This window comes from Bacteroides sp. AN502(2024), from assembly GCF_041227145.1.
Lineage (GTDB): Bacteria > Bacteroidota > Bacteroidia > Bacteroidales > Bacteroidaceae > Bacteroides.
This window is the reverse complement of the sequence record NZ_JBGFSP010000009.1, coordinates 57,672-173,014: the sequence shown is the minus strand read 5'-3', so window position 1 is coordinate 173,014 and position 115,343 is coordinate 57,672. Positions and strand designations below refer to the sequence as shown.

At 40.6% G+C, this 115,343-nt stretch carries 89 protein-coding genes, 6 tRNA genes and 1 pseudogene (2 of these 96 cut by a window edge); 65 read left to right on the top strand and 31 right to left on the bottom strand.

Going from position 1 to position 115,343, the window contains the following annotated elements:
- The 7 genes from AB9N12_RS17530 to AB9N12_RS17500 form a co-directional block, all read left to right on the top strand.
- Nucleotides 1–1,323: the 3' portion of an MATE family efflux transporter gene (locus AB9N12_RS17530; RefSeq protein WP_369893411.1), read on the top strand. Its footprint begins 99 nt before the window's first position; only the last 1,323 of its 1,422 coding nucleotides appear in the window; its start codon lies beyond the left edge, outside the window; the stop codon is at nucleotides 1,321–1,323.
- Between the two features lie 134 nt (nucleotides 1,324–1,457).
- The gene (locus AB9N12_RS17525) at nucleotides 1,458–1,904 is read left to right on the top strand and encodes a hypothetical protein (RefSeq protein WP_369893410.1); all 447 of its coding nucleotides are present in this window, start codon (nucleotides 1,458–1,460) and stop codon (nucleotides 1,902–1,904) included.
- A 177-nt stretch (nucleotides 1,905–2,081) separates the two neighbouring features.
- The gene (locus AB9N12_RS17520) at nucleotides 2,082–4,409 is read left to right on the top strand and encodes a transglycosylase domain-containing protein (RefSeq protein WP_369893409.1); all 2,328 of its coding nucleotides are present in this window, start codon (nucleotides 2,082–2,084) and stop codon (nucleotides 4,407–4,409) included.
- Nucleotides 4,410–4,416: 7 nt separating this feature from the next.
- Nucleotides 4,417–4,803 carry a 2-amino-4-hydroxy-6-hydroxymethyldihydropteridine diphosphokinase gene (locus AB9N12_RS17515; protein ID WP_369893408.1) on the top strand — a complete coding sequence of 129 codons (387 nt, stop codon included), beginning with the start codon at nucleotides 4,417–4,419 and terminating at the stop codon, nucleotides 4,801–4,803.
- Entirely contained in the window at nucleotides 4,804–5,556 is a 753-nt protein-coding gene (gene kdsB, locus AB9N12_RS17510) for a 3-deoxy-manno-octulosonate cytidylyltransferase (RefSeq protein ID WP_369893407.1), read from the top strand.
- Nucleotides 5,557–5,560: 4 nt separating this feature from the next.
- A complete protein-coding gene (locus tag AB9N12_RS17505; protein ID WP_369893406.1) occupies nucleotides 5,561–6,844 on the top strand; it encodes a M16 family metallopeptidase in 1,284 nt (427 codons plus the stop codon).
- 85 nt (nucleotides 6,845–6,929) lie between these two features.
- Nucleotides 6,930–8,099, top strand: a complete 1,170-nt coding sequence (locus AB9N12_RS17500) for a phosphatidylinositol-4-phosphate 5-kinase (RefSeq protein ID WP_369893405.1) — start codon at nucleotides 6,930–6,932, stop codon at nucleotides 8,097–8,099.
- A 70-nt stretch (nucleotides 8,100–8,169) separates the two neighbouring features.
- On the opposite strand, the gene AB9N12_RS17495 is transcribed toward AB9N12_RS17500, so the two are convergent.
- Entirely contained in the window at nucleotides 8,170–9,108 is a 939-nt protein-coding gene (locus AB9N12_RS17495; RefSeq protein WP_369893404.1) for a ribose-phosphate pyrophosphokinase, read from the bottom strand.
- A 153-nt stretch (nucleotides 9,109–9,261) separates the two neighbouring features.
- Between AB9N12_RS17495 and AB9N12_RS17490 the strand changes: the two genes are divergently transcribed.
- The 9 genes from AB9N12_RS17490 (at nucleotide 9,262) to AB9N12_RS17450 (ending at nucleotide 26,458) form a co-directional block, all read left to right on the top strand.
- The gene (locus tag AB9N12_RS17490) at nucleotides 9,262–13,581 is read left to right on the top strand and encodes a DUF5113 domain-containing protein (protein ID WP_369893403.1); all 4,320 of its coding nucleotides are present in this window, start codon (nucleotides 9,262–9,264) and stop codon (nucleotides 13,579–13,581) included.
- Nucleotides 13,582–13,615: 34 nt separating this feature from the next.
- A complete protein-coding gene (locus AB9N12_RS17485; RefSeq protein ID WP_369893402.1) occupies nucleotides 13,616–14,344 on the top strand; it encodes a DUF5932 domain-containing protein in 729 nt (242 codons plus the stop codon).
- Nucleotides 14,334–15,788: an AbgT family transporter gene (locus AB9N12_RS17480; protein ID WP_369893401.1), complete on the top strand. Its 1,455-nt coding sequence runs from the start codon at nucleotides 14,334–14,336 to the stop codon at nucleotides 15,786–15,788. The genes AB9N12_RS17485 and AB9N12_RS17480 overlap by 11 nt, the downstream gene beginning before the upstream one ends.
- A gap of 21 nt (nucleotides 15,789–15,809) precedes the next feature.
- Nucleotides 15,810–16,397 carry an RNA polymerase sigma-70 factor gene (locus AB9N12_RS17475; protein ID WP_369893400.1) on the top strand — a complete coding sequence of 196 codons (588 nt, stop codon included), beginning with the start codon at nucleotides 15,810–15,812 and terminating at the stop codon, nucleotides 16,395–16,397.
- Between the two features lie 77 nt (nucleotides 16,398–16,474).
- Nucleotides 16,475–17,497, top strand: coding sequence for a FecR domain-containing protein (locus tag AB9N12_RS17470; protein WP_369893399.1), 1,023 nt, complete (start codon nucleotides 16,475–16,477; stop codon nucleotides 17,495–17,497).
- A 131-nt stretch (nucleotides 17,498–17,628) separates the two neighbouring features.
- A complete protein-coding gene (locus AB9N12_RS17465) occupies nucleotides 17,629–21,018 on the top strand; it encodes a TonB-dependent receptor (protein WP_369893398.1) in 3,390 nt (1,129 codons plus the stop codon).
- 28 nt (nucleotides 21,019–21,046) lie between these two features.
- Nucleotides 21,047–22,861: a RagB/SusD family nutrient uptake outer membrane protein gene (locus AB9N12_RS17460; protein WP_369893397.1), complete on the top strand. Its 1,815-nt coding sequence runs from the start codon at nucleotides 21,047–21,049 to the stop codon at nucleotides 22,859–22,861.
- 68 nt (nucleotides 22,862–22,929) lie between these two features.
- On the top strand, nucleotides 22,930–24,369 hold the full coding sequence (locus AB9N12_RS17455) for a sulfatase (protein ID WP_369893396.1): 1,440 nt from the start codon (nucleotides 22,930–22,932) through the stop codon (nucleotides 24,367–24,369).
- Between the two features lies 1 nt (nucleotide 24,370).
- The gene (locus tag AB9N12_RS17450) at nucleotides 24,371–26,458 is read left to right on the top strand and encodes a glycoside hydrolase family 2 TIM barrel-domain containing protein (protein WP_369893395.1); all 2,088 of its coding nucleotides are present in this window, start codon (nucleotides 24,371–24,373) and stop codon (nucleotides 26,456–26,458) included.
- Here the strand turns inward: AB9N12_RS17450 and AB9N12_RS17445 are convergent.
- On the bottom strand, nucleotides 26,404–30,366 hold the full coding sequence (locus AB9N12_RS17445) for a two-component regulator propeller domain-containing protein (RefSeq protein ID WP_369893394.1): 3,963 nt from the start codon (nucleotides 30,364–30,366) through the stop codon (nucleotides 26,404–26,406). The genes AB9N12_RS17450 and AB9N12_RS17445 overlap by 55 nt on opposite strands.
- A gap of 311 nt (nucleotides 30,367–30,677) precedes the next feature.
- On the opposite strand from AB9N12_RS17445, the gene AB9N12_RS17440 reads away from it, so the two are divergent.
- The 6 genes from AB9N12_RS17440 (at nucleotide 30,678) to AB9N12_RS17415 (ending at nucleotide 36,042) form a co-directional block, all read left to right on the top strand.
- Nucleotides 30,678–30,753 (top strand) — tRNA-Gly (locus tag AB9N12_RS17440).
- A gap of 254 nt (nucleotides 30,754–31,007) precedes the next feature.
- Nucleotides 31,008–32,501 (top strand): proline--tRNA ligase, encoded by a 1,494-nt coding sequence (gene proS / locus AB9N12_RS17435; RefSeq protein WP_369893393.1) that lies wholly within the window; start codon nucleotides 31,008–31,010, stop codon nucleotides 32,499–32,501.
- Nucleotides 32,502–32,640: 139 nt separating this feature from the next.
- Nucleotides 32,641–33,318, top strand: a complete 678-nt coding sequence (locus AB9N12_RS17430) for a response regulator transcription factor (protein ID WP_369893392.1) — start codon at nucleotides 32,641–32,643, stop codon at nucleotides 33,316–33,318.
- An 18-nt stretch (nucleotides 33,319–33,336) separates the two neighbouring features.
- Complete coding sequence (locus AB9N12_RS17425) at nucleotides 33,337–34,611, top strand: sensor histidine kinase (RefSeq protein ID WP_369893391.1); 1,275 nt, start codon at nucleotides 33,337–33,339, stop codon at nucleotides 34,609–34,611.
- Nucleotides 34,612–34,725: 114 nt separating this feature from the next.
- Entirely contained in the window at nucleotides 34,726–35,163 is a 438-nt protein-coding gene (locus tag AB9N12_RS17420; RefSeq protein WP_369893390.1) for a PepSY-like domain-containing protein, read from the top strand.
- Between the two features lie 21 nt (nucleotides 35,164–35,184).
- Nucleotides 35,185–36,042: a PepSY-like domain-containing protein gene (locus AB9N12_RS17415; RefSeq protein ID WP_369893389.1), complete on the top strand. Its 858-nt coding sequence runs from the start codon at nucleotides 35,185–35,187 to the stop codon at nucleotides 36,040–36,042.
- Nucleotides 36,043–36,156: 114 nt separating this feature from the next.
- On the opposite strand, the gene AB9N12_RS17410 is transcribed toward AB9N12_RS17415, so the two are convergent.
- Nucleotides 36,157–40,608: a translocation/assembly module TamB domain-containing protein gene (locus AB9N12_RS17410; RefSeq protein WP_369893388.1), complete on the bottom strand. Its 4,452-nt coding sequence runs from the start codon at nucleotides 40,606–40,608 to the stop codon at nucleotides 36,157–36,159.
- Between the two features lie 200 nt (nucleotides 40,609–40,808).
- On the opposite strand from AB9N12_RS17410, the gene tsaD reads away from it, so the two are divergent.
- From tsaD to AB9N12_RS17320, 18 genes are all read left to right on the top strand, one after another.
- Complete coding sequence (gene tsaD, locus AB9N12_RS17405; RefSeq protein WP_369893387.1) at nucleotides 40,809–41,828, top strand: tRNA (adenosine(37)-N6)-threonylcarbamoyltransferase complex transferase subunit TsaD; 1,020 nt, start codon at nucleotides 40,809–40,811, stop codon at nucleotides 41,826–41,828.
- 164 nt (nucleotides 41,829–41,992) lie between these two features.
- Nucleotides 41,993–43,225 carry a competence/damage-inducible protein A gene (locus AB9N12_RS17400; RefSeq protein WP_369893386.1) on the top strand — a complete coding sequence of 411 codons (1,233 nt, stop codon included), beginning with the start codon at nucleotides 41,993–41,995 and terminating at the stop codon, nucleotides 43,223–43,225.
- A gap of 122 nt (nucleotides 43,226–43,347) precedes the next feature.
- Entirely contained in the window at nucleotides 43,348–43,608 is a 261-nt protein-coding gene (gene rpmB / locus AB9N12_RS17395) for a 50S ribosomal protein L28 (protein ID WP_004295983.1), read from the top strand.
- Between the two features lie 21 nt (nucleotides 43,609–43,629).
- Nucleotides 43,630–43,818 (top strand): 50S ribosomal protein L33, encoded by a 189-nt coding sequence (gene rpmG / locus AB9N12_RS17390; protein WP_002560155.1) that lies wholly within the window; start codon nucleotides 43,630–43,632, stop codon nucleotides 43,816–43,818.
- A gap of 17 nt (nucleotides 43,819–43,835) precedes the next feature.
- Complete coding sequence (locus AB9N12_RS17385; RefSeq protein ID WP_004295982.1) at nucleotides 43,836–43,994, top strand: DUF4295 domain-containing protein; 159 nt, start codon at nucleotides 43,836–43,838, stop codon at nucleotides 43,992–43,994.
- A 137-nt stretch (nucleotides 43,995–44,131) separates the two neighbouring features.
- The gene (gene ftsY / locus AB9N12_RS17380) at nucleotides 44,132–45,091 is read left to right on the top strand and encodes a signal recognition particle-docking protein FtsY (protein WP_369893385.1); all 960 of its coding nucleotides are present in this window, start codon (nucleotides 44,132–44,134) and stop codon (nucleotides 45,089–45,091) included.
- Nucleotides 45,088–46,401, top strand: a complete 1,314-nt coding sequence (gene rimO / locus AB9N12_RS17375; protein WP_369893384.1) for a 30S ribosomal protein S12 methylthiotransferase RimO — start codon at nucleotides 45,088–45,090, stop codon at nucleotides 46,399–46,401. Before ftsY ends, rimO begins: the two co-directional genes overlap by 4 nt.
- The gene (locus AB9N12_RS17370) at nucleotides 46,391–46,663 is read left to right on the top strand and encodes an HU family DNA-binding protein (protein WP_369893383.1); all 273 of its coding nucleotides are present in this window, start codon (nucleotides 46,391–46,393) and stop codon (nucleotides 46,661–46,663) included. The genes rimO and AB9N12_RS17370 overlap by 11 nt, the downstream gene beginning before the upstream one ends.
- A 12-nt stretch (nucleotides 46,664–46,675) precedes the next feature.
- The gene (locus AB9N12_RS17365) at nucleotides 46,676–48,091 is read left to right on the top strand and encodes an HU family DNA-binding protein (RefSeq protein WP_369893382.1); all 1,416 of its coding nucleotides are present in this window, start codon (nucleotides 46,676–46,678) and stop codon (nucleotides 48,089–48,091) included.
- Between the two features lie 236 nt (nucleotides 48,092–48,327).
- Nucleotides 48,328–49,323, top strand: a complete 996-nt coding sequence (locus AB9N12_RS17360; RefSeq protein ID WP_369893381.1) for an AAA family ATPase — start codon at nucleotides 48,328–48,330, stop codon at nucleotides 49,321–49,323.
- An 83-nt stretch (nucleotides 49,324–49,406) separates the two neighbouring features.
- Nucleotides 49,407–50,276, top strand: coding sequence for a DUF58 domain-containing protein (locus tag AB9N12_RS17355; protein ID WP_369893380.1), 870 nt, complete (start codon nucleotides 49,407–49,409; stop codon nucleotides 50,274–50,276).
- Nucleotides 50,277–50,287: 11 nt separating this feature from the next.
- The gene (locus tag AB9N12_RS17350; protein WP_369893379.1) at nucleotides 50,288–51,364 is read left to right on the top strand and encodes a hypothetical protein; all 1,077 of its coding nucleotides are present in this window, start codon (nucleotides 50,288–50,290) and stop codon (nucleotides 51,362–51,364) included.
- 49 nt (nucleotides 51,365–51,413) lie between these two features.
- Nucleotides 51,414–52,397: a VWA domain-containing protein gene (locus AB9N12_RS17345; RefSeq protein ID WP_369893378.1), complete on the top strand. Its 984-nt coding sequence runs from the start codon at nucleotides 51,414–51,416 to the stop codon at nucleotides 52,395–52,397.
- Nucleotides 52,398–52,442: 45 nt separating this feature from the next.
- A complete protein-coding gene (locus tag AB9N12_RS17340; protein WP_369893377.1) occupies nucleotides 52,443–53,471 on the top strand; it encodes a VWA domain-containing protein in 1,029 nt (342 codons plus the stop codon).
- Between the two features lie 7 nt (nucleotides 53,472–53,478).
- Nucleotides 53,479–54,201 carry a tetratricopeptide repeat protein gene (locus AB9N12_RS17335; protein ID WP_369893376.1) on the top strand — a complete coding sequence of 241 codons (723 nt, stop codon included), beginning with the start codon at nucleotides 53,479–53,481 and terminating at the stop codon, nucleotides 54,199–54,201.
- A gap of 31 nt (nucleotides 54,202–54,232) precedes the next feature.
- Entirely contained in the window at nucleotides 54,233–56,065 is a 1,833-nt protein-coding gene (locus tag AB9N12_RS17330; RefSeq protein WP_369893375.1) for a BatD family protein, read from the top strand.
- An 18-nt stretch (nucleotides 56,066–56,083) separates the two neighbouring features.
- The gene (locus AB9N12_RS17325; protein WP_369893374.1) at nucleotides 56,084–56,917 is read left to right on the top strand and encodes a tetratricopeptide repeat protein; all 834 of its coding nucleotides are present in this window, start codon (nucleotides 56,084–56,086) and stop codon (nucleotides 56,915–56,917) included.
- A gap of 125 nt (nucleotides 56,918–57,042) precedes the next feature.
- Nucleotides 57,043–57,327: a DNA-binding protein gene (locus AB9N12_RS17320; protein WP_369893373.1), complete on the top strand. Its 285-nt coding sequence runs from the start codon at nucleotides 57,043–57,045 to the stop codon at nucleotides 57,325–57,327.
- A gap of 1,044 nt (nucleotides 57,328–58,371) precedes the next feature.
- On the opposite strand, the gene AB9N12_RS17315 is transcribed toward AB9N12_RS17320, so the two are convergent.
- Entirely contained in the window at nucleotides 58,372–59,586 is a 1,215-nt protein-coding gene (locus AB9N12_RS17315; protein ID WP_369893372.1) for a tetratricopeptide repeat protein, read from the bottom strand.
- A 32-nt stretch (nucleotides 59,587–59,618) separates the two neighbouring features.
- A complete protein-coding gene (gene gyrA / locus AB9N12_RS17310; protein ID WP_369893371.1) occupies nucleotides 59,619–62,195 on the bottom strand; it encodes a DNA gyrase subunit A in 2,577 nt (858 codons plus the stop codon).
- Between the two features lie 356 nt (nucleotides 62,196–62,551).
- Here gyrA and AB9N12_RS17305 point away from each other — a divergent pair, with 356 nt between their 5' ends.
- The 6 genes from AB9N12_RS17305 to AB9N12_RS17280 all read left to right on the top strand — a co-directional run bounded on the left by AB9N12_RS17305 (nucleotide 62,552) and on the right by AB9N12_RS17280 (nucleotide 70,076).
- Nucleotides 62,552–65,080 (top strand): ATP-dependent Clp protease ATP-binding subunit, encoded by a 2,529-nt coding sequence (locus AB9N12_RS17305; RefSeq protein WP_369893370.1) that lies wholly within the window; start codon nucleotides 62,552–62,554, stop codon nucleotides 65,078–65,080.
- A 134-nt stretch (nucleotides 65,081–65,214) separates the two neighbouring features.
- The gene (htpG, locus tag AB9N12_RS17300; protein WP_369893369.1) at nucleotides 65,215–67,260 is read left to right on the top strand and encodes a molecular chaperone HtpG; all 2,046 of its coding nucleotides are present in this window, start codon (nucleotides 65,215–65,217) and stop codon (nucleotides 67,258–67,260) included.
- Between the two features lie 171 nt (nucleotides 67,261–67,431).
- Complete coding sequence (locus AB9N12_RS17295; protein WP_369893368.1) at nucleotides 67,432–69,729, top strand: patatin-like phospholipase family protein; 2,298 nt, start codon at nucleotides 67,432–67,434, stop codon at nucleotides 69,727–69,729.
- 78 nt (nucleotides 69,730–69,807) lie between these two features.
- A tRNA-Arg gene (locus tag AB9N12_RS17290) sits at nucleotides 69,808–69,881 on the top strand.
- Between the two features lie 21 nt (nucleotides 69,882–69,902).
- Nucleotides 69,903–69,976, top strand: a tRNA-Arg gene (locus AB9N12_RS17285).
- A 26-nt stretch (nucleotides 69,977–70,002) separates the two neighbouring features.
- A tRNA-Arg gene (locus AB9N12_RS17280) sits at nucleotides 70,003–70,076 on the top strand.
- Nucleotides 70,077–70,254: 178 nt separating this feature from the next.
- Here AB9N12_RS17280 and dapA read toward each other — a convergent pair.
- Together dapA and ligA are read right to left on the bottom strand one after the other, a co-directional pair.
- A complete protein-coding gene (dapA, locus tag AB9N12_RS17275) occupies nucleotides 70,255–71,148 on the bottom strand; it encodes a 4-hydroxy-tetrahydrodipicolinate synthase (RefSeq protein WP_369893367.1) in 894 nt (297 codons plus the stop codon).
- Between the two features lie 59 nt (nucleotides 71,149–71,207).
- A complete protein-coding gene (gene ligA, locus AB9N12_RS17270; protein ID WP_369893366.1) occupies nucleotides 71,208–73,208 on the bottom strand; it encodes an NAD-dependent DNA ligase LigA in 2,001 nt (666 codons plus the stop codon).
- A 75-nt stretch (nucleotides 73,209–73,283) separates the two neighbouring features.
- Here ligA and trmD point away from each other — a divergent pair, with 75 nt between their 5' ends.
- Nucleotides 73,284–73,961 carry a tRNA (guanosine(37)-N1)-methyltransferase TrmD gene (gene trmD, locus AB9N12_RS17265; protein WP_369893364.1) on the top strand — a complete coding sequence of 226 codons (678 nt, stop codon included), beginning with the start codon at nucleotides 73,284–73,286 and terminating at the stop codon, nucleotides 73,959–73,961.
- A gap of 258 nt (nucleotides 73,962–74,219) precedes the next feature.
- Here the strand turns inward: trmD and AB9N12_RS17260 are convergent, their stop codons facing one another.
- The 9 genes from AB9N12_RS17260 to AB9N12_RS17220 form a co-directional block, all read right to left on the bottom strand.
- Entirely contained in the window at nucleotides 74,220–75,578 is a 1,359-nt protein-coding gene (locus AB9N12_RS17260; RefSeq protein ID WP_369893363.1) for a transposase, read from the bottom strand.
- Between the two features lie 286 nt (nucleotides 75,579–75,864).
- Nucleotides 75,865–76,776, bottom strand: coding sequence for a dihydroorotate dehydrogenase (locus AB9N12_RS17255; protein WP_369893362.1), 912 nt, complete (start codon nucleotides 76,774–76,776; stop codon nucleotides 75,865–75,867).
- Entirely contained in the window at nucleotides 76,764–77,540 is a 777-nt protein-coding gene (locus AB9N12_RS17250; protein WP_369893361.1) for a dihydroorotate dehydrogenase electron transfer subunit, read from the bottom strand. The genes AB9N12_RS17255 and AB9N12_RS17250 overlap by 13 nt, the downstream gene beginning before the upstream one ends.
- 76 nt (nucleotides 77,541–77,616) lie before the next feature.
- Nucleotides 77,617–78,087, bottom strand: coding sequence for a helix-turn-helix domain-containing protein (locus AB9N12_RS17245; RefSeq protein ID WP_369888916.1), 471 nt, complete (start codon nucleotides 78,085–78,087; stop codon nucleotides 77,617–77,619).
- A gap of 875 nt (nucleotides 78,088–78,962) precedes the next feature.
- Complete coding sequence (locus AB9N12_RS17240) at nucleotides 78,963–80,528, bottom strand: IS66 family transposase (protein ID WP_369892453.1); 1,566 nt, start codon at nucleotides 80,526–80,528, stop codon at nucleotides 78,963–78,965.
- A gap of 78 nt (nucleotides 80,529–80,606) precedes the next feature.
- Nucleotides 80,607–80,975 carry an IS66 family insertion sequence element accessory protein TnpB gene (tnpB, locus tag AB9N12_RS17235; RefSeq protein ID WP_072542649.1) on the bottom strand — a complete coding sequence of 123 codons (369 nt, stop codon included), beginning with the start codon at nucleotides 80,973–80,975 and terminating at the stop codon, nucleotides 80,607–80,609.
- On the bottom strand, nucleotides 80,962–81,339 hold the full coding sequence (locus AB9N12_RS17230) for a hypothetical protein (RefSeq protein WP_369892908.1): 378 nt from the start codon (nucleotides 81,337–81,339) through the stop codon (nucleotides 80,962–80,964). The genes tnpB and AB9N12_RS17230 overlap by 14 nt, the downstream gene beginning before the upstream one ends.
- 507 nt (nucleotides 81,340–81,846) lie before the next feature.
- Complete coding sequence (gene holA, locus AB9N12_RS17225; protein ID WP_369893360.1) at nucleotides 81,847–82,866, bottom strand: DNA polymerase III subunit delta; 1,020 nt, start codon at nucleotides 82,864–82,866, stop codon at nucleotides 81,847–81,849.
- Nucleotides 82,867–82,887: 21 nt separating this feature from the next.
- The gene (locus AB9N12_RS17220; RefSeq protein ID WP_369893359.1) at nucleotides 82,888–83,664 is read right to left on the bottom strand and encodes an AMP nucleosidase; all 777 of its coding nucleotides are present in this window, start codon (nucleotides 83,662–83,664) and stop codon (nucleotides 82,888–82,890) included.
- A gap of 63 nt (nucleotides 83,665–83,727) precedes the next feature.
- Between AB9N12_RS17220 and AB9N12_RS17215 the strand changes: the two genes are divergently transcribed.
- Nucleotides 83,728–84,177, top strand: coding sequence for a type I restriction enzyme HsdR N-terminal domain-containing protein (locus tag AB9N12_RS17215; RefSeq protein ID WP_369893358.1), 450 nt, complete (start codon nucleotides 83,728–83,730; stop codon nucleotides 84,175–84,177).
- A 289-nt stretch (nucleotides 84,178–84,466) separates the two neighbouring features.
- Here AB9N12_RS17215 and AB9N12_RS17210 read toward each other — a convergent pair whose 3' ends face one another.
- Nucleotides 84,467–85,297, bottom strand: a complete 831-nt coding sequence (locus AB9N12_RS17210; RefSeq protein WP_369893357.1) for a zinc ribbon domain-containing protein — start codon at nucleotides 85,295–85,297, stop codon at nucleotides 84,467–84,469.
- 5 nt (nucleotides 85,298–85,302) lie between these two features.
- Complete coding sequence (locus AB9N12_RS17205; protein WP_369893356.1) at nucleotides 85,303–86,397, bottom strand: Nif3-like dinuclear metal center hexameric protein; 1,095 nt, start codon at nucleotides 86,395–86,397, stop codon at nucleotides 85,303–85,305.
- Between the two features lie 191 nt (nucleotides 86,398–86,588).
- Here AB9N12_RS17205 and AB9N12_RS17200 point away from each other — a divergent pair, with 191 nt between their 5' ends.
- Nucleotides 86,589–87,002, top strand: coding sequence for a DUF4891 domain-containing protein (locus AB9N12_RS17200; RefSeq protein WP_369893355.1), 414 nt, complete (start codon nucleotides 86,589–86,591; stop codon nucleotides 87,000–87,002).
- A gap of 19 nt (nucleotides 87,003–87,021) precedes the next feature.
- Here the strand turns inward: AB9N12_RS17200 and AB9N12_RS17195 are convergent, their stop codons facing one another.
- The 3 genes from AB9N12_RS17195 to AB9N12_RS17185 are packed head-to-tail and all read right to left on the bottom strand — an operon-like array spanning nucleotide 87,022 to nucleotide 88,758.
- The gene (locus AB9N12_RS17195) at nucleotides 87,022–87,300 is read right to left on the bottom strand and encodes a hypothetical protein (protein WP_369893354.1); all 279 of its coding nucleotides are present in this window, start codon (nucleotides 87,298–87,300) and stop codon (nucleotides 87,022–87,024) included.
- Nucleotides 87,297–88,091, bottom strand: a complete 795-nt coding sequence (locus AB9N12_RS17190; RefSeq protein ID WP_369893353.1) for an ABC transporter permease — start codon at nucleotides 88,089–88,091, stop codon at nucleotides 87,297–87,299. The genes AB9N12_RS17195 and AB9N12_RS17190 overlap by 4 nt, the downstream gene beginning before the upstream one ends.
- 46 nt (nucleotides 88,092–88,137) lie before the next feature.
- Nucleotides 88,138–88,758: an ATP-binding cassette domain-containing protein gene (locus AB9N12_RS17185; RefSeq protein ID WP_369893352.1), complete on the bottom strand. Its 621-nt coding sequence runs from the start codon at nucleotides 88,756–88,758 to the stop codon at nucleotides 88,138–88,140.
- A gap of 155 nt (nucleotides 88,759–88,913) precedes the next feature.
- On the opposite strand from AB9N12_RS17185, the gene AB9N12_RS17180 reads away from it, so the two are divergent.
- The 3 genes from AB9N12_RS17180 to AB9N12_RS17170 all read left to right on the top strand — a co-directional run bounded on the left by AB9N12_RS17180 (nucleotide 88,914) and on the right by AB9N12_RS17170 (nucleotide 91,078).
- Nucleotides 88,914–89,825, top strand: a complete 912-nt coding sequence (locus tag AB9N12_RS17180) for a helix-turn-helix transcriptional regulator (RefSeq protein ID WP_369893351.1) — start codon at nucleotides 88,914–88,916, stop codon at nucleotides 89,823–89,825.
- Between the two features lie 26 nt (nucleotides 89,826–89,851).
- The gene (locus tag AB9N12_RS17175) at nucleotides 89,852–90,220 is read left to right on the top strand and encodes a hypothetical protein (RefSeq protein ID WP_369893350.1); all 369 of its coding nucleotides are present in this window, start codon (nucleotides 89,852–89,854) and stop codon (nucleotides 90,218–90,220) included.
- A 369-nt stretch (nucleotides 90,221–90,589) separates the two neighbouring features.
- Nucleotides 90,590–91,078: a hypothetical protein gene (locus AB9N12_RS17170; protein ID WP_369893349.1), complete on the top strand. Its 489-nt coding sequence runs from the start codon at nucleotides 90,590–90,592 to the stop codon at nucleotides 91,076–91,078.
- A 407-nt stretch (nucleotides 91,079–91,485) separates the two neighbouring features.
- On the opposite strand, the gene AB9N12_RS17165 is transcribed toward AB9N12_RS17170, so the two are convergent.
- Nucleotides 91,486–91,764 carry a DUF6078 family protein gene (locus AB9N12_RS17165; protein ID WP_369893348.1) on the bottom strand — a complete coding sequence of 93 codons (279 nt, stop codon included), beginning with the start codon at nucleotides 91,762–91,764 and terminating at the stop codon, nucleotides 91,486–91,488.
- Between the two features lie 748 nt (nucleotides 91,765–92,512).
- Here AB9N12_RS17165 and AB9N12_RS17160 point away from each other — a divergent pair.
- The 3 genes from AB9N12_RS17160 to AB9N12_RS17150 all read left to right on the top strand — a co-directional run bounded on the left by AB9N12_RS17160 (nucleotide 92,513) and on the right by AB9N12_RS17150 (nucleotide 95,167).
- Entirely contained in the window at nucleotides 92,513–93,055 is a 543-nt protein-coding gene (locus AB9N12_RS17160) for a ferredoxin domain-containing protein (RefSeq protein ID WP_369893347.1), read from the top strand.
- A gap of 77 nt (nucleotides 93,056–93,132) precedes the next feature.
- Nucleotides 93,133–94,248, top strand: a complete 1,116-nt coding sequence (locus AB9N12_RS17155) for an agmatine deiminase family protein (protein ID WP_369893346.1) — start codon at nucleotides 93,133–93,135, stop codon at nucleotides 94,246–94,248.
- Nucleotides 94,249–94,282: 34 nt separating this feature from the next.
- Entirely contained in the window at nucleotides 94,283–95,167 is an 885-nt protein-coding gene (locus AB9N12_RS17150) for a carbon-nitrogen hydrolase (protein WP_369893345.1), read from the top strand.
- A 185-nt stretch (nucleotides 95,168–95,352) separates the two neighbouring features.
- Here AB9N12_RS17150 and AB9N12_RS17145 read toward each other — a convergent pair whose 3' ends face one another.
- From AB9N12_RS17145 to AB9N12_RS17135, 3 genes are all read right to left on the bottom strand, one after another.
- The gene (locus tag AB9N12_RS17145) at nucleotides 95,353–95,742 is read right to left on the bottom strand and encodes a GtrA family protein (RefSeq protein WP_369893344.1); all 390 of its coding nucleotides are present in this window, start codon (nucleotides 95,740–95,742) and stop codon (nucleotides 95,353–95,355) included.
- The gene (gene aspS, locus AB9N12_RS17140; RefSeq protein WP_369893343.1) at nucleotides 95,739–97,502 is read right to left on the bottom strand and encodes an aspartate--tRNA ligase; all 1,764 of its coding nucleotides are present in this window, start codon (nucleotides 97,500–97,502) and stop codon (nucleotides 95,739–95,741) included. Before aspS ends, AB9N12_RS17145 begins: the two co-directional genes overlap by 4 nt.
- Before the next feature lie 110 nt (nucleotides 97,503–97,612).
- A complete protein-coding gene (locus AB9N12_RS17135) occupies nucleotides 97,613–98,638 on the bottom strand; it encodes a diacylglycerol kinase family protein (RefSeq protein WP_369893342.1) in 1,026 nt (341 codons plus the stop codon).
- 222 nt (nucleotides 98,639–98,860) lie between these two features.
- Between AB9N12_RS17135 and AB9N12_RS17130 the strand changes: the two genes are divergently transcribed.
- The 3 genes from AB9N12_RS17130 (at nucleotide 98,861) to AB9N12_RS17120 (ending at nucleotide 100,704) form a co-directional block, all read left to right on the top strand.
- The gene (locus tag AB9N12_RS17130) at nucleotides 98,861–100,045 is read left to right on the top strand and encodes an aminotransferase class I/II-fold pyridoxal phosphate-dependent enzyme (protein ID WP_369893341.1); all 1,185 of its coding nucleotides are present in this window, start codon (nucleotides 98,861–98,863) and stop codon (nucleotides 100,043–100,045) included.
- A 476-nt stretch (nucleotides 100,046–100,521) separates the two neighbouring features.
- Nucleotides 100,522–100,596, top strand: a tRNA-Pro gene (locus tag AB9N12_RS17125).
- A 33-nt stretch (nucleotides 100,597–100,629) separates the two neighbouring features.
- Nucleotides 100,630–100,704 (top strand) — tRNA-Pro (locus tag AB9N12_RS17120).
- Nucleotides 100,705–100,821: 117 nt separating this feature from the next.
- Here the strand turns inward: AB9N12_RS17120 and AB9N12_RS17115 are convergent.
- Nucleotides 100,822–101,532, bottom strand: a complete 711-nt coding sequence (locus AB9N12_RS17115; protein ID WP_369893340.1) for a tRNA1(Val) (adenine(37)-N6)-methyltransferase — start codon at nucleotides 101,530–101,532, stop codon at nucleotides 100,822–100,824.
- Nucleotides 101,533–101,750: 218 nt separating this feature from the next.
- On the opposite strand from AB9N12_RS17115, the gene lon reads away from it, so the two are divergent.
- From lon to AB9N12_RS17100, 3 genes are read left to right on the top strand one after another with little or no spacing between them, the layout of a single operon-like run.
- On the top strand, nucleotides 101,751–104,216 hold the full coding sequence (gene lon, locus AB9N12_RS17110; RefSeq protein WP_369893339.1) for an endopeptidase La: 2,466 nt from the start codon (nucleotides 101,751–101,753) through the stop codon (nucleotides 104,214–104,216).
- Nucleotides 104,213–105,343 carry a tRNA guanosine(34) transglycosylase Tgt gene (gene tgt / locus AB9N12_RS17105; protein ID WP_369893338.1) on the top strand — a complete coding sequence of 377 codons (1,131 nt, stop codon included), beginning with the start codon at nucleotides 104,213–104,215 and terminating at the stop codon, nucleotides 105,341–105,343. The genes lon and tgt overlap by 4 nt, the downstream gene beginning before the upstream one ends.
- A 3-nt stretch (nucleotides 105,344–105,346) precedes the next feature.
- Nucleotides 105,347–106,444: an LptF/LptG family permease gene (locus AB9N12_RS17100; RefSeq protein WP_369893337.1), complete on the top strand. Its 1,098-nt coding sequence runs from the start codon at nucleotides 105,347–105,349 to the stop codon at nucleotides 106,442–106,444.
- 903 nt (nucleotides 106,445–107,347) lie between these two features.
- Here the strand turns inward: AB9N12_RS17100 and AB9N12_RS17095 are convergent.
- On the bottom strand, nucleotides 107,348–108,190 hold the full coding sequence (locus AB9N12_RS17095; RefSeq protein ID WP_369889013.1) for an IS3 family transposase: 843 nt from the start codon (nucleotides 108,188–108,190) through the stop codon (nucleotides 107,348–107,350).
- 35 nt (nucleotides 108,191–108,225) lie between these two features.
- Nucleotides 108,226–108,603, bottom strand: coding sequence for a hypothetical protein (locus AB9N12_RS17090; protein ID WP_369889012.1), 378 nt, complete (start codon nucleotides 108,601–108,603; stop codon nucleotides 108,226–108,228).
- Between the two features lie 75 nt (nucleotides 108,604–108,678).
- Between AB9N12_RS17090 and AB9N12_RS17085 the strand changes: the two genes are divergently transcribed.
- The gene (locus AB9N12_RS17085) at nucleotides 108,679–108,849 is read left to right on the top strand and encodes a transposase (RefSeq protein WP_369893336.1); all 171 of its coding nucleotides are present in this window, start codon (nucleotides 108,679–108,681) and stop codon (nucleotides 108,847–108,849) included.
- Between the two features lie 183 nt (nucleotides 108,850–109,032).
- Here the strand turns inward: AB9N12_RS17085 and AB9N12_RS17080 are convergent, their stop codons facing one another.
- A complete protein-coding gene (locus AB9N12_RS17080; RefSeq protein ID WP_369893335.1) occupies nucleotides 109,033–109,527 on the bottom strand; it encodes a peroxiredoxin family protein in 495 nt (164 codons plus the stop codon).
- Between the two features lie 292 nt (nucleotides 109,528–109,819).
- Between AB9N12_RS17080 and AB9N12_RS17075 the strand changes: the two genes are divergently transcribed.
- The 3 genes from AB9N12_RS17075 to AB9N12_RS17065 all read left to right on the top strand — a co-directional run bounded on the left by AB9N12_RS17075 (nucleotide 109,820) and on the right by AB9N12_RS17065 (nucleotide 113,678).
- Nucleotides 109,820–110,971 (top strand): IS4 family transposase, encoded by a 1,152-nt coding sequence (locus tag AB9N12_RS17075; RefSeq protein WP_369888970.1) that lies wholly within the window; start codon nucleotides 109,820–109,822, stop codon nucleotides 110,969–110,971.
- A 165-nt stretch (nucleotides 110,972–111,136) separates the two neighbouring features.
- Nucleotides 111,137–112,366, top strand: a complete 1,230-nt coding sequence (gene serB, locus AB9N12_RS17070) for a phosphoserine phosphatase SerB (protein WP_369893334.1) — start codon at nucleotides 111,137–111,139, stop codon at nucleotides 112,364–112,366.
- Between the two features lie 46 nt (nucleotides 112,367–112,412).
- Nucleotides 112,413–113,678 carry a DEAD/DEAH box helicase gene (locus AB9N12_RS17065; protein ID WP_369893333.1) on the top strand — a complete coding sequence of 422 codons (1,266 nt, stop codon included), beginning with the start codon at nucleotides 112,413–112,415 and terminating at the stop codon, nucleotides 113,676–113,678.
- A 591-nt stretch (nucleotides 113,679–114,269) separates the two neighbouring features.
- Here the strand turns inward: AB9N12_RS17065 and AB9N12_RS17060 are convergent.
- Together AB9N12_RS17060 and AB9N12_RS17055 are read right to left on the bottom strand one after the other, a co-directional pair.
- A complete protein-coding gene (locus AB9N12_RS17060) occupies nucleotides 114,270–114,587 on the bottom strand; it encodes a hypothetical protein (RefSeq protein ID WP_369893332.1) in 318 nt (105 codons plus the stop codon).
- A gap of 273 nt (nucleotides 114,588–114,860) precedes the next feature.
- A pseudogene (locus AB9N12_RS17055) lies at nucleotides 114,861–115,343 on the bottom strand (glutamine synthetase family protein); it runs 1,019 nt beyond the window's last position.

Below are 115,343 nucleotides of genomic sequence, written 5' to 3'. Positions count from 1 at the left end.
AGTGTTCCGGCTGTCATTGCCCAGCTCTCCTCCATTGTGATGCAGTATATCGATGCGGCGATGGTGGGAAGTCTCGGAGCCGAAGCATCCGCCTCCATAGGGCTGGTCTCGACGACCACATGGCTATTCTGGGGACTTTGCACGGCAGCCGCTACGGGGTTCTCCGTGCAGGTGGCGCATAAAATCGGTGCAGGCGATATGCAAGGCGCACGTGCGGTGTTGCGGCAGTCGCTTACATCCACGCTTGTTTTCAGTCTGCTGCTCGCCGCGCTTGGCATGGCAATCAGCGGTGCGTTGCCCGGTTGGCTGGGAGGCGATATTTCCATCCGTCACGATGCGTCGCTCTACTTTTGCATCTTCTCACTCTTTCTGCCCGCCCTGCAGATGAACTTCCTTGCCGGAGGGATGCTGCGTTGCAGCGGCAACATGAACGTACCGAGCCTGGCAGGTGTGGCGATGTGCGTATTGGATGTCGTCCTGAACTTCTTTCTGATTTTTCCTTCACGCACATGGAGTGTGGCGGGCCTCTCTTTCACGATGCCGGGGGCGGGACTGGGCGTAGGCGGTGCGGCTTTGGGTACGGTTGCTGCCGAAGCGGTGGTTGCCGGCATATTGTTGTGGTACCTTTGGGCCCGCTCCGATAAATTGAGGTTAGCCGGCGGACGAGGGAGTTTCCGGCCACAAGCCGCGACCTTGAAAAAGGCATTTCGCATCGGTTTCCCGATGGGGATAGAACACGTGGTCATCTGCGGCGCACAAATCATGACAACCGTTATCGTGGCTCCGTTGGGCGTTTTCGCCATTGCCGCCAATTCGTTTGCCATCACGGCCGAAAGCCTCTGTTACATGCCCGGTTACGGAATTGCCGATGCCGCTACGACACTGGTCGGACAAAGCATCGGAGCCGGGCGTTGGAAGTTGACCCGCAGCTTTGCCCGCATGACGGTGTGCACGGGGATGGTGGTCATGGGTCTGATGGGTGTGCTCATGTACATGTTCGCCCCCCAGATTATCGGCTTGATGACCCCTGTCGAGGAGATTCGGCAATTGGGCGTGATGGCTCTGCGCATCGAAGCGTTTGCCGAGCCGATGTTTGCCGCTTCGATTGTGGCTTACGGCGTTTTTGTCGGTGCGGCCGACACGCTCGTGCCGTGTATGATGAACTTTTTCAGTATCTGGGCTGTGCGTCTGTCGCTGGCTGCTTTGCTCGCTCCCTCCCTGGGCTTGAAAGGGGTATGGATAGCCATGTGCGTCGAGCTATGTTTCCGGGGCATGATTTTCCTTGTCCGCCTGAAACGGGAACGGTGGATGAGAAAAATGTGAGTAATCGTTGAAATTTTGCAAGGAGAAAGGAAAAAGACAACTCGGGAAGGCTGTTTTTAGCTTCTTCCAGTTCTCCGGCAAGGAAAAAAACACGGTTTTCAGCTTCTTCCGACCCAAAAAGATACTAAAGAACAGTGTTTTTTCCTTCACCCAATTCTCCGGCAAAGAAAAAACGCGGTTTTCAGCTTCTTCCGACCCCAAAAGATACCAAAGAGCAGTGTTTTTTCCTTCATCCGGTTCTCCGGCAAGGAAAAAACGCGGTTTTCAGCTTTATCCGACCCAAAAAGATACTAAAGAACGATGTCTTTTCCTTCATCCCATCCTCCGCCAAGAAAAAGACAACGTTTTCAGCTTGTTTCCGGTCGGAAAGGAGCTATCATCGGTCGATTCCTGTTATTTCCGCCATTGAAACAGGGCGGAAACACCGTTTCCCGTTTCTTTCCGTCCATCCGCAACAACGAAACATCGCAATTTTGCCAACGGGTCCCACAGTCTGTGCCGATGAAGCCATGCGCAGGAAGACGGACCCTATCGATACAATGGATGTACAATGTTTTCCTGCACCGCTATCGGGAGATTGAGTTGAAATTCATGCCGGAGGAGTACACCGGCCCATTAAAGTTTGTCTCCTCCTGTGGGAACAGTAGTGCCCTTCCATCTTTTAACAAAATAGAAAATCTAATCCAACCGTTGGCTGAATAGCGAATTTTATCTACATTTGCATCTTGATTAAACGCGTTATTTTAAGCAAGAAAAACATGATTCGAAAAATAATAAAAGCTCTTTGGATATTTTTAGCAGTCGTACTACTGGCTATCGTGATGGTATTTGTCTCCATTTCAAAAGGTTGGATTGGCTATATGCCTCCTGTTGAGGAGCTCGAGAATCCGAGCTATAAATTTGCAACGGAGATTTTTTCTGAAGATGAAAAAGTGCTCGGCACCTGGTCTTACAGCAAGGAAAATCGGGTGTACACGGCCTACAAAGATTTGTCACCCCATATTATCCATGCCCTTATTGCAACGGAAGATGTCCGTTTTGTCAAACATTCCGGAATCGATGTCAAAGCGTTGTTCCGTGCGTTTGTGAAACGCGGCTTGATGTTTCAGAAAAATGCAGGAGGGGGGAGTACCTTGTCGCAACAGCTCGCCAAACAGCTGTTTACGGAAAAGGTGGCCAGAAATACACTGCAACGTCTGTTCCAAAAACCGATTGAATGGGTGATTGCGGTGAAACTGGAGCGTTACTACACCAAAGAGGAGATATTGAACATGTATCTCAATAAATTTGATTTTCTGAACAATGCCGTGGGTATCAAAACGGCTGCACATACCTATTTCGGCTGCGACCCCAAAGAGTTGAAAATGGAGGAGGCGGCTACGCTGGTGGGTATGTGTAAGAATCCGTCACTCTACAATCCGGTTCGTTTCAATCAACGTTCTCGCGGGCGCCGTAATGTGGTGCTCGATCAGATGCGTAAAGCCGGATATATCACAGATGCGGCATGCGACTCTTTACAGGCTCTCCCGTTGAAACTCAGGTATAACCGCGTTGACCACAAGGAGGGACTGGCCACGTATTTCCGCGAATATCTCCGTGGCGTCATGACAGCGCCGAAACCGGTAAAGAGTGATTATCGCGGTTGGCAAATGCAGAAATACTACGAAGATTCCATCGCCTGGGAAACGAACCCGTTGTACGGCTGGTGTGCGAAGAACAAGAAGAAAGACGGTACGAATTACAACATCTACACGGATGGATTGAAGATTTACACCACGATCAATTCGCGCATGCAGCAATATGCCGAAGAGGCTGTAAAAGAGCATTTGGGGAACTACCTGCAACCGGCATTCTTCAAAGAGAAAGAGGGGAGTAAGAACGCTCCGTATGCACGTTCATTGACTGCGAAGCGGGTGGAGGAGCTGTTGACGAAAGCCATGAAACAGACGGAACGTTATCGTCTCATGAAACAGGCGGGAGCTTCGGAACAACAGATCCGTAAGGCGTTCGATACGCCGGAAGAGATGACGGTCTTTTCCTGGAAGGGAGATAAGGATACGATTATGACACCGATGGATTCGATCCGCTACTACAAATCGTTCTTGCGGACGGGATTCATGTCGATGGATCCGCTGAGCGGACACGTGAAGGCTTATGTGGGCGGACCGAATTATGTATACTTCCAGTATGATATGGCCATGATGGGACGTCGTCAGGTGGGGTCTACCATTAAACCGTATTTATATACATTGGCCATGGAGAACGGATTTTCTCCGTGCGACCAGGCGCGCCACGTGGAGCAAACGTTGATCGACGAGAATGGAATTCCCTGGTCGCCACGCAATGCAAACAATAAGCGTTATGGGGAAATGGTGACCCTGAAATGGGGACTGGCACATTCCGATAACTGGATTTCCGCCTATCTGATGGGGAAACTCAACCCGTATGATCTGGTACGCCTGATCCATAGTTTCGGGGTACGCAATAAGGACATCGATCCGGTGGTTTCACTGTGCCTGGGACCTTGTGAGATTTCGGTGGGTGAGATGGTCAGCGCATACACGGCTTTCGCCAATAAAGGCATCCGGGTAGCTCCGTTGTTCGTCACCCGCATCGAGGATAACGATGGTAATGTGATTTCTACTTTTGCACCGCAGATGGAAGAGGTGATAAGCGCTTCGAGCACTTACAAGATGCTGGTCATGCTGCGTGCCGTTATCAATGAGGGAACGGGTGGGCGTGTCCGCCGATACGGGATTACCGCCGATATGGGAGGAAAGACGGGAACGACCAATGAAAACTCCGATGCCTGGTTTATGGGATTCACCCCGTCACTGGTATCCGGCTGTTGGGTGGGAGGTGACGAACGTGACATCCACTTCGGCAGAATGACATACGGACAGGGGGCCGCCGCCGCCTTGCCTATCTGGGCGATGTATATGAAGAAGGTGTATGATGACCCGACGTTGGGATACGACCAGCAGGAGAGATTCCAACTCCCCGAAGGATTCGACCCGTGTGCCGGTTCGGAAACTCCGGACGGAGAGGTGATAGAAGAAGTGGGATTGGACGATCTTTTCAATTAACGAAGAGGTGCACAAGTATATTGTTTGCATAGGGAGTAATTACAACAGGAAAGAGAATCTGATTTTTGCCAGGCAGAAGCTGACGGAATTGTTCTCTTCCATCTGTTTTGCGCCCGAACTGGAAACCCAACCTTTGTTTTTCAAGAATCCGGCTCTGTTTTCCAACCAAGTGGTTCTGTTCTTTTCCGACAAGGAGGAGGAGACCGTGAGGAAAATGCTGAAAGAGATCGAACGGAGGTCCGGACGTCATCCGGAGGATAAGAAACAGGAGAAGGTTTGTCTGGATATTGACATGCTTTTATATGATAACCAAATATTAAAACCGGAGGATTGGCAAAGGAGATACATACAACAGTCGTTATCTGCTTTCCACTCTTCATTATTTAGTAAGTAGATGAAATTTCTTGGAATTATACCTGCCCGCTACGCATCCACCCGTTTTCCGGCGAAACCGTTGGCGATGCTGGGTGGAAAAACGGTCATACAACGCGTGTACGAACAAGTGGCAGGCGTTTTGGACGACGCTTACGTGGCTACGGATGATGCACGCATCGAAGCAGCCGTCAAGGCGTTCGGGGGAAAGGTGGTGATGACTTCTGTTCACCACAAAAGCGGTACGGATCGTTGCTATGAAGCTTGCACGAAGATCGGAGGTGACTTTGACGTCGTGGTGAATATACAAGGAGATGAACCGTTTATCCAGCCTTCGCAATTGGAGGCGGTAAAGGCTTGTTTCGAGGATGTAACCACGCAGATTGCTACGCTGGTGAAGCCGTTTACTGCCGATGAACCGTTTGCCGTACTGGAAAATGTGAATTCACCGAAAGTGGTGGTCAGCAAGAATTGGAATGCTCTTTATTTCAGCCGTTCGATCATTCCTTATCAGCGGAATGCCGAGAAACAGGAGTGGCTCAAGGGGCATACTTACTACAAGCACATCGGATTGTATGCGTATCGTACGGAGGTGCTGAAAGAGATTACCGGGCTTCCACAGTCTTCGCTGGAACTGGCAGAGTCTCTGGAACAACTTCGCTGGCTGGAGAACGGATATAAGATAAAGGTAGGCATCAGCGAAGTGGAAACGATTGGAATCGATACCCCGCAAGACTTGAAACGGGCGGAAGATTTTTTGAAGAATAGAATCTAATCTTATGGATCGTACGATACAACCTGAAATACAGCCCCTGAAAAACTTCGGTATACTTCCTCCCGTTCGAATGACGTTGCCAAACGGTATTCCGTTGGCTGTTATCCATGCGGGCGAACAGGAGGTGGTACGCATGGATGTGCTGTTTGCCGGGGGAAGCTGGCGACAGTCGCAGAAGTTGCAGGCGTTGTTTACGAACCGGATGCTGCGCGAAGGTACGGAGAAATATACGGCTGCCGCCATGGCTGAAAAGCTGGATTACTACGGCTCATGGCTCGAACTGTCCAGCTCGCCGGAATATGCCTATATCACGGTTTATTCCTTGAACAAGTATCTGGCAAAAACGTTGGAGGTGGTGGAATCCATGATTAAAGAACCGCTTTTCCCTGAGAAGGAGTTGCGTACGATTCTCGATGCCAATATCCAACAATACTTGGTCAATACTTCCAAGGTTGATTTTCTGGCACAGCGCACACTGTCGCAGTCGCTTTATGGCGAACAGCATCCATGTGGCAGAATCGTGGTGGAGGAAGATTATCATGCCATTACCCCGGAGGTGCTCCGGGAATTTTATAAACGGTATTATCATTCGGGGAATTGCTCTATCTTCTTGTCCGGCAAGGTCACGGAGGATATGATCAGCCGGGTGACAGACATATTTGGCACCTCTTTCCATCCACTTCGGCAGCAGGTATCGAAGTTAAGTTTCCCTTGCACTGCCGTTCCCGAGAAGAGAATTTTCATAGAGCGTGAGGATGCGATGCAGAGTGCTGTAAAGATGGGATATACGACCATTACCCGCGATCATCCCGATTACCTGAAACTCCGGGTGTTGATGACTTTGTTCGGAGGTTATTTCGGCAGTCGGCTGATGTCCAATATCCGTGAGGAGAAGGGGTATACGTATGGTATTTCGGCAGGAATCATGCTTTATCCGGATAGTGGGTTGCTGGTTATTTCGACAGAAACGGATAATCAATATGTGGAACCGCTGATACAGGAAGTGTATCATGAAATAAACCGCCTGCATCAGGAACCTGTGTCTGAGGAGGAGCTGACGATCGTGCGCAACTATATGTTGGGAGAGATGTGCCGTAATTACGAGTCTTCTTTCTCACTTTCGGATGCGTGGATCTTTATTGCTACTTCCGGTCTGGATGATGATTATTTCTCACGTTCTCTGCAGGCTGTGAACGAGGTTACTCCCGTGGAAATACAAGATCTGGCACAGCGCTATTTGTGCAAAGAGACATTAAAAGAGGTCATTGCAGGTAAAAAGTTGTCATAATTTGCTTTCCAAAAGTGGGCTGTTTGGGATAGAAATTGTATCTTTGTCCAAATTGTAATTCTAACATGAGTAATGACTAAAACTGATGAGGAAATATCTATATACTACACTTTTGTTGGCTCTTCTTGCACAAGAGGGAGTGATGGCCCAGGAAAATGAAGGGAAAAAAGGCGGATTTTTCGGAAAAATCAAAGATGTATTCTCCACTGAAATAAAAATCGGCAACTATACTTTCAAGGATGGTAGTGTCTATACCGGGGAGATGAAAGGACGGAAACCGAATGGAAAAGGTAAAACGGTCTTTAAAAACGGGGATGTCTTTGAAGGAGAATATGTGAAAGGGAAACGTGAAGGATATGGAACTTATATGTTTCCCGATGGAGAGAAGTACGAAGGACAGTGGTTTCAGGACCAGCAGCACGGAAAGGGAATCTATTATTTTATGAATAACAACCGTTACGACGGTATGTGGTTTCAGGATTATCAGCATGGGGAAGGAACCATGTATTATCATAACGGTGATTTGTATGTCGGCAACTGGATGAACGACAAGCGTGAAGGGGAAGGGACATACACCTGGGCAAACGGTGCCCATTATACCGGCCACTGGAAAAATGATAAGAAGAACGGCAAAGGTACCATGAACTGGGACGATGGCTCTAAATATGAAGGAGACTGGAAAGATGATGTCCGTCACGGGAAAGGGATATTTGAATATACCAATGGAGATAAATATAATGGTGACTGGGCGGATGATATCCAACACGGAAAAGGGACTTACTACTTCCATACGGGCGACCGTTACGAAGGTTCATATCTCTTGGGTGAACGTACCGGCGAAGGGGTTTATTATCATGCTAACGGTGATAAATACGTAGGCAATTTCAAAAATGGCATGCAGGAGGGAAAAGGTACTTTTACCTGGGCAAATGGCGCTGTGTACGAAGGTAACTGGAAAAACAACAAACGTGAAGGCAAGGGAGTTTATAAATGGAGCAACGGGGATGTTTATGACGGAGAGTGGAAAGATAACCGCCCGAATGGACAAGGTACTCTGAAAACCGTTGTCGGCATGCAATATAAAGGAGGGTTCGTCGATGGATTGGAAGAGGGTCAAGGTGTGCAGACCGACAAAGACGGTAATCGTTTCGAAGGCTTTTTCAAACAAGGAAAGAAAGACGGTCCTTTTGTAGAAACGGATAAAGAGGGAAAGGTGATCAGAAAGGGAACTTATAAATACGGAAGACTTCAATAAGTGATCATTGATAAACGAGAGAATGGGCTGCGCATGGCGCGGCCCATTCTCATTTATCAATGATCATCGGTTAAATGATGTATTGTGAACTGATAGATTCGTTATTCATGACTCGTTTGATTGTTTCTGCAAACATACCGGCAATACTCAACTGTTTTACTTTCGCGCATTTTTTAGTATAAGGAATACTGTCGGTAAATACCATCTCCGTCAAAGCGGACTCTTGTACACGGAAAGAAGCCGGATCAGACATCACACAATGGCTGGCGATAGCGCGCACGGATTCGGCACCGGCCTCCATCATGATGTTGGCAGCTTTGGTGATGGTTCCCGCTGTGTCTACGATATCGTCGATCAATACCACGTTTTTACCTTCTACGTCACCGATGATTTGCATGGATGCCACTTCATTGGCTTTCTCGCGTGATTTGTTGCAGAGTACCAATGGTACACCCAGGTATTTGGAGAAAGTGCTGGCACGTTTGGAGCCTCCTACGTCCGGTGTGGCAATAACCAGGTTTTTCAGTTGTAAAGACTGGATGTAAGGGAGGAATACCGCTGATGCGTACAAGTGATCTACCGGGATATTGAAGAATCCCTGAATCTGGTCTGCATGCAAGTCCATCGTAATCAGTCGGTCGATCCCTGCAACGGATAGAAGGTCGGCTACCAGCTTAGCGCCAATCGATACACGAGGTTTGTCTTTTCTATCCTGACGTGCCCACCCGAAATAGGGGATTACGGCTACAACACTCTTGGCAGATGCGCGCTTAGCTGCATCAATCATCAGGAGAAGTTCCATTAAGTTGTCTGAGTTTGGGAAAGTGGATTGAACCAGAAATACGTGTGCGCCTCGAATTGACTCCTCATACGAAACCGCAAATTCGCCATCGGCAAAGTGGGTGATGTTCATATTTCCCAGAGGACAATCCAGGCTTGCGCAGATTTTTTCTGCAAGATATCTCGAGTTTGTTCCCGAGAATACCATAAAGGGTGCTTTTTCGCTCATTTTGTAATAGATGTTACCTATTTGTTAATTTGCTTGCAAAGGTAGGAATTTCTCTTATTATTTAGAAGGACTTATTGTATAAAAAATATTTTTCTCTCCAACTTATCGGAAATATTTGTAGATTTGCTTGCTGAAAACAGTTAATAGTCAAAAATGAGTTCACGCTTTCCTTTATATATAATAGGTTTCGTGTTGTTTGCCTCTTTCTTTTCGTGCACTGATATGGTGCCCACCAAAGAGGTGCGCCTGATTGATTCCTTAAACGGGAAAGCGTACGCTTATCGTTATCGGAACCTGGATTCTTCTTATAAATATGCCGATGAAGCCTATCGGCAGGTGAATTTCTATAAATCGGGGAAAGCAGAAGCTGCCAACAACCTGGGATTCTGTGCTTTTATGGCTATGGATTTTGACCGGGCGGAAGCATGGCATAAGGAGGTATATAGACTGACTAAAAATGAGCTTGAACTGTTGATTGCCGACATCGGGCTGATGAAAATCTGTCAGCGGACAGCGATGAACAAAGAGTTTTATGATTATCGCAACAGTGCGCTCCGGCGCATGAAACGTATTCGGGAGGAGAGCGATTTATTTGCCGACCGTCATGAAACACTTCGGCTGGATTATGCGTTCACTGAATTCTTCATCGTTTCTTCGATTTATTACTATTACCTTCAGCAACGGCAAGAGGCTATTGTGTCTCTCAATCAGATTCCGGAAGATGAAGTATTGGCGGATACCAATCAGTTGCTGTATTATCATTACATCAAAGGTTCGGCCTCATTGGTGGAAGAGACCCAGCCGGAAGACCGGAAAATGAGTGAGTTCGACCAACTTTATACTACGTGGCGGATGGCTGTTCAGACCCATCATCCTTATTTCGAAGGGAATGGTCTGCAAGGATTGGCTAATCTGATGGTTTCCCCCCGTAATTTCGAACTTTTCCGGACGAGAAGGGGATATGCACTGGATCAGTTCGGTTTTCCGGTAGATTCGCTTTTGCCTTTGCGAATGGCACAGCGTGCGCTTGAAAAGTTCCGCGAGTATCATGATTTGTATCAGATTGCCGGTGCGTATGTGTCTATCGGTAAATATATGAATGAGCACGGACATTATTCAGAGGCATTGGATACGCTTGCCAAAGCGTTGGATTGTGTGAACCGGCATCATGTTCTTTATTATCACCATGCGGCGGATACATTGGATAAGCTGCGTACTTTTGCAGAAGGAGACACCACTTATACCGGGGTTCCGTGGATCACGCAGGAAAATGTAAGGACGGTACCTGAATGGATCTCCAGGATCCGGGAGCAATTGAGTGTATCGTATGCGGGACTCGGGATGAAGTATGCTTCTGATTACAACCGGAACATATACTTGGATATCTTGAATTATACCCGTCAGGATAAGGAGTTGGAGAGCCGCTATCTTTCTTTGGAAGCTGATTCACGACAAATGACGATTGTACTTTTTCTGGTTATTGTCGGGCTGGTGCTGGTGGTTATTCTCTGGTGGTTTTTTAATAAACGGTCTAAAATAAGGAATCAGGTAGACGTGGAACGGCTGCAACGGATTCTGACTCTTTGCCGGGATATTACTTCGTCTATTCCGATGAATGTTCCGTTCATTCAACAAGGCATTGATCAATTATTTGGAAAAGGACGTCTTCAACTGGAAATTCCGGAGGAGGGGAAAGCGGCATTGGTTCCTCTGCATCGGTTGAACCGTGATGAGAAAGCGTTAGTGCATGTGCTTGAGCCGTATATTATCTGGGCTGCGGACAATGAGCAGATGGTAGAAGCGTTGAGCGACGAGCGGATGCAGCTGGAAAAGCAACGGTATGTTTACGAACAACATATTGCGGGAAATAAACGCCAGAATCTGATCAAGAAGGCTTGTCTGGCGATTGTCAATGGGATTAATCCTTATATCGACCGGATCTTGAACGAGGTGCATAAGTTGACGGAGCGGGGGTATATTGATAATGCGAAGATCAAGAAAGAGAAGTATCAATACATTGACGAGCTGGTAACTACGATTAATGAGTACAACGATATTCTGGCTCTTTGGATTAAGATGAAGCAGGGAACGCTTAGCCTGAATATTGAGACTTTCAATCTCAATGAGCTGTTTGAGTTGCTAGGCAAGGGAAGACGTGCTTTTGAAATGAAAAATCAGAAGTTGGAGATTGAACCGGCCACGGTGATGGTGAAGGCCGACCGGGCACTGACTCTGTTTATGATTAATACGTTGGCGGAAAATGCCCGTAAATATACTCCGGAAGGAGGAATCATCAAAGTATATGCCCGCACTACGGAGGATGCATATATCGAGATTTCCGTGGAGGATAACGGAAGAGGTATTTCCGAAGAGGATGTGGCGCACATCATTGGTGAGAAGGTATATGATTCCCGTGTGATCGGAATGAAGAATGCAGCTGATCCGGAAGTGTTGAAAGAAAACAAAGGCAGTGGTTTCGGATTGATGAATTGCAAGGGCATTATTGAGAAGTATAAGAAAACGAATGATGTGTTCCGGGGATGCGTCTTTGATGTGGAGAGTGAACTGGGGAAGGGAAGTCGTTTCTATTTCCGTTTGCCTTCGGGAGTGCGTAAAGCGATGGGGGGATTGCTACTTTGCTTGATGCTTCCGTCGAGCATGGTTTCTTGTCTGCATGATCCGGCTCCTCCCATGTTGCAGGACGACGATCCGGTTATAGTAGTTACGGATTCTGCGTATGAGGATCTGCTGGATGTAGCGTCGGATTATGCCAATGCCGCCTATTTTGCCAATGTGGACGAAAATTATGAGTTAGCTTTGCAATATATAGATTCTGCCATGCTTTTTCTGAATGAGCATTATGAAAAATATGCGCGTCCGGATCGGCCACACCGGTATATGAAGCTGGTAGGTGAAGGAACACCTGCTGAAATCAGTTGGTGGAATGAACTGTTTGATTCGGATTATCATGTAATTCTGGATATCAGGAATGAGGCGTCGGTTGCTTTCCTGGCTTTGAAACAGTTGGATGCATACAGTTATAATAATTCGGCATTCACGGATTTGTATAAGTTGCAGGGAGAGGATCAAACTCTCGAAGCGTATTGCCGGCAGTTGGAGCGTTCGAATACCAATAAGACGGTGGGAATTATTTTATGCTTTGTTCTATTGGTTGTTTCGTTGGTCGGATATTATTTCCTGTACATGAGAAAACGTTTGCAGAATCGTTTGAATCTTGAGCAGGTACTTGAAATTAACCGGAAGGTGTTTGCCGCATCTTTGGTCAGACCACAGGAACAGGAAAAGGCAGAGGCTCTCCAACGGGAAGAAAGTACGCTTAAAGAAATTCCTCAACGTATTGTGGATGAAGCATTCGATTCGGTCAATGAATTATTGACGATTGACCGGATGGGAATTGCTGTTTATAACGAAACGACACACCGGCTGGAATATGCTTCTCGTCCCGGACAGGAAATGCCGGAGATGGTAGAGCAGTGTTTTAATTCCGGGGAATATCTTTCCGGACAGCATCTTCAGGCCATTCCGCTGATGGTGGAAACAGGGGGCGAGCATCCATGTGTCGGTGTGCTTTATCTGGAGCGCAGGGAGGGAACGGAACTGGAGACGGATCGGTTGCTTTTTGAACTGGTAGCGCGTTATGTGACTATTGTCGTGTTTAACGCAGTGGTGAAACTGGCTACCCAATACCGGGACATTGAGTCGGCACATGAAGAAACACGCCGGGCTTCCTGGGAAGACAGCATGTTGCATGTACAGAATATGGTGCTTGACAACTGTCTGTCGACTATTAAACATGAGACCGTTTATTATCCGAATAAGATCAAACAGATTGTAGGACGGTTGAATGAGCTGAATCTTTCGGAAACGGAGGAGCGTGAAGCGGTAGAGACGATGACGGAGTTGATTGAATACTATAAGGGAATCTTTACGATTTTGAGTTCGTGTGCTTCCCGTCAACTCGAGGAAGTCACTTTCCGGCGTACCGTGATTCCGGTACAGGAACTTTGGGATGCTGCGGGGAAATATTTCAAGAAGTGGATGAAGAATAGGCCGGAGAGGATAGAACTGGAGATAGAGCCGATGGAGGCGAAGGTGATGGGAGACGTGAATCAGTTGCGTTTTCTGTTGGAGAATTTGATTGATGAAGCATTGACTGTGCGTGAAGATGGAGTGATACGTCTGCAGGCACGTAAGGATCATGAATATATTCGTTTCCTCTTTACGGATACGAGACGTGAGAAGAGTGTGGAAGAGTTGAATCAACTGTTTTATCCGAATCTGGCACGTATGACTTCCGGTGAAAAAGGGGAGTTGAGGGGAACGGAATATCTGGTATGCAAGCAGATCATCCGCGACCACGATGAATTTGCGGGACGTAGGGGATGCCGTATCAATGCCGAGCCGGCTGAAGGAGGCGGGTTTACGGTTTATTTCACCATTCCGCAAAGATAAAAGGAAAACACATAAAAGTTAGTAGATAAGGAATATGGAAGAACAGAAGTTTAAAGTTATTATTGTAGAGGATGTAAAACTGGAGTTGAAAGGGACGGAAGAAATATTCCGTCATGAAATACCGAATGCGGAAGTGATCGGCACGGCCATGACGGAAAATGAGTTTTGGCCGTTGATGGAGGCCCGGCTTCCCGACCTGGTATTGTTGGACTTAGGACTGGGAGGTTCTACGACCATCGGTGTTGATATTTGCAAGAATATATTCAAACGTTACAAAGGAGTTCGGGTACTGATCTTCACGGGTGAGATTCTGAACGAGAAGTTGTGGGTGGATGTATTGAATGCCGGTGCGGACGGAATCATCCTCAAAACAGGTGAACTCCTGACGAAAACAGATGTACAGGCTGTGATGGACGGAAAGAAATTGGTATTCAACTATCCGATTCTGGAAAAGATTGTAGATCGTTTCAAGAAATCTGTAGCCAATGATGCCAAGCGTCAGGAGGCTGTCATCAGTTATGATATTGACGAATATGACGAACGTTTTCTCCGTCATCTGGCATTAGGATATACGAAGGAGATGATTTCCAATCTGAAGGGGATGCCTTTTGGTGTGAAATCATTGGAAAAACGGCAGAATGATCTTATCGGACGCCTTTTCCCGAATGGGGAACGGGTGGGAGTGAATGCTACCCGGTTGGCAGTACGTGCATTGGAATTGCGCATTATCGATCTGGATAATCTGGAGCCTGATGAAGAATAAATGGCGCATGCCCCATCCCGCTACGATGTTCCTGCTGCTGACAATGGCAGTGGTCTTTCTTTCATGGATATGTGATATCTATGGATTGAAAGTGACATTGCCGCAGACAGGTGAGGACATCCGTGTACAAAGCTTGCTGAGTCCGGAAGGAATCCGTTGGTGGTTGCGGAACGCTATCAAGAACTTTACGGGCTTTGCTCCGTTGGGGATGGTGATTATTGCGATGTTCGGACTGGGAGTGGCACAACATTCCGGTTTTATTGATGCATGTATCCGTATGGGGGTGGGAAACCGGCAGGAAAAGAGGAAGATTGTCTGGTGGGTGATCGTGCTTGGTTTGCTGTCGAATGCCATTGGTGATGGTGGATATATCATCTTATTGCCTATTGCTGCTATGCTGTTCCAATGGGTGGGGCTTCATCCGATTGCAGGGATTGTTACGGCTTATGTTTCCGTTGCATGCGGGTATAGTGCCAATATTGTATTGAGTACGATGGACCCGTTGTTGGCGCATACCACGCAAGAGGCTGCACTGGCACAAACGGGTTATCAGGGGAATACAGAACCTCTTTGCAATTACTTCTTTATGAGTGCTTCAACAGTGGCCATTACGGCTATTGTGTATTGGATTACTCAAAAATGGCTTCTTCCTACGTTAGGTAAGTATGAAGGTAGTATGAAGGTGGCGGCTTACCATCCTCTATCTCGTAAAGAGCAGCGTGCCATTATGATTTCCATTGTTGTGGCAGCGATCTATGTAGCTCTTATCTTGTGGCTTACTTTTTCTTCTTATGGGATTTTGCGGGGTGTGAATGGTGGTTTGATGCATTCGCCTTTTATTGCCGGCATTTTGTTTTTGCTTTCTTTGGGAGCAGGTATTACGGGAATGGCTTATGGATTCAGTTCCGGACGGTATCGCACAGACAATGATGTGATTGAAGGACTTACACAGCCGATGAAACTTCTGGGGGTGTATTTTGTTATTGCTTTTTTTGCTGCGCAGATGTTTGCCTGTTTTGAATATTCTCATCTGGACAAATGTATGGCCATTATGGGAGCTGACCTGCTTTCTTCATTTGAACCGGCTCCTTTGTCTGCTCTCGTCCTGTTTATTCTATTCACGGCATTGATAAACCTGATTATGGTATCTGCTACCTCCAAATGGTCTTTTATGTCTTTCATCTTTATTCCGATGTTTGCACAAATGGGAATTGCTCCGGATATAACGCAATGTGCTTTCCGTATCGGAGACAGCTCGACGAATGCCATTACTCCTTTCTTATTCTATATGCCTCTGGTGCTCACCTATATGCGACAGTATGACAAGCAGATTACGTATGGTTCATTGCTTAAATATACCTGGAGATATTCATTAGGTATTCTGATGGTCTGGACGTTGTTGTTTATAGTTTGGTATTTGTTGAAAATACCGATGGGATTGTAGTTTTAATAAAAAAGATAACGAATGAATCTACCGGAAATCTCTGAAAATCTAATTGAACAGTTAAATCAAGGTAATACCAAAGCATTTGATAAAATCTATCATACTTACTACCTTTATCTGTGTGCGATAGCCGTTTATTATGTACATGATAAAAGGGTGGCAGGGGAGATTGTGAATGATGTCTTTGTTGCTTTCTGGCAGAATCGACATCACATCACTTATCCGGCTCTTCCCTATTTGCGACGTGCCATTCAAAATGCGAGCATCAGTTATCTGCGCTCTTCTTATTTCAATGAAAAACAGATGACAGAACAAATGGAGGAGATCTGGACTTTTCTCGAAAATCATATTCTTTCTTCCGATAACCCTTTACAGGCGTTGGAGCATAGCGAAATGAATACCATCATCATGAAGAAGGTGGAGGAATTGCCGGCCAGATGCCGTGCCATATTTAAAGCGAGTTTGTATGAGGGGAAGACATACAGTGAAATTGCCGAGGAGCATAATATTAATGTGAGCACTGTAAGAGTGCAGATGAAAATAGCATTGACTAAGTTGCGTGAATCACTGGATACTCCTTATATGATAGCTATTTTGATGTTTCTCTAAAAAAAATTGCTTTTCTTTTAAACGTTTCTTTTTTTATTGCGTATCCAGTTATATACACACATAGAAAAAGTACGTATATGAATAACTCTTATCATATAGAAGAATTGGAAATCCGGATAAGCAACTATCTGTCCGGTGACTGTACCGAAGAAGAGAAAGAGACCCTGCTCGCTTATCTGGCTTCCCATGAAGATGCTGCTAAAATTTTCCGGGAGATGTCTGCGGTATGGGCTGTTTCTTCTGTGCCTGCATTTGCCCAAGTAGAGGATGCTAATTTATCACAGATAAAAGAAAAAATAGCCGCGGCAGAGATGAAGCCTGTCCGTCCACGAAAGACAGTGCCCGTATGTCTGAAGGTGGCTGCTGCAATTATTTTGTTGTTGAGTTGTAATTACTTATGGTACACTTATACTGAAAATCTTACGGAAGTATATACGAATGCGGATTCTCCTTATGAAATTAAAGTGCCGGCCGGTTCGCGGACAAATATCGTGCTTCCGGATGGAACAGAGGTTTCATTGAATGCTGGTTCGGTGTTACGTTATTGCCGTGGATTCGGCATTCGTGAACGTGATGTCACGCTTGATGGCGAAGGATATTTCAGGGTGGCGAAAAATGAGAAGATTCCTTTCTTCGTAAATACGAATGGGGTGCAGGTAAAGGTGGTGGGTACTGTTTTTAATGTCCGCGCTTATGATGATGACAATTATGTAATGGTATCTTTGTTGGAAGGTCGTGTCAATTTATCCACTGTGTCCGGTTCGGTGATGAAACTATTCCCCAGCGAACAGGCTTTTTACGATAAGAGTACGGGGTGCATGGAGAAAATGAAATCGAATGCCAGCTCTGCCTGTGACTGGTTGGATGGTGGCTTGACATTTGAGAATGCTCCGTTCGCCGACATCGCACACCGTCTGGAGCGCAAATTCCAGGTGAAGATCTGTTTAGAGAGTGAGCGTCTGAAAACGGAACGCTTTTCCGGATGTTTTAATAGTAACCAAAGTATCAATGATATATTGGGAGAAATCAACGTTGAAGAGCAATATACATGGAAAGTTAGTGGAGACACTATCTTTATAACTGATAAGAAAAGGAGGTAAAATAAGAAAAAACAAAATATGATTGGGAACTTAGTCGATAGATATATCGGCGGTTCAGCGGTGTATAGAAAGATATTATGTTAACCTTTAATAGTGGAAATATGAGATTAATAGTAAAAAGGATATTATTAATGCTTCTACTTTTGTCTGTAGGTAATGCTTTAACCGGTGGTTTCCAGCTATCGGCACAGGTACAAAGTAAGAAATTCAGTGTGAAAGTAGACAATATTACTTTAAAAGAAGCCATTGAAGTGATAAAGAAGCAAGGCAATTGCTCTTTCCTGATCCGTAATAATGACATTGATTTGAATAGGAAAGTTTCTGTGAATATAAATAACGGTACTATTAATGATGTGATGGGACAATTGCTGGCGGGAACGGAAGTCAGTTATGAAGTGAACGGAAACCGGGTGATTATGTTCCATGCAGTGATATCACAGAAAAGACAGGGAAAAGCGTTTGTTTTAAAAGGACGGATCACTGATCCTGCAGGTGAAGGGGTGATTGGGGCAAATGTGAAAGTGGTCGATTCTACGGAAGGTACCATTACGGATATAGATGGCAATTTTTCCTTGACGGTCACTCCGAATGACCGTTTATCCATATCGTATATCGGCTATGCCACACAGGAAGTGGTGGTAAAAGATCAACGTCCTCTCCATGTAACTCTGAAAGAAGATACCCGGTTAATAGATGAAATTGTCGTTGTGGGCTACGGCGTACAAAAGAAAGCAAACCTGACAGGTGCGGTGAGTAGTGTGAAAATGGATGATGTTTTAGGTGATCGTCCGGTGGTGTCTGTAAGTGACGCTTTGAAAGGGGCAATGCCTGGCTTGCAGATTACAGGTAATTCAGGAAGGCCCGGTGAAGAAATGAGTTTCAATATTCGTGGTGTCAACAGTCTGGATAAGAATGGAAAACCGCTGGTGCTGGTAGATAATGTGGAGATGGATATTAATATGCTCGATCCGAACGATATCGAATCAGTGACTGTTTTGAAGGATGCGGCATCTTCCGCTATTTATGGAGCACGGGCAGCTTTCGGTGTGATTCTGATTACGACGAAGAAAGGTTCGGAGGCAACTAAACTTTCTATTAATTATTCGAATAATTTCTCCTTTAGCAGACCTGCCAATATGCCTCATAAGGCTACTCCACTCCAAACGGTACAAGCTTATAAAGATATGGGGACGATCAATTATCAAACCGGTCAGAACGTAAATACTTGGTTGGGACTTTTGAAGGAATATAATGCCAATCCGTCTGCATATCCGGATGGTTATGCTATGGTGGACGGGCTGCGCTACAGCTTGGCGGAAACTGATCTTTTCGATGATATGATGGAGATCGGCTTCCAGCAAACTCATAATATTTCGGTAGGCGGTGGTACGAAAGATATTTCTTATCGCTTCTCCTTCGGTATGGTCAATGAAAATGGGGTGCTGGCTTCGGATAAAGATACGTACAAACGTTACAACGTGTCATCTTATCTCCGCTCGGACGTATTTTCATGGATTACTCCGGAATTGGATATTAAATATACGAACTCCAACTCTTCATTGCCGGAAACTTCCGGAGGGTATGGTATATGGGGAGCAGCAGTCGCATTCCCTTCTTATTTCCCTACCGGAACAATGAATCTCGACGGTGAAGAATTACCGGTCAATACTCCTCGTAACTTGATTGATCTGGCCTATCCGACCACTATTCAGAAGAATAATCTTCGCGTCTTCGGCAAGGTGACGATCACTCCCTTAAAGAATGTGAAGTTGATCGGTGAGTATACATTCAATCATCTAAGTAATGAAAAAACGAAATTTGAGAAGAAGTTCTATTATGCACATGGAGGCAACTTTGTGAAAGAAGTTTCCACTGCCAATTCCAAGTATGAATACTCCAATGGCATTACGGATTATAATGCATTGAACTTCTATGCTAACTATAGCAATTCGTGGGGCAAACATGATGTAACGGTGATGGGAGGTTTCAATCAGGAAAGTAGTGACTACCGTTATGCGGAGATGTCGCGTATGAATATGATTAATGAAGAGCTGCCGTCTATCTCGCAGTCGACAGGTGATTATTTTGCCAAAGACAAATTTGAACGTTATACGGTAAGAGGGTTGTTCTATCGTCTCAACTATTCGTTTGCCGGTAAGTATTTGCTTGAAACGAACGGACGTTATGACGGTTCTTCCAAATTCCCGAAGAATAGCCGTTTCGGTTTCTTCCCTTCTGTTTCCGTCGGATGGCGTATCAGCGAGGAAGCATTTATGAAACCTTTGAATTCAGTTCTTTCCAACTTGAAATTACGTGGTTCTTGGGGTAACATAGGAAATCAAAGTATCACTCCTTACGCATACATTCCCGGCATGGATGCAGAGCAAGCTTATTGGACTGTTTCCGGTAGTAAAGTTACTACCTTGAAACCTGCCGCATTGGTTAGTAATAGTTTTACTTGGGAAAAAGTGACGACAATTGATGTGGGATTCGACCTTGGATTATTGGATAACAGATTGAATATGGTATTCGACTGGTATCGTAGGGATACCAAGGGTATGCTTGCTCCGGGTTCTGAACTTCCGGGTGTATTAGGTGCAAGTGCTCCTTTACAGAATACAGCTGATCTTCGTTCTAAAGGTTGGGAAATATCTGTTGATTGGAACGATCAGATCGGGAAAGTGAAATATGGCTTAGGTTTCAATCTGTACGATTCGAAAACAAAGATTACTAAATACAATAACGAAACAGGATTATTCGGTAAGGACAAGAATGGTAATGAAACCTATCGTGTAGGAATGGAACTGGGTGAGATTTGGGGATATGAGACCGATCGTTTATATACGGCAGACGATTTCGATGCGGAAGGTAAATTGAAAACGGGTATTGCCAAAGTGGAAGGGTATAATCCGAATCCGGGAGATATATTATATAAAGATTTGGATGGTAACAATATCATCAACAACGGAACCAGTACAACGAAAGATCCGGGAGACCGTAAAATCATCGGTAATAATACCCGGCGTTATCAGTATGGTATTCACGGCAGTGCAAGTTGGAACGGTTTTTCTCTGTCATTCTTGCTGCAAGGAGTAGGTAAACGGGATTTGTGGGTGATGAACGATTTGTTTTATCCGCATTATGATGCCTGGACTACCGTTTACGATTCACAGTTGAATTATTGGACCCCGGAAAATACAACTAGTTATTTCCCCCGTATTTATGAGAAAGCAGCCGGAAATACAAATGCCAATACACGTGTCCAAACTCGTTATTTACAGGATGGATCGTACTTAAGTATTCGTAATATAACGCTTTCTTATAATTTCCCGTCCAAGTGGATAAGTAAGATTGGAGTTAATAATCTGGCTGTTTTCTTCAGTGGTGAGAATCTTTATACGTTCGATCACTTGCCGAAGGGACTTGATCCGGAACGTTCTGTCACGGATGATTTAGGACAACGTGGTTTTACCTATCCGTATATGAGACAGTATTCGTTCGGGGTAAATCTTTCATTCTGATTGTTTCACAACTTAAAGAGTTATTATTATGAGTAAATATATACTATGTGTAAGCGTTAGTCTTTGTTTGTTGATGTCGTCTTGTCTGAATGACGAATTTCTGGAGGTTTATCCCAAGGGACAGCAGACAGAATCATCGGTCTTTACTACCTATGATAACTTTAAAACGTATACATGGGGATTGTATAATGTGTTCTTCGGATATGCGTATGATACAAGGCAAACGGATGAAATTTTCCGTGGTGATTTTGAATCGGATAATATGATCAAAGGATTGAATGGATATGAAGGTCAATGGGCATATCGCAAAGCAAAGGCTACGGATGAGTCTAATGATTGGGATTACGATTATATCCGTCGTGTTAATCTGATGCTTGATAATATTGATCATTCTAAAATGAATGATATTGAAAAGGAGCATTGGCGAAGTGTGGGATATTTTTTCCGTTCATACAAGTACTTTCAGATGCTTTCTAAATTTGGTGGTATTCCTTGGGTAGAGCACGCTTTGACAGAGGAAAGTCCCGAGCTATATGGCAAACGGGATAGTCGTGATTTGGTGGCTTCCAATATTCTGTCTAATCTGAAGTATGCGGAAGAACATATTGGTAAGGATATCGAAGCGGATGGGAAAAACACAATCAACATGTATGTGGTAAAGGCTCTTATTTCCCGTTTTGCTTTGTTTGAAGGAACTTGGAGAAAATATCATGGTTTGTCGGATGCGGATACTTATTTAAAAGAATGTGTCCGTGCTTCCGAAGAGGTGATTCGTCAATATCCGGATGTACATCCTAAGTACGATGAACTGTTTAACTCGGAGACATTGGATGGAGTAACGGGTATTCTTTTATATAAGGCTTATGAAACCGGACAATTGATGCATGGCTTAACCCGTATGGTGCGTACAGGTGAATCTTATATTGAAGCTACTAAAGATGCGGTGGACAGTTATCTTTGTACGGATGGACGACCGATCAGTACAACGACCAGCCGTTATGGAGGTGACAAAGATATTTATGGACAATTCCGTGATCGTGATTACCGGTTATATCTGACGGTATGTCCTCCATATATGGTGAAGAAAGAAAACGGACCCAGTACGGCCGGATGGAAGCATACGGATAACGCACAGGACAGGGAATTTATAGATTTATTGGCTACAATTTCCGGTGAGACTTATCATCGTTTGCCATCTTCCAACTTCAAAGGATTCACTGTGCAAGGACAACCTCACTTTAAGAACATGAACTGGGGACAGGGCTGGAACGCTTCGCAGATGGGATTCTGGGTATGGAAATATTACAATACACATACTGTAGCTACCAACGCAACTGGGGTGAATACAACAGATGCTCCGCTGTTCCGTATGGGTGAGGTGATGGTTAATTATGCCGAAGCCATGTGCGAATTGAACAAGTTTGACCAGGCTGCTGCGGACAAGTCTATCAATAAACTTCGTGCAAGGGCTCATGTAGCCAAAATGGTGGTAAATGATATTAATGAAGGTTTTGATCCGAAGCGTGATCCTTCCGTTCCCGCTCTTTTATGGGAAGTGCGCAGGGAGAGACGAGTTGAGTTGATGGGTGAAGGGTTCCGGCTGGATGATTTGCGCAGATGGAAGAAAGGGGAGTATGTAAATAAACAACCGTTGGGTGTGTATGTGACGGGAGCTTCGGCCAAGAAATTGAAAGTAACGGGTGGCGCAGGTGCTGATGAAGGATATGTTTATTTCTTCGATACCCCCACCGGATGGCAGGAACATTATTATTTGTATCCGTTGCCTTTAAAACAATTGGCTTTAAATACGAATCTGGAACAAAATCCGGTATGGACAAAATAATTTTGAATTGAAATGATGCATAAGACCTGTAATATTTTAGTATATTGCAGGTCTTGATAAGGTCGAAAATGAAGAACAGAATATCAATAAAATATACGCTTCTTTGTGGAACAGCTTGCTGCATCTCGTCTATGCTACGGGCGCAACAGGATGTATCCCGAATGAATGTGCTTTTTATAATGGCTGATGATATGCGTCCCGAACTGGGTTGTTACGGGGTGGATGCCGTGAAAACTCCTAATATGGACCGGTTGGCGGCAAGTGGTGTCCTGTTTCAGAATGCGTATTGTAATATTCCTGTGAGCGGGGCGTCCCGGGCCAGTTTATTGACGGGGGTATATCCTCATTATCCCGATCGGTTTATCAGCTTTTCCGCCTATGCCGGCAAAGATTGTCCTGAAGCAATACCTGTTTCGGGATGGTTCACCCGAAATGGCTATCATACGATATCAGACGGCAAGGTTTTTCATCATATCAGCGATCATGCGGATTCATGGAGCGAGCCTCCTTACCGGAATCATCCGGATGGATATGATGTATATTGGGCGGAGTATAACAAATGGGAGCTTTGGATGAACTCGGAGTCGGGAAAAACAATTAATCCGAAAACGATGAGAGGACCTTTCTGCGAATCTGCTGATGTGCCTGATACCGCCTATGATGACGGTAAACTGGCGAATCGGGTTATTCGTGACTTGAAACGTATGAAAGATATAGGCAAGCCTTTCTTTCTGGCTTGTGGTTTCTGGAAACCTCATTTGCCGTTCAATGCCCCGAAGAAATATTGGGATTTATATAAACGGGAAAAAATACCTTTGGCTACCAATCGTTTCCGACCAGAAGGAGTGCCGGAGCAGGTTCGTAATTCGAGTGAGATATATGCGTATGCACGGGTTACGGATACGAGTGATATTGAATTCCAACGGGAGGTAAAGCATGGATATTATGCTTGTTTGAGTTATGTGGATGCACAGATCGGAAAAGTACTGGATGCGTTGAATGAATTGGATTTATCGGATAATACAATTGTAGTTTTGCTGGGGGACCATGGCTGGAATCTGGGAGAACATAATTTTATAGGTAAGCATAATCTGATGGATACTTCTACTCATGTACCGTTGATTATCCGTGTTCCGGGAATGAAAAAGGGAAAAACGAAATCAATGGTTGAATTTGTTGATTTATATCCGACTTTATGTGAACTTTGTAAACTTCCTGTCCCTGCTAAACAGTTAAGCGGGCAAAGCTTTGCCGGGGTTTTCAAGAATCTGAAAGCTAAGACGAAAGATGAAGTCTATATTCAGTGGGAAGGAGGAGATAATGCTGTTGACCGGCGTTATAGTTATGCGGAATGGATGAAAGGCGAGGTGAAGAAAGCCAGTATGTTGTTCGATCATCAGATTGACAAGAAGGAAAATAAGAACCGGGTAGATGAGAAAAGATATAAAAATAAGGTCGAGTCATTATCTTCTTTTATCAGAGTAAAGAAATCATCATTAAGGAAATAATATGAAAGCACTTTTTTTACACTCTAACCGTTGGGTATCGGTGGTTTTATTCATGTTTTACGGTATGTCGATGTTTGCCCAGCGACAGGATATCTTGCTAAATAATGATTGGAGATTCCGATTCTCACATCAAGTGCAGAAAGGGATAGAGGTAAGGGTTGATTTGCCTCATACTTGGAATGCGCAGGATGCTTTGTCCGGGAAAATAGATTATAAACGGGGAATCGGCAATTATGAGAAGGATTTATTCATTCGTTCCGAATGGAAAGGAAAGCGTCTTTTCATTCGTTTCGAAGGAGTGAATACCATTGCGGATGTATTTATAAATCATCGTCATATAGGTGAGCATCGTGGAGGATATGGAGCTTTTATCTTCGAAATAACTGAAAAAGTGGAATATGGGAAAGAAAACTCTATATGGGTACGGGTAAACAATAGCGAACAGTTGGATATTATGCCTCTAGTCGGTGATTTCAATTTCTATGGAGGTATTTATCGTGATGTACATTTGCTGATTACTGATGAGACGTGTATCTCTCCTTTGGATTATGCTTCTCCCGGGGTACGTCTGATACAGGATAGTGTGAGTCATGAGTATGCTAAGGTACGGACCGTTGTTGACTTATCAAACGGAAATAGTGGTAATCGGGAAGTGGAGCTTAATGTACGCCTGTTAGATGGTCGAAGGATTGTGAAAGAAGAAACAAAGAAGGTGAATCTTTCTGGAAATGCAGCCATGCAGCAGGAATTTACATTTGAAATAGATCAACCTCACTTATGGAATGGTCGTCAGGATCCTTTCCTTTATCAGGTGGAAGTGACTCTTTCCCGGAATGGTCGGATGGCAGATTGTGTCATACAACCGTTAGGACTTCGTTTTTACCGGATCGTGCCTGATAAAGGTTTTTTCCTGAATGGAAAACATTTGCCTCTTCAAGGTGTTTGTCGTCACCAGGATAGGAGTGAGGTGGGAAATGCGTTGCGCCCGCAACACCATGAGGAAGATGTGGCATTGATGTTGGAAATGGGAGTGAATGCTGTTCGGCTGGCACATTATCCGCAGGGCACTTATTTTTATGATTTGATGGATAAGAATGGTATTATTGTATGGGCTGAAATACCTTTTGTGGGCCCTGGTGGGTATAATGACAAAGGTTTTGTGGATTCACCTGCTTTCCGTGCCAACGGAAAGGAACAGCTCAAAGAACTGATTCGTCAACATTACAATCATCCTTCTATTTGTGTATGGGGTTTGTTTAATGAGTTGACGGAGTTGGGAGATAATCCGGTTGAGTACATCAAAGAATTAAATGTGCTGGCACATCAGGAAGATCCTACCCGATTTACGACCTCTGCAAGTAATCAAATGGGAGATTTGAATTTCATAACAGATGCTATTGCCTGGAACCGTTATGATGGATGGTATGGCGGTATGCCTGCTGATTTGGGGAGATGGTTGGATCGAATGCATAAGGATCATCCGGAAATACGCATAGCTATCAGTGAATATGGTGCCGGTGCAAGTATTTACCACCAACAAGATTCGGTAGTTAAAACAGTGCCGGCCAGCTGGTGGCATCCGGAAAACTGGCAGACGTTTTATCACATTGAAAATTGGAAAACAATTTCTTCCCGTCCTTATGTATGGGGAAGCTTCGTATGGAATATGTTTGATTTTGGCGCTGCACATCGTACTGAAGGAGATCGTCCCGGAATTAATGATAAAGGTTTGGTTACCTTCGACCGGAAAGTTCGTAAAGATGCCTTTTACTTTTACAAGGCCAACTGGAATAGGGAAGAACCCATGCTATATTTGACAGGAAAACGTAATACAGTGCGTACGCAACGTTTGCAAACAATTATCGCTTTCACGAATCAGGCAGAAGCAGAATTATTTGTAAATGGAAAGAGTTATGGTAAAGCAAGACCGGATTCGTACGCTATTCTGGAATGGGAAAATGTAGAGTTGCAACCAGGTGAAAATGAAATAAAGGTTGTTTCCACTAATAAGAAGTTGTCTTTGAGTGATAGCTTTCATTGTAGATTGTGTGATGTATACTTAGCATATTCGGTCGGGCTCATCTTGTAATATTTTTTAAATACTTCCCGGAAATATTTACTATCAGAGAATCCCGTCATGTCTGCAATTTCATTAATAACATATTTACCCTCTTTCAATAATTGTGTAGCACGTTTCAAGCGCATCACCCGAATAAATTCTGTCGGAGACTGTCCCGTCAATGTTTTCAACTTACAATAGAAACTGGTACGACTCATGTTATTTAATTCACAAAGCTGATCAACTGTAAATTCCGGGTTGTTTATATTCTCATCTACAATCTTCTTTACATTTGAGATGAACTTCCAGTCAAGACTGTTAGTACCGTTTGCAGACGGGACCTTTGCTTCTATTTCTATATCCGAATTGGCAAACCTCATTCGCAACAGTTCCCGATTAGCCAGTAAATTAGCAATATTTGCCCGTAAAATTTTCACGCTGAATGGTTTGATAAGGTATTCGTCAGCACCAATGGACAGACCGTCAAGAACATTGTTTTCATCTCCTAAAGCCGTTAGCAACAATACAGGAATATGGGAAGTTTCAATGTCACTTTTGATGGCGGCACACAATTCTTTTCCTCCCATCTCCGGCATCATAATATCAGAAAGTACCAGTTCCGGCCAAAATTCTTTTATAATAATCAATGCTTCTTTCCCATTGGCGCAAGCTTGTACATTATATATAGAAGATAATGAACTGACCAAATAAGAGCGTAGCTCATCGTTGTCTTCTACAACAAGAATCCGTTGTGAATTTGGATTATCTACGGTGGCAGCTGCCTTTGCCGGAACATTCGGAGCGGGTAATACAGGAGCCAACGTTTCAAACTTCAAGGATGTTTCCTTGCTAGTGTTTTGAAAGTTTTTATTGCTTTTCGGAAAAACAATTTTGACTGTCGTTCCTTGATGTTCAACACTCTCCACGCTAATCTTCCCCCCATGAAGGCTGACCAGTTTTCCTACCAGCACTAATCCTATACCACTACCCGCCACTTTAGAGTTAATAGCATTGCTGGCACGAAAATGTAGCTTGAACAATTTACTTTGCTCACTGGTAGGAATACCTATACCTGTATCTTTGATTATCACTTTCCATGAATCATCCGTATCTGATACGGAAATGCTGATCTTTCCATTTTCCGGAGTATATTTCAATGAATTCGATATTATATTCTTCAAAATAGAATCCATCTTCTCCTTATCAAACCACACATTCATATAGCCGAAACTACTTTCGTATGTATACTCTATGTGCTTAATGGCTGCATAAGAAGAGAATGTATCATATACTTCATTCATGTAGGTATTCAACTCATACTCTGAAACACTCATTTTAGAGGAATATACATCTGTTCGTTCAAAGTTAATCAGACTGCTGACCAGTCGTAGAAGAACTTCCACATTCCTCAATGCAATGTTCGTACGGGCTATTCCATTGTCGGTAAGAGTTTCTTCTTCCAACAATTCCTGCAAAGGTGCTTTTATCAAAGTTAACGGAGTACGTATATCATGAGCTGTATTAATGAAGAACTGTGTTTTTTCATCAGATACCTTCTTTTGTTTTTTTAGATTTATCATACGTAGAATGAAATAAAACCCTCCGATTACAAGCAATATATAGCACAAAATAGCCCACCAACTCAACCAGAAAGGGTGTCTGATGACGATTTTCATCGTACGTTCCTGAAAAACAATATCATGTTCTTCTTTAGATACTGCACGTACATGGAGGGTATATTTGCCCGGAGGTAAATTGGTGAAACGAATCAAATTATTATCTCCAGGTTGCGTCCATTTCTCATAAAATCCTTCCAGCTTCCAAGAGTATAATACATTTCCCGGTGAGTCATAATTGATTGTAGAGACTCCGAATGAAAAAGTATTCTCATCATATTTAAGTTCCAGTACATCCGTTTCATCAATATTTTTCTGTAGGGGAGAGCCTTTGTCGCCTGGATAAATTGGTTGATAGGAAAGATAAAAATCGCTGAATATCAATCTCGTGAATTCATACTTGGGAAACGTTACATTCTCCGGAAATTCAATCGCTCCATCTGTACTTCCAAATACAAAGCTTTTATTTTTACGCACTGTTCCGGCAGATGCATTAAAATAGGCAGGTAACAATCCTTCTCCTCTAGTCCAGTTATTGAATATCTTCTCTTTAATATGAAAACAGGTGATCCCATTCTCTGTACTCATCATTATACGCCCGTTTATTTCCGGCAGTATTGTAAATATTCTGTTTGAAACCAAGGCGGAATTATCAGAAAAATAGTGCTCGAATGTTTTATTTTGATGATTGTACACAAATACTCCCCCACCATTTGTTCCGATATATAGCAATCCATCATCTGCCTGATAAAGCGCATTGATATAAGCGGCTCCTATTTCCATTTCAATAAACTGATATTCACCGGTATTCCTATTTAACAAATACAATCCGCTAACGGTTCCGATCCACATATTTTCTTCGTCTTTTTCAACAATCGATGTGATAGCATTCAACCCCGGATATAAACGGACACTGTTAGTTGCCAGATTAAAACATTTTAGATTATAATATCCTCCCGACCAGACATATCCTCTCGAATCCTTAACTATATCGCGAATATACTTATCCGGGCGCATATTAACCTGGGAAAGCAGGTAAGGAGAGAAGTATTCAACCGACAATGTATGCTTGTTTATTTTATAAATGCCAGAAGTAAATCCACCTGCCCATATAATACCGGGAGATACTTCGCATAAAGTAATAAAGATATGGTTTTTATCTTTTTTCTGTGGGTCAAAAGAACTTAGGAACGAGTGCCATTTACCTACTTTTGACTGATAAAGACTAATACCATTACTGGTTCCAAACCATAAATCACCATCCTCATCTTCAATGACTGCATGTACCTGATCGTTGATTAGCGATTGGTGATTATTCATGGAATGTTTCATCCAATGATAATTTTCATAGCGATTATCCATTATTGTGATTCCGGTGGGATAATTGGCGAGCCATATTCGCTTTTCTTCATCTACAAAGACATCATTGATGTTATTTCCGTTCATTTCATTATAGCTCTGATAGTTGGCCACAATGTAATGTTCCAGTTTACACGTGTTTACATCAACTTTATATACTCCCATCCCTTCGGTTGCAATCAACAGTTCCGTTTCATTCAAGGGGCTGATACGAGCTATGTTTACGTCACTAAGGTCAGCGTCCGGGCGTATAATTTCCTGCGTATTCATATCATATACAAAAACTCCTCTTTCAAATGAACCGATAAACAATCTTTTTGATTGTTGATGAAAATAGAGTTCGCTTACCCGAGCATGGAAATAGTCTAATGTTTCAACAGGTATAATCTCTAAAACATTATTTTCCAGTTTGACATATCGTACACCTGTCTCCGTTGCTATAAAGAAATAGTGCTCATCCACTTGCTCTATTGCTTTGATATTACTGTGAAGTACATTGGGAAATTTGAATATATGAGCATCTCTGATATCATAAAGCAATACAGTATCCTTGCGACATAACCAAATATTATTATTACAGTCCAAATAACCGCAACTAATTGTTTCAGAAGTATCCGGTAATCTGTATACCATTCGAAAATCATCTTTATTAACATCGTATTGAAAGATTCGCCCTTGCTTGCCAATCACCCAGATACCTATATGCGGTTCTGTATACAGCCATCCTAGACGTATGGGAGCGTCTAAAGTATTACCTTCTTTATTTAATTTGTAGTGTTTTATATCTTTACCGTTGTATCTGTCCATCCCTTCATTTGTTAGGAACCACATATAGCCCTGAGCATCTTTCTGAATATTGAATATCTGACGATTGCTCAAACCATCCTCCATCCCTATATATTTGTATGTCTGTGCTGTAACCCAAACAGGAAAAAGGAAAAGAATATATACAATGTATTTCATATAAACAGTTGTTTTTACTATTTCTAACGATCATATAAACATTACAGTTAACGAAACTAAACAAAAACAATGACAAATGCAAACAAATAAGAGAGTTTCTGCAATAAAACATCTATTTAGAAGCTTTTTTATTTCCAAAATTGATAATTTGCTTTGCGAAGTTGGCTTATCTGAAAGAGCAGCTTTAGAAACTTTTCCCTCACTTTTTTCTTGCATTAATTTTTTTGCAATTTTATTTGAGATATAAAAATTATGCTTACCTTTGCATCACTATTTCATAAGTTTTTTGAGTATAGGAATGCAGTAAATATGCGGTAATAGCTCAGTTGGTAGAGCACTAGCTTCCCAAGCTGGGGGTCGCGAGTTCGAGCCTCGTTTACCGCTCCACTGAAAATCAGGTAGTTATCTTAGGATGAATACCTGATTTCTGTTTTTAGAGAGTGCTGATTTCTCCAAAGTTCTAAAAAAGGCACAAGCATAGTCGCGGATGCAACTATATAACGAATATGAAAATAAGAGATGTAATATAGAGGTATATGCCTTTAGAAAATTAATGCATGAAGAATAGGGCAGTTCATGCATTTTTTCGTATTTTTGCGTCCTGTTTTAACGCTCAAGAAAATTTTAAATAGAAAAATATAATGGCAAAAGAACTGAAAGACCTTACCAAACGTAGTGAAAACTACTCACAGTGGTATAACGATTTGGTGGTAAAAGCTGATTTGGCAGAACAATCTGCTGTACGCGGATGTATGGTGATTAAGCCTTACGGATACGCTATCTGGGAGAAAATGCAACGTCAATTGGACGACATGTTCAAGGAAACAGGACATGTAAATGCATATTTCCCGTTATTAATCCCGAAATCATTCTTAAGCCGCGAAGCTGAACACGTAGAAGGGTTTGCGAAAGAGTGTGCCGTAGTAACACATTATCGCTTGAAGAATGCAGAAGACGGTTCAGGAGTTGTAGTAGATCCTGCAGCTAAACTGGAAGAGGAGTTAATTATCCGTCCGACATCAGAAACCATCATTTGGAATACTTATAAGAACTGGATTCAGTCATACCGTGACCTGCCTATTCTCTGCAACCAATGGGCTAACGTTTTCCGCTGGGAAATGCGTACCCGTCTTTTCCTGCGTACTGCCGAATTCCTGTGGCAAGAGGGGCATACCGCTCATGCTACCCGTGAAGAAGCAGAGGAAGAGGCAATCAGAATGTTGAATGTATATGGTGAATTTGCAGAAAAATATATGGCTGTTCCTGTTATAAAGGGAGTGAAATCAGCCAATGAACGTTTTGCCGGCGCACTTGACACTTACACAATAGAAGCCATGATGCAGGACGGAAAAGCATTGCAAAGTGGTACTTCCCATTTCCTGGGGCAAAACTTTGCAAAGGCATTTGATGTTCAGTTCGTTAATAAAGAAAACAAGATGGAGTATGTTTGGGCTACTTCATGGGGTGTTTCTACTCGTTTGATGGGGGCATTGATTATGACTCATTCGGATGACAACGGATTGGTGTTACCTCCGCATTTAGCTCCGATTCAGGTAGTAATTGTTCCTATCTATAAGAATGACGAACAACTGAAACAAATCGATGCTAAAGTAGAAGGCATTGTAGCTAAGTTGAAAGCATTGGGGATCTCTGTGAAATATGACAATGCAGATAATAAACGTCCGGGCTTCAAATTCGCTGATTATGAATTGAAGGGTGTACCTGTTCGTTTGGTTATGGGTGGTCGCGATCTGGAAAATAATACGATGGAAGTGATGCGCCGTGATACACTGGAAAAAGAAACAGTTACCTGTGAAGGCATTGAAACATATGTTCAGAATCTGCTTGAAGAAATGCAGGCTAATATCTACAAAAAAGCATTGGAGTACCGCAATTCCAAGATAACAACAGTAGATACCTACGACGAATTTAAAGAAAAAATCGAAGAAGGCGGATTTATTCTGGCTCATTGGGACGGAACCACTGAAACAGAAGAAAAGATTAAGGAAGAGACCAAAGCCACTATTCGTTGTATTCCGTTCGATTCATTTGTTCCGGGTGACAAAGAACCGGGCAAATGTATGGTAACAGGTAAACCGTCTGCTTGCCGCGTCGTATTTGCACGTTCTTATTAAATAGAAATTGTATATCATTAATAAAAAGGATGAGAACGATTCGATCGCTTTCGTCCTTTTCCTTTTTCCTTCCATTTCAGTTTTATTTCAGAAATATCCCTTTTCTTTGTAGTATGTAAAAAGAAAGGAGAACATAATTATGAAGATATTGATTGTAGAAGACGAACCCTCTTTGAGAGAACTGATTCAGTGTTCACTTGAGAAAGAACGTTACGTGGTAGAAACAGCCAGTGACTTCAATGCTGCTCTACGCAAAATTGGAGAGTACGACTATGATTGTATCTTATTGGACATCATGTTGCCGGACGGAAACGGACTTGTTCTTCTTAAACGATTGAAAGCACTCCATAAACGGGAAAATGTAATTATTATTTCTGCCAAAGACTCCTTGGAAGACAAAGTCTTGGGATTGGAACTCGGAGCTGATGATTATTTGCCTAAACCCTTTCATCTGGTCGAATTAAATGCACGTATTAAAAGTGTGATTCGCCGTCATCAGTACGATGGAAAAATTGATATCCGCCAAGGAAATGTACGGATAGAACCGGATAAATATCGTGTCTTTGTGAATGAACTGGAAGTGGAACTAAATAGAAAAGAGTATGATATCCTATTGTATTTCATCAACCGCCCCGGAAGATTAATCAGTAAAAATACCTTGGCCGAATCTGTATGGGGAGATCATATCGATCAAGTTGACAATTTTGATTTCATCTATGCACAAATCAAGAATCTCCGTAAAAAGCTTAAAGACTCCGGTGCAACTATTGAAATCAAAGCGGTCTATGGATTTGGATATAAAATGGTGGTAGAATAGAAAAAGAGAGCATTGTCCATGAAATTAATATATTACATCATTCTTCGTATTACACTTGCTCTGACCCTGATACTGACAGTCTGGGCAATTTTCTTTTATATTACAATGATCGAAGAAGTCAACGATGAAGTGGATGACGCTTTGGAAGATTATTCGGAAACCATCATTATCCGGGCATTGGCAGGAGAGGAACTACCTTCTAAAACTAATGGCTCCAACAATCAATATTATATGATAGAAGTAAGCAAAGAGTATGCGGAAAGCCGGGAGGATATTCAATATAAAGACTCTATGGTATATATTGAAGAAAAAGGGGAGACCGAACCGGCACGTATTCTAACTACTATCTTTAAAAATAGTGAAGGACGATACCACGAACTGACAGTATCGACTCCCAGCATTGAAAAAGATGATTTGAGAGATGCCATCCAAGTGTGGATTATATTTCTATACGTAGCCCTATTATTCTGCATTATTATCATTTCCGTATGGGTATTTTACCGGAATATGCGACCGCTCTATGTACTTCTGCACTGGCTGGACGGTTATCAAACGGGAAAAAGCAATAAACCTTTGACTAACGGTACTCAAATCACGGAATTCCGGAAATTAAATGAGGCTGCCATTCGTTATGTAGAACGTACGGAGCAGATGTTTGAACAACAAAAACAATTTATCGGAAATGCTTCACACGAGATACAAACTCCACTTGCTATCTGTCGTAATCGATTGGAAATGTTGATGGAAGATGATTCGCTATCAGAAAAACAACTGGAAGAACTGATGAAAACGCATCAGACTTTAGAATACATCACTAAATTAAACAAGTCCCTATTATTGCTTTCCAAGATTGATAATGGCCAGTTTACGGATACCAAAGAATTGGAACTCAATGTACTTCTCAAACAATATCTGCAAGATTACGAAGAAGTTTATAATTATCGTAACATAGAAGTCACGATAGATGAACAATCCGTTTTCAAGGTAACAATGAACGAATCTCTGGCTATTGCTTTACTCACTAACCTCCTGAAAAATGCATTTGTACATAATATTGACGAGGGACATATCCGAATTACCGTTACTAAGGACTGTATCATTTTACGAAATTCGGGAGTGGAACATCCGCTGAATAAAGAACATATCTTCGAACGTTTCTATCAGGGTAGCAAAAAGGAAGGATCTACAGGGCTGGGATTAGCTATAGCCGATTCCATCTGTCGTTTGCAACATCTGAATATAAATTATTACTTCGAGCAGAATGAACATTGCTTCGAGATTTCCCAATCATAAGATTCATTTTTTTTCTCGGAAATTCTCAAAATTCCTAAATCTTTTCAGATTCTTCTCCCATCTTTGCATTATCAAATTAATAATAGTAAAACCTATATTTGAAAAACAACGATTATGAAAAAGTTAGTATTCTTATTAGTGTGTCTTTTCACTTTGCAAACAGTAGCTCACGCAGACGATGACAAACCAATCCAGGTAACTCAAATGCCACAACCGGCACAGCAGTTTATCAAGAGACATTTTGTCGACAACAAAGTAGCATTAGCCAAAATGGAAAGTGATTTCTTCTATAAAAGTTATGAAGTGATTTTCACGAATGGTGATAAAGTGGAATTTGATAACAAAGGTAACTGGGAAGAAGTGAACTGCAAATATAGTTCTGTACCTACAGCAATTATTCCGGCAGCCATTCAGAAATACGTAACGACCCATTATCCTGATGCTAAAATTCTGAAAATAGATAGAGATAAGAAATATTATGAAGTAAAACTATCCAGCCGTACGGAACTGAAGTTTGACCAGAAATTTAATTTGATTGATATTGATTTCTAAACCTATTTTAATTGAACATAGATGAAACTAAAGATTTATACACTTTTACTGGTACTAAGCATCACATGGAGTCTACAAAGTTGTGACGACGATGACAATGATTCAATAACTGTTCCTGCGGAACTTCAAAGTGCATTTTCATCCCAATTCCCTCATGCTGCAAATGTGAAGTGGGAAACTAAGTCCGGATATTATGTAGCAGATTTCTATGACGGATATAAAGCATCTGCATGGTTTACTCAGGATGGTAAATGGCAAATGACAGAAACCGACATTCCTTACAATGCATTACCACAAACCGTAAAAACGTCTTTTGAGAACAGCAAGTATGCCTCATGGAAGCAAGATGATATAGACAAACTGGAACGGACAGATGTTGAAATCATTTTCGTACTTGAAGTCGAAAAGCAAAACCAGGAGGTAGATTTGTATTATTCTGCTGATGGAACTCTGATTAAAAGCATTGTAGACACTGATGATGATGACATCGAACATCTTCCTGTACAATTGACTGAAGCTATGAAAAACTTCATCAATGAAAAGTATCCGGATGCAAGAATCATGGAAGTAGACGTGGAAGATGATAAGAATGATTGGGATTCCGGGTATACAGAGGTAGATATCATGCATGATGGAATCTCAAAAGATATATTGTTCGATCAGACTGGAAGTTGGTATTCTACTTCTTGGGAAATACGTCAGAATGAATTGCCTGAAGCTGTAAACAGTACTCTTAATAATCAATATGGAGAATATCGTTTTGACGAAGCGGAGTATATTGAAAAAACAGGTGGTACCATATATTATCGAATTGAACTTGAGAAAGGAGAGGTAGATAAAGTAGTAAACATAGGCGAGAACGGCACAGTCCTCTCATAAGTTAAAATGCATGATACTAAAACGCAATTCTTACAAATAATAAAGAAGGTGTGTAATTTTGAACACACATTCGTACAGTTCAATTTGACACACCCTCTTTATTATTGTTTACTACTATTGCGCACGTTTTTTTTTCACTGCCGACTTAGCAGTTTTATCAGTGATGCTGTCCGTTTGCTGCGGTTTCACCTTTTCAGCTTCTTTCCGTTTCCACTTGTTACGTAACCGCCATTTATTCCAAAAATATAAATCACTCCACTTATTGAAATCCTTCTTATACATAATACCCACCCCTTGCGTAGTCAAATTTGTTTTTGTGTAATAACGGTCATTCGTTTCATTATAGGCCTTCAGACGGATATCTCCCGAACGAGTAATCAGCCACTCTGCTTCAAAGTCTCCTACAAAGTTAGTATTAGCCATCGGATTATCTCGATAACCGAAGTTTCCGTTTATCAATAAACGATTATTCAATAATTGTCCCGACAAAATACCTTCTACTTCCATATCCGTCCAGCCCTTATCACCCGTACTCAAATTCGTTCCGATATTCCAGTTATTCGTTTCAAAGACCTGTGAAAGTGCATTGTTCAACTGACCGGAGAGAGTAGATGAAAGCACCGATGACATCACATTAGAATTCTGATTATTATTACGGGCATCTTCCGTATAGAACTTACCAATACCCAGCAGGTAAAGAATCTGCATATTCATCTGCTCTTCCGTACTGATATAATTACGCACCAATGTTTGTATTTCGTCCCTTTCATTTGGAAGCTCTATACCTAGTTTGATAGTCGGACGTACCAGCATACCACTTAGATTCATGATACAATTTACACGCACATTGGGCTGTTGTATAATAGCTGAAGCATCCGGTATCAAATCATTCAAAGAGGCAGAATTTACTGTATATGAAGCTTGTATGTCCATATTAGCATCCAAAGGTGCACCATTGAACGTTATTGTACTTCCATCCTTGATAATAAAGTCTTTACGGATCACTTCCTGCAAACTAAATTTATATACTCCTTGATTGATTCGGTAATTACCGAACATCTTCACATCTCCCTTATTGTAAAATTCCGTCCGGATATTTCCCGTACCTTTTCCACTGATATAATCTCCGGCAATAGGGTCCATGATTATTCGCATGGTAGCATCGGGAGTTGCATCTACCAGAATATTCAAACGGATATCTGTTTTCTGTTCCTTTTCCTCCTCTTGACGTTTTTGTTGTATTTGTTCGTAATAGGAGATTACTTGAACAGAATCCTGAATAGTACGACGAGGTGTTTTATCTACAAATTTGATAAACTGATTGCTGGCAGCCGATGCTACACTACCATTAATATAAGTAAAGGTAGTATTTCGATTTGTAGTCATGGCCATATTTACATCAAGGCCCTGTATGGCGTTTCCTGAGAGCAATGCATTTCCGGTACCATATACCGTACCATAGAAAGGCATATCTGTCGATTCTTTTGTGTTCATCACAAGCATATTATTTGCCTGTATCTCAAAACGATAGTTTAAGTTCTTAAAATGCCGGAAATGCAAATATCCATTCATTCTCCCCGAATGTCCTTCCATATCAGAGATATGTATATTATTGAATGTCAATCCGGTAGGAGCCAGATGAATCGTGTCTTTTACCGCAAAATGCGTATTTAAAATATCAAAATTCATGGATGCGTCTGTCATAACCGCACCATCTAGGTTCAATCCTTTAAATTTTCCATAGAAATGTACCTTTCCTGTTCCTCGCCCTTTAATATCATTGGCAATAGATTTCATATAATATTCGAGGAATTTCAGATTCAATTCATTTGCTTCAATATTTAAATCAAGTCCGCTCTCGGGTTTCAACGGATAAATAATACCCGTGACACGCGATGGAGAAGGGGATATATCCTGAATGGATGCATCCAACCGGATACCTCTATTTTCATTATCCCACTCACCATATATATACAGTTCACCCAAACGACCATGGTTGAGTGAGAAATTCTTTATAAATAAACGGGTATTCATGATAGGTTTTTTAAGCACACTGCTTGCATAAGCCATTCCTGTTGCATCGCCCTCAAAATTTACATCGTCGGATATACTTGCAATATCAAATACATATCCCATATTTATATCCTTTAGATCAATCTTTACAGTATCTTCAGGATTCTCGGAAAGCCGGCCGTTGATACGTACATATCTATCCTGATGACTAAAGTAGAAGTTATTCACATCCACTCTTCCGGAATCGACCACCACCTGAGAAGGATGTATCTTCCAAAGAGTATCATTTAAAATAATATCAGTAGGCTTCACATCCACCATAGCTTTCAATAATGACTTTTCTCCACTTGTACGTAGAAATTTGGCAACAGCTGCTAATTTCCCGCTATATGTTGCTGCAGAATTATTTCCCCAATTCAAAGTCGTACTGACATTGTCATCTTTAGCTTGTGCATCCAGAGATAGATTGACAGCTCCTTTCTTTTTCAAATTAGTCAAACGAACCAGTGCACGAATATGATCTGCCGGATTCTCGCACAGAATCATGCCTGACTCTATAAAATTGTTTTTATATTGCAGACGGGGAAAATATCCCTCTACACGCAAACGCTGTAAAGCATCATTAAAATATCCCTTCAACGTAGAATGGGTATACACCGTTAGCGGTATATCAAATATCGTAGATAGAATGTCCGTATTATATATATGTATATTAAACAAAAAGTTATTATGGGTTGCAATCGGTTTCTTGGGAGGTAATATCAAAGACGGTACATACTTCCGCATAATATTCAGAATACTGGCAGGTAATGTGTAATATTTGAATTTTCCCTCTATGCTCGCTTTCAGAAATTCGGAAGTCAATCTAAGCTGATTTTCTCCATTTTGTTTTGTTGCCCGGATATTCATATTCTTCATGAAATAGACTTTATCCGGAGCTGTAAATTCCAAGCTATCCACATTGATTTCTCCAATCATCTCATCCACTGATCCACCGGTAAAATTGGCTTTCAGTTTTAAAGAGAACTCTGCATCGGGATATTTGGTTGTAAGATTCAAATCATGTGGGCGTACTTTATTGACTACTGCAAGAAAATTAAAAGTAGGAACTTTGGATGCAACATTTACATTCCCATTCAAATAAACGGAGCCATTAGGATCATCCAATGCTATCTTTCCATTAAATCCACCCTGTTTGTATTCTCCGTCCAGTGTGATATTTTCATATCTATATCTACTATAATCTATTGAAGCAATCAGTCCTTTCAATTCTACGGTAGGCAATTGATCAGCAATATGCCGGCCATGTACATCCAGATTGAAAGTAATTTCTCCCAACTCCTCATTATCTAACAATTTACCTAGTTGAAAATCCACTGTTTTGACAGCTCCGGAATATGCAAACAATCCTTTTGCCTTATTGGAACTCAATTTCAAGTCGGTCTTTACATTTCCAAGACTCGTTTGTAATCGTCCATAAGTAACTATATCCGTGAAGTATCCCGAAATTTCTCCCTGAAAATTCATGTTTCCCAAACGTTCGAGAAGAATAGGAACCCCATTATAATTATGGCTCAAATTACGCACTAAAAACCCGACTCCGCGCGTATTAGCCGAAAGTTCGGAAAGGGCTCCATATACATACGCATCTTGTGGACACGATAAGTCCTGAAGTGCCACATCTCCTCGTAGATGAAACTGACGGTCATCGGCTGTAATCTCCAGATGCGAACAAGTCAACTGATCCACAGTACCCTTTACCTTCATGTCTAGCGTCACCGGTTCCTTAAAGTGCGAGAGGATAGGAAAAAAAGGAGAAATATCTTTTAGAGTAATTTGAGAAGGTAAAGTACGGAAAGAGAAATGGACTTGTTCTGTAAAACGGTCAAAAGCTTCCAAACTATCATACTCAAAATGAATGGTGTCAAGTTTGAGATAGGTTTCGGGCAATTCTATAGTAAAATTATCAATGTTTGTCCGCTTATTATTGGCAACCAGTTTCAAACTCATCTTTTTCAAAGAAAAACCGGATGATTTCTCATCAAAACTTAACCGTTTGATCCCCAAATTCAAGGAATCCTTACTTAATGCCTTCAGGGATATATTGGCTATGATATTTTGAAGTTGAATATGTTTAGCATTAAATTTTCCTGATGTTTCTTCTTCTGATAACACATGATAAGACATCCTTCCACGGCGAATCAGAATGGAATTAATACGTAAATCAAGAGAGTGTTCTTTCTTCACGGTATCTTTGGAAGCAAAAGCATCCAAAACAAACTTAAAATTAGAAGGAGAATCCGGAGTCTCTTTTCTGAGATTGATATTAAATCCGAAAAGCTGGACACTGCTAATGGATATCTTTCCTTTTAAAAAGGGAATAATGTCGAATTTGGCGGATAAACGTGTGACTTTAAGCATCTCCTGACCACTCAGATCATCAAGCAATACATCATCAATAATTACACGGTTCAACAGACCGATATTAATTCTACCAATCACTACTTTTGTGTTTAAAACTTCGGAAAGTTCTTTAGCTACAAACACACTCATCGCTTGCTGAATGTTTGGTATATTCAGCAAAACAATAGTCCCGATATATACTCCCAGTACAGTACCAACTATCCAACGTACAGTCTTTTTCAGCGTTCTGATATGCGATAACTTTTATTTTGCGAACAAAAATATAAAATAGTTCGTTACGAATCGTAGTTTTATGATTACTTTTGCACCGTTTAATAGTTTAAATATTTATGAGTGCAATAATATTAGGAATTGAATCTTCCTGTGACGATACGTCGGCAGCCGTAATCAAGGATGGTTATTTGCTGTCAAATGTGGTATCAAGCCAAGCCGTACATGAAGCATACGGTGGAGTAGTACCTGAACTAGCTTCGCGGGCACACCAACAAAACATCGTACCGGTAGTGCACGAAGCACTAAAACGTGCCGGTGTCACCAAAGAAGAGTTAAGCGCAGTAGCTTTCACTCGTGGACCAGGATTAATGGGATCTTTGCTTGTTGGAGTCTCCTTTGCAAAAGGATTTGCTCGTTCTTTAAGTATTCCAATGATTGATGTTAATCATCTGACAGGACATGTTTTAGCTCATTTTATTAAAGTCGAAGGAGAAGCAGAAAAACAACCAGTTTTCCCGTTTCTCTGCCTACTGGTATCTGGAGGTAATTCGCAAATCATATTGGTTAAAGCCTACAATGATATGGAGATTCTAGGACAGACTATTGACGATGCCGCAGGTGAAGCAATTGATAAATGTTCTAAGGTGATGGGACTCGGTTATCCGGGCGGACCGATCATTGACAAGCTGGCCCGTCAGGGAAATCCGAAAGCTTTCACATTCAGCAAACCACATATCCCTGGTCTGGATTACAGTTTCAGCGGATTGAAGACTTCTTTTTTATACTCCCTGCGTGACTGGTTAAAAGATGATTCGGATTTTATAGAACACCATAAAATGGATCTTGCAGCATCATTGGAAGCTACTGTGGTAGATATCCTGATGGATAAATTACGGAAAGCTGCCAAAGAATATAAAATTAACGAAATAGCTGTGGCCGGAGGAGTTTCTGCAAATAACGGATTGCGCAATGCCTTCCGGGAACACGCCGGAAAATACAACTGGAATATCTTCATCCCTAAATTCAGTTATACTACTGATAATGCAGCCATGATAGCTATTACCGGATATTTCAAATATTTGGATAAGGACTTTTGTTCTATTGATCTTCCGGCTTATTCTCGTGTAACGTTATGATGGGGTATATCTTACTGTTCCAGGCACGTTACCGAGTTCATTTACATAATTTCCTGCAAAATCCTTGCAGGTTTCAAGAATTCGGACTTCATTTGCTATGGAGTTACGTATATCATTGAAATTTTAATTCAACCAACGAGTATATAGGATTAAAAATAAAAAGTATGTTTGCCGAAATAATAACCATTGGCGATGAGCTACTGATAGGGCAGGTTGTAGACACTAATTCAGCTTGGATAGGGCAGGAATTAAATAAAATAGGCATTGAAGTTCTGCGTATTGTTTCAATTCGCGACCGTGAAAAGGAAATCATGGAAGCGATTGATAATGCGATGGAAAGGGTGAATATTGTTTTAGTAACCGGAGGACTTGGGCCTACTAAAGACGATATCACTAAACAAACTCTATGCAAATACTTTCATACGGAACTGGTTTTCAACAAAGAAGTGTTCGAAAATGTAAAACGGGTACTGGCAGGAAAAATACCGATGAATACACTCAACAAAAGCCAGGCAATGGTTCCGAAAGATTGTACGGTGATAAATAATCCTGTAGGAAGTGCCTCTGTCAGCTGGTTTGAAAGAGATGGAAAGGTACTTGTTTCCATGCCGGGCGTTCCGCAAGAGATGACTGCCGTAATGACAGAAAGCGTATTACCTAAGCTGCACGAGAGGTTTCAAATGGATGTGATTATGCATCAAACATTTCTCGTACAACACTATCCGGAATCTGTATTGGCAGAAAAACTGGAAGAATGGGAGAGTGCTCTGCCAGAATGTATTAAACTGGCATATTTGCCTAAACCAGGTGTTATTCGTCTTAGACTGACAGGGCGCGGACAAAACAAGGAAGAAGTAAAAGTTATTCTTGAACGTGAAAAGGTAAAATTAAAGAAAATACTTGATGAAAACATTTTCAGTGAAGAAGATACGGCATTGGAGGTTATAGTCGGTGAACTTTTAAAAAAGAAGAAATTAACCGTTTCCACCGCAGAAAGTTGTACCGGAGGCAGTATTGCCGCACGTTTGACTTCTATTGCCGGTAGTTCTGAATATTTTAACGGAAGCGTAGTGGCCTATTCTAATGAAGTAAAAATGGAACTTTTACACGTTTCCTCCGAAACATTGGAGCAACACGGAGCCGTCAGCGAAGAAACAGTGATTGAAATGGTAAAAGGTGCGATGAAAGCGTTAAAAACCGATTGCGCCATTGCTACTTCAGGGATAGCAGGTCCCGGAGGTGGTACTCCTGAGAAACCGGTGGGAACTGTTTGGATAGCTGCCGGTTATAAAAACCAAATTCGCACTTACAAACAGGAAACGAACCGCGGAAGAAGTATGAATATCGAAAGAGCGGGCAATAACGTACTATTGATGCTACGAGATTTACTCAAATAAAGAAAAATAGGTGCCTAGAAGTGAATTATTTTAAGAATTTCTTGTTTTATACGGATAAAAGTGCTTACTTTGCGTCCTGTTTGAAATAAGCATAGATATAAAACTATAAAAATAAGATAGAAATGTCGAAGATTTGTCAAATTACCGGAAAGAAAGCCATGATTGGCAACAATGTTTCACATTCAAAGAGAAGAACTAAAAGAACCTTTGATTTGAACTTGTTTAACAAGAAGTTCTACTATGTAGAACAAGATTGTTGGATCAGCCTTAGCATTTGCGCTAACGGGTTGCGTATTATCAACAAAAAAGGACTGGATGCTGCGCTGACTGAAGCAGTAGCTAAAGGTTATTGTGATTGGAAAAGCATTAAAGTAATCGGCTAAACGTAGAGGAGAAAACTTACAATGGCAAAGAAAGCAAAAGGTAACAGAGTACAAGTGATTCTGGAATGTACAGAACACAAGGACAGTGGAATGCCGGGAACATCTCGTTATATCACAACTAAGAACAGAAAGAATACTACAGAGAGACTTGAGTTGAAAAAATACAACCCGATTCTAAAGAGAGTAACAGTACACAAAGAAATTAAATAATAAAGTAGTATAACCCCATGGCAAAGAAAACAGTAGCAAGTTTGCACGAAGGTTCTAAAGAAGGTCGTGCTTATACCAAGGTTATCAAAATGGTAAAATCTCCGAAAACCGGAGCATACGTTTTTGATGAACAAATGGTTCCAAACGAAAAAGTGCAAGACTTTTTCAAAAAATAATCGAAATAGCATATACGCTATAACTGCAAAATCCTCTCATTAGCGAACAATGAGGGGATTTTTTATTGCTTCTTTTTTACTTTTCCAATCCTTTGTTATATCTTTGTAGCAAATGTACTATACAAATAAGTGTAAATATGGGATTTTTTAGTTTTTTTTCAAAGGAGAAGAAGGAAACTTTAGATAAAGGATTATCTAAAACCAAAGAGGGCGTGTTCAGTAAAATAGCTCGTGCCGTGGCTGGCAAATCAAAAGTTGACGATGAAGTATTAGATAATCTGGAAGAAGTGCTGATCACATCTGATGTAGGTGTAGAAACAACTTTAAATATTATCAAGCGTATCGAAAAACGTGCTGCAGCAGATAAGTACGTAAATACTCAGGAATTGAATCTTATATTACGTGACGAAATAGCAGCTCTACTCACTGAAAACAATTCGGATGATGTAACTGATTTTGACATACCTAGCACAAAGAAACCTTATGTCATCATGGTTGTGGGAGTAAATGGGGTAGGTAAAACAACAACCATTGGTAAGCTGGCTTATCAATTCAAGAAAGCTGGTAAATCCGTTTATTTGGGAGCCGCTGATACTTTCCGTGCTGCAGCTGTGGAACAGTTAATGATTTGGGGAGAACGGGTAGGAGTTCCCGTGGTCAAACAGAAAATGGGAGCGGATCCGGCATCTGTAGCGTACGATACTATTAGTTCTGCCGTTGCCAATAACGCGGATGTGGTTATTATTGATACAGCCGGTCGTTTGCACAATAAGGTAGGCCTAATGAACGAGTTGACCAAAATTAAGAATGTGATGAAAAAGGTGGTATCTGATGCACCGGATGAAGTTTTACTGGTATTGGACGGTTCCACCGGACAAAATGCATTTGAACAAGCCAAGCAATTTACTTTGGCAACAGAAGTTACCGCTATGGCCATCACTAAGCTTGATGGAACCGCTAAAGGTGGTGTTGTGATCGGAATTTCTGACCAATTCAAAATCCCTGTTAAATATATTGGACTAGGTGAAGGTATGGAAGATCTACAAGTATTCCGTAAAAATGAATTCGTTGATTCCTTGTTTGGAGAAAATGCATGAAAAGAAAGACAATAGATATTATTACCTTAGGATGTTCTAAGAATTTGGTTGACTCCGAGCAGCTAATGCGCCAATTAAAGGAAGTCGGATACAACGTAACTCATGACACGGAAAATCCGCAAGGAGAAATTGCGGTAATCAATACATGTGGTTTTATTGGTGATGCCAAAGAGGAATCCATAAATATGATTCTGGAATTCGCTGAAAGAAAAGAAGAGGGAGATTTAAAGAAACTTTTTGTGATGGGGTGTCTGTCCGAACGTTATCTCAAGGAATTAGCTGTTGAGATACCACAGGTAGATAAATTTTATGGAAAGTTTAATTGGAAGGAGCTTTTACAGGATTTAGGAAAGGTTTATCATAATGAATTGTATATCGAGCGGACATTGACAACTCCCCAGCATTATGCTTACCTGAAAATTTCAGAAGGGTGCGATCGTAAATGTTCTTATTGTGCTATCCCCATTATTACGGGACGCCATATTTCCAAACCAATGGAAGAAATTCTGGACGAAGTGCGATACTTGGTATCACAAGGCGTAAAAGAATTTCAGGTGATTGCACAAGAATTGACTTATTATGGTGTTGATCGGTACAAGAAGCAAATGCTTCCGGAATTGATTGAACGTATTTCCGATATACCTGGAGTAGAATGGATTCGCTTGCATTATGCCTATCCTGCGCATTTCCCAACAGATTTATTCCGGGTTATGCGGGAACGAGACAATGTATGCAAATATATGGACATTGCCCTTCAGCACATTAGTGACAATATGTTGAAATTAATGCGCCGACAAGTGAGCAAAAAGGATACTTACCAGTTGATCAAACAATTTCGTAAAGAAGTGCCAGGCATTCACTTGAGGACGACTTTAATGGTAGGACATCCCGGAGAAACAGAGGACGACTTCGAGGAACTCAAAGAATTTGTACGTAAAGTACGTTTTGATCGAATGGGCGCTTTCGCATATTCCGAAGAAGAAGGGACTTATGCAGCAGAAACATACGAAGACTCTATCCCACAGGAGGTTAAACAAGCCCGACTTGATGAATTGATGAATATTCAACAAGGTATTTCGGCAGAGCTAAGTGCGGAAAAGATAGGTAGGCAGATGAAAGTTATCATCGATCGTCTGGAAGGGGGATATTATATCGGACGGACAGAATTTGATTCACCGGAAGTAGATCCGGAAGTCTTAATTGATCGTTCAGAGAGAGAACTTAAGATCGGGCAGTTTTATCAGGCAGAAGTGGAAAATGCGGATGATTTTGATTTATATGCAAAGATTATAAATGACTATGAACAATAAGGAATTTACATCCGAACTAGCGGAAAGATTGGGATATACAATCAAAGATACTGCCGAATTGATGGGTTCTTTGTTATTTAGTATGACACAAGAATTGGAAGAAGGCAATGTGATTGTAATTCAAGGATTCGGTTCTTTTGAAGTAAAAAAGAAAGCGGAACGAATTTCAATCAATCCGGTAAGTAAACAGCGTATGCTGGTGCCACCTAAATTGGTACTATCTTATAGACCCAGCAATACATTGAAAGATAAGTTTAAATAAATATTTCCCGTTATGAATGAAAGACTGACAATTCAAGACCTTACTGACTTATTGGCTGCCAAACATAGCATGACCCAGAAAGATGCCGAAGCGTTTGTCAAAGAGTTTTTCCTCTTGATAGAACAAGCTTTGGAGAATGAGAAGACTGTAAAAATCAAGGGATTGGGAACTTTCAAACTTATTGATGTAGATAGCCGGGAAAGTGTCAAAGTCAACACTGGAGAACGTTTTCAGATAAAAGGACATACGAAAGTCTCATTTTCTCCGGATACAAATCTAAGGGATACTATAAATAAACCTTTTGCTCACTTTGAAACTGTTGTATTGAATGAAAATACAATTCTGGAAGATACTCCGATAGAAGAGACAGAGGAAGAAGAAGAAACAGGAGAGGAAGCATCAGGACAGGTAGTTTTGAATGAGATGAATGATGATTTTGGAACTACTGTGATAGAAGAAGGTACTGATGATGATCTTTCAAAAGAAGAGTTTAGTCAGGAAGAGCAAATAGCCAGTCAACTGTCTGTAGAAGAATCCTTTGAAGCATCAGCCACTGCAGAGGATATATCTGTAATGGTACAAGAATCAATTGATCATACATCTCCTGAAGAGTTCGAAGAGTCCATTACAAAACCCGACATTGAAGAAAGGGTAGAACAGCTGGAAGACGAAGAGGTCTTGAAGAAGGAAGTGACAATCGTTGAGCAGCAACCAGCACCTATAAAAGAAAAAAAAGAAGAGATCACTGCCGAAAAGATTATAGAACAAGAGCCCTTAAAAGCAAATCTGCGACCTGTGGTCTCTATTCCTCCTGTTGAAAAAGAAATGATTAAACCAGTCCAATTGGAACAGGAATTTCAACCGGTTTCTAAAAAAGCAACTCCTCTAGTAAAGGAAAAATCTCCTGTACCTTATTTAATAGCTGTTATTATAATCGTTTTGTTATTATGTGGAGGGGTTATTCTATTTATTTATTATCCGGATTTATTTTCCTCTTCATCTGACAAGAGTGCACTGGATATGCTGCCGGTGACCACTCAACCCGTCCAACCGGAAACACAGCTTTCTGATACGATTGAACGCAAAGATACCATAAAAGAAATAACTCCTGATGCATCCGAGATCGCTACCACAACACAACCGGTTGTCCCAAAAGAAGAAACTGTTCCTGTCAAAACAGAGTCTCAAACAAATTCACAGCAATCTGATGCTTCTGCCTATCTGGATTCAACATCTTATAAGATTACGGGAACCAAGACGAAATACACAATCAAAGAAGGAGAAACCTTAACTAGGATTTCCTTACATTTTTATGGTACAAAAGCGATGTGGCCATACATAGTGAAGCATAATCCGAAGATAATTAAGAACCCAAACAATGTACCGTATGGCACAACAATTGAAATACCGGAACTTACAAAAGAATAAGTAGTTATGATTCATTCGCCCGACCCTGTAAATCCTGTATGGGCCGGGTGAAATGTTATGGATGTACAAAAGCGTATGAAAGTACCTTAATCTAAAGATTTCGCATTGTTTTTTAATAAAAATTAGTTGCAATCGTTAATTATATGGCGTACTTTTGGGGCAAAATAAAAAGCCTTAGATACAGGTAAGGCTTACATAAAATTAATGGGATTTAAATAATAAAATATTAAGTATTTATGGCTGAATCAATTGATATCCGCGAGCTAAATGAGCGGATTGAAAGACAAAGTGCTTTCGTTACCAATCTTACGACAGGTATGGACCAAATCATTGTTGGTCAGAAACATTTGATTGAATCACTACTTATCGGATTACTTTCCAATGGCCACGTCCTTCTGGAAGGTGTACCTGGTTTGGCGAAAACTTTGGCTATTAAAACACTTGCTTCTCTGATTGATGCGAAATATAGTCGTATCCAGTTTACGCCAGATTTATTGCCTGCAGACGTTATCGGTACAATGGTTTACAGTCAGAAAGATGAATCTTTTAAAGTGCAGCGAGGACCAGTTTTCGCAAACTTTGTGTTAGCTGATGAAATTAACCGTGCTCCTGCAAAAGTACAAAGTGCTTTGCTGGAAGCCATGCAGGAACGTCAGGTTACGATTGGCAAAGAAACATTCAAATTACCAGAGCCTTTCCTTGTATTGGCCACTCAAAACCCTATCGAACAGGAAGGAACTTACCCGCTTCCTGAAGCACAGGTTGACCGTTTTATGCTGAAAGTTGTTATTGATTATCCGAAATTGGAAGAGGAAAAATTGATTATCCGCCAGAATATCAATGGTGAGAAGTTCAATGTGAAACCTATTTTAAGAGCGGATGAAATTATTGAAGCACGTAAGGTTGTTCGTCAAGTCTATCTGGATGAGAAGATCGAGCGTTATATTGTAGATATCGTATTTGCAACTCGCTTCCCTGAAAAATATGATCTTAAAGAACTGAAGGATATGATCGGATTCGGAGGCTCACCTCGTGCGTCTATCAATCTGGCTTTAGCTGCTCGCACGTATGCATTTATCAAACGTCGTGGTTACGTTATTCCGGAAGATGTACGTGCTGTAGCACATGATGTTCTTCGTCACCGTATTGGATTAACATATGAAGCTGAAGCTAACAACATGACTTCGGACGAAATCATCAGTAAAATTTTGAATAAGGTTGAAGTGCCCTAATTTGTAGTTATAATACAGTCAATAAGTAGTCGTAAGTAACTATACATGACTACTTAACTACTTACTAATTAACTACTGTATAAATGGAAACAAGTGAAATACTAAAAAAAGTCCGCCAGATTGAAATAAAGACACGAGGATTGTCCAACAATATCTTTGCAGGCCAATATCATTCGGCTTTCAAAGGTAGAGGTATGTCATTTTCAGAGGTTCGTGAATATCAATTTGGTGATGATATACGTGACATAGACTGGAATGTGACTGCACGCTTCAATAAGCCTTATGTGAAAGTATTTGAAGAAGAACGTGAGTTGACAGTTATGTTGATGGTTGATGTTTCCGGAAGTTTGGAATTTGGTACGATCAAGCAGTTAAAGAAAGATATGGTGACAGAAATTGCTGCTACTCTTGCTTTCTCTGCGATTCAGAATAATGATAAAATAGGTGTGATTTTCTTTTCAGATCGGATAGAAAAGTTTATTCCTCCCAAGAAAGGGCGTAAACATATCTTATATATTATCCGCGAATTGATTGATTTCCAACCGCAAAGTCGTCGTACAAATATTCGTCTTGCTTTAGAATATTTGACAAACGTAATGAAAAGACGTTGCACTGCATTTATTTTATCAGATTTTATTGATCAGGAAAATTTTAAGAATGTACTAACTATTGCTAATAGGAAACATGATGTAGTAGCATTACAAGTCTACGACAGGAGAGTTAGCGATCTTCCTCCAGTAGGACTGATACGGATCAAAGATGCAGAAACTGGGCATGAACAATGGATCGACACTTCTTCCAAAGCTGTACGCCGGGCACATCGCGACTGGTGGATACAAAAGCAAACTGAACTGAGCGATACTTTTACAAAAAGCAACGTGGATGCTGTATCCGTCAGAACCGATCAGGATTACGTAAAGGCACTGTTGAATTTATTTGCCAAACGAAATTAATGGAATCAAAGATGAATAGAAATATTATTCTGATAGCATTATTAGGTCTATTGTTTGTCAGCAAAGCAGTAGCGCAATCTGTTACAGTAGAAGCAAAAATTGATTCATTGCAGATACTGATCGGTGAACAGGCGAAAGTGCAATTGCAAGTAGCTATGGATGCCCAACAGCGTGCTATTTTTCCTGCTTACACTGATACGTTGGTAAAAGGTGTGGAAATTATAGAAACAGTCAAACCTGATACTCAATTCCTGAATGATCGCCAGCGAATGGTGATTACGCAGGAGTACATTATCACTTCTTTTGACTCTGCGCTATATTATCTGCCGCCAATGCCGGTTACCGTAGATGGTAAAGTGTATAGCTCCAAAGCTCTGGCATTAAAAGTATATTCAATGCCAGTTGACACCTTACATCCGGACCAGTTCTTCGGACAAAAAACTGTGATGAAAGCTCCTTTCGCATGGGAAGACTGGTATGGATTGATTGCTTGTTCATTTTTGGCCTTACCTCTGCTTGGTTTGTTGATTTATCTAATTGTTCGCATACGTGATAATAAACCTATTATCCGTAAAATTAAAGTTGAACCTAAATTGCCGCCACATCAGGTTGCAATGAAAGAGATAGAACGTATCAAAACAGAGAAAGTATGGCAAAAAGGACAATCGAAGGAGTATTACACCGAACTAACCGACGCTATTCGTACATATATTAAGGATCGTTTCGGATTTAATGCATTGGAAATGACTTCTTCTGAAATAGTCGAGCAGTTACTGGAAATGAATGATAAAGAGGCTATATCAGACCTAAAACTGTTGTTTCAGACTGCTGATTTAGTAAAGTTCGCCAAGCATAATCCTCAGATGAATGAAAACGATGCCAATTTGATTAATGCGATTGATTTCATCAATGAGACTAAACAGCCGGAAGAGGAGAATCAGAAACCGCAACCAACGGAAATCACTATTATTGAAAAACGTTCTTTACGTGTTAAAGCTATGCTGATTTGTGGAATTGCATTGTTATCAGCAGCATTGATCGGTACCTTTATATATATAGGTCTACAATTATACAATCTTTTTATATAAGGGATGTATAGCTTAATACTAAATAGTAAACTGTTAAATCATAAATAAAATGGTTTTTGCCAATATTGAATACCTGTTTTTGCTATTATTACTTATACCGTATATTGTATGGTATATCCTGAAGCAAAAGAAAAGTGAAGCAACTCTTCAAATTTCAGATGCCCGGGTATATGCACATACACCTAAAAGTTATAAAAATTATTTGTTGCATGTCCCATTTCTATTACGCTGCCTTGCTTTAGTATTGGTTATTTTAGTTCTTGCACGTCCGCAAACTACTAATAAGTGGCAGAACAGTGAAATAGAAGGAATTGATATTATGCTGGCCATCGACGTTTCTACCAGTATGCTGGCTGAAGACTTGAAGCCGAACAGGCTGGAAGCTGCTAAAGATGTAGCTGCAGAGTTTATCAATGGACGTCCCAATGATAATATCGGTATTACATTATTTGCAGGAGAAACTTTCACCCAATGTCCGTTGACCGTAGACCATGCTGTATTGTTAGATATGATACATAATATCAAATGTGGTCTTATTACTGACGGTACTGCTGTCGGTATGGGTATTGCAAATGCCGTAACCCGCTTAAAAGATAGCAAAGCGAAATCCAAAGTTATTATCCTGTTGACGGATGGTACTAATAATAAGGGAGATATTTCTCCAATGACAGCGGCAGAAATAGCAAAAAGTTTTGGTATTCGTGTATATACCATCGGAGTAGGTACCAACGGCATGGCTCCTTATCCTTATCCAGTCGGAAATACGGTGCAATATGTAAGTGTGCCGGTAGAAATTGATGAAAAGACATTGACAGAGATTGCCGGAACGACAGATGGTAACTATTTCCGGGCTACGAGCAACTCGAAGCTTAAAGAAGTATATGAAGAAATTGATAAACTGGAAAAGACGAAACTGAATGTAAAAGAGTATAGTAAACGAGATGAAGAATATCATTGGTTTGCTTTAGCAGCTTTCCTCTGCGTCTTGTTGGAAGTACTATTACGTAATTCGGTACTCAAGAAAATTCCATAAGGATGTTTGTCAATTGTTATTTGCCAATCATAAAATAGTAAGAAGATGTTTCGATTTGGAGAACCTACATATTTATATTTGTTGCTGCTATTACCTTTTTTAGCAGCTTTCTACTTGTATTCCAATTACAAGAGGAGAAAGAATATCCGACGTTTCGGAGATCCGACTTTGTTGGCTCAGTTAATGCCTGACGTATCCAAATATCGTCCAGATGTAAAATTCTGGATTATTTTTGTTGCCATTGGTTTGTTCTCCGTATTACTGGCACGTCCTCAATTCGGTTCAAAACTGGAAACAGTTAAACGTAAGGGAGTAGAGGTAATTATTGCTTTGGACATTTCAAACTCTATGTTAGCGCAGGATGTACAGCCTAGCCGTTTGGAAAAAGCAAAAAGATTAATATCCAGGTTAGTAGATGAGCTTGATAATGATAAGGTAGGTATGATTGTATTTGCTGGTGACGCTTTTACTCAGCTTCCCATTACAAGTGACTATATTTCCGCTAAGATGTTCTTAGAATCCATTAGTCCTTCGTTGATATCTAAACAGGGGACAGCCATTGGGGAAGCAATCAATTTAGCAGCTCGTAGTTTCACTCCGCAAGAAGGAGTGGGACGTGCCATTATTGTTATTACTGACGGTGAAAATCATGAGGGTGGTGCGGTGGAAGCCGCTAAAGCTGCGGCAGAAAAAGGTATTCAGGTAAGTGTATTGGGAGTAGGTATGCCTGATGGCGCTCCAATACCGATGGAAGGAACGAATGATTACCGTCGCGACCGGGAAGGCAATGTGATCGTTACCCGTTTGAATGAAGCTATGTGTCAGGAAATTGCAAAAGAAGGAAAAGGTATATATGTACGAGTAGATAACTCCAATTCAGCCCAAAAAGCCATCAATCAAGAAGTGAATAAAATGGCGAAGTCTGATGTAGAGTCGAAAGTATATACGGAGTTTAACGAACAATTCCAGGCTGTTGCATGGGTTATTCTATTATTGTTATTGGCAGAGATCTTAATTCTGGATCGCAAAAATCCTTTATTTAAGAACATTCACCTGTTTTCTAATAAGAAATAGTTATCGTATGTCAAAAAGTAAATATATTCTATTCGCTGTATTTCTGTTAGCGGCAGCCGGTGTATCGGCTCAGAAAGCAGAACGCGACTATATCCGTAAAGGAAACCGTCTGTTTAATGATAGTGTATTTGTTGATGCAGAGGTGAATTACCGGAAGGCCTTGGAAGCCAATCCTAAGTCTACGGTATCCATGTATAATCTGGGAAATACCCTTTCGCAACAGCAAAAGTTTCAGGATGCTATGGAACAATATGTATCGGCCAGCAAAATAGAAAAAGATAAAATGAAACTTGCCCATATTTACCACAATATGGGAGTAATTTTCCAAGCTGGTAAAGATTATGCCAAAGCTGTAGATGCATATAAAATGTCACTACGTAATAATCCTACCGATCATGAAACCCGCTACAATTTGGCTCTTGCACAGAAAATGCTGAAAGATCAACAAAACCAGCAGAATCAAGATCAAAATCAGGATCAAAACAAAGATCAACAAAAGCAAGATCAGAAGCAGGACCAGAATAAAGATAAACAGAAGGATCAGAAACAAGATGAGAAGAAAGATCAGCAGCAACCACCGAAATCTGAAAAGAAACAAGACAATCAGATGTCAAAGGAGAATGCTGAACAATTACTAAATTCTGTCATGCAGGACGAAAAAGATGTACAGGATAAGGTGAAGAAGCAACAAAAAGTTATGCAAGGCGGTCGTTTGGAAAAAGATTGGTAATATAAAGTTGATGATATAAATTTCATAAGCAATGAAAAAACTGATTATTATATTGATGGCATTGATAGCATATAGCACTCATGTGTTTGCTGATAAGGTGTCTTTTACTGCTTCTGCTCCTGATGTAGTGGTAGTAGGCGACCAATTCAGGCTGTCGTATACTGTAACGACACAAAAAGTGAAAGATTTTCGGGCACCATCAATCAAAGGTTTTGATGTGTTGATGGGACCCAGTCGTTCACAACAAAGTAGTACTCAAATAGTGAATGGTAGTGTTACATCTACTAGTAGTATTACATTTACATACATATTAATGACTAATAATGCCGGAGAATACACAATACCCGGAGCCTCCATTGTTGCCGATGGTGACCAAATGGTATCAAACTCTGTAAAGATTAAGGTATTGCCACAAGATCAAGGTGGCAATAACGGGCAAAATAATAGTAATAGTGGTGGTTCTATACATTCTTCATCTGGCATAAGTGTCTCTAACCAAGACCTTTTTATTATGGCAAGTGCCAGTAAAACGAATGTGTATGAGCAGGAAGCATTTGTCCTGACCTATAAAATATACACCAGAGAATCCAACTTACAACTTAATAATGCGAAATTGCCCGACTTTAAAGGTTTTCATTCTCAAGAAATAGAAATGACAACCCATGCCAGATGGACTCCGGAGCATTATCATGGACGTAATTACTATACAACTGTCTATCGCCAGTTTGTTCTCTTCCCGCAACAATCGGGAAAATTATATATTGATCCGGCACAGTTTCAGATGACAGTCGGAAAAGCAGTGCAATCAGATGATCCTTTTGACGCCTTCTTCAATGGAGGAAGTAATGTCATTGAAATTAAAAAAAATATTTCCACTCCTAAGATAGCAATAAATGTCAATCCGCTTCCTTCGAGTAAACCAGCAGATTTCTCAGGTGGAGTGGGAGAGTTCAACATATCTTCTTCTATCAACAGTAAAGAACTGAAAACCAATGATGCTATTACGATTAAACTAGTAATATCCGGTACAGGTAACCTGAAATTGATTTCTCATCCGGAAATTAAATTCCCGGATGATTTTGAAGTATACGACCCCAAAGTAGACAATCAAGTCAGACTAACCCGGGAAGGACTCACGGGCAATAAGGTTATTGAATATCTGGCAATTCCAAGACATGCCGGAACATATAAGATTCCGGGAGTATCTTTCAGCTATTTTGATATTCGATCCAAGTCTTACAAAACATTGAAAACAGAAGATTATGTAATAAATGTTGAGAAAGGTACAGGTAATGCGGATCAAGTAATTGCTAACTTCACGAATAAAGAGGACTTGAAAGTATTAGGTGAAGACATCCGTTATATCAAACAGAATGAAGTGACTCTCCAACCTAAAGGAAATTTCTTTTATGGTTCAATGACATATTGGTTGTTTTATATCATTCCGGCTCTTGCCTTTATTATTTTCTTCATTATTTATCGTAAACAAGCTGCTGAAAATGCAAATGTTGCTAAAAAGCGTACGAAGAAAGCAAATAAAGTGGCAACGAAGCGTATGAAGTTTGCAGGAAAATTGCTCTCCGAAAATAAGAAAGATGCTTTCTATGATGAGGTATTAAAGGCATTATGGGGATATATAAGCGATAAACTGAATATTCCGGTATCTCGTTTATCCAAAGATAATATTGAAGAGAAACTAAGAAATCACGGAGTGAATGAGGAACTGATCAAAGAATTCCTGAATGCATTGAATGATTGTGAATTTGCTCGGTTTGCTCCAGGTGATGAGAATCAAGCCATGGATAAAGTTTATTCTTCTTCAATAGAAGTAATAAGCAAAATGGAGAATTCAATAAAACATTAACCCAGAAGAGATTATGTCATGAAAAAGATATTATTTTTTATATTATTATCAGTGTCACTTACTTGTTTCGGACAAGATTCGTTAAGCATTGATTCTAGACAAACGAATGGAATTGATTCTATCCACGCTTCGCATACCACGTTTTCCAGTAATACACTGGAAGATGCAACAAAAGCTGAAGGAGATTCCGCATATATAAAAGAAGATTATGCAGCAGCTATTCAGATCTATGAAGCATTATTAAAAAATGGAGAAGCTGCTGACGTCTATTACAACCTTGGAAATAGTTATTATAAAATAGGGGAGATAGCAAAAGCTGTTTTAAATTATGAGCGTGCTCTGCTATTACAACCGGGAAATGGTGATATCCGTGCCAATCTTGAAGTGGCACGTGCAAAGACAATAGACAAGGTTGAACCTGTTCCTGAGGTATTTTTTGTTTCATGGATTAAATCCTTGACAAATAGTATGAGTGTAGATGCATGGGCCACATGGGGCATTGTTTCCTTTATTCTATTGATTATCGCTCTCTATTTCTTTATATTCTCCAAACAGATTATGTTAAAGAAAATAGGTTTCATCTCAGGAATCATTTTTCTGATTGTCACTATTTGCTCTAATCTTTTTGCCTCGCAGCAAAAAAAGCATTTGGTCAATCGAAGTGAGGCGATAGTAATGAATCCAAGTGTAACAGTACGAAGCACCCCAAGTGAAAGCGGGACTAGTTTGTTTATTCTCCATGAAGGGAGAAAGGTAAGTGTAAAAGATAACTCTATGAAAGAATGGAAAGAGATTCGACTGGAAGATGGAAAAGTCGGATGGGTACCAGCTTCTGCTATTGAGGTGATATAAGGTCATTAATAGATTTTATAAATTCAAGAAAAAAAGATAAGCAAATAATTTGTTTTATCTTTTTTTTTGCTTAAGTTTATAGCGTGATAAAAATCACATAGTATTAACCATTAAATTTATGAGACATGAGAACAATAACGTTTAATGAACTCCGTAAAATTAAAGATTCATTGCCAAGCGGTAGCATGCATAGAATAGCAGACGAACTTGGTTTGCACGTAGATACAGTGCGAAACTTCTTCGGAGGACACAATTTCAAGGAAGGAAAAAGTGTCGGAATACATCTTGAGCCTGGTCCAGATGGAGGGCTTGTTATGTTGGATGATACGACCGTTCTTGACCGGGCTTTAAAAATCCTAGATGAATTGAATATGCAAAAAGAACAGGCTACCGAATCTGTGCAAGTTTAAAATATAACAAACTGAAATCCCAATTGTTGATTCAATTGGGATTTCTTATTTGTTTTCATTCTGACATACACCAAAGCACAGATTCTTAAAATCACTTTGACTTCTTACAAAAGGAATATATTTGCTCGATTATTTAATCCAAGTATATTGCCAGGAAAATGATTTTTCATTCAGACACCATTGCTTGTTATTAAAACAGCTGATCAATCAATAAAAAAATAAGCATTCAGAATTAGTAAATAATTAATATTATGTTTAATAAGACGGAGGCATTATAATAAACTTCCTGCCTTTTTCTAATTCTAGGGACATTCTTAGCTTAAAATAAACACATAAAAGGAATAGCAAATTAAATCAAAGTGAAAGAAACGACTGAACAGCATTTGTTATGTCCTGTTTTCTTTTTTGTGTAGCAACGAGTGAACTTCTTCTCAAAATAGGTACAGTAATACTCATCGTAAGAGAAAAAACAGACAGAAATAATAAAAACAAAAAACTGCCTTCAGCCTTCAGCTTTTCTCAAAAAGCCCCTTTTCATCGAAGGTTTTGCCTGAAGGCACACCTGAATGCAAAGGTGTGTGCTTTCAGCCTCAGTTTTGATACTATTCTTATAATAAGGGATCTGTTTTACGAAACGGAGCTTGCATTTCATTCAAACGGAGCCTCTGTTTCACCCAAATAGAGCCTCAGTTTTGCCAAGATAGAACCTCTATTTTACCAAGATAAAGCCTCTATTTGTTCAGCTTACGTACTGATGTATTCCAACAATCTTAAGTCTACGTGTGGGATACTCTCAAAATAAAAAATATAAGAGGATGTGTCAAAATGCCCAAATAGAAAGATTTGAGGCTGTCTAACAGGTCTCAGTAATTAGAAATCACCCCTGCCAAACATATTCTGGCAGGGGTGAAATCGTTAAAATAGGACTTGTTAGACAGCCTCAATTTCTTCAAAGAGGGAGTTTTGACACACTCTCTTTTGGGTATTTCTAGTAAGCTGTCTTTACGTTTTTTTTGAAATAATTACTTCATTTTTCAGTAATGATTATTTCATCATCTTATCGATTTCTTCGAATTCAGGCCCCATATTCAAGTTATAGTAAACTCTGTAAAGACCTTGCAACCATAAATCTTGTTGATCAGGTTTCAAAGCTCTGGCTTTTTCATAGAACGGTTTAGCTTCTTCGTAGAACTTCTTAACCACAGCCTGTGCTTCAGCATACTTAGGATCATTGATATCTGTTGTTGCTTTATCAGCATAATCCTGCGCTTTCATCAAATATACTAAGCCTACATTTGAGTATGCTTCTGCATATTGAGGATCAGCGGCAATCGCTTTTTTGTAGTATTCGATAGCATTATCATATTCCTTCATATTATGATAAAGATATGCTTTTACATACAAATACAACTTATTATTCGAATCATTAGCCAACATTCTATCAGCAAACTCCATAGCCTTAGAAGCCTGATTAGAACTATTATAATAATCAACCAAATTAGCAAAGAAATAATCATTTCCAGGGAATTTAAGGATACCCTCTTCCAAAGATTTAATCCAAGCAGCAGTATCACCTTTAGCCTTATAAGCATCAGCCATCAACTGCATTGCAAATTTGCCGCCATCTTTATCAGATAAAGCCATAGGTGCATATTTGATAATTGCATCTTTATCCCCCACTCTATCAGCAGCTAATGTTGCATAATAAGCAATTTGTGGAATAAGAGTATCATTCTTAGCCAACTCTTTATCAGCTAACATTGGATAAGAAGCAGACTCTACATAGGTTGCAAAGAATTTCAAAGCTTCTTTATTCTTGTCCAAGTTGAAATACTGAATACCTCCATTAATCAAATTAGGACGTTCCACCAACATACTGGAAGCGTTAGCTTTCCGATATTTGTTTTTAACTTTTCCCTTTTCATTAGGTATTTCCGCTAATTCATCACATTTATTATAATATTCATACATTTTCAGAATACTATTGTATACTTTCAATGTATCATACGGCTTCTTCAAAAAAGCATTTTTCATTTGCTCCTCGTTGATACGTTTCTGAATAAGTCCAGCAACGTCCCATGTCTCAGCAAGATCCTTCGTTTCAGGATTCTTCATAGCTTCCTCAATAAGCTGTTCAGCCTGCTTAAAATTAGGTTTTACGTCATTAGCTATACTCTTTGCTTCCTTTACACTCTTCATCTGTGCAAATGAAAAGTTAACAGCCATCAATAAAACCATCGAAAATAATACTCTTTTCATGATTGTTGTTTGATTAATTATTAATATTATGTCTATTCCTCTATTTCGTTATTGCTATCGTTTTCATCAATGTCCGCTGCATCAGCAATATCAGGAGCAGCAGTATTCGGATCGCTCACGATTGTACCTTCTGCCTCTTCTGCCGGAATTTCATCTTCGAGATTTTCTGTCATAACCTTGCATACCGAACCGATCTGGTCGTTACGTTTTTCAAGATTTATCAATCGAACTCCTTGAGTAGCACGGCCCATTATACGAATATCCGCTACCTTCAAACGGATGGTGATACCGGACTTATTAATGATCATCAAGTCATTTTCATCGGTTACCGACTTGATTGTTACCAACTTACCTGTCTTTTCGGTAATATTTATGGTCTTTACTCCCTTACCTCCACGGTTCGTTTTACGATAATCCTCAATTTCAGAACGTTTGCCATATCCTTGTTCGGAAACTACCATTACAGATTCTGTTTCCAGATCTTTGATACAAATCATTCCTACCACTTCATCCTGGCCATCATTATCCAATGTAATACCACGTACACCTGTTGCTGTACGTCCCATAACGCGAACTGTTGCCTCATGGAAACGAATTGCACGTCCATTGCGGTTTGCAATGATGATTTCATTATTGCCATTCGTCATACGAACTTCAATTACGCTATCATCTTCGCGGATAGTGATAGCATTCACACCATTCTGACGGGGACGAGAATACTGTTCGAGCAATGTCTTCTTTATTACGCCTTTCTTAGTACAGAATAATACATAATGGCTATTAATGAACTCTGAATCTTCTAAACTCTTCACACGCAAGTAAGCAGTTACATTGTCGTCCGAATCAATATTTAATAAGTTCTGAATAGCACGCCCTTTAGAATTCTTGGTTCCTTCCGGTATTTCATATACTTTCAGCCAATAGCACTTTCCCTTTTGTGTAAAGAACATCATGGTATTGTGCATAGTAGCAGGATAAATGTGCTCTACAAAGTCCTCATCACGGGTTTCGGTACCTTTTGACCCTACTCCACCACGATTTTGTGTACGGAATTCAGTCAACGGTGTACGTTTAATATAGCCCATATGAGAAATGGTAATAATCATCTGATCATCTGCATAGAAATCTTCCGGATTAAATTCTTCTGAAGAATAAACAATCTCAGAACGACGTTCATCTCCGTATTTCGCTTTAACTTCCAGCAACTCCTCTTTCATTACCTGACGGCATACTTCATCATCAGCCAAAATACTTTCCAAATAAGCTATCTGCTTCATTATTTCTTCATATTCCGCGTGAAGCTGGTCCTGCATCAGGCCGGTTAACTGACGCAAGCGCATTTCCACAATTGCGCGAGACTGAATTTCTGTCAAGTTAAACCGTTCAATCAAGCCTGCTATAGCGTCATTCGGAGTTTTTGCAGCACGAATGATACGAATTACTTCATCGATATTATCCGAAGCAATAATCAAACCTTCAAGAATGTGTGCACGTTCTTTTGCCTTACGGAGATCAAACTGCGTACGACGAATAACAACTTCGTGTCTATGCTCTATGAAATATTTAATTAAATCTTTTAGATTCAACGTTTTCGGACGTCCATGAACCAATGCCACATTGTTTACTCCAAAAGAGGTCTGCAAAGCTGTCATTTTATAGAGTTTATTCAACACCACACTTGCATTTGCATCCCGTTTTACGTCAATAACAATGCGCATACCATCACGGTCAGACTCATCGTTGGCATTTGAGATACCTTCTATCTTCTTATCGTTTACAAGATCAGCAATATATTTAATCAGTTCGGCCTTATTTACATTATAAGGAATCTCTGTTATTACGATCTTATCATGCGTTTGCCCGCTTTCAATTTCAGCTTTCGCACGCATAATTACACGTCCGCGGCCTGTCAGATACGCTTCGCGTACACCACTCACACCATATATATATCCGCCAGTAGGAAAATCTGGTGCTTTGACAAATTCCATCAGTTCCTCTACCGTGATTTCCGGATTATCAATATATGCATCACATGCTTCAATCACTTCCGAAAGATTATGAGGAGGCATATTAGTAGCCATACCGACAGCAATACCTGACGCTCCGTTCACCAGAAGATTCGGGATACGCGTCGGCATCACCTTAGGTTCCACCAGCGTATTATCAAAGTTAGGCTCAAAATCAACGGTTTCCTTATACAGGTCATCCATCATTGCCTCACCCAGCTTATTAAGACGAGCCTCTGTATAACGCATAGCAGCAGGGCTATCACCATCCACAGAACCAAAGTTTCCTTGTCCATCTACCAAAGGATAGCGCATAGCCCATTCCTGCGCCATACGTACCATTGCAAAATAAACAGAAGAATCCCCATGAGGATGATACTTACCAAGTACCTCACCCACAATTCTCGCAGATTTTTTATAAGGTTTGTCTGAAGTATTGCCTAATTCCATCATTCCGTATAAAATTCTACGGTGGACAGGCTTAAATCCATCTCTAACATCCGGAAGGGCACGTGAAACAATGACCGACATGGAGTAGTCAATGTACGATGACTTCATTTCCTCCTCGATGTTAATCTTTATAATTCTGTCTTGTTCAAGCATTTAAAATGATTATTAATTATACATTCTACGGTTTGTGAAAAACCACGCTAAAGTACTACTTTTCCTCGATATACGAAAGTTTTTAGAAAGAAAGTTTTATCATGACTGGGACGATTACCCGCCAAATTTTAAAATAGGAAAATAAAAAGATAAAAACGGTAAAAATAAGATGTAAAGACAAATAATTCGGCCCCAAAAGAGCTGATTATTTGTTATACCTTAATATATATAGTGCACATATACCGTTTTTATGGCACGCCATTTGTAGATATAAGAAATAAAAGCAAATATTGCAATGCAAAGTTGATTAAATGCGTATATTTGTCAGTGAATAACCCTTAGAAAAAAGGAAAAGTATGAATAATCAATTCTCACAAAGAGTTTCCGACATTATCGTCTACAGTAAGGAAGAGGCGAATCGGTTGAGAAGTAGGTATATAGGTCCCGAACACCTGCTTTTGGGAATACTCCGTGATGGTGAAGGAAAAGCGATCGAGATATTATCTAAACTCAACACCAATCTGGCTACTATAAAACAGCAGATTGAAGCTCAGCTAAAGGCAGAAGCCGATGATATGTTATTGCCTGACGCAGAAGTGCCGTTATCTAATGATGCGGCAAAGATATTAAAAATGTGTATTTTAGAAGCTCGTGGAATGAAAAGTAACATTGCTGATACAGAACATGTATTATTGGCTATTTTAAGAGAAAAAAACAATATGGCAGCTTCCGTACTTGAAGCAAATGATATAAATTATGTGAAAGTACTGGAACAAGCCACATTGCAACCGGATGTCAACTCCGGCATGGGCTTTACGGAAGACGATGATGAGGAGGAAGAAATGTCTTCTCCTCGTTCCGGCAGAGGTGGATCGGAAGAACGCCAACAAGCACAAACCACTTCAAAGAAGCCGTCTAATGACACGCCGGTACTTGATAATTTCGGTACCGATATGACAAAAGCAGCAGAGGAAGGACGCCTAGATCCTGTCGTGGGCAGAGAAAGAGAGATCGAACGCTTAGCTCAAATATTAAGCCGACGCAAAAAGAATAACCCGATTCTGATTGGTGAACCCGGTGTAGGAAAATCAGCGATTGTTGAAGGTCTTGCATTGAGAATCATTCAGAAAAAGGTTTCGCGGATTCTGTTCGATAAACGAGTGGTAGCTCTTGACATGACTGCAGTTGTAGCAGGAACCAAATATCGCGGACAATTTGAAGAACGTATCCGCTCCATTCTCAATGAATTGCAGAAAAATCCGAATGTTATATTGTTCATTGATGAAATTCACACGATTGTAGGCGCAGGCTCTGCAGCAGGCTCTATGGATGCTGCCAATATGTTAAAACCAGCATTGGCAAGAGGAGAAATACAATGTATCGGTGCTACCACTCTTGATGAATATCGTAAGAATATTGAGAAAGATGGCGCTTTGGAACGTCGTTTCCAGAAAGTAATCGTAGAACCGACTACTGCTGTCGAAACTCTGCAGATTTTGCGTAATATCAAGGATAAGTATGAAGATCATCACAATGTGTATTATACGGATGAAGCATTGGAAGCATGTGTCAAGCTGACAGACCGCTATATCACAGATCGTAATTTCCCTGATAAAGCCATTGATGCTTTAGATGAAGCCGGCTCACGTGTACATCTTACTAATGTCAATGTACCCAAAGAGATAGAAGAACAGGAGAAGCTAATTGAAGAAGCTAAAAACAAGAAAAATGAAGCCGTAAAATCGCAGAATTTCGAACTTGCGGCCAGCTTCCGAGATAAGGAGAAAGAGCTTTCTATCCAATTGGATAAGATGAAAAAAGAATGGGAAGCCAGTCTAAAAGAAAACAGGCAAACTGTTGATGTTGAAGAAATTTCCAACGTTATCTCCATGATGTCAGGCATTCCAGTACAACGAATGGCACAGGCCGAAGGTGTCAAGCTAGCAGGTATGAAAGAAGATTTGCAAGCTAAAGTCATCGCACAAGACACAGCGATAGAGAAGTTGGTTAAAGCCATTTTGCGAAGCCGTGTAGGACTCAAAGATCCCAATAAGCCCATTGGAACGTTTATGTTCTTAGGTCCGACAGGAGTTGGTAAAACTCACTTAGCCAAAGAGTTGGCTAAGTATATGTTCGGTTCTGCCGATGCGTTGATTCGTATTGATATGAGTGAATATATGGAAAAGTTCACTGTTTCACGCTTGGTCGGAGCACCTCCGGGATACGTAGGATATGAAGAAGGTGGTCAGCTGACAGAGAAAGTGCGTCGTAAACCATACTCCATTGTGTTGCTCGATGAAATAGAAAAAGCACATCCGGATGTATTTAATATCCTGCTTCAGGTAATGGATGAGGGTCGTCTGACTGACAGTTATGGCAGAATGGTAGATTTCAAAAATACCGTTATTATCATGACTTCCAATATCGGAACCCGCCAATTGAAAGAATTTGGACGTGGTGTTGGTTTTGCGACACAAAGTCGCCTGGATGATAAAGAATTCTCGCGAAGTGTAATACAAAAATCTATAAATAAATCATTCGCACCTGAATTTATCAATCGTGTAGACGAGATTATCACGTTTGATCAACTTTCTTTGGAAGCGATCACAAAGATTATAGACATTGAGTTAAAAGGACTGTACAGTAGAATAGAATCTATTGGTTACAAGCTTGTTATTGAAGATAAGGCGAAGGAATTCATCGCTAGCAAGGGATATGACGCACAATATGGCGCCCGTCCTTTAAAGCGGGCAATTCAAACCCATTTGGAGGATGGTTTATCCGAACTTATTATTTCTTCGTCTTTAAAAGAGGGAGATACTATCCAAGTAACCTTTAATAAAGAAAAAGGCGAACTGGAGATGAAAGTTATTGCTCCGGAATAGAGCTCTTTCCTGAATGAGAAAATTGTTCAATATGTCATAATGTCAGGCCTTCGGGTCTGGCATTTTTTTTGTGTCTCTCTGAACAAACATCAATTAAAATTAATCAATAGATAAACTAAAAAAATATACGTATTATGCAAAAAGGTAATATTGGGGTTACAACAGAAAACATTTTCCCTATCATTAAAAAGTTTTTGTACAGTGACCATGAGATTTTTCTGCGCGAGTTAGTATCCAATGCGGTAGATGCCACTCAGAAACTGAATACGCTTGCTTCTATTGGCGAATTTAAAGGTGAATTGGGTGATTTAACTGTTCACGTTAAATTAGGCAAAGATACTATTACCATTTCTGACCGCGGTATTGGTTTGACTGCAGAAGAAATAGAGAAGTACATCAATCAAATAGCCTTCTCTGGAGCTAATGACTTTCTGGAAAAATACAAAAATGATGCAAATGCCATTATCGGACATTTCGGACTAGGCTTCTACTCTGCCTTTATGGTTGCAAAGAAGGTGGAAATCATCACTAAATCATACAAAGACGATGCAAAAGCCGTAAAATGGACTTGTGATGGCAGCCCTGAATTCACTATTGAAGAAATAGAAAAGACCGACCGTGGATCAGATATCATCTTATATATTGATGACGACTGCAAAGAATTCCTCGAAGAAGCACGTATCTCCGAACTTCTGAAGAAATATTGCAGCTTCCTTCCTGTATCTATTGCATTTGGAAAAAAGAAAGAATGGAAAGATGGCAAACAGGTAGAAACGGCTGAAGATAATATAATCAATGAAACCACTCCTTTATGGACACGCAAGCCTAGCGAACTTTCGGATGAAGATTACAAATCATTCTATAGCAAGCTGTATCCGATGTCTGATGAACCACTCTTTTGGATTCACCTGAATGTGGATTATCCATTCCATCTGACTGGTATCCTCTACTTCCCGAAGGTAAAGAGCAATATTGAATTAAATAAGAATAAGATTCAGTTATATTGCAATCAGGTATATGTAACAGACTCTGTTGAAGGCATTGTGCCGGATTTCCTGACTTTGTTACACGGAGTAATAGATTCTCCGGATATTCCGTTAAACGTTTCCCGTTCATACTTGCAAAGCGACTCGAACGTGAAGAAGATTTCAACTTATATCACCAAGAAAGTTTCCGACCGTCTGCAGTCTATATTCAAAAATGACCGTAAGCAGTTTGAAGAAAAGTGGAACGACTTGAAAATTTTTATCAACTATGGAATGCTCACACAAGAGGATTTCTATGATAAAGCGCAAAAATTCGCCCTTTTCACCGATACAAATGACAAACATTACACATTCGAGGAATATCAGTCCCTTATTAAAGAAAATCAGACAGACAAAGATGGAAATCTAATCTATCTGTATGCAAATAACAAGGACGAGCAATACAGTTATATTGAAGCTGCCGCCAACAAAGGCTACAATGTCTTGCTCATGGATGGTCAGTTAGATGTAGCTATGGTAAGTATGTTGGAGCAAAAGTTTGAAAAGTCCCGTTTTACCCGTGTAGACAGTGATGTTGTTGACAATCTTATTGTAAAAGAAGACAAAAAAGGTGAAACTCTGGAAGCCAACAAACAAGATGCAATCACAACAGCCTTCAAGAGTCAATTACCTAAAATGGATAAGGTTGAATTCAATGTGACAACGCAGGCGTTGGGAGAATTTTCAGCTCCGGTCATGATTACTCAAAGCGAATATATGCGTCGTATGAAAGAAATGGCTAATATTCAAGCCGGAATGAGCTTCTATGGCGAAATGCCCGACATGTTTAATCTGATCCTAAATTCAGACCATAAGTTGATAAAACAAGTATTGAATGAAGAAGAGAATACCTGTCAAGCAGAAGTAGCTCCGATACTCTCCGAAATGGATAACGTCAACAAGCAACGTAATGAGTTGAAAGACAAACAGAAAGGTAAAAAAGAGGAAGAAATTCCAACAGCTGAAAAAGATGAACTAAACGAGCTCGACCAGAAGTGGAATGAGCTGAAAAGTAAGAAAGAAGCTATCTTTATCGGCTATGCAAACAATAATAAAGTTATCCGCCAGCTTATCGATCTGGCTTTACTTCAAAACAATATGTTAAGAGGTGAAGCTTTGAATAACTTCGTAAAACGTAGCATTGAGTTGATTTAATATCGCCCCTTTAAACATAACACATACTTCAAGAAAGAGCATTCAACGTTAAATATACGTTGCAATGCTCTTTTTCAATTTAAAACGATCGGCAAAATATCGATTAATTGAAAAGTATTATATATATTTGAACACTTAATAGACAAAAAATTCAATTGTTTGATTTGGGTTATGAGAAAATTTTTTTTAGTGTTAATTACTTTATGGCTGATTATTCCGGCTATCCATGCCCAAAAAGTTGGACTTGTATTAAGCGGTGGTGGCGCTAAAGGTATGACACACATCGGCATCATCCGCGCATTGGAAGAAAATAACATCCCTATTGACTACATTGCAGGTACTTCCATGGGAGCCATTGTCGGTTCCTTGTATGCCATGGGTTATTCTCCTGATGACATGGTAGAGCTACTCAAATCAGAAGAATTTAAACGATGGTATTCCGGAGAGGTGGAAGAAAAATATGTATACCATTTCAAAAAGAATCTTCCTACTCCCGAATTTTTCAATATTCGTTTTTCATTCAAAGATTCACTGAAGAGTTTTAAACCTCAATTCCTGCCCACCAGCGTTGTCAACCCGATTCAAATGAATCTCGTGTTTGTTGACCTATATGCTCGTGCCACGGCCGCTTGTAAGGGAGATTTTGATAAACTTTTCGTTCCTTTCCGCTGCATTGCATCGGATGTGTACAATAAAAAACAGTTAGTCATGAAGGAGGGTGATTTAGGAGATGCAGTCAGAGCTTCCATGAGCTTCCCTTTCATGTTTAAACCTATTGAAATAGACAATGTATTAGCTTACGATGGAGGCATCTATAATAACTTTCCTACAGATGTAATGAGAGATGATTTCCATCCGGATGTCATCATAGGAAGCGTTGTATCAACCAATCCTACAAAACCCAAGGAAAATGACCTCATAAGTCAAATTGAGAATATGGTGATGCAGAAAACCGATTATTCCATTCCTGACTCTATGGGTATTTTAATGACGTTCAAATATGACAATGTCAACCTAATGGATTTTCAACGTATCGACGAATTACATGACATAGGATATAATCGAACCATCAGCATGATGGATTCTATCAAAAGTCGTATCCACCGACGTGTGAATTTGGACAATATACGTTTGAGAAGAATGGTATACCGTAGTAATTTCCCGGAACTACGTTTTAAAAATATCACTATTGATGGAGCTAATCCACAACAACAAGCATATATTAAAAAAGAAATTCATAAATTAGATAATAAAGAATTCACCTATGAAGATTTAAAACAAGGTTATTTTCGATTACTATCGGATAAAATGATCTCTGAAATTATACCACATGCTATTTATAACCCAGAAGATGACACTTATGACCTACATTTAAAAGTCAAATTAGAAAATAATTTTGCTGTAAGGTTGGGAGGTAATATATCTACCTCCAATTCGAATCAGATCTATCTGGGACTTAGCTATCAGGATTTAAACTATTATGCCAAAGAGTTTATTCTTGACGGACAACTTGGAAAAGTATATAACAACGTGCAATTTATGGCAAAAATAGACTTTGCCACTGCCATTCCTACTTCATACCGCCTTATAGGTTCAATCAGTACTTTCGACTATTTTAAAAAGGACAAGCTTTTTTCACGAAACAACAAACCAGCCTTTAACCAGAAAGACGAACGTTTTTTGAAATTACAGGTTGGATTACCTTTCCTTTCGAGCAAGCGAGCAGAGTTTGGGGTAGGAATTGCAAAAATAGAGGATAAATATTTTCAAAAAAGTGTCATTGACTTTGGAAATGATAAATTTGATAAAAGCCGCTATGATTTGTTCGGTGGATCAATTAGTTTTAATGGAAGTACCCTTAATTCTAAGCAATACCCTACACGTGGATACAGAGAAGCTCTTGTTGCCCAGATTTTCGTTGGGAAAGAACGATTCTATCCAGGTGAAGGAAGTACGACCAGTAACGATAAAGACCATCACTCCTGGCTACAATTATCTTATATGAAAGAGAAATATCATAATATGAGTGAACATTGGGTTTTAGGATGGTATTTGAAAGCATTGTATGCTTCCAAAAATTTCTCCGAGAACTATACGGCCACAATGATGCAAGCAGGAGAGTTTTCTCCTACAATACATAGCAAATTGACCTACAATGAAGCTTTTCGTGCCAATCAATTTGCCGGAGCCGGCATTCGGCCTATTTACCGTTTGAGCCAGATGTTCCATTTCCGGGGAGAATTTTATGGTTTTATGCCTATTTATCCAATTGAAAAAAATTCGTTGAATAAAGCGTATTACGGGAAAGCTTTCTCTAAGTTTGAATATTTAGGAGAAATTTCTGTTGTGTGTCAATTGCCTTTTGGAGATATCTCAGCATATGTAAATCATTATAGCTCACCGAAAAGGGAGTGGAATGTCGGACTAAGTATAGGTTTGCAACTATTCAATTATCGGTTCATAGAATAATTTTCTACAAAAAAGTCGTTGAAAAGCTTGTTAATTCGGGAAAAGTCCGTATCTTTGCACCCGTTAAAACAAAATAACGGTCGCGTAGCTCAACTGAATAGAGTAGCTGACTACGGATCAGCCGGTTACAGGTTTGAATCCTGTCGCGATCACTTTTTTTGATTTAACTGAATGGCCGCGTAGCTCAACTGAATAGAGTAGCTGACTACGGATCAGCCGGTTACAGGTTTGAATCCTGTCGCGGTCACTAAAATTACAAGTTATATTATTTGAGGTCGCGTAGCTCAACTGAATAGAGTAGCTGACTACGGATCAGCCGGTTACAGGTTTGAATCCTGTCGCGATCACAAAATCCTCTACATTTGATGCGGAGGATTTTTATTTTTCACTTTGTTGAAATATGTCATGTGTCAAAAAATAAATCATAGGCAGGTTTAAAATAAATATCCCAATGATTGAATTCAATCATTGGGATATTTATTTTAAACACTTAGATGTTTATTATGAGTTCTCGCTGAAGAAGTATCAGCATTTAATATTCAATTCATTCAAAACCTTACGTATTGCCTCAAATGTAGTAATGCGAGTAGGAACTAGTGGTAACCGAAGTTTATTTTCGATCATACCCATGGCATTCAACATTGATTTTACCCCTGCCGGATTTCCATCAACAAATAATAAATTGAATAATTCCGTGAATCGATGGTGAATGGTTAATGCATTGGCAAAGTCTCCTTGAAGCGCCAAGCGCGTCATACGGCTAAATTCACGAGGAAAAGCATTACCTATTACCGAAATCACACCAACGGCTCCCAACGTAATAAGAGGAAAGGTTATACCATCATCTCCGGAGATTACATTGAAATTTTCCGGCTTATTTTTAATAATATCATCCATTTGAGTAATATTGCCGGATGCTTCTTTAATAGCCACTACATTATTAAAATCACGAGCAATCCGCAAAGTAGTTTCAGCAGTCATATTTACTCCCGTACGTCCAGGAACATTATACAACACAATGGGAAGCTCCGTAGCTTCCGCAATCGCTTTATAATGCTGATAAATACCTTCTTGAGAAGGTTTGTTATAATACGGCACAACAGACAATATAGCATCAACTCCTGTAAAATCATCGTTTTTCAATGTTTCTACAATAGCGCAAGTGTTATTACCACCTACACCCAACAGAATAGGAATTCTTCCGTTAACGCGGTCAATTACCATCTTTTTTATAGTTTTCTTTTCTTCCTCGGTCAGAGTTGGTGTTTCAGCTGTAGTCCCCAGCACACACAAGAAATCCGCATTATTCTGTAACAGATAGTCTACCATACGCATTAACGCATCGTAGTCAACGCTCTCATCCTCTTTGAAAGGAGTAATCAGTGCTACCCCCATTCCTTTCAATTTAGTCTGTATCATGAGTTTTAATTATAATCTCTAATTTATTTAGTCGCAAAAGTACGAATATTTTTCTTATCTCACGATATAAGTTTCAGAAATTCGTCTTCGCTTAATATGGTTACTCCAAGTTTTTTTGCTTTTTCGAGCTTTGCAGGTCCCATATTATCTCCAGCAAGTATAAAACTTGTTTTCGCAGAAATGCTTCCTACATTTTTCCCTCCGTTTTTCTCGATAAGCTCTTTATATTCGTCACGTGAATGGTGAACAAATACACCACTGATAACGATAGACTGTCCCGCTAACTTATCCGTGTATCCGCTTAAATCTTCCTCGGTGCGATAAAGCTGTAGTCCGGCCTCCTTTAGCTTGCTAACTAACTCACGATTAGACTCATTGGCAAAATATGCAAGTATACTTTGGGCTATTTTTTCTCCGATTTCATCAATGCTTACCAATTTCTCAAGATCTGCCTGTTGCAAATCATCTATATTCTCAAACGATTTTGCTATCTTTTTGGCCACAGTTTCACCGACAAAACGAATTCCCAAGGCAAAAATAACACGTTCGAAAGGAACAGTTTTACTTTGTACAATCCCTGTTATAATGTTCTCCGCCGATTTTTCTCCCATACGATCTAAGCCCTTGATATCATCAGCTGTAAGTTTATATAAATCGGCCGTATTTTTAATTAATCCCATGCGATAGAACATATCCACAGTTTCCGGTCCCAATCCATCAATATCCATAGCCTTTCGACTAATAAAATGCTCTATTTTACCTTTGATTTGAGGAGGACATGCTGTCTCATTGGGGCAATAATGAGCAGCTTCCCCTTCATACCTGACTAATTTACTACCACATTCGGGACAATTGACAATGAATCGAACCTTCTCCCCAAGCATAAAACTACGTGCATCTTTATCTACACCCGTAATCTTAGGAATAATTTCACCACCTTTTTCTACATAAACCATGTCTCCGATATGCAAATCAAGTCCTTCGATGATATCCGCATTATGCAAAGACGCACGTTTTACAACAGTTCCTGAAAGCTGTACAGGGTCTAGATTAGCTACCGGAGTGATTGCTCCGGTTCTTCCTACCTGATATGTCACCTTATTCAATCGGGTCAATGCACGTTCTGCCTGAAATTTATAAGCAATAGCCCATCGAGGAGACTTAGCCGTAAAACCCAGATTCTTCTGTTGCCTCAAACTGTTCACTTTCAAGACAATCCCATCTGTGGCAACCGGCAAATTCTTACGTTCTACATCCCAATAGTTGATAAAATCAAAGACTTCCTCCAATGTCTGGCACTTACGCGTTAAATCAGAGATTTTAAAACCCCATTTTGCCGCTTCCTGAAGATTTTCATAATGTCCGTCACAAGGTAGATTATCTCCCAATAAATAATATAAATAAGCATCCAGCTTGCGAGAAGCTACAATAGAAGAATTCTGCAACTTCAATGTTCCAGATGCCGCATTTCTGGGATTGGCAAAAAGTGGTTCTTCACGCGCCTCTTTCTCCCGGTTCAACTCTTCAAACACTTCCCATGGCATAAGAATTTCCCCACGTATCTCAAAAGAAGCAGGATAATTATCACCGTGCAATACAAGCGGAATAGAACGGATTGTTTTCACATTATCCGTCACATCATCACCCTTTTCTCCATCTCCACGGGTAACGGCACGAATCAACTTCCCATTTTCATAGGTCAATGAAATAGAAGTACCGTCATACTTCATTTCACAACAAATTTCGAAATCCTCATTTAGCGCTTTACGGACACGATCGTAGAAGTCCGTCACTTCCGCTTCCGAATATGTATTTGCCAATGACAGCATAGGATATTTATGGGCCACTTGCGTGAAATTCTTATTCAAGTCGCTCCCCACGCGCATAGTGGGCGAATTTTCATCTTTATATTCAGGATGTGCTTGTTCCAGATCCTGAAGTTCACGCATCTTATCATCAAACTCTTTATCCGAGATTTCAGGGGCATTCAACACATAATAATTATAATTATGCCGGTGAAGTTCGGCACGCAATTCCTCTATTGTTTCTTTTATATCCATATTTCTTCGATTGTTTAAGGCAAAAATACATGTTTATCTTTGAATATTTGTACTTTTGCGAAAAATTAAAAGATTATGCGTATTGATATTATAACAGTTTTACCTCAAATGATTGAAGGTTTCTTCGATTGTTCTATTATGAAACGAGCTCAAGATAAAGGACTTGCAGAAATACACATTCACAATTTACGTGATTATACCGAAGATAAATATCGTCGTGTCGATGATTATCCTTTTGGAGGATTTGCCGGGATGGTGATGAAAATAGAACCTATCGAACGCTGCATCAATGCTTTAAAGGCAGAACGTGCCTATAATGAAGTTATCTTCACGACCCCTGACGGAGAGCAATTCAACCAACCGATGGCTAACACACTCTCTCTAGCACAGAATCTCATTATTCTTTGTGGACACTTCAAAGGCATCGATTATCGTATTCGCGAACATTTGATAACTAAAGAAATCAGCATCGGTGATTATGTATTAACAGGAGGAGAACTGGCGGCAGCAGTGATGGCAGATGCTATCATACGCATCATCCCCGGAGTCATTTCTGATGAACAATCTGCACTTTCCGATTCTTTTCAGGATAATTTGCTAGCAGCACCTGTATATACACGACCTGCTGATTATAAAGGCTGGAAAGTTCCCGATATTCTATTATCCGGGCATGAAGCAAAGATCAAAGAGTGGGAACTGCAACAATCCCTGGAACGCACCAGGAAACTTCGTCCTGACCTATTAGAGGAATAAAACAAATTGTAAATAAAAACGACGGTGAGAATATGCGTAATACTCACCGTCGTTTTTATTTTGCCTTCAGCCTAAAGAGGAATATTCAGTAAATGTTCCCCCCAAATACCATGGCATATGAAGATGATAGAGTATAATCACTTCATATGCCATTATTATTGTCATTTTTCTGTATATTCTCATATACTCTTATCTGACAATACATGAAGTTCCGGAAGAAGTCTTCTGACCTCTTCTGATTCTTTCAGTAAACTCATATCATGCAGCTTTCCCCGTTCTGTTCCTGATCTTGTCAATCATCAGTATGGCATTTGCTGTATGTATTCCGAAGAAAATCCACAGGATTTCCGTCTTCTTGTTCCTTGCCTTTATCCTTGCGAGCGAGTAATGTTGCTTTTGAGTGCCGAAGCTTCCTTCAAGCCGTGTGGCCCTTTCTTTTGAGAGTTCGCTTCTAAGCAGCTTCCTCAAAGGCTCATCTTTGCCCTCCCTTCCCTTGCGCACAAAGGATGTGGATATCCCATATTTAGTACAGAACTTTCTGTTGGCATTATTGGCATATATGGAATCGGCAGCCACACATCTTACCCTTACATTCATCAGCTTCTGCTGCATACGGATACAGTCCTTCAAGCGTATCCCCTCATTGAAAGCCTTGAACGAGAGGTGTTCGATGAACGATATGCCGTCTATCTGTATATTATTGACCTTTGCACCGAACTCGACGGACTTGGTTTCCTTGCCTCTGACGATGGGACGTACATAATGACGGTCGATGCTTATGATGCGGTCACTGACTTTTCGCCCTTCAAACATTTCCTTTTCCTGTACAAGCACCTTTCTGATGATGGAAAGACGCTTATGGTAATCCTGTGTATATCGGAGTAAAGCACCGTACTCGCTATGGAGCCCATCCCTTTGACTGAGGAGCTTTTCAAGAAGCTTGATCATACGGCGCTTAAGCATTCTTGTCCTTGAAGCTCTCCTCTTTCTTTTCTTGCAGTAGGACAGATAGGATTCCGCCACATTCCTGTATTTGTTGCGCGGACGCCTTATGCCCAGATCCCTGCAATGCCGGCATATATGCCTGTAGAGCCATTCGATGCTTTCCCAAAGGAGTTTCATGTCCGTAGGAAAACGCATGTGGCTCTCATAGCATGTGGCATCGGTCATGCAGACGTGAAGGTTATCAAGATAAGGTTTCCAGTGTGAAGCCAGGATCTCCTGGAAGGAATCAATGTCAAGGCGGGATGCTATCTCATTACGGATGCCACTGACTATCTTGAAGTTGGTTATGGGAAGGGACGGGGGGATCATGATTCCACAGAACATCTGGTAGTGTATGTTCCCGTTCAGATGTTCCAACAGTTTCCTGTCGGAGAATCCGGTGTATGCCTTCAGGACCATAAGGGCGATCTTTGCGGAAGGACTGAATATGTTCCTGCGGCCCAAACGTTGTTCAGACAGGCCTGCGGCTTTTGCCATACGATCAAATGGAAAGACCGAATGAAGCCTGCCAAGCTCACTCTCATGAAAACTCTTGCGGTATTTTTCCAGAATATCAAATTCTGTAAAGCCCAAAGTTGGGTGGATTTCTGAAATTTTTTCTATCTTAGCCATATCTTAGTTGGGGAATTTCCCCCGTTTGGGCCGTCAAACCTTGTTTTCGGGGGAATACCTAAAGATACTAAAAAGCCAACTAATTCGCAATAATTTGTGTATGAATTAGTTGGCTCATTTTATAATATTTAATGAATGTCCCTAAAGATTCTGAACGTAGCCGATTCCTCTAAACACAAACTTCTTTTTCATCTGCTATTATCTACTTGTTTATCCTTTCTTTATTTTAAAGGGAAATAGCATTTTTCTTGCAAACTTAATGCGAAGGGCTAGTGTATGTTTTCAATTATACCTCAAGCGCACCAATTATTTCCTTTACAGACTTACATCCGTGTCTTTCTAAGTAATTATTTATACCATCTTCCACTTTGATAGTAACAGCAGGATCTATGAAATTTGCTGTACCAATCTGGATGGCTGTCGCACCTGCAAGCATAAATTCGACAGCATCCTTCCAGTTCATAATACCTCCCAATCCAATGACAGGAATATTTACCTCCTTAGCAACCTGCCATACCATACGTAACGCGATCGGTTTTACGGCTGCTCCCGACATTCCGCCTGTTATAGTTGATAAAATAGGGCGTTTACGTTCCGCATCAATCGCCATACCCAGCAATGTATTGATTAATGACACACTATCTGCACCACTTTCTTCTGCTGCACGAGCTATTTCAGTGATGTCCGTAACGTTTGGGGAGAGTTTTACGATAAGTGTCTTTTTGTAAACTGAACGCACAGCTTTTACTACTTCTGAAGCTCCTTTTGCTGACACACCAAAAGCCATACCACCTTGCTTCACATTAGGGCAAGAGATGTTTAATTCTATAGCAGTAATTTTGTCAAGCTCATTAATGATTTCAGCTGTTTTTACATAATCTTCGATAGCAGCTCCTGAAACGTTTACAATCATATTCGTTTGGATGTCTTTTATACGGGGATATATATGCTTCACAAAGTAATCAACACCCTTATTTTGCAGTCCCACAGCATTTAACATCCCGGAAGGAGTCTCCGCCATACGCGGATAAGGGTTTCCTTCACGTTTGTGAAGAGTAGTCCCTTTTACAATAATACCGCCTATTCGCGCTATATCAATGAAGTCGGAGAACTCTTCACCATATCCAAATGTACCGGATGCTGTCATCACCGGGTTTTTCATTCGTAATTCACCAATGTTTACACTCAAATCTGCCATAGTAGTTTATTTATATTAAAAACAGGACCTTCTTTACATACACATAAATGACCTTCTGTCGTATTTTCCACACAGCATAAACATGCTCCGATACCACAAGCCATTGTATTTTCCAAAGATACTTCACATTCTATCTGATTGCTCTTGGCATATTTTGCCACAGCCATCATCATCGGTTTGGGGCCACAAGTATAAATCTGCTCAAACCGTACCTTATTTAATATAGAATGTTGAGTAACATATCCTTTTTCTCCATGGCTACCATCTTCCGTAGTAGTATACACCTCTCCATATTTGGCAAACTCTTCTAACTGCAACAGATCTTTATCGCTGCGGGCACCTAACAGGAATGTAGGTTTATGCCCCTTTTTAACCAACTGCTCACCTAAATAAAGCATAGGTGCTGTTCCGACACCTCCACCAACTAATAAGAGCTTATCAGAAGCCTCCAAAGGTATTGTATATGCATTTCCCAGCGGAAGCACTACATTTATTGTTCCACCGGGACTAACATCTGCCAAACGTCTTGTTCCATCACCAACCAGCTGGATTAGAAACCAGACCTCATTTCGCTGTTTATCTACAAAATTAATAGAAATGGGACGCCGTAAGAATGTAGTAGGCGAACCATCCACACGGAGTTCGGCAAACTGTCCAGGTAACATTTCGGGCAGTAATGACTGAGAGGTCAATTTTAGCAATACATAGTTTGCATGCAATCTGATATTCTCGGTCACTGTCAGATCTAAAATAAATTTCTTCATGTATGGATATAAAAGTATAAATTCGTATTCTAAGTGCAAAGATACAGGAAATTGCTCAAACCACCGATTTTACTCTTTATTTTTCAGGTCGAAACGTCTCATAGGTGTTATCATCGAAAAATATTCTTATTTCTGTGATTTTTCTAGCAGGCTTTTCTATATACCTAATATCCTGATTTACAATCTCTTGATGGGCATTTTGGGTATTTCTTAATGGCATTTCCTTGCGATTTTCCAGAAGAGTCGGCTCTTTGGACGGATTTACAGGATTCTCGTCGAATAAAGAAGGTAGATAATTCTGGTTAGAGGAAGAAAAGGAAGTTCCTTCTTCCGATACCATCATTTCACCCTTACCATAAAGTAACCATTCAAGGTTTATATAGTCATACTTTTGATGCACCTTCATGACGACCTCTAAACTGGGTTTATTCCGATCGTTCAAAATGTGAGAGAGAGTAGATTGTTGCACTCCAATTGTTTCAGCAAAAACTCTAGGAGGAACTTTTTCTCTTTCCATTATCATTCTTATTCTGTCCTTTATTTCCATACTACCTTCTTTTTATTACAATTGTATGTATTATGTATCTATTTCACAAAAATATGCACTACCTTATCGAATGTACAAAGGTAATTATTTGAATTCACAAAAGCAAATTACAAATATAAAAATGAAATATCACAAGAGTAATTTCACTTTATACGAATCGTATATTACGCTTATATATAGGATAAAAATGAATTATTACGGATATATAGTTTCAATTTAATTAAATAATATAAAGCACAGATATACAGAAATATATTTAATAATAAAACGCAGATTATACAGGAATGTTCACAAATATACATACCACACAGAGAAAACATCTATAGTATAAATTGAGATAATGAATCATATAATATTGATTTATAATAAAATAATACAGATAAAAGTATTTGTTAATGCCTAAATAACTACCTTTGTATATTTGATATTATTTTTGTAAACATCTGAATATACTATTGTGAATACCATCTACTGATTACATCTGAAATTACTTCACACGCGTACACGATACATTTGTAACTACATAAATGCACAAAGGTAAATATTGATAGTTGCAAAAGCAATAAAAGGAAGAGATCAACTCATACTTCACCAATGTATATTGCTATTTTTTTCTAATCATCCTTTACAATCTCCTCTAAAAAGAAAATCCTTGCAATATTTCTATACCGATCTCCACTTATTTATTTTTTTTCGATTCCAGGAGGCTCTTTTTCAGCATAAACAAATGAAATACAGAGATTTACTTCTATAATTCAGATTCTCTTTTTCTATTAAACTAGAAAAAATGTAAGCATTCGGTAAACCACGTTGCAATTTTTGTGAAATTAGTTCCGAATCGGTGCTATTCGTAGTCGATTCGGAACTAATAGTATCTATTCGGAACAAGTTTGATTGGATTTTACCCAATTACGTGGTAGAAGTTCTTCCATATTCTTCTCATCCCTTTCATAATATGGAATTTTGCTCAGGACATCTTCCATCCAGATTCTGGGGTCTACTTCTGCTGATTTGCAGGTTGAAATCAGTGAGTATACGATGGCAGCCCTGTATGCTGATGCATCGTTTCCGCAGAACAGATAGTTCTTTCTTCCCAAAGCCAAAGGTCTTATGGCATTTTCTATACGGTTGTCATCAATTTCGATTCTTCCGTCGTTTACGTATCTGGAAAGTCTTGGAAGGAGCGTGTACGTATATTCGATGGCTTTACCCATACGGCTTTTAGGAAGCACTCTAAGATAGGTGTCCTGCAGCCACTTTTCAAATTCAAGTATCAGCGGATAGGCCTCACTGATACGTTTTTCCTTACGCTCTTCAGCTGTGAGCCCTGCATCATTGGCTTCAGATTCTATCTTGTACAACTTGCCGATGTAGTGTATTGCCTGTGTGGCCAGGGTCCTGTTCTCTTCCAGGGCATCCACGTACTTCCTTCTGACATGTGCCCAACAGCCGACCATAGTGATTCCTTTCACCTGCTCAAACTGTTCGTAAGCTGCATAGCCGTCACATTGCACAATGCCATGGTAACATCCCAGCAGTTCACGGGCTACAGTCCCCGAACGGCTGCCACGGTCATAATGGAACATGACGTCCCCCGTGATGCCGTCGCGTACGCACCACTCATACCCCTTTTTCGCCTTATGTTTCTCATTGTCCAGCACAGGAATGACACTCTCGTCCACTTGTATATACTCACTGGAGAGTATCTTCTGTTTGAGCAGGTTGTACAGCAACCTGAGTTTCTCCACCGCCATTTCATACCATCCGCACATGGTAGATTCGCTTATGCTGATTCCTGATTCGCGATACTGCTGTATCAGACGATAGAACGGGAGATGATACATGAACTTGCCGATGATAATGTCTGTCAGGACCGAGGCGCCTGCCATACATTTACTGACCGGAACAAGAGGTAGAGGGTGAATCAGGATCTGTCTTTCCTCGGGGTATTTCTCCATATCGGACTTACTTATCACTTTGTGACGGACAGTCTTCAGGATATACAATTTTGCCGGAACACGTTCCAGGCGTGAACTCTCTTCCTTTCCGATTTCAATGAAATCATCCTTAAGCCTGCCTTCCTCGTCTGTTGTCCCTTCGGGGTAAAGATCAACAACCTCTACCGCAAGAGAAGATGTATCCAAGGGCTTGCGGGCCGGCTTCTCCTTGACTTTTATGGTTCTGGTGATTTCTTCATCGCTTTTGCGGACTTCCTCCTCCATCCGGGATATTTCCATGGAGGACATTTCAGCTTTTGAGAACAGGAACAGTTGGTTGGGATCAAGCGGAAGATTCTTCTCGCTCATCCGGCCAAAGACTTTTTTCCGAAGCCAGTACAGCGACTGTTCCAGTGAGGAAACCCTGCTGATAAGCGCCGCTTTATCCTGACGGAGCTGCTCTAATTCTTCCAATAAGGCTTTTTCCTGTTCCTCCGTAAGCATCTGCATCTCATTTTTTCACAATGTAAATATACTAAAATCCAATGACATACAAAAGCAAACAGAGTAAAAAATCCGATACTATTTTCGAAGTTTCTGCAGGTTTTCAAGTCTCGTGCGACGGGAGTCACGGGCTTCCATGATACCCTCCACTATCATGACAAGTTCCCGCCATTCTATATTTGTACAGACCTCATTGTCGTTGGCAGAATCAGGTTTACCTAAGGTACCGGCTTCCAGAAGTTTGGAATATAACACCATGCCGCCAGGCTCCCAATGCAGGAGTTTTATACGGTCACGGGCACGGTTTATGAAGATATACACGTTGCCGTTACAGGGGTCCTGACCCATGGCGTCGGTGATGATACCGCTGAGGGTATGGAAGCTTTTGCGCATATCAGTCGGGCGGTTATACAACAGATAGCGCATACTGTCATTAAGGCTGAACATGGCTGCAGGACCGGATGATTGAAAACAGTTCCTTTTCATTTAGCTCACCACAAATGCGTATGGCACTACCGGCCGGTGTACGTATTTCTATCTCTTTCAATCCGCTTGGCGTGGTCGGTGTACTTTTCTGTTTCCGTCCGGTTGTACCGGCAAATGAAGGAACCGGAACAAAAGATCCGCTATGCGGAAGCTCGATAAACTCACCTTGAGCCGTTTTACCAGATGATTGCTCGGCGGCATAACGGGATTTGCTGTCATAAAACCGCCATACAGGGATATTGAGTTCCTCTAATCTTGACTTATAAGTCACTTTGTGCTCTTTGCAGTAGTTCATTATTTCTACTACTTCTTCTCGTGTCATCATAACTTGGCTTTTTGGACGTAAAGTTAATGATGGAAGGTGGAGACGAAAATACGTGGTTTACCGAATGCTTACGAAAAAATAGGCTTATAGTAATCAAATATACTCTGGATTATCAAAATGACACTAATGGATGATTTTAGAGAAAAGAAAAAATCTCCATTCTCACTATAAAACGATACCTTTAAAATTCAAAATGCTTTTTCGATAAAACTCAAGAATAAGTAAACTTTTCTTGTTTAAAAATCAAAGCTCCTATTTAAAAGAAAAAACTCCCCTGAAGAGTAGATCAATACAATATTCTTAAAAATATATTTTGTGTAGTTAGTTAAATGGATAACTCTATAAAATTACAAAAGGAGTAAATCAATTTGTAAAATAATTACTGGTATTATGAAAGTCTTTTTATAATGGAAGTAATTGCGGAAATACAAAAAAAAGACATATACTTCCCGTTTCTATCTATGGTAAAAGTATATGTCTGATTATATGAGTAATTCATACTCCTACTTAATGCAAAATTTTGAACACTAATTCACGAAGAATATCTCCATCTGTCATAGAACTATTTTGGACTCCTTTAGATTTTGCATCAGCATATCGTATTTCTCCAACAATCTGCATGGTCTTTACTCCGCTATATTTTCGCATTGCTGCCATATAATCCCGAGCCTGCCAAGTAGTTTTTAGTCCTAGCATATTTGCAATCCCTTGCTCTGATTTATCAGGTGCATAATAAGCCAGCATTAGGTTGGAATAAAAACTGAATAATAAAGATAAAGTCATTTGGATCGGATTAGTTTTCGGATTTTCCTCAAAATATTTTATTATCTTATTTGCTTTCAATATATCCTTTTCCACTAAAGCGCTTCGCAATTCAAAGTTATTATAGTCTTTGCTTATACCTATGTTTTTTTCTATCTGTTCAGAAGTTACGCGTTTTTCTCCGACAGGTAAAGTGATAATTAACTTTTCAAGTTCTCCGGTCAAGCGACTCAAATCTGAACCTACAAAATCAGCAAGTATAGCAGTTGCCTTGGGCTCCATATCAACTCCTTTCCGTTTCATATACGAAGCTATAAAACCTGGAAGTTGCGCATCCTTGATTTTTTTAGATTCGAACAGCACGCCAACTTTGTCCACCTCGGCAGCCAGTTTCTTTCTACGATCCAACGTTCCATGTTTATGGCATATCACTAAAATGGTGGAAAGCAAAGGCTTTTGAAGATAGTACGACAACTCTTCCATATTGCGTACCGCCTGCGCTTCCTTAACTACTACTACTTGGTGTTCCGACATCATAGGATAACGCTTTGCGGCATTTATTATCGTTGCCACGTCCACATCAGCTCCATATACAACAGTCAGGTTGAATTCTTTTTCCGTTTCGCTCAACACATTATCCGTTATGTAATCTGCGATCAAGTCGATATAATACGACTCTTCTCCCATCAGATAATAGATAGGACGATACTGTTTGGCTCTCAATTCTTTGAGAATGTCATCACAGGTCAGTTCTTGTTTTGCCATATATAATTAAGAAAGACCAGATTACCAGTCGAATTTCAAGTGTTTAACAGTTTTCTTTTCATCAATAATCATACGCAAAGACGCAATACCTATTTCAACATGCTCTTCTACATAATTTCTGGTAACCAAATTATCACTTCTATCTGTTTTTACTCCATCGGGAGTCATTGGCTGATCGGACACCAATAATAATGCACCGGTAGGAATATGATTGGCAAAGCCACAACTGAATAATGTTGCGGTTTCCATATCAACTGCCATAGCCCGAGTCTTTTTCAAATATTCTTTGAATGCATCATCATGTTCCCAGATACGACGGTTAGTGGTATATACAGTACCGGTCCAATAGTCACGGCCTTTGTCACGGATGGATGAAGAAACGGCACGCTGCAACATAAATGCAGGTAATGCAGGAACTTCAGGAGGGAAATAATCGTTGGAAGTTCCCTCTCCACGGATAGCTGCAATGGGAAGGATCAAGTCGCCAAGCTGGTTTTTCTTGTCGATGCCACCACATTTTCCCAAAAACAGACAGGCTTTGGGTTGAATAGCGCCCAGCAAGTCCATGATGATAGCAGCGTTAGGGCTTCCCATACCAAAGTTAATCATAGTGATGCCTTTGGCAGAAGCAGAAATCATATTCGCATCCCTTCCTAAGATGGGAACATTAAACTGATTTGCGAAAATTTCGACGTACTTGTTGAAGTTAGTCAACAGAATATATTTTCCAAAATCCTCCAGATTACGTTTTGTGTAACGGGGCAGCCAATTAGCTACGATTTCTTCTTTTGTTTTCATAATTATCTATTAAATTTGTACTCCCAATAATGGGAACTATTATTTAACTTACAAAAATAATAAATGTTATCGTTAAACCTACCAGCATTCGACGCTAAAATAAACGTACGAAACGGAAAAAATGTAATTTTCGATGTAATTCGCAAACGATATGTCGCTCTTACCCCTGAAGAATGGGTACGGCAACACTTTGTTCACTTTCTTATTGCACACAAAGGATATCCGACCGGCCTTCTGGCCAATGAAGTAATGGTAAAGTTGAACGGTACTACCAAACGATGCGACACCGTACTTTATCGGAGGGATTTGTCAGCTCGGATGATTGTGGAATATAAAGCACCACATATCGAAATCACACAGGCTGTTTTCGATCAGATCACCCGATATAATATGGTATTGAAAGTAGATTATCTGATTGTCAGCAACGGAATGAACCATTATTGCTGCCGGATGGATTATAAAAATCAGAGTTATATTTTTCTGAAAGACATTCCAGACTACCAATCATTATAAACTCTAATATTCAAAATCCATTGTTACAAGATCCGTTTATTTATCCCACTGGAATTATTAAAATCCATTTGTGACAGTTTCAAAAATAAGAATAACATTAAAGGGTCAGTTTGTTGATCGATTCCCTATTATGCGAGAACTTGTTAAAACAAAAGAGGCTGTCTAACAAGTCCTATTTTAACGATTTTACCCCTGCCAGAATAGCTTTGGCAGGGGTGACTTCTAATTACCGATACCTGTTAGACAGTCTCTACCATATAATCAAATACTTACTATTTAGTTACTTTCCTTATTCAGCAGTTTTTCTTCTGATAGCTCTTTTGGTAGTAGTTGCCGGAGCTTCTTCTACCTTATGATCGATTTGTACACCAGCTAATTCCGGGTCAATCATAATACGTCCGCAATATTCACAAACGATCACTTTCTTACGAGAACGGATATCCAGTTGTCTTTGGGGCGGAATTTTGTTAAAACAACCACCACATGCGTCACGTTGCACATACACAATACCCAATCCGTTGCGAGAATTCTTACGAATACGTTTGAAAGACTGCAACAGACGTGGTTCAATCTTCGTTTCCAAGTCTTTAGCCTTATCTCTCAGTTTCTCTTCTTCCTGCTTGGTTTCCGAGATAATTTCATCCAGTTCGCTCTTTTTCTGCTCCAAGTCTTTCTTTCTCTCGTTAAGAATCTGATCGTTCTTTGTCACTTCAGCCTCTTTTTCTTCTTTATTAGCAGAATATTCCTTGATTCTCTTTTCACAAAGTTCGATTTCCAATGTCTGGAATTCGATTTCCTTCGTCAAGAAGTCATATTCACGGTTGTTGCGAACATTATCTTGTTGTGATTTATATTTTTCTACTGAAGCCTTGGCTGTTTCGATTTCTACTCTCTTGCCGGCAATAGCGGATTTCAGTTCATCCACTTCTGCTTTGATCTTGTCGATACGGGTACTCAACCCGGCAATTTCATCTTCAAGGTCTTGTACCTCCAACGGAAGTTCACCTCTCAATGTCTTGATTTCATCAATCTTAGACAACATCGTTTGCAGTTGGAACAGTGTCTTCAGTTTCTGTTCTACCGTCAATTCATTCGGATCTTTTTTTGCTTCTCTAGCCATTTTACTTATAAATATTTTATGGGATTCGTATTTATCTTACTCAATTGGAGTGCAAAATTAGGAAATAAATCCCGAATTATGGAATAAAAAATTTCTTTTGTATATTGTTCGCTTTCATAATGACCAATCTCCGCCATCAGAATATCTTCTTCGTGACCGAAATAATCATGATATTTAATTTCACCGGTAATAAAAACATCCGCTCCCGACCGGATTGCCTGTGGAAGCAAAAATGCACCTGCACCACCACACAATGCCACTTTCCGTATCTCTCTTCCCTTCAACTTGTTGTGACGTAGACATCTCACTTCGAATATCTTCTTGATACGTTTCAAAAATTCGGGTTCTGCCGCTGGCTCATCCAATTCACCGACAATTCCCGAACCCGCCTGCGCCCAGTCGTTCAATAACGGATAGATGTCGAATGCCGGTTCCTCATAAGGATGGGCAGCCAATAAAGCCTTCACAGCTTCCGCTTTCTTATATATAGGAAGAATGGTTTCAATCCTTACTTCATTTTCATGATGCAATTCACCGATTGTTCCACAGAAAGGATGCGTTCCCTCTTTTGCCCGGAAAGTCCCCTCTCCTCTCAGATTGTAACTGCATGAATCATAGTTACCTATGTTTCCACACCCGGCTACAAACAGTGCTTCACGCACACTATCGGCTTGTGCATCAGGAACGAAAGTCACCAGTTTAATCAGACTGTTTTCTTTCGGTTCGAGCACTTTCAAATTCTTCAAGCCTATTTTCTCTGCTATCTTGTAATTGACTCCCCCCTGTGCATTATCGAGATTAGTATGTGCAGAATAGATCACAATATCATTTTTTATTGCTTTCAGTATGCAGCGTTCCACATAATCTTTACCCGTGATAGATTTATAACCTTTAAAAATAAGCGGATGATGCGATATAATAAGATTATACCCCAACGCGATAGCTTCATCCAACACAGCTTCGGTAACGTCAAGACACAACAAAGCCCCTGTTGCTTCCACTTCTGTCAATCCGATTTGCAGGCCGGCATTATCAATGCCGTCTTGCAATGGCAGAGGTGCGAATCGTTCAAGGGCGCTTACTATTTCCTTAATTTTCATTATTGGTAGAAAATTGAGTTGCAAATATAATAAATAAAAAAGGAATAATCATACTAAATGGTCATTTTTTAGAGAATTTATCGTTATTCCATTACTACGTTTCGAAATAAAAACAAATGATAAAACTCGGTCTAAAGTATCCGTTATTTATTTAAATTCTGTACTTTTATCCCATATAAATAATAAATACCATGAAAACAAATCTGTTCCTACTGTTCCTATTAGTTGTGATATTCTCTTGCCAACTCAAAAAGAGTGATAACACCGAAGCCGTTATAGCTGAAACTGCAAAAATTGACGACATAGAGGATTGTGCGGTAGATACGGTCAAGGCCACTGCCATCTTCTGGATTGATAAAGTAGAAACCAAACACTGCAAAGAGTACGGCTTTCGCACAATCAAAGCTAAAGTGCTCATTCGCGAAAACGGAAAGGTTGATTTGCTGTCATTCGCTAAAAAACAATCACCTGATGTTGAGAAGTATATACGCCATCATCTTTCCAAATTTCAAGTGACGGAAAAAATGTTTAAAGGGGAGTATGTGCAGCCCGGAGAACAATTCGTGCAGCTTCGCTGCTTATGGGGAATGTTGAAAGGCAAATAATAAACGCACTAATAACCGGTTATCTTTTGCTTTTCATTTGTACCTTGTTTTTCAGTGCATACCGTTCGTCTACCACCCTATCCGTAGGAAAGAAAGTAAAAATAAGCCGCCACTCCCCTTTCTTATAGATAAATTTACGTCCGCTGACTCCACGAAGAATCGCTTCATACTTTTCCCACAGAAATGCTTCGATATGTTCCGGCATATCATTGCCGGATGCCGAAAACTCCACAGTTATAAAAAAATGCGGAATAGATATTTCTGCTACTTTACGGAATATTTGGTCGATGACTGTCATTTCCCGGGTTCTTTGGTTATCTCTAATAATTTCCCGTATGCGTCAAAAGATCGGCGTGAAGCCAATGAAATAGTTATCATCAGCGACAGCATAGATGCTGTAAAAGTAATTACCATAATCATCATCTGGTACTTGATGGCAACGTTCGGGCTGCTTCCTCCCAGAATTTGTCCAATCATTGTGCCTGGAAGAGCAACCAATCCCATCACGGAAATGTTCGCAATTAGCGGACTGAAAGATTTAATAATGGCCTGCCGGATAAATGGAGCCTGCGCTTCCTGCCTTGTTGCTCCGTTTCCCAATAAATAATGGTACAACTGTTGTTCGCGTTTCAATCCGCTATAATAAGTATTCAACGCTATCACATTGCTCGAAAGCATATTGCCCATCAGGATGCCAAATATGGGAATAGAGTATTGGGCGCTAAATATATTGTCCAGTTGAAGAACAATACCGACAAAATATAAGCCTACCAATACAACACTACAAAAAAATCCTACCATAATAGGGATTAATAAGACCCGACGTTTCAGCTGGGTACGTACCAATGCCGTCTGTCCAGCTACAAATACCATAATTACCACCCAAAGGAAGTTGATCCAGGGATTGTTCCATAAAAAAAGATATTTCAGATACATCCCGATAAAGAATAGTTGGATAATCATCCGCAATGTACCAATCAAGGCAGGTTTCAGTAGTCCCGTTTTAAACTTCCAAAGATAGAAGAACGGAATAGTAAGCAAAAGCAAGCCTATAAAAAGATTATAATATGATATATCAATCGTTCCCACAGTATATTCTTATCAATTTTATTCGCGTTAGGATTTTATTAAACCGTTACAGCTCTATTAAAAAATGACATCCCGATGCAAAGTCCTTGTCGTGAGACACTGCAAGTACAGCCGCTCCTTTTTCCGCCTGTCGCCGGAAAAAAGAAAGTACCTTATCGGTCGATTCGGAATCCAAAGCAGAAGTCGGTTCATCTATGATAATGAGAGGTTTATCAAGCATCGCAGCCACTGCAAGCATGATGCGTTGCCGTTGTCCGCCCGACACCTCATTCACTCTTTTTGTATACAAATCATGTTCCAGTCCCAATTCGTCAAAGCAAGTGAAAAGCCTTTCTTCCGAAAAAGGGACCGAACGGTTCACTTTCAACTCGAACGGCAGGGCAACCATTTCTTTCACCCATTCGAACGGCAATGCCAGTTCCTGAGGAATCCATGCAATCTGCCGTCTGACTGCATCAATAGTCGATTTATCCAGCACCATTCCTCCGACCCTGATTATCCCTTCTTTCAACGGAACAAAACCCATTATCGCGTTCAGTAACGAAGTCTTTCCACAACCAGATTGTCCCACAATACAAGCAGTTTCTCCCCTCTCCAATTTCATATTAAAACCAGAGACAAGAACTTCCGTCCCAAAAGCAATACAAATGTTCTCAACATGTAGCATTTAACCGTACTTTTTGAAAATTTCACCAAAAGTATAAAAAAACAAGGGCATACGTATCAAAATCCCTTTGTTTTCTTTTAAAATTTTCTTAGGACGACATGTTTTGTCGTCACGTGACATTATCTTTGCTCTTGATAATTAAAATTCATACCTATATGGGCAAGAAACGGGAAGGAATGCAACGAATGCTGGTCATTATCAATAAATTGAAAGGACCAAAACGGTATGTGCCGCGTAGAGAATTGGAGAACTACGTGACACATCGCATGGAAGAACGAGACGGAACACCTGTAGACATAAGAACTTTGCAGCGAGACTTCAAAGATATAGAAGATCTATTTGGTATCAGCATCTGTTTTGATAAGAAACAAAACGGTTATTACATCAATGAGGAAGATGATTTGAAAAAGGAGCAGTACGAACGGCTTCTGCTAAACTTCGATCTATTGAATGCTTTGGACAATACTTCCAATCTACACACCTATGTTCTTGCCGAACATCATCGTCCCAACGACTGTGAATGTCTTCCGACATTGATAAAAGCCATTAAATTCTTTCACCCGGTAGAATTCAGTTACATTTATGTACGTGAGGGAGACAAAGTACGCGAGAAAAAAGTCTTACCTTATTATCTGAAAGAAGACCAGCAAAGATGGTATCTCCTCGCCTATGACAACGAAATATTAAAAACGTTCAATATAGACTGTATTCGCAATCTCAAAATCCTTTATGAGGAAACCTTCAAAAGGAATATGAATATTGATGCCAGAAACTTATTTAAAGACAGCTACGGCATCTGGAATCAGGCAGATATTCCAGTAGAAAATATTGAACTAAGCTATAGTGCATTGGATGGCAGTTTTTTGAAATCGATTCCTCTGCATCATTCGCAAGAAATCATTGTGGATAATGAGACGGAATTCCGAATCAGATTACGCCTTCGTATTACTAATGATTTTGTTATGGCATTGCTCTCGCGTAGCAGTTCACTTACAGTAATCGAGCCGTTACATCTTCGGGAACGAATACGGAAAGTTTATGAGGAAGCACTGCGGAGAAATACATAAAATAGAACTTCAATTCCTTAAAAAACATGCAAATAAGAAAGATTTTAAAAGTTGGAGGTATCTCAGCCCTTGTTGCTGTCTATAGTTATTTCGTCTATCAAGACCAATTGGCACAGAAAGAATTAACAAGAAGTCTTGACAGGAATGCTTCGTCCATTCATTCCGATCCCGACAATTGTTCATACACCTCTTCTTCACCGACCAACGGGTATGAACTTTTTCCGGAAACGGAAGAAAAGTCCCCCGATTCTTATTGTCCGGAAGATGATTTCAACAAACATTTGGACGAGATGCTTGCCGATCCAGAAGACGAGATGACTTTTCCGCCGGAAGTTTTCGATCTACAAATAGATGAATGCGATGATGAACTGATAGAAAATGAGATTAATTATTAGCGGACAATTAATACGCTAAAAACAATGCCCTCGAAGTGTTATATTGCAAAATATTGTCTATATTTGCAACGTTGTCACAAGTAGTTGTGCAATTTTACATATAATTAATAGATGAAAGTGTTTTGCTTTTATCCTTATTCGGGAAATCTGGTAAATTTCAAAAGGAACAGGGATAACAATAACACTCGTCACTTGTATTCCATTATGCACTGTTATGTGCATATCTATACAAGTGTGGGGTATTGTTTATTTGTTCCTTAGGTTTACCAGAGCCTCCCGATAGATAAGCAGATGGACTCCACACTTTCTTTTTTATAATTCGGTTATAATGGTGGAGTCTTATAACCAACTTTTTAAATCATAATATTTATGCAAGATGAATTACGTGCCAAAGGTTTCAGCGGTTTCATGACTTTTCAAGAATTGGTAAAAGACAGTACCTCGATTCCTTCTCAAAAAGGAGTTTACGTTGTACTGAGAGAAAACATGGAAAAACCTCATTTTGTGCCGAAAGGGACTGGAGGTTTCTTTAAGAAAAAAGACCCTAATATTGCGATTGCAGAATTAGAGAAGAAATGGGTAGATAATTCTTCCATCCTGTATATTGGAAAAGCAGGAGGAGAAAATAATCGTGCCACACTAAAATCCCGTATTGAACAATATATCAAATTTGGTCAGGGAAAACCTATCGGACACCAAGGAGGACGCTATATTTGGCAATTAGCAGATGCCTATTCCTTAATTGTTTGTTGGAAAACGCTGTCCGAGGAAGACCCAAGGGAAGTGGAAAAAAAAATGATTCAAGAATTCAAGAAAGGACATGAAGGGAAACGTCCTTTTGCCAATTTGAAAGATTAAGAATATGGCTATAATTGACATTGTTAAATACGAACAGCAAGAAGGGGTAATAGTACACAAATTTCCTTCATGCGATTTACGTTAGGGAACAAATCACTTTCAATCCTATCGACAAGTGGGTATTGAACACCATCACACTGGATGCACAAGCCGAAGGCATTCCATTGTGGAACAGGGAAATCAGTCGGTATATTTATTTGAACCGTTTTGCATTGATCAATATCGACGGGGTTGATCAGATTGAGCCAGGTAAGGAGTGGTATTTGTTTATCATGTCAGATTCCCATAAGCTAAAACAGATGTGTTGCAGATACTTGATCTACAACATATCTGCAACAGGTATCTGCAACATTATAAACCATTATATTTCAATTAGATACAACGAGTTTGTTGCAGATGGCAGATAATTACCATATATATTCTTCTGTGTAGGAATCGAATGCAGGTTTCTCCGTTATTCCTTTCTGACGGAAAATTCTACGAATATATTCCTGTTGTCCAAGAGACCAATATCTCTCTTTACGGTAAAAGCGGTAATACATCCCGCGTCCGAAATAGCCAAGCATTTGACTTTTTAGTTGTTCCTCATCTTTGTGAGGCACGTTGTCCAACAAATGCCTGATTGTCCGCCACTCCATACATAGTCCTAAACAATTTAATTCCGGCATTAATATAGACCCAATCATATATCTTATTGAATTTTCATACTATAATCTGCTTTCAGCGCTTTCAGTTTTTTTTCAGACTTACCGGTAGAACTATCTATTGTGAGGTGAAATGTAGGCTCTGTTTGGTTATAACAGAGGCTCTGTTACCATGAAATGCAGGCTTTGTTTTGCTATAATAGAGCCTCTGTTGGAAGTAAGTATAGAAGGAGCCGGAGTTATACACATTCGCTTTCAGGAGTGCTTTCAGCCCCAAACGCCGATGAACAGGGACTTTGGTGGAGAACTGAAGGCTGAAGGCGGTTTTTCTTTTTAATAGTTAGTGGGAGATTTGACTGTAATTAGTAGGAGAATTGCCTGTAACAAGTACTACACTCAATGAAATAATGCAGGAGACTTGGGCAACTCAAGTACATGATTCGGATTGCTTCAGTACCGGATCGAACCAATTCATATACATATTATTTGGTGCCTTACCGCATGGAAACAAACTATTTGGGGGATAGGCTACCTTGAAGCAGATTACTCAAATGTTCAAACTCTTCTCCAATTTTTCAGATTAATGCAAAATTCCTGCCAGCCTTTTAATCAGCCGACCGACTACATTGGTATGTAACGCCTTTTACCGCTTATTGTAACCACCGCTGCATCAGTGCATAAATGAAATGATCACTAAGTAAACAAATCCTAGTTCCTATTTCTTTCATCATTTCGCTCCATTTTACCAATTTTCATTTATCTTTGCCTCACTAATTAATTCAAGAAAGTTATGATACTGAACGAAAGAGATGCCCGTCATGAGCATGTATTGCAAGTAGCCCGCCAGATGATGACAGCTACGCGTACTGCTCCGAAAGGAAAAGGTATCGATATTATCGAAGTGGCCCTAATCACAGGTGAAGAGATCAAACAACTATCGGACACTATGATAGCTATGGTAGAAGAACACGGAATGAAATTCTTCCTCCGTGATGCCGACAACATCCTAAGTGCTGAATGTGTTGTATTGATAGGAACGCGCGAGCAGGCGCAGGGCTTGAATTGCGGGCATTGCGGATTTACTACCTGCACCGGACGTACTGATGGAGTTCCCTGCGCATTGAACAGCATAGATGTAGGTATTGCCATAGGTTCCGCATGCGCTACGGCAGCCGATTTACGAGTAGACACACGCGTCATGTTCTCCGCCGGATTGGCAGCACAACGCCTGAACTTGCTGGAAGACTGCAAAATGGTAATGGCCATCCCCGTAAGTGCATCCTCCAAGAATCCGTTCTTTGACCGGAAACCCAAATTGGAAACAAATGCATAATGATGCGTAACAGACACACTGAAGGCTGACGCAGACAATAAACAGATTTTATAAATAACTAAATAGATAATAGTCTAATGGGAATCATGGTTGGACTTCCCAGCCCAAGTGGCTCGGAGAAAGATTTGCAGTTGAGTTTCGGCAAAAACATGACCGTGCAGGTAGAGACGAGAGCACCTCATTTACCCGCCGAATGGCATATACAGAGTGGTATACAGTTGACATGGCCACACGCCGGTACAGACTGGGCATACATGCTGGCAGAAGTGCAAGAATGTTTTATAAACATAGCCAGGGAAATAGCGAAGCGAGAGTTACTATTGATTGTCACCCCCGAACCGGAAGAAGTGAAAAAGCAGATAGCTGCTACCGTCAACATGAACAACGTCCGCTTTCTGGAATGTGTCACTAATGACACATGGGCACGCGACCACGGAGCTATCACCATGATAGACACCGGCACCCCTTCCCTGCTCGACTTTACATTCAACGGCTGGGGATTGAAATTTGCTTCCAAGCTGGATAATCAAATCACCAAACAAGCGGTGGAAGCTGGAGCCTTGAAAGGCCGGTATGTCGACCACCTCGACTTCGTTCTCGAAGGAGGCTCCATCGAAAGCGACGGGATGGGTACACTGCTCACTACCTCCGAATGCCTGCTTTCTCCCCAACGGAACGGGCGACTGAACCAGGTAGAGATAGAAGAATACCTGAAATCGACCTTCCACCTGCAAAAGGTCCTTTGGTTAGACCACGGTTATCTTGCCGGTGACGACACCGACAGCCACATCGACACTTTGGCACGTTTCTGTTCTACCGACACCATCGCTTACGTGAAATGCGATGACAAAGGAGACGAACACTACGAAGCATTACTCGCAATGGAGGAACAACTGAAAACATTCCGCACCTTAGCAGGAGAGCCCTATCGCCTGTTAGCCTTACCGATGGCGGACAAGATAGAAGAAGACGGCGAACGCCTGCCCGCGACTTATGCCAACTTCCTGATAATGAATGAAGTTATTCTCTACCCTACCTACCATCAACCGGCGAATGACCAAAAAGCAAGAGAAGTGTTACAACAAGCATTTCCGGACCATCAGATAATCGGAATAGACTGCCGTGCCCTGATTAAGCAACACGGTTCCCTGCATTGTGTCACCATGCAATACCCATTGGGAGTTATAAAATGAATGAACGAATGAATCAATCAAGTAATTATTTATCATGAGAAAGATAAAAGTCGGAATCATCCAACAATCCAATACCGCAGATATTCGGGTCAACCTGATGAACCTCGCAAAGAGTATAGAGGCTTGCGCTGCTCACGGTGCGCAGCTGATTGTGCTTCAAGAGCTACACAATTCACTTTATTTCTGCCAAACAGAAAACACCAACCTGTTTGATCTGGCTGAACCTATTCCCGGACCATCTACAGGCTTTTATTCTGAGTTGGCGGCCGCCAATAGAGTAGTCCTTGTCACCTCTCTTTTTGAGAAACGTGCTCCCGGACTATATCACAACACCGCCGTTGTGTTCGACCGCGACGGAAGCATTGCAGGAAAATACCGGAAAATGCACATTCCCGATGATCCGGCTTACTACGAGAAATTCTATTTCACTCCCGGAGACATCGGTTTTGAACCTATTCAAACCTCTTTAGGAAAGTTGGGAGTACTGGTATGCTGGGATCAATGGTATCCGGAAGCTGCCCGCCTGATGGCACTGAAAGGTGCGGAACTTTTAATTTATCCTACCGCCATCGGCTGGGAAAGCAGTGACACAGACGATGAAAAAGCCCGCCAACTCAACGCCTGGATTATCTCGCAACGCGCCCATGCCGTTGCCAATGGTCTTCCTGTCATCTCCGTCAACCGAGTAGGACACGAGCCCGATCCTTCCGGACAGACAAACGGCATTATGTTTTGGGGAAACAGCTTCGTAGCAGGATCACAAGGAGAATTCCTGGCACAAGCCGGAAACGATCATCCGGAAAATATAGTAGTGGAAATAGATATGGAACGCTCGGAAAATGTACGCCGTTGGTGGCCGTTCCTCCGTGATCGCCGGATTGACGAGTACGATGGACTTACCAAACGCTTTCTGAATTAAAGCTTGCTATTGCGTGGAATTTACCACATTAAGTTTACTATATAAAGTTTATATAATAAAGAAAAAGAGACTGTCTAACAGGTCTCAATAATTAGAAGTCACCCCTGCCAAAGCATATCCTGGCAGGGGTAAAATCGTTAAAATAGGACTTGTTAGACAGCCTCTTTCAATATATGAATATTATTTCATTGAAACGTTATTTTCTTGTTGGCTAGGAAATTCGCTCCTCCATAAATAAACAATCCCAGGAATTGAGCCAGATATTCATTCACGTCCAGTCCTTCTACCAATAAGACAAGAAATAAGAACTGTGCGGTGTAAGCTATGGCAAAAGCAAAACAAAAGAGCAAGATCTGTTTACAGATGCTATTCTTTTTATTTTCTACAGGGAATATCCAGTATTTACACCAAATAAAGTTATGAATTTGAGCTATCAGATACGCCGTTATATTAGCCACCATATAGTCACCGTCGAATGACATTTCTTTCATCATCAACCACACAACCAACGCCATAATTAAGGCGTTCATTGTACCGATGACTATAAAACGGAATATGCGTACGGATTCTTTCACTCGCCCTCTTTCAGATCAACGATCAACTTCAATTCATCAAGTTGAGTCTGATCGATTGCAGACGGTGCGTCCAGCATCACATCACGTCCGGAATTGTTTTTCGGGAATGCAATGCAGTCACGTATAGAATCCAACCCTGCAAACAAAGATACCCAACGGTCAAGTCCGTATGCCAAACCGCCATGAGGAGGTGCACCATACTTAAAGGCATTCATCAGGAAGCCGAACTGTGCCTCTGCCTTTTCCGGAGTAAATCCAAGAATCTCGAACATCTTCGCCTGTAATTTCGCATCGTGGATACGTATAGATCCACCACCTACTTCCACACCGTTGATTACCATATCGTATGCATCTGCACGCACAGCTGCCGGATCTGTATCCAACATCGGAATATCTTCTTCCTTCGGGTGTGTAAACGGATGATGCATAGCCATCAGACGACCTTCCTCTTCACTCCATTCGAACATCGGGAAATCGATTACCCAAAGGCAAGCAAACTTATTCTTATCACGCAGTCCCAGTTGGGCGCCCATTTCCAGACGAAGTTCACAAAGTTGTTTACGTGTTTTCATCACATCATCGCCAGACAGGATCAGAATCAAGTCGCCCGGTTTAGCACCGAATGCCTCTTTCATTTGCTGAAGCACTTCCTGTGTATAGAATTTATCTACGCTTGATTTTACAGTTCCGTCAGCTTCTATACGGGCATACACCATACCTTTTGCACCGATTTGCGGTTTCTTTACGAATTCGGTCAATGCATCCAGCTGTTTACGAGTGTAGGTTGCCGCACCTTCGGCACAGATTCCACCTATATAAGTAGCATTATCAAATACAGAGAATCCGTGACCTTTCATAATACCCATCAGTTCCACGAATTTCATGCCGAAACGCAAATCCGGCTTGTCACTACCATAATATTTCATGGCATCCGCCCAAGACATGCGTTGGAACGGTTCGGTCAGTTCCACACCACGAAGTGTCTTGAACAAATGTTTGGCCATTCCTTCGAAAGTCGTAATGACATCTTCCTGTTCGACGAAGCTCATTTCGCAGTCTATTTGCGTAAATTCCGGCTGACGGTCGGCACGCAAGTCCTCGTCACGAAAACATTTCGCAATCTGGAAGTAACGGTCGAAACCGGAAACCATCAACAACTGCTTCAAAGTCTGCGGAGATTGCGGAAGTGCGTAAAACTGTCCCGGATTCATACGTGACGGCACCACGAAGTCGCGTGCGCCTTCAGGAGTAGAACCGATTAAAACAGGTGTTTCCACTTCGATGAAGGCCAGACTATCCAGATATTTGCGAACCTCAATCGTCATTTTATGACGCAGCTCCAGATTAGAGCGGACAGCATTACGACGTAAATCCAGATAACGATATTTCATGCGAATATCGTCTCCACCATCTGTATTATCTTCAATGGTGAACGGAGGAGTCATTGCTGTATTTAGTACGTTCAGTTCGGAAACAATGATTTCAATGTCTCCGGTAGGAATGTTTGCATTCTTGCTGAAACGTTCATTAACCGTTCCTGTCGCTTGGATGACGAACTCACGTCCCAATTTGTTAGCACGTTCACAGAGTTCAGCATTAATTTCTTCGTTAAATACCAACTGGGTAATTCCGTAACGGTCGCGGAGGTCGATAAAAGTCATTCCTCCCATTTTACGGCTTCGCTGTACCCATCCGGACAGCGTAACTTGCTTATTTACATCAGAGATTCTTAGTTCTCCACATGTGTGCGTTCTGAACATATATATTTTTAATTTAAACGATTATCACTCGCGTTTTTATTTTGATTGAATCAAAACTGTGCAAAAATACGCAATAATTTGTAATTCGTTGTCAGTAATCCGTTATTTTATCAGACTTTCTTTGTCAACTTTTGCAGTATTTTCTTATTTCTTTCTGTTATGTTGTCGACAATGACTTCATTCATCAATTTGATGCCATTCATATACTCCTGCGCTCTTTGGAGTACATGGGGCATATCCTTTTCCGATGCTTGTGGTACCACCACGCGCAGCCCTCTTTGAATCAATTCAATATTCACATCAGCATCAGTTTCCATGGGGTCACCGTCAAAATGTACAACTCCGGGAGTAGTCCGGCGGATGCATAATTTCTTGCAACGGAAAGTCTTGATACGGCTATTCTGGTCGATTGTTTTATTGAACAACTGGAAAGCCAGTGAAGGAACGTCCAATACCGTGAAGGGTTCGAGAATGGTCACATCCAGCAGACCATCCGTCAGGGTAGCCTGTGGTGCGATATAAGCATTATTCCCATATTGCGACGCATTTCCGCAGGCAATAAGGAAAGCTTTATACTTGGAAACTCCGTTTTCCGTTTCCAGTTCATACGTTTCCGGCTCATATTTAAGACTCTCTTGTAGGGTCTTTTCCAAATAAGTTAATAACCCACGTTTACCAGCATTCGCAAACTTCAGACTCACAAAAGCATCGAATCCTACTCCACACGTACAGAAAAAATCCGCCCCGTTAATCTTACCATAATCTATAACATCCATGCAACCTTCGTTCAGCACTTCCAATGCCCTCTTCGGCTCCATAGGTATATGCAGATGTCTCGCCAGTCCATTGCCCGAACCACAAGGAATAATTCCCAATGCAGTATCAGTGTGCACCAATGAACGAGCTATTTCATTGATTGTCCCGTCCCCACCGATAGCCACTACTATATCTGTTTTCTCTTCGGCAGCTTGGGCGGCAATTTCTACTGCATGACCAGCTCTTTCTGTATACACTACTTCCCAAGAGTATCTCGTCTTGTCCATTTTTTTATCCAACAAGCTAAGAATCAACTCTTTGCCTTGTGTTCCTGAAATAGGGTTGACGACGAATTTTATTTTTTTCATCCTTTTGTTCATGCTATTCTTGTCGATTGTAAGCGACAAAAGTAATATAATTATCTTAAATTTTAATCTATTATGAAGTTTCTAATCACATGCGAGCAACTTTTTTCCCTTAACAAAGAACATATAAAAGCAAATTTTGTTATCTTTGTCCCCTGTTTTTAAATACTTATTAAGATAATGAAGGATTAGATTGTCAACGAACAATCTGATTATGAGTATAATAATTTATAATTAATGGGATTATTACAAGAGAAGTTAGCTAAATACGACCTGCCACAAAAGTTTATGGCACAGGGCGTTTACCCATATTTCCGTGAGATAGAAGGAAAACAGGGAACAGAGGTAGAAATGGGCGGACACAAAGTGTTGATGTTCGGTTCCAATGCATACACTGGCCTTACGGGAGATGAAAGAGTGATTGAAGCAGGTGTCAAGGCCATGCATAAATATGGTTCCGGATGCGCAGGCTCGCGCTTCCTGAATGGCACACTTGACCTGCACGTTCAGTTGGAAAAAGAACTGGCAGCCTTTGTAGGCAAAGATGAAGCGCTCTGCTTCTCAACCGGTTTCACAGTGAATTCCGGTGTTATTCCTGCTTTGACTGATCGCAACGATTATATCATCTGTGATGACCGCGACCACGCATCTATCGTAGATGGTCGTCGCCTCTCTTTCTCTCAACAGTTGAAATATAAGCATAACGATATGGCGGATCTGGAAAAGCAACTTCAAAAGTGTAACCCGGATTCAGTGAAGCTCATCATAGTAGACGGTGTGTTCTCTATGGAAGGTGATCTGGCAAACTTGCCCGAAATCGTACGTTTGAAACATAAATACAACGCTACTATCATGGTAGACGAAGCTCATGGATTGGGAGTATTCGGGAAACAAGGACGTGGTGTTTGCGACCATTTCGGCCTGACTCACGAAATTGACTTGATTATGGGTACTTTCAGTAAATCGCTGGCTTCTATCGGTGGATTCATCGCTGCTGATTTTTCTATTATCAACTGGCTGCGTCACAACGCACGTACTTATATCTTCAGTGCATCCAACACTCCGGCTGCTACTGCATCTGCTCTTGAAGCTCTTCACATCATCCAGAATGAACCGGAAAGACTTGAAGCGTTATGGGAAGTCACCAATTATGCATTGAAACGTTTCCGCGAAGCAGGTTTTGAAATTGGTGCCACAGAATCACCTATCATCCCTCTATATGTACGTGACACAGAAAAAACATTCATGGTCACTAAATTAGCTTTCGATGAGGGTGTATTTATTAATCCGGTTATTCCTCCGGCATGTGCACCGCAAGATACGTTGGTACGTGTGGCATTAATGGCTACTCATACAAAAGATCAGATTGACCGCGCTGTAGAAAAGCTGGTTAAAGCGTTTAAAACACTGGATATTTTATAATCCAAAGGTGATTTCATGTATTTGCATGAATAAATAATGGAGTAAACATTTCTTAAGTAAGAAACGATAGTCGATAATTTAATAAGCAAAGAGGGTGTGTCATAATGCCTGAATATAAAGATTTACCCCTGCCACAGATAGCTATAGCAGGGGCCATTTCTTCAAAAAGGGAATTTTGACACACCCTCTTTTACTTGGCTACCTCTATAAATAGACTTCTTCAAACCGGATTTGGGACATTCGGACTTATAGGACTACAGTTCAACGAAAAGTTGTTGGATACTATTCTGAGCATGAAAAATGAACTACGGTCTCCCATGATGCTTCTAATCTCTGCCAAGAAAAAAGTGAGGCTACAAAGTAATGAGATTCAAGGTCTTGAAAAATAAAAAATAAAAAACACCCGCTTCGCTATTGTTAATTAAAAAATACTCCCTATCTTTGCACCGATTTTGGAATAATAACCCCCAAGTTTTCGGGGTGTAGCGCAGTCCGGTTAGCGCACCTGCTTTGGGAGCAGGGGGTCGTGGGTTCGAATCCCGCTACCCCGACTACAAAAAGAAGGTTATTAAGTTCAAAGTTTTCGGGGTGTAGCGCAGTCCGGTTAGCGCACCTGCTTTGGGAGCAGGGGGTCGTGGGTTCGAATCCCGCTACCCCGACAAAAAGAAATCAGTTAAAGATTCATAGTATAAAGTCTGTACAGTTTGTATGGGCTTTTTTTATACAAGATAATAAAGAACGACTGTATGTATTTCCGACAGTGAGTGTAACTCTTTTTACATGTTTAAATAATAATCCCGAGTTAGCGTCATATATTCCTCACTATACTGATGGCGATTCAGTTCTGTCAATAGTTCTTCTACAATACACTCTTGATTAGAAAAAGAAAAAGTAATCAAAACACGTTTCGGAATACCGCCGGGTTTAGTGATTACATTCAATTGACGGACCGCATATAATTTCTTTATAGAAGCTATCTTTTTTACCCGTTCAGCTACATCTGCCGGAATCACCACCGTAAAAAATCCGTCTTCCGCCAATAACTTGCTTACCCCTTCTAACAAATCTTCATAAGTCAAAGATTTATTATGACGAGCCGCGGCTCTCTGACGGTCCGGACATTCCAACGAATCGACAAAATAAGGGGGATTAGAAACAATCACATCGAATTTATACGAAGACCTATATTTCTTAAAATCAACCTGTACCACCTCTACCCTCTCCTTCCAGGGAGAACGAATGACATTTTCTCTGGCTTGTCCTACAGCCACCTCGTCTATTTCCAACGCTACAATAGTTGCATCCGGCAAACTGCGTTGTGCCAACATTAAAGCCACCAATCCCGTCCCCGTTCCAATATCCAAAATGCTGCACGCACTCTCAACGGGAGTCCAAGCACCTAGAAGTACCCCATCCGTACCGACTTTCATGGCACATTTATCATGCCATATCGTAAATTGCTTAAACCGAAAATAAGGATTCGACATTTTTTATCCGTTTATCTTAAAGCCCTTTTATACTATTATTTTTATTGTAAATCGCCAAAAATAAATAATAATTATGGAATATTCCCTTTACAAGCCGATATTTTGGCATTGTTTTTGTGTTTTTATTCAACGCAGTGCTTTATTATTAGAGAGAATCAATTAACTTTGCAAACGATTTATGCATATCAGTATGGCATAAACTAAATTAAAACGAAAAGATGAAAGAAAGATATTTATTGGAAGATGGAAGCGATAACGGCTTTTCGCTAATCACAGACTATGATGGGAACGATGAACAGGCATTTGATGTAAATGTGAAATCTGGTGAAATTCTTCCGGTACTCCCTTTACGTAATATGGTATTGTTTCCTGGAGTATTCTTACCGATCACAGTGGGTCGTAAGTCTTCTCTGAAACTTATACGCGATGCTGATAAGAAGCATAAAGATATTGCAGTAATATGCCAGAGATCGGCACATACAGAAGAACCGAAATTGGAGGATCTACACAATATCGGTACAGTAGGGCGAATTGTGCGGATATTGGAAATGCCTGATCAAACAACGACTGTCATTCTTCAAGGAATGAAACGTATGAGTTTGAAAAGCATTATCGAAACATATCCGTACCTGAAAGGTGAGATTGATCTTTTGGAAGAAGATATTCCAAGCAAAGACGACAAAGAGTTCCAAGCTCTGGTGGAAACTTGCAAGGATCTGACAATGAGGTATATCAAATCGTCAGATGTAATACATCAGGATTCGGCGTTTGCTGTTAAAAATATCAACAACTCAATGTTCCTGATTAATTTCATCTGTTCAAACCTGCCGTTCAAGAAAGATGAGAAAATGGACTTATTAAGTATCAACTCATTGCGTGAACGCACTTATCACTTATTGGAAATTCTGAACCGTGAAGTGCAGTTGGCAGAAATCAAAGCATCCATTCAAATGCGTGCCCGTGAAGATATCGACCAACAACAACGTGAATACTTCTTGCAACAGCAAATCAAGACTATTCAGGATGAATTGGGCGGTGGCAGCCAAGAACAAGAAATAGAAGAAATGCGTAAAAGAGCAGAAAGAAAGCGCTGGAATACAGAAGTCAGAGATACGTTCATGAAAGAGCTGGCTAAACTGGAACGCACTCACCCTCAGGCTCCGGATTACAGCGTACAGCTTAACTATCTGCAAACCATGCTCAATCTTCCATGGAATACGTATACAACGGACAATCTGAATCTTAAAAACGCAGAGAAGACGTTGAACAAAGACCATTACGGATTGGAGAAGGTAAAAGAACGTATTTTGGAGCATTTAGCTGTATTAAAGTTGAAAGGTGATATGAAATCACCGATTATTTGTTTATATGGTCCTCCGGGAGTAGGTAAAACATCTCTTGGGAAATCCATCGCGTCTGCACTCAAACGAAAGTATGTGCGTATGTCTTTGGGCGGTGTGCATGATGAAGCTGAAATTCGTGGTCATCGTAAAACCTATATTGGTGCTATGCCTGGACGAATCATTAAAAGTTTGATTAAAGCCGGTGCATCCAACCCAGTTTTCATCCTAGATGAAATAGACAAAGTCAGTGCCGACCGCCAGGGAGATCCCTCTTCTGCATTATTGGAAGTACTTGATCCGGAACAAAATACCGCTTTCCATGATAACTTTCTGGATGTAGACTATGATCTATCAAAGGTGTTGTTTATTGCAACAGCCAACAACCTGAATACAATTCCCGGTCCATTGCTTGACCGTATGGAATTAATTGAAGTAAGCGGATATATCACAGAAGAGAAAATCGAGATAGCCCGCAAGCACCTAGTACCTAAAGAACTGGAAGCCAATGGGCTCAAAAAAACAGATATTAAGCTTCCTAAAGATACATTGGAAGCTATCATCGAGTCGTATACCCGTGAGAGCGGTGTTCGGGAGCTGGAAAAGAAGATTGGTAAGATTCTTCGCAAATCGGCTCGCCAATATGCCACGGACGGTTATTTCGTCAAAACGGAAATCAAGCCATCAGATTTATATGATTTCTTAGGAGCACCGGAATATACACGTGACAAGTATCAAGGAAATGAATATGCAGGTGTAGTCACCGGATTGGCATGGACAGCTGTCGGAGGCGAAATCTTATTTGTAGAAACCAGTTTGAGCCGTGGTAAAGGTGGACGTCTCACATTGACCGGAAACCTGGGAGATGTGATGAAAGAATCTGCTATGCTGGCTCTTGAATATATCAAGGCGCACGCTTCTGTCCTGAATCTGAATGAAGATATCTTTGACAACTGGAATATCCATATCCACGTTCCTGAAGGTGCAATCCCCAAAGACGGTCCTTCAGCAGGTATCACGATGGCCACTTCATTGGCTTCTGCCCTGACTCAAAGAAAAGTGAAAGCCAACATAGCCATGACGGGAGAAATCACCCTGCGCGGCAAAGTGCTTCCTGTAGGTGGTATCAAGGAGAAGATATTGGCAGCCAAACGTGCCGGAATCAAAGAAATCATCATGAGCGCCGAAAACAAAAAGAACATAGATGAAATTCAGGACATTTATCTGAAAGGGCTGACTTTCTACTATGTAAACGATATAAAAGAGGTATTTGCCATTGCACTAACCGATGAGAAAGTAGCGGATGCAATTGATTTATCTGTTAAGAAACCTAGCCAGGAATGACATTTGAGTTACAATATACAGACGCTAAAAGTTATGCCCGTGCCGGTCTGATAACAACTGACCATGGACAGATACAAACACCTATCTTCATGCCGGTGGGCACACTGGGCACTGTTAAGGGAGTGCATCTGACCGAGTTGAAAGAAGATATTCAAGCACAGATTATTTTGGGTAATACCTATCACCTCTATTTGCGTCCGGGCTTGGATGTGATTGAAAAAGCAGGTGGACTACACCGTTTCAACGGCTTCGACCGTCCCATGCTGACAGACAGTGGCGGTTTTCAGGTATTCTCATTAGCCGGAATCAGAAAGCTGCGCGAAGAAGGAGCTGAATTTCGTTCGCATATCGACGGAAGCAAGCACATCTTCACTCCGGAAAAGGTAATGGACATAGAACGGACTATCGGTGCGGATATTATGATGGCTTTTGACGAATGCCCTCCGGGTGACTCGGATTATGAATATGCCAAAAAGTCATTGGGATTAACCCACAGATGGCTCGACCGTTGTATACAACGTTTTAATGAGACAGAACCTAAATACGGTTACAACCAGTCGCTCTTCCCTATTGTACAGGGATGCGTTTATCCAGACCTACGCAGGCAATCTGCAGAGTTTGTAGCGTCCAAAGATGCTGATGGGAATGCTATCGGTGGCTTGGCGGTAGGCGAACCGGTAGACAAGATGTATGAAATGATCGAAATTGTTAATGAGATACTTCCCAAAGACAAACCCCGTTACCTGATGGGTGTTGGAACTCCTGTCAATATTCTTGAAGGAATAGAACTCGGTGTGGATATGTTCGACTGTGTTATGCCTACACGAAACGGACGAAATGGCATGTTGTTTACCAAAGATGGCATTATCAACATGCGGAACAAAAAATGGGAAACAGACTTCTCTCCCATCGAAGCCGATGGTGCTTCCTGCATAGATACGTTATACAGCAAAGCTTATTTACGTCATCTTTTTCATGCACAAGAGCTACTGGCGATGCAAATCGCTTCCATACATAATTTGGCATTTTACCTGTGGTTAGTGAAAGAAGCGAGAAAACATATTATTGCTGGAGATTTCTCAACCTGGAAGCCGATGATGGTCAAAAGAGTATCAACTAGATTATAAGAAATGAAAAGCAATCGATTTATAAAACGGCTGGACTGGTATATCATCAAGAAGTTCTTGGGAACATACGTATTTGCTATTGCATTGATCATTTCTATTGCAGTGGTATTTGACTTCAACGAAAAGATGGACAAACTAATGGAGCATGAAGCTCCATGGGATAAAATTATTTTTGAATATTACATGAACTTTATCCCCTATTTCTCTAATCTGTTCAGTCCTTTATTTGTATTCATTGCTGTTATTTTCTTTACCTCCAAACTGGCGGAAAACTCCGAAATTATCGCGATGTTTTCCACTGGTATGAGTTTTAAGAGAATGATGCGTCCTTATATGATTTCTGCTGCTATCATCGCTCTGGTCACCTTCACACTAAGTTCGTATGTAATTCCTAAAGGAAGTGTTACGCGTCTGAATTTTGAAGACCGGTATATTAAACCAAAGAAACAAAACTCAGTAAGCAATGTGCAGCTGGAAGTAGATAGCGGAGTGATTGCATACATCGACAATTATAACAATGCAATGAAAACCGGTAACCGGTTTTCATTGGATAAATTTGTAGATAAAAAGCTGGTTTCGCATTTGACTGCACGACGAATCACTTATGACACCACCACCGTTCATAAATGGACCATCCACGATTATATGGTACGCGAACTGGATGGTTTGAAGGAAAAGATCACTAAGGGAGACCAGATAGACTCTATTATCAATATGGAACCTTCTGACTTTCTGATTATGAAAAATCAGCAGGAAATGCTGACCAGCCCCCAGTTAAGTGACTATATTGAAAAACAGAAACGAAGAGGATTTGCCAACATCAAAGAATTTGAGATTGAATATCACAAACGAATTTCCATGTCGTTCGCCTCTTTCATCCTCACCATCATTGGCGTATCCCTTTCGTCTCGAAAAACGAAAGGCGGTATGGGACTCCATCTGGGTATCGGATTAGGATTAAGTTTCTCTTATATTCTGTTCCAGACGATTACCTCCACCTTTGCCGTAAACGGAAATGTGCCACCTGCCATTGCAGTTTGGATTCCTAATATCCTTTATGCAGCCATCGCATTTTTCTTGTACCAGAAGGCGCCTAAATGAAAAATAGGCTGACCTTCCACAGTCTTCATGAATTCTATCTATAATTACCCCAGGGCTTGGGATACACCGAATCAGTAGAAACTTAGTGGGGATACGTTATCAAGAAATGGAGTTGTTTTGAATCGTGCACGTGAACAAAACAGGCTACATACAAATATCCCGTTCACCTACTCTTTCACTGCTTCAATGATAGTTGATAGGAATATGCTCATAGCATAAACAAATATGCTGATAGATTATTTTACCCGTTGGCTGAATTAAATATTATGCATCTTGTATGCAATATTCGCAAAACGATCTGACATCCGCAAGCAAATGTCAGAGAATTCAGTCAATGAGTACACGGCTCTCTCATATATAAAAACGAAAATCCTCTTTCATCCTATCACCGTATTCCTGAAACTCCCTATTCATCATATTTACAGAGCGGTGATAGGTTGTTATTAACCTATCACCTCATCTATCACCTATCACCGCCTATTTTTTGAAAGTCCTATTTGTTTCAAGATGTTTCAATTACTTGAAACACTTTGTTTTTGCGCCTTGAAACAAAGTGTTTCGCGCCTTGGAACAAAGTGTTCACCGTGTTGAAACAGAGTGTTCCACCCTATTGAAACAAAGTGTTCTGACTTATACTAGAAATGGTTGTCACTTTTAGAGGCTAGTTACTAAATAAGTTGTCACATTCTGTTATTCATAACTAAAACAGTTGTTAGTTTCTTCCCTTTGCTCCTAAGATAGTTGTCATACGTAAAAACAATGGACAAATCTGAGTGTGCTCGGGCTCTCGGTAAAAGTCAATAGGGTTCGACACCCTATTGGCTTTTGTGAGACAATGGCTTAAACCGTCATGTCCCGGGTTCTCGGTATCGCAAATATAGTATTTATTTATCATATGGAACCTTATTTTTTCCACAATGATTTTCCCGGCACCTCTCCATGATATACGTCCATGGGTTTTTTCATACCTATGCTCATATGCGGTCGTCCATTATTATAGAAGTCAATCATTCGCGTAATCTGCTCCCGTGCCATCTCTTTATCCCTGAACAGCGACATGCCGTATATCCATTCCGTTTTCAGGATGCCATTCATCCTTTCTGCTACCGCATTGTCCGTCGGGTTGTAATCTTCAGTCATGCTCACACGTATATGATGAGTGACCAGTGTGTCGATATAGGCATCGCAGGCATACTGTACCCCCCGGTCGGAATGGTGGATTGTGCCGCAAAGATTGCCACCTCCAGCCTCATTGATGGCCTGTTCCAGTGCCTGTAGCGTATATTCGGCATGCAAACTGGGAGAGAGCACCCATCCTAAAACGGCATGTGAGTACATGTCCGTTACAAGATGGAGGTAGCATACGCCACCTTCAATCCAGATGTAAGTGATGTCACATACCCAGATATGGTTCGGGTATTGTGCCGTTACCCCCTTGATCAGATTCGGATACTTCTTGTAAAGATGGTGGGAGTCCGTCGTATGCCTGGGTTTCTTCGGGGGCAGCATAAGGCGTTCCGAACGCAGCAGATGAAGGAAGGCATCCCGCCCTCCGGTTATCTCGCTTCCATAAAGGGAGCGGAGCTCATGGTATAATTTCAAACCACCGATGCCCGGAGCCTTTGAGCGGTAGAAGAAGACGGCATCCAAGATGGCTGTTCTGATCTGATGACGCGACAAAAGATTTTTTTTCTTTTTGTAATAGGCCTGGGAAGACATGCCAAACAGTCCGCAAAGGGTTTTCACACTGATGTGAGGAAACTCTTCACGAAGGCCGGTGACTATTTGGCACCATCTTTTTTTAAGATGGAAATCCCTTCTTCTCTTTCTGTGAGTTCAATCAGTCTTTCAAAGGCATGGGAACGAAGTTTTTCAAGTTCCAAAGCCTTTCTCAGACGCAAATTTTCCGCTTCAAGAAGTTCTTCTTTAGATTTTGATTTTGGATTCTTTTTCATTTGAAGATCTGACAGAAGTTCGGGGGACAAAGATAAGGAATCCGAATCAATTGCATAACACTTTTGCCAACGCAGAATATAAGTATGGTTGGGTAAACCCCATTTCTTGGCAGTAGCAAACATTGACAAACCGCTACTGAAGTAATCACGGAGAACTTCCAATTTGAAAGTCTCAGAATAAATCTTACGAGATAATTTAGACATAATTTTTCTTTTTTTATGTCTCTAAAAAGGTGTCAACCTAAATCCGTATAAGACAGTTCACCCTATTGAAACAAAGTGTTTCAAGCAATTGAAACATCTTGGAACTTCTACAACAATCGCTCATCAAATGCACTGGCGGAGTCTTTCAATGCTAAAATCAAACTGTTTCGAACTAATCTAAGAGGAGTAGCAGACAAAAAGTTCTTTCTTTTTCGAATTGCTAACTTATATGCATACCCCCATTAATTTGCTACTGAGCCGATACACCGGATAAAGAAAAGTATAAAATAGAAATTCCGCCTATTCCTGCTAACGCAAGTGTAGGCGGAACTTTTTTGTTGTATCCATTTCCTCTTTTGTCTATTTCCCATTGTTTCCACCTGACGGTGATTTGGAAAATCCCTCTTTCTCCCTACATTCTTAAAATCGTCAACCGATTTCTTTTACATAAGCAGAAAGATCTGCAGCAGAGATGTTTTTGGCTATAATTACACCATTTCCATCCAATAAATAGTTAGTGAACCCTCGGTATTTCTTAAATAAGCCGGAATCCTCGCCTTCTGTTTCCACGAAACAAGTGGGCGTAACTATTTGATCCTTACGAACGGTTTCTTCAAATATTGACTGATATTCGTCAAATGAAATAGAAACCATTACCACATTATGAGAAGAACGAAGCGCATTGCTCAAACTTACATTTTGCATCCGGGACTGCGCGTCATAACTTGCCCAAAAACTTAGCAACACATATTTTCCTTTCAAATTTCCCAATTTAAAGGCGGATTGCCCGTCTGACGTAGATTCGATTTTAAAATCAGGGGCTACGTCGCCCTCACTCAAACCTCCGGTAGGTTTGTCTTTCTCAACGAAAGCGGTCAAGGAACAAATCAGTAATACAACAAAAATCCATTTTACATACTTCACGTAATTCGGTTTTAGTTAATACTATCCGGGCCTGTCCTTAAACAGTGGTTTCTTCCCGAAACATTGTTTTTTCAGGCATCAGGCGAAGAGGAATCCGCTGATTATCAAACCCTTTATACTTGAAACCAAATGCAAAGGTAAGCAAATATTAAATTAACTTCCAAGCAAATAAACAAAAAACTCACTTTTCGGGCAATATTGTCCTAAATAAATTGGGGGAACAAATAAAAAGGAAGTAGAACTAAGGTAAAATGACTACCTTAGTAGCGAGCCACCAACTCATCTACTTCCTATGGCAAATATAACACTTTTCGCACAGGTAATATCACATCTCCCGAAAGAAAATATCAGGAAAATCATAAAATCTTCGGGGTCAGACAAGCATTGTAAGGGCTACAATACATGGAGTCAGTTTGTTAGCATGATTTTCAGCCAATTCTCAGGATGTGATTCAGTCAGAGATATCTCAAACGGGCTGAAATCAGCCACCGGCAACCTCAATCATTTGGGAATCAACCGTGCACCATCCAAGTCAACGGTAGCATATCAGAACGCCAACCGAGACAGTTCGGTTTTTCGCGGCATATTCTACTCGTTGTTTCAGTATTTCGGACAGCAAGCCCTATGGCAACGAAGAAAGTTCCGTTTCAAGATGCCGATAAAACTGCTCGACTCCACATTGGTGTCATTGACTCTGTCAATATATGACTGGGCACATTACACTACCACCAAGGGGGCGGTCAAGATGCACACGCTATTGGACTATGACAGTCTTTTGCCGGAGTTCGTGAATATCACCGATGGCAAAACCACCGACAACAAAGCTGCTTTTGATATTGAGTTACATCCGTATAGTATTGTAGTAGCCGACCGAGGCTACTGTGACTACTCATTGCTGAATAATTGGGACAGCAGCAACGTGTTCTTTGTAGTGCGTCATAAAGACAATATCCGGTACAAAGCCATAGAGGAGTTGCCTTTGCCTGAAAAACACGCTCAGAATGTACTTATTGACGAAATAATCGAGTTCGAACTCTCGGCGGCCAAATCCAAATATCCCAAACGTTTACGTCGCATCGCAGTATGGAACGATGAACACGGTTTTGAAATTGAGTTACTCACAAACAACTTCACATTGGCAGCATCAAGCATAGCGGCTCTGTACAAGGCTCGGTGGAACATAGAAATCTTCTTTCGCAACCTCAAGCAACTGCTACGCATCAAGAGCTTTATCGGCACATCCCGCAATGCCGTAGAGACCCAAATATGGACTGCTATGACTACAATGCTGATTCTGACATGGCTAAAGCACATCGCAAGATACAAATGGGCATTGGCTAACCTTGTGGTCACGCTCCGGCTGAACACATTTACCAAAATCGACCTCCAAAAATGGCTTGATCAACCATTTACACCACCTCCCGAAACCATCGAAAACGATTAGGGGGGATTGATTTTGAACTCTCGAGGCTATACTTAACAGTATAGTCAGTTAGCTCATGCTCAAAATTTATTTAGGACAATATTGCTTTTCGGGTGTAACTTTTTATGTTATTTAGCATAAAAATGAACTTTTTTCTCTACTTTTGTAGAGTTAAAGTCTATTTTTATGCAACCATCAAGTACTGAATTGATTCTGATTCGAGTCACCGGCGAAGATCGTCCGGGATTGACTGCTTCTGTAACCGAAATCCTTGCTAAATATGATGCTACGATCCTTGATATCGGTCAGGCAGATATTCACAATACCTTATCGCTGGGTATTCTATTCAAGAGTGAGGAAAGACATTCCGGATTCATTATGAAGGAACTGTTGTTCAAAGCTTCTTCCCTAGGAGTTACCATCCGGTTTGAACCTATCACCACCGAGCAATATGAAAACTGGGTAGGTATGCAAGGGAAAAACCGTTATATTCTGACGGTTCTGGGACGCAAGCTTTCCGCCCGACAGATTTCTTCCGCTACAAGCATATTAGCTGAGCAAGGCATGAATATTGATGCCATCAAACGTTTGACAGGCCGTATCCCGTTAGATGAATGTCAGACAGATACTCGCCCCCGTGCTTGCATCGAATTTTCAGTGCGAGGTACTCCGAAAAACCGCATTGTCATGCAGGAGAAGCTGATGAAGTTGGCCAGTGAACAGGAAATGGACTTTTCTTTCCAGCAGGACAATATGTACCGTCGCATGCGCCGCCTGATCTGTTTTGATATGGACTCTACATTAATTGAGACAGAGGTGATTGACGAACTGGCTATCCGTGCCGGTGTAGGCGATGAAGTCAAAGCTATCACGGAAAGTGCCATGCGTGGAGAAATAGACTTTACGGAAAGCTTTACCCGTCGCGTATCACTATTAAAAGGGCTGGACGAATCGGTGATGCAGGAAATAGCCGAGAGTTTGCCTATCACAGAGGGAGTAGACCGACTGATGTATGTATTGAAGAAATATGGTTACAAAATCGCCATCCTTTCGGGAGGATTCACTTATTTCGGTCAATACCTGCAAAAGAAATATGGTATAGATTATGTCTATGCCAACGAACTGGAAATCATCGATGGAAAACTGACCGGACGTTATCTGGGTGATGTAGTAGATGGAAAACGGAAAGCCGAACTGCTCCGCCTTATTGCACAAGTGGAAAAGGTGGATATTGCACAGACCATTGCCGTAGGAGATGGAGCTAACGATCTCCCGATGTTGGGGATTGCCGGATTAGGAATCGCATTCCACGCAAAACCCAAAGTGGTGGCAAATGCCAAACAGTCGATCAACACCATCGGACTGGATGGAGTGCTCTACTTCCTAGGATTCAAAGATTCTTACTTGAATATATAATTAAACAAAAAAATAGATTATCTTTGCTGACAAATTAAATGAAAGAATGAAGTTTTCCGAACTACAATTAAATGCAAGTGTGCTTGAGGCACTTGATGCCATGCGATTCGACGAATGCACACCTATACAAGAGCAAGCCATTCCAATCATACTTGAAGGTAAGGATTTGATCGCAGTAGCACAGACAGGAACAGGTAAGACAGCAGCGTTTTTGCTTCCTATATTGAATAAATTATCAGAAGGTAACCATCCGGAAGATGCGATTAATTGTGTCATCATGTCTCCTACTCGCGAATTGGCTCAGCAGATCGACCAGCAGATGGAAGGTTTTTCCTATTTCATGCCGGTATCGAGCGTTGCCGTATATGGTGGAAACGATGGAATATTGTTCGAACAACAAAAAAGGGGACTCACATTGGGAGCTGATGTTGTTATTGCTACTCCCGGACGTCTGATTGCCCATTTAAGCCTTGGATATGTAGATCTTTCCAAGGTTTCTTATTTTATTTTAGATGAAGCAGACCGAATGCTTGACATGGGATTCTATGAAGATATCATGCAAATAGCAAAATATCTGCCAAAAGAACGACAGACCATCATGTTTTCCGCAACAATGCCTGCAAAGATTCAGCAATTGGCTAATACAATCCTTAATAACCCGTCGGAGATAAAGCTCGCAGTTTCCAAGCCTGCAGAAAAGATTATTCAAGCAGCATATGTTTGTTATGAGAATCAAAAACTGGGCATTATACGGAGTCTTTTTATGGATGAGATTCCGGAACGTGTAATTATCTTTGCGTCTTCCAAAATCAAAGTCAAAGAAGTGGCCAAAGCCTTGAAATCAATGAAGTTGAATGTAGGTGAGATGCACTCAGATTTAGAACAGACTCAACGGGAAGCTGTTATGTACGAATTTAAGGCTGGACTAATCAATATATTGGTAGCTACGGACATCGTTGCGCGTGGCATTGATATTGATGACATTCGACTGGTTATCAACTTCGACGTGCCCCACGACAGCGAAGATTATGTACACCGTATCGGGCGTACGGCACGTGCCAACAATGATGGCGTAGCACTTACATTTATTAGCGAGAAAGAGCAAAGTAACTTCAAAAGTATTGAGAACTTCCTAGAAAAAGAAATTTATAAGATCCCTGTTCCTGAAGAATTGGGAGAAGCCCCGGAATACAAACCACGTTCTTTCAATAAGGGTAAAGGGGGTAACTACAAAAGAAAAGATTTCCGAAGAAAAAGAAACAATAATGTAGGAAGGAGAAGTAACCGTCCGTCTCTCTCCAGACAAAATTAGGGATATTCAGTAAATGTCACTCTTTCTTATAATTAAAGAGAAAAGTCTTACTTTACGTGAGCTTTTCTCTTATTTTTTTGACAACATCCAAACTTATTATACGTCCATGAAGCTCAATAACTTCCCTCATAATGCAGATAATATCCGGACTGCATTCGTGATTTTCATCGATTGCGAACGATGTGTCAGGTCGATAGAAATATGTACTGCAATTCCGATCTTTTCATAAAATATCTTTTTTATGAAAATAGGCCAATACTTAACGATTCCCACCTATCCCCTATTACCATCCGACATCAATCAAATATCCGATTATTCTTTTGGCAGATTCTTCATTATAAACTCTTCAAAAAACGTTTTCTTATAGTTTTCACTTATCGTAATCTCATAAAAACATCATTGGTATCAAAAGAGTCGATTTGTGAAGTATTGATACACAAAGCTGATAAAGACAATCAATCATAAACGTAACCTAATCATCCTTTGACGACTTTATCGGACTCAATGGGAAGTTGGCAGATATAAAAAGAAATCCTGATTTATCACGAACCAGGATTTCTTTATGAGTATTACTACATTCGAAGTTTTATTTTATTCTTTTACTTCTTTACCTTTTTCGTTCATCAGCACTGTCAGTACCTGAACATCTTCTGTAGTAAGAACTACCTTGTAAATCTTACCGCTTTCTTTTTCTGCGACATAAGCTTCTGTAATGGCGGCACCTTCATATTTTTTAGCGATGACTTGTACTACTGCCTCCGGCAGTTCTTTAACATCAATCTTAGTAAACTCATCCTGTGGAGCCTGTACGTTGGTTTCTACAGCTGTAGTGTTACCAACTTCCTGTGCAAATGCTACAGAACTACCCAATACCATCACCAATGCAACTGCTACTAATACTTTTTTCATAATCGTAATTTTTAAATGTGAACTACTAAATCATTATTAACTTGTTTCTTACACTCAATAGACTGCAAAAGAGATGCCAAAGTTCCATAATTCACATACAATATTAATAATCAATCAAATACAAGACACTTTTACTTTTTCTGTTGTAGAAACCAGTGTGGAATTGTGTAGAAAGTAACAGCTATAATTGGGGAAAATATGCCAATTTACCATTGGCAATCAAAGGTACACTCACCCCCTGTTACATTTCACCGGCTCAACATCGTCTCTCAATCATCCACAATGGAAATACTTATTTACTAAATCCAGCATTTCCATCGGCTTTCCTTCCAGATTCGCGCGCAACGTTTTATCTCCATAACTGCGAAGTCTGCGGATGATACCGTCAATCATTGCCGGACTAAACACGTTATATCGCTCAAATATTGCCCGTTGTTGTTGCAAGCAATCAGCAGAAGCTTCACAGCTATCCGGCAGTTGAGCCAATGCTTTTAACTTATCTTCATTCTCTTTTTGATGGATATTCACGCTTACATAAGTTTTTTGAGCAATATCCAGTGCGTTTTCGATTTCAAATCCATGACGACAAGCAACAGCCAGACCGGCCAACAGTTGATACAAATCTGCCGAACCATCCGGAGAACGCATTTCCACTGTTTGCTTCTGACTGGTATCTAAATGACTTTCAGCTTCCAACGGATTTGCCAATGTACACATATCCGTTTTTGCAGCCCATCCCAAAGGCACACGCACTAA

Excerpts from the sequence above, each read along its gene's own strand:
- serB (WP_369893334.1), top strand. The coding sequence starts at position 111,137 with ATGCAACCATCAAGTACTGAATTGATTCTGATTCGAGTCACCGGCGAA.
- AB9N12_RS17400 (WP_369893386.1), top strand. The coding sequence starts at position 41,993 with ATGTTTGCCGAAATAATAACCATTGGCGATGAGCTACTGATAGGGCAG.
- AB9N12_RS17180 (WP_369893351.1), top strand. The coding sequence starts at position 88,914 with ATGGGCAAGAAACGGGAAGGAATGCAACGAATGCTGGTCATTATCAAT.
- AB9N12_RS17500 (WP_369893405.1), top strand. The coding sequence starts at position 6,930 with ATGAGGAAATATCTATATACTACACTTTTGTTGGCTCTTCTTGCACAA.
- AB9N12_RS17370 (WP_369893383.1), top strand. The coding sequence starts at position 46,391 with ATGAACAATAAGGAATTTACATCCGAACTAGCGGAAAGATTGGGATAT.
- AB9N12_RS17360 (WP_369893381.1), top strand. The coding sequence starts at position 48,328 with ATGGCTGAATCAATTGATATCCGCGAGCTAAATGAGCGGATTGAAAGA.
- proS (WP_369893393.1), top strand. The coding sequence starts at position 31,008 with ATGGCAAAAGAACTGAAAGACCTTACCAAACGTAGTGAAAACTACTCA.
- AB9N12_RS17455 (WP_369893396.1), top strand. The coding sequence starts at position 22,930 with ATGAAGAACAGAATATCAATAAAATATACGCTTCTTTGTGGAACAGCT.
- AB9N12_RS17230 (WP_369892908.1), bottom strand. The coding sequence starts at position 81,339 with ATGATGACACGAGAAGAAGTAGTAGAAATAATGAACTACTGCAAAGAG.
- AB9N12_RS17385 (WP_004295982.1), top strand. The coding sequence starts at position 43,836 with ATGGCAAAGAAAACAGTAGCAAGTTTGCACGAAGGTTCTAAAGAAGGT.
- dapA (WP_369893367.1), bottom strand. The coding sequence starts at position 71,148 with ATGATACAGACTAAATTGAAAGGAATGGGGGTAGCACTGATTACTCCT.
- AB9N12_RS17475 (WP_369893400.1), top strand. The coding sequence starts at position 15,810 with ATGAATCTACCGGAAATCTCTGAAAATCTAATTGAACAGTTAAATCAA.
- AB9N12_RS17155 (WP_369893346.1), top strand. The coding sequence starts at position 93,133 with ATGGGAATCATGGTTGGACTTCCCAGCCCAAGTGGCTCGGAGAAAGAT.
- ftsY (WP_369893385.1), top strand. The coding sequence starts at position 44,132 with ATGGGATTTTTTAGTTTTTTTTCAAAGGAGAAGAAGGAAACTTTAGAT.
- AB9N12_RS17315 (WP_369893372.1), bottom strand. The coding sequence starts at position 59,586 with ATGAAAAGAGTATTATTTTCGATGGTTTTATTGATGGCTGTTAACTTT.
- AB9N12_RS17165 (WP_369893348.1), bottom strand. The coding sequence starts at position 91,764 with ATGATTGGGTCTATATTAATGCCGGAATTAAATTGTTTAGGACTATGT.
- AB9N12_RS17430 (WP_369893392.1), top strand. The coding sequence starts at position 32,641 with ATGAAGATATTGATTGTAGAAGACGAACCCTCTTTGAGAGAACTGATT.
- AB9N12_RS17210 (WP_369893357.1), bottom strand. The coding sequence starts at position 85,297 with ATGGCTAGAGAAGCAAAAAAAGATCCGAATGAATTGACGGTAGAACAG.
- AB9N12_RS17250 (WP_369893361.1), bottom strand. The coding sequence starts at position 77,540 with ATGAAGAAATTTATTTTAGATCTGACAGTGACCGAGAATATCAGATTG.
- AB9N12_RS17340 (WP_369893377.1), top strand. The coding sequence starts at position 52,443 with ATGTTTCGATTTGGAGAACCTACATATTTATATTTGTTGCTGCTATTA.
- AB9N12_RS17175 (WP_369893350.1), top strand. The coding sequence starts at position 89,852 with ATGCAAATAAGAAAGATTTTAAAAGTTGGAGGTATCTCAGCCCTTGTT.
- AB9N12_RS17485 (WP_369893402.1), top strand. The coding sequence starts at position 13,616 with ATGGAAGAACAGAAGTTTAAAGTTATTATTGTAGAGGATGTAAAACTG.
- AB9N12_RS17075 (WP_369888970.1), top strand. The coding sequence starts at position 109,820 with ATGGCAAATATAACACTTTTCGCACAGGTAATATCACATCTCCCGAAA.
- AB9N12_RS17470 (WP_369893399.1), top strand. The coding sequence starts at position 16,475 with ATGAATAACTCTTATCATATAGAAGAATTGGAAATCCGGATAAGCAAC.
- AB9N12_RS17150 (WP_369893345.1), top strand. The coding sequence starts at position 94,283 with ATGAGAAAGATAAAAGTCGGAATCATCCAACAATCCAATACCGCAGAT.
- ligA (WP_369893366.1), bottom strand. The coding sequence starts at position 73,208 with ATGGATATAAAAGAAACAATAGAGGAATTGCGTGCCGAACTTCACCGG.
- AB9N12_RS17160 (WP_369893347.1), top strand. The coding sequence starts at position 92,513 with ATGATACTGAACGAAAGAGATGCCCGTCATGAGCATGTATTGCAAGTA.
- AB9N12_RS17220 (WP_369893359.1), bottom strand. The coding sequence starts at position 83,664 with ATGAAAACAAAAGAAGAAATCGTAGCTAATTGGCTGCCCCGTTACACA.
- AB9N12_RS17465 (WP_369893398.1), top strand. The coding sequence starts at position 17,629 with ATGCTTCTACTTTTGTCTGTAGGTAATGCTTTAACCGGTGGTTTCCAG.
- AB9N12_RS17060 (WP_369893332.1), bottom strand. The coding sequence starts at position 114,587 with ATGAAAAAAGTATTAGTAGCAGTTGCATTGGTGATGGTATTGGGTAGT.
- AB9N12_RS17115 (WP_369893340.1), bottom strand. The coding sequence starts at position 101,532 with ATGTCGAATCCTTATTTTCGGTTTAAGCAATTTACGATATGGCATGAT.
- rimO (WP_369893384.1), top strand. The coding sequence starts at position 45,088 with ATGAAAAGAAAGACAATAGATATTATTACCTTAGGATGTTCTAAGAAT.
- AB9N12_RS17345 (WP_369893378.1), top strand. The coding sequence starts at position 51,414 with ATGGTTTTTGCCAATATTGAATACCTGTTTTTGCTATTATTACTTATA.
- AB9N12_RS17255 (WP_369893362.1), bottom strand. The coding sequence starts at position 76,776 with ATGGCAGATTTGAGTGTAAACATTGGTGAATTACGAATGAAAAACCCG.
- AB9N12_RS17420 (WP_369893390.1), top strand. The coding sequence starts at position 34,726 with ATGAAAAAGTTAGTATTCTTATTAGTGTGTCTTTTCACTTTGCAAACA.
- AB9N12_RS17305 (WP_369893370.1), top strand. The coding sequence starts at position 62,552 with ATGAATAATCAATTCTCACAAAGAGTTTCCGACATTATCGTCTACAGT.
- tnpB (WP_072542649.1), bottom strand. The coding sequence starts at position 80,975 with ATGTTCAGCCTTAATGACAGTATGCGCTATCTGTTGTATAACCGCCCG.
- AB9N12_RS17065 (WP_369893333.1), top strand. The coding sequence starts at position 112,413 with ATGAAGTTTTCCGAACTACAATTAAATGCAAGTGTGCTTGAGGCACTT.
- AB9N12_RS17100 (WP_369893337.1), top strand. The coding sequence starts at position 105,347 with ATGAAAAGCAATCGATTTATAAAACGGCTGGACTGGTATATCATCAAG.
- AB9N12_RS17415 (WP_369893389.1), top strand. The coding sequence starts at position 35,185 with ATGAAACTAAAGATTTATACACTTTTACTGGTACTAAGCATCACATGG.
- AB9N12_RS17425 (WP_369893391.1), top strand. The coding sequence starts at position 33,337 with ATGAAATTAATATATTACATCATTCTTCGTATTACACTTGCTCTGACC.
- AB9N12_RS17245 (WP_369888916.1), bottom strand. The coding sequence starts at position 78,087 with ATGGAAATAAAGGACAGAATAAGAATGATAATGGAAAGAGAAAAAGTT.
- AB9N12_RS17505 (WP_369893406.1), top strand. The coding sequence starts at position 5,561 with ATGGATCGTACGATACAACCTGAAATACAGCCCCTGAAAAACTTCGGT.
- AB9N12_RS17195 (WP_369893354.1), bottom strand. The coding sequence starts at position 87,300 with ATGACAGTCATCGACCAAATATTCCGTAAAGTAGCAGAAATATCTATT.
- rpmB (WP_004295983.1), top strand. The coding sequence starts at position 43,348 with ATGTCGAAGATTTGTCAAATTACCGGAAAGAAAGCCATGATTGGCAAC.
- tsaD (WP_369893387.1), top strand. The coding sequence starts at position 40,809 with ATGAGTGCAATAATATTAGGAATTGAATCTTCCTGTGACGATACGTCG.
- AB9N12_RS17200 (WP_369893355.1), top strand. The coding sequence starts at position 86,589 with ATGAAAACAAATCTGTTCCTACTGTTCCTATTAGTTGTGATATTCTCT.
- AB9N12_RS17090 (WP_369889012.1), bottom strand. The coding sequence starts at position 108,603 with ATGTCTAAATTATCTCGTAAGATTTATTCTGAGACTTTCAAATTGGAA.
- rpmG (WP_002560155.1), top strand. The coding sequence starts at position 43,630 with ATGGCAAAGAAAGCAAAAGGTAACAGAGTACAAGTGATTCTGGAATGT.
- AB9N12_RS17205 (WP_369893356.1), bottom strand. The coding sequence starts at position 86,397 with ATGAAAATTAAGGAAATAGTAAGCGCCCTTGAACGATTCGCACCTCTG.
- AB9N12_RS17490 (WP_369893403.1), top strand. The coding sequence starts at position 9,262 with ATGAGTTCACGCTTTCCTTTATATATAATAGGTTTCGTGTTGTTTGCC.
- AB9N12_RS17365 (WP_369893382.1), top strand. The coding sequence starts at position 46,676 with ATGAATGAAAGACTGACAATTCAAGACCTTACTGACTTATTGGCTGCC.
- AB9N12_RS17355 (WP_369893380.1), top strand. The coding sequence starts at position 49,407 with ATGGAAACAAGTGAAATACTAAAAAAAGTCCGCCAGATTGAAATAAAG.
- AB9N12_RS17325 (WP_369893374.1), top strand. The coding sequence starts at position 56,084 with ATGAAAAAGATATTATTTTTTATATTATTATCAGTGTCACTTACTTGT.
- gyrA (WP_369893371.1), bottom strand. The coding sequence starts at position 62,195 with ATGCTTGAACAAGACAGAATTATAAAGATTAACATCGAGGAGGAAATG.
- holA (WP_369893360.1), bottom strand. The coding sequence starts at position 82,866 with ATGGCAAAACAAGAACTGACCTGTGATGACATTCTCAAAGAATTGAGA.
- AB9N12_RS17135 (WP_369893342.1), bottom strand. The coding sequence starts at position 98,638 with ATGAACAAAAGGATGAAAAAAATAAAATTCGTCGTCAACCCTATTTCA.
- AB9N12_RS17350 (WP_369893379.1), top strand. The coding sequence starts at position 50,288 with ATGAATAGAAATATTATTCTGATAGCATTATTAGGTCTATTGTTTGTC.
- aspS (WP_369893343.1), bottom strand. The coding sequence starts at position 97,502 with ATGTTCAGAACGCACACATGTGGAGAACTAAGAATCTCTGATGTAAAT.
- AB9N12_RS17495 (WP_369893404.1), bottom strand. The coding sequence starts at position 9,108 with ATGAGCGAAAAAGCACCCTTTATGGTATTCTCGGGAACAAACTCGAGA.
- AB9N12_RS17445 (WP_369893394.1), bottom strand. The coding sequence starts at position 30,366 with ATGAAATACATTGTATATATTCTTTTCCTTTTTCCTGTTTGGGTTACA.
- AB9N12_RS17480 (WP_369893401.1), top strand. The coding sequence starts at position 14,334 with ATGAAGAATAAATGGCGCATGCCCCATCCCGCTACGATGTTCCTGCTG.
- AB9N12_RS17520 (WP_369893409.1), top strand. The coding sequence starts at position 2,082 with ATGATTCGAAAAATAATAAAAGCTCTTTGGATATTTTTAGCAGTCGTA.
- tgt (WP_369893338.1), top strand. The coding sequence starts at position 104,213 with ATGACATTTGAGTTACAATATACAGACGCTAAAAGTTATGCCCGTGCC.
- htpG (WP_369893369.1), top strand. The coding sequence starts at position 65,215 with ATGCAAAAAGGTAATATTGGGGTTACAACAGAAAACATTTTCCCTATC.
- AB9N12_RS17295 (WP_369893368.1), top strand. The coding sequence starts at position 67,432 with ATGAGAAAATTTTTTTTAGTGTTAATTACTTTATGGCTGATTATTCCG.
- AB9N12_RS17260 (WP_369893363.1), bottom strand. The coding sequence starts at position 75,578 with ATGGCTAAGATAGAAAAAATTTCAGAAATCCACCCAACTTTGGGCTTT.
- AB9N12_RS17320 (WP_369893373.1), top strand. The coding sequence starts at position 57,043 with ATGAGAACAATAACGTTTAATGAACTCCGTAAAATTAAAGATTCATTG.
- AB9N12_RS17450 (WP_369893395.1), top strand. The coding sequence starts at position 24,371 with ATGAAAGCACTTTTTTTACACTCTAACCGTTGGGTATCGGTGGTTTTA.
- AB9N12_RS17130 (WP_369893341.1), top strand. The coding sequence starts at position 98,861 with ATGGGATTATTACAAGAGAAGTTAGCTAAATACGACCTGCCACAAAAG.
- AB9N12_RS17185 (WP_369893352.1), bottom strand. The coding sequence starts at position 88,758 with ATGCTACATGTTGAGAACATTTGTATTGCTTTTGGGACGGAAGTTCTT.
- AB9N12_RS17330 (WP_369893375.1), top strand. The coding sequence starts at position 54,233 with ATGAAAAAACTGATTATTATATTGATGGCATTGATAGCATATAGCACT.
- AB9N12_RS17335 (WP_369893376.1), top strand. The coding sequence starts at position 53,479 with ATGTCAAAAAGTAAATATATTCTATTCGCTGTATTTCTGTTAGCGGCA.
- trmD (WP_369893364.1), top strand. The coding sequence starts at position 73,284 with ATGCGTATTGATATTATAACAGTTTTACCTCAAATGATTGAAGGTTTC.
- AB9N12_RS17240 (WP_369892453.1), bottom strand. The coding sequence starts at position 80,528 with ATGCTTACGGAGGAACAGGAAAAAGCCTTATTGGAAGAATTAGAGCAG.
- kdsB (WP_369893407.1), top strand. The coding sequence starts at position 4,804 with ATGAAATTTCTTGGAATTATACCTGCCCGCTACGCATCCACCCGTTTT.
- AB9N12_RS17410 (WP_369893388.1), bottom strand. The coding sequence starts at position 40,608 with ATGAGTGTGTTTGTAGCTAAAGAACTTTCCGAAGTTTTAAACACAAAA.
- lon (WP_369893339.1), top strand. The coding sequence starts at position 101,751 with ATGAAAGAAAGATATTTATTGGAAGATGGAAGCGATAACGGCTTTTCG.
- AB9N12_RS17460 (WP_369893397.1), top strand. The coding sequence starts at position 21,047 with ATGAGTAAATATATACTATGTGTAAGCGTTAGTCTTTGTTTGTTGATG.
- AB9N12_RS17215 (WP_369893358.1), top strand. The coding sequence starts at position 83,728 with ATGTTATCGTTAAACCTACCAGCATTCGACGCTAAAATAAACGTACGA.
- AB9N12_RS17170 (WP_369893349.1), top strand. The coding sequence starts at position 90,590 with ATGCAAGATGAATTACGTGCCAAAGGTTTCAGCGGTTTCATGACTTTT.